The sequence below is a fragment of the Mycobacterium sp. RTGN5 genome (genome assembly GCF_033804465.1).
In the GTDB taxonomy this organism is placed as follows: domain Bacteria; phylum Actinomycetota; class Actinomycetes; order Mycobacteriales; family Mycobacteriaceae; genus Mycobacterium.
Window position 1 is genome coordinate 1,473,453 of sequence record NZ_JAPZLA010000001.1, and the last position, 112,359, is coordinate 1,585,811.

Here is a 112,359-nt window from a genome sequence, read left to right on the forward strand (position 1 = left end):
CGGTGGCCGCCTCGGTCTCGGTGCGCCGGGCCAGCGTGCCGCCGGCGAAGACCAGGTCGATGTTGCCGATGGTGACGGTGTCGCCGTCGTTCAGCATCGCGGTGTCGACGCGGGTGCCGTTGACGAACGTGCCGTTGATGCTGCGGTTGTCGACGATCTCCGTGCCGCCCGGGGTCGGGATCAGCGTGGCGTGGTGGCGCGAGGCCAGCACGTCGGGGATGACGATGTCGTTGTCGGTCGCGCGGCCGATCTTGATACCGCCGGGCGGCACCTCGCCGGGTGCACCCGGGCGCAGGATCTTGAGCATCGACGTCGCGAGATTCGACGACCCCGCGGGCGGCGGCTTGCCCACTGCCTGGCGCAGCTGGGTGGGCGCGGTCGCCGGCGGCTGCGCCGACGGTCCGGACCCGGTCGGCGGGTGGTACACCGGTTCGGCCCGGGAACCACTCGTCGGGTAGGCGGGCGGCGCCTGGTGAGTCGGATGCCCTTGTGACGGCGACTGCTGCCAGGATCCGGCGGTCGCCGCACCCCGACTCGGCGCGGCCGGCCACGACGGCGACGACAGCGGAGCGGCCAGGCGCACCGAGGAGGTCTGCGGTGGGCGGCCCACCGAACCTTGGTCGCGGCCGAGCCCGAAGCTCATCGGCGGCCCGTCCGGATTGCCGACGTTCACGGTCATGCCGTCGGTGATGTCGACGGACGGCATCCGGCGGCCATTGACGAACATGCCGTTGAGTGAGCCGTTGTCGACGGCCATCCACCGGCCGTGGTCAAAGCGCAACACCAGGTGGGCGCGCGAGATCAAGGGGTGGGCGATTCGCACGTCGGCGCGCAGATCGCGGCCGACCACGACGTCGTGTCCCGCTGCGAAGGTGCGCTCCGACCCGTCGTACCGAACTGTCAGAACGGGCGCGGCTGGTCGAGTCATCGACACCAACTCTATCGGTTGCGACGCCGAGGGCTCGTCATGCCGGACCGCCCGTCACCACACAAAGGGTGCGCGAGTAGATCGTCGGCATGCATTTGTTGCAGTGCGTGCACAGTGACTGCACCGAATGGGCGGCGCCATCGGCCTGGATGCGATTGAGCAGATCCGGCTCGGCCAGCAGGGCCCGGCCCATTGCCACGAACTCGAAGCCCGCGGCCATCGCGCGGTCCATCGAATCGCGGTTGGTGATGCCCCCGAGCAGGATCAACGGCATCGTCAGCTCCTTACGGAACTTCTCGGCGTCGCGCAGAAGGTAGGTCTCCTGGTAGGGGTATTCGCGCATGAACTTCTTGCCGGTCAGGCGCATGCCCCAGTTCAGCGGCCATTTCTGCGCCGCGGCGAACTCCTTCACCGGGGCATCGCCGCGGAACAGGTACATGGGGTTGAGCAGCGAGCTGCCCGCGGTCAGCTCGATGGCGTCCAGGCCGCCGTCCTCCTCGAGCCATTTCGCGGTCTGCAGCGACTCCTCGATGTTGATGGAGCCGCGCACCCCGTCGGCCATGTTGAGCTTGGCGGTCACCGCGATCGGGGCCGGGCCGAGCCGCTCGACCTCGCGGCGCACCGCCAGCACGATGGCCCGGGCCACCTTCGCGCGGTTCTCCAGCGAGCCGCCGAACTCGTCGGTGCGGCGGTTGATCATCGGCGACAGGAACGAGCTGGCCAGATAGTTGTGGCCGAGATGGATTTCGACGGCGTCGAAACCGGAGTCGATGGCGAACCGCGCCGCCGACGCGTGGGCGGCGATGACGTCCTTGATGTCGTCGTGGCTGGCGTGCTTGGCGAATTTCATCGACAGCGGGTTGAAGAATCGGACCGGGGCCAGTGCGGTGGCCTTGTTCGACCGGGCATTGGCCACCGGGCCGGCGTGGCCGATCTGGGCGCTGATCTTTGCGCCCTCGGCGTGCACGGCGTCGGCAAGGCGCTGCAGGCCGGGCACCGCTTCCGGGCGCATCCAGATCTGGCCGCCGTTGGTGCGTCCGCCCTTGCTCACCGCGGTGTAGGCGACGGTCGTCATGCCGATGCCGCCGGCCGCGATGGCGCGGTGGAAGGCGATCAGGTCGTCGGAGACGACGTCGTCGGGCGTGCGCGCCTCGAAGGTCGCCGATTTGATGATGCGGTTGCGCAGCGTGATGGGGCCGAGTGTGGCCGGGCTGAACACATCGGGCGCACTGTTCATAACCGCAGCTGACCACGCGGTACTTGATGCTGTCAACGAAGGTCCCGGCGGCGATGGAAGAATGTGGCGCGTGGTCGCTATCACCCTGGACGGCAAGCTCACCCGTGACGAGATTTTCGTCGATCTCACCGAGCGTGTGGCGGCACTGACCGCCGCGGGACTCACTCCCGGTTTGGGCACGGTGCTGGTCGGTGACGACCCCGGCTCGCATGCCTATGTGAAGGGCAAGCACTCCGACTGTGCCAAGGTCGGGATCACCTCGATCCGTCGTGACCTGCCCGCCGATGTCAGCCAGGTGCAGCTCGACGAAACGATCGATGAGCTCAACGCCAATCCCGAATGCACCGGTTACATCGTGCAGCTGCCGTTGCCCCGCCACCTCGACGAGAACGCCGCGCTGGAGCGGGTCGACCCGAACAAGGATGCCGACGGACTGCACCCGACCAACCTGGGCCGGCTGGTCCTCGGTAAGGAAGCTGCGCTGCCCTGCACGCCGCGCGGCATCGTGCATCTGCTGCGGCGCTTCGACGTGCCGATCGCCGGCGCGCATGTGGTGGTCATCGGCCGCGGTGTCACCGTCGGTCGCCCACTGGGCCTGTTGCTCACCCGTCGCAGTGAGAACGCGACAGTGACGTTGTGCCACACCGGAACTCGTGATCTTCCCGCGCTCACGCGGCAGGCCGACATCATCGTCGCCGCCGTCGGTGTGCCGCACATGCTGACCGCCGACATGGTGCGAGAAGGTGCGGCCGTCGTCGATGTCGGGGTGAGCCGGGTGGACGGAAAGCTCACTGGCGACGTGCATCCCGATGTCTGGGAGGTCGCGGGGCACGTGTCGCCCAACCCCGGTGGGGTGGGTCCGCTGACCCGCGCGTTTCTGCTCACCAACGTCGTCGAACTGGCCGAAGCGGTTCAGTGACCGCTGCTCGGGCGAAGCGCCGACTGCCTACCCGTGCGGAGGTGGTGGCCTTCACCGGGCGTACGGCGCGTGCGCAGTGGCCCATCCTGGCTGTCGGGGTGATTTTTGTGGTCGCCTTCATCCTGGTGGCCGCCGGGTTCTGGCGCCGCGGCTCGCTGCTGATTGGCATCGCGGTCGGGGTGGCCGCCGGGCTGCGCCTGCTGCTGTCCGAGGACCGCGCGGGGCTGCTGGTCGTGCGTTCCCGTGGTGTCGACTTCGCCACTATGACCACGGTGTGCGTGGCGATGGTCTACATCGCGTCGACGATCGACCCGCTGGGCACGTCATAGATTGCCTGCCGGGCATTTTTGCATGATAGGCAACTGTGCACGGTAGGCAACTTTAGGCGTACGGTGTCGGGATGTCCGCACCGCAGGGATTGCGCGAGCGCAAGAAGGCCGATACCCGCCGAGCCCTCAGCGATGCCGCGCTGGCACTCACTTTCGAGCATGGACTCGACAACGTCACCAGGGAAGCCATCGCCGAGCGGGCCGGCGTGTCGTTGCGGACGTTCAACAACTACTTCGCCGGTAAGTACGAAGCCATCGCCTACCGGCAGCTGGAGCGAATGCGGCGCAGCCTGGTGGCATTTCGAGCACGTCCCGCGCGCGTGCCGCTGTGGACGGCAATCACCGACGCGGTGCTCGAACCGCTACTTGCCGAGATGGGCGAGGACTACGCGCCGACCCGCAAACAGCTTGACCAGCTCGTCGACCTGAGTATGGCCATCGAGGTGCGGAACGCCTTGGCCAAAGACCTGATGGCCGAGTGGATCGACGCGATCGCCGAGCGCACCGGCACCGATCCGGTGCGCGACATGTACCCCCGCCTCGTCGCGGCCAGCATTCGCGCCGTCGCCGAAGCCGCCATGGACACCTACATGCTCGCCGACCCGCCGGTTCCCATCGTCGGCCTGATCCGCCACGGCTTCGCCGATGTCGCCGCCGGCCTGCCCGCCCCCACCACCCGTTCGAAAAGGAGCACCCGTGCCTGATCACCGCGTCGTCATCTCCGGCGCAGGCCCCAACGGCCTGATGCTGGCCTGCGAACTAGCCCTGGCCGGTATCACCCCCGTCGTGCTCGATGGCTTACCCGGGCCCAGCGCCGAGCCGAAGGCCAATGGTCTTGTCGGACAGGTGATCCGGATGCTCGATATGCGGGGCCTCTATGCCGACTTCACCGGCGACGAGCAGCCGCCGCAGCCGTTGCCCGGCTGGATGTTCTCCGGGATGCAACTGCAGTACCAAGACCCGTCCGAAAGCCCGATGCACGCGCTGATGATGCCGCAGCCGCGGCTGGTGCGGCTGCTGGACGAGCGCGCCCGCACTCTGGGTGTGGACGTGCGCTGGGGGCACGAACTGACCGGACTGCACGCCCGGGCCGACGACGTCGAGCTGAGCATTGCGACCGCCGATGGCGTGTACACCTTGACCGCCGACTACCTTGTCGGCGCCGACGGCGGGCGCAGCCTGGTGCGCAAGAGCGTGGGGATCGACTTTCCCGGCACCACCTCAGCGACCGTCGCGCGCATCGCCCAGGTGCACGTGCCTGAGGAACTGGCCGCGCCGGACGGTGGGCTCGACATTCCCGGCGTCGGGCATATTCCGTTTGGGCATAACAGGTTTGATTCGGGCATGGTGCTCGTCGGCACCTTCCAGCCGGGTGTGGTGTTGGTCGGCACCCGGGAGGAAGGAACGGCCGCCGAGCAGGGGCCGATGTCGATCCCCGAACTACGCGGCAGCTTGCAACGGATACTCGGTGTCGACATCCCGCTCGAAGAACCGCGCGGCCCGGGCCCGCACGCGTTGCGCCGCATCGACGGCCAGAACACCAGGCAGGCTGAGCATTACCGGGCCGGGCGGGTTCTGCTGCTCGGCGACTCCGCCCACGTGCACTCGGCAATGGGTGGCCCGGGGCTCAACCTCGGCCTCCAGGATGCGGTGAACCTCGGCTGGAAGCTGGCCGCCGCCGTCAACGGCTGGGCGCCATCCGGGCTGCTCGACAGCTACGAAGCCGAACGTCACCCGGTGGGGCAGCGAGTGATGATGCACTCGATGTCGCAGAGCGCGCTGATGGGCCCCGGCCCCGAAGTCGCCCAATTGCGAGCACTTTTCGGCGAGCTGATCACCCTGCCCGGCGTCAGTGAGCATCTGGGCCGGCTGCTGGCCGGCTCGGATGTCCGCTACGACGTCGGCGATGACCACCGGCTCTCGGGCTACCTGGTGCCCGACCTGACGCTCGACGACGGCCGCCGGGTGGCGAGTCTGCTGCACAAGGCCAGGCCGGTATTGCTCGACCTGTGCGGCGGTGCCGCCGCGGCAGGCGCGCAGGCCTGGGCGGACCGTGTCGACACCGTTGAGGCGGAACTGGCCGGCGGGCCGGCAGCGCTACTCATCCGGCCCGACGGCTACGTTGCTTGGGCCGCAGACGATTTCGGGACCACCGACGCGGACAATCTCCAGGCGGCGCTGACCCGCTGGTTCGGACCCTAGCCGCCGAGCGTCGCTCGCAGACACACCGTGATGTAGGGCAGCGCCAAACCTGTCGAGTTGGCCAGTGCGGGATGGGTGGCCAGCAACTCGCGGACCTCCGCGAGTGTCTGGGTGCGCACCGCCGCCGGTTGGGTGATGCAGTAGCTGCGCGATGCCACCAGGTCGATCAGCGCCTGCGGTGTCAGGTAACTCGTCCACTCGACACGGTGGCGGGCCAGGTCGGTGAACGGTTCGGGCAATGTCGTGGTGTCGTTGAGCTGAGCGTTCTCGTGGCCGATGATGCGGCCGAGATCCTTGACCCAGCCCGATCTTTCGTCACGGGCATTCCACACCAGCCCGAGCCGACCGCCCGGCCGCAGTACGCGCGCCACCTCGGCGACCGCACGCTGCGGATCGAACCAATGCCACGCCTGCGCCACCAGAACCGCGTCAACGCTGTTGTCCGGCAACGGGATCTGCTCAGCGGTGCCGAGAAGCGCCGGGGTATCGGGCAGCGCGGAGCTGAGCAGCTCCAGCATCTCGGCCAACGGATCGACGGCCACCACGTCCAGGCCGCGCTCGACCAGCCGGGTGGTCAGCTTGCCGGTACCGGCGCCCAGATCCAGCACGTCACGCGCGCCGGGCGGCAGCAGCCAGTCGATGGATTCCGGCGGATACGACGGGCGGCCACGCTCGTAGGCGGCGGCCTCGGACCCGAAGGACAGTGAACGTTCCCGCCCCGACTCGGTCACGGGGTGCGGGAACCTTCGCCGCCGGCCAGATCCAGTGTCCGGCGGATCAATTCGCCAACGGCTTCGGTCTCGACGAGGAATCCGTCGTGGCCGTAGACCGATTCGACGACGTTGAGCCCCGAGCAGTTCGGCAGTAGGCCGGCCAGTTCCTGCTGCAGGCGCAGCGGGTAGAGCCGGTCCGAGGTGATCCCGCCGACCACGGTGGGCACCGGGCAGGACGCCAGCGCCGCAGCCACTCCGCCGCGTCCGCGCCCGACGTCGTGGTTGGACAGCGTCTCGGTCAGCGTCACGTAGCTGCCCGCGTCGAACCGGTCGACCAGTTTGGCGCCCTGGTACTCCAGGTAGCTCTGCACCGCGTACCGGCCGCCGGCCAGCGTGTTCTCGTCGGCCTGCGCGTCGTTGCCGAACCGGCTGTCCAGTTCGCCCTCGCCGCGGTAGGTCAGATGGGCGAACCGGCGGGCCAGCTGCAGTCCGACATCGGGATTGCGGCCGGTGCCGTGATAGTCGCCGCCCTGCCAATCCGGGTCGGCCTTGATCGCCGCGATCTGGGAGCTCTGCGTCCCGATCTGGTCGGCGGTCGCACGAGCACCCACCGCCAGCACCAGGGCGGCCCGCACCCGCTCGGGGTAGCCGATCATCCACTCCAGGGCGCGCGCGCCGCCCATCGACCCGCCGACCAGCGCGGCGACGTCGGTGATGCCGAGCGCGGCCAGCGCGGCGACATCGGCGTTGACCTGGTCGCGCACCGTGATGATGGGGAATCGCGAACCCCACGGCTTGCCGTCGCGGGCCAGCGAACTAGGCCCGGTCGAGCCGCGGCAGCCGCCAAGCACGTTGGTGGCCACCGCGCACCAGCGGTCGGTGTCGATCGGCGCGCCGGGGCCGGCAACGCCGTCCCACCAGCCGGGGGTCGGGTGGCCGGGACCGGCCGGTCCGGTCAGATGCGAGTCACCGGTGAGGGCATGCAGCGCCACCACCACGTTGTCGCGGCTGGGGGAGAGCTCGCCCCAGCGCTGCACCGCGATCGAGACGTCCTCGAGTACCTCGCCGCTTTCCAGCGTCAACGGGCCGATGTCGACGACACCGATCTCACCCTGAGCCGGCAGGGTCACTATGCGCTCATCACTAATAGTCATGTCAGGCTCACTCAAAAGGCTGCCACGGCCCGCGGGTCCGACGCCTGCCCGTCCGACACGGACTTGGCGGCGGCGAAGCCGCGCTCCAGGTCGGCCAGGATGTCGTCGATGCCCTCGAGGCCAACGGCCAGTCGCACCAGGCCCGGGGTGACGCCGGTGGCCAGCTGCTCTTCGGCGGACAGCTGCTGATGTGTAGTCGACGCCGGGTGGATCACCAGCGAGCGCACGTCACCGATGTTGGCGACATGGCTGTGCAGCGTCAGGGCGTTGACGAACGCCTTGCCCGCATCGACACCGCCGGCCAGCTCGAAGGCCAGCACCGCACCGGTTCCCTTGGGCGCCAACTTCTTTCCACGCTCGTACCACGGCGAGGTGGGTAGCCCCGCGTAGTTGACCGACACCACGTCCTCATGCCCGGCCAGGTATTCGGCCACCTTCAGCGCATTGGACACGTGGCGCTCGATGCGCAGGCTCAGCGTCTCCAGACCCTGCGCCACCAGAAAGGCGTTGAACGGCGATGCCGCCGAGCCCAGGTCACGCAGCAGCTGAACGCGGGCCTTGAGCGCATAGGCGGGCGGGCCGAGCTCGGCGAAGACGACGCCGTGGTAGCTGGGGTCTGGGGTGGTGAACCCGGGGAACTTGCCACTGGTCCAGTCGAAGTTGCCGCTGTCCACGATCACGCCGGCGATGGCCGTGCCGTGGCCGCCGAGGTACTTGGTCGCCGAGTGCACCACGATGTCGGCGCCCTGGGAGATCGGCTGGATCAGGTACGGCGTGGCGATGGTGTTGTCGACGATCAGCGGCACCCCGTTGTCGTGGGCCACCTTGGACACGGCCGGGGTGTCCAGAATGTCGATCTGCGGGTTGGAGATCGTCTCGGCGAAGAACGCCTTGGTGTTCGGCTGGACCGCCGCCTGCCAGGACTCCGGGTCGTCGGGGTCCGTCACGAACGTGGTCTCGATGCCCAGCTTGGGCAGCGTGTAGTGCAGCAGGTTGTAGGTGCCGCCGTACAGCCGGGGGGAGGACACGATGTGATCCCCGGCGCCGGCCAGGTTCAGGATCGCGAAGGTTTCCGCGGCCTGCCCGGAGGCCAGGAACAGGGCGGCCACGCCACCTTCGAGGGCGGCGATCCGCTGCTCGACGGTGTCCTGGGTCGGATTCATGATCCGGGTGTAGATGTTGCCGGGCTCGGCCAGGCCGAACAGCGCGGCGGCGTGGTCGGTGTTGTCGAAGGTGTACGACGTCGTGGCGTAGATCGGCAGCGCCCTGGCGTGGGTCGCGGAGTCGGGGGTCTGCCCGGCGTGGATCTGTTTGGTCTCGAAGGACCAGCGTGCGCTGGGGTCCTCGGTTTCGGGTGTGCTCATGTAGAAACGAACCTCCATCTGTTTCTGGGGGCCCGTTCATGACGGACCCGCGCTTGCCGCGCAGCTAGATGCAGCTGCTCAACCTGGTCTTCACCCGGAGCACCCCACCGCGGTTGGAGGGTTGCCGGCCAGCGAGCCGGGGCTTGACGCTGGCGCTCATGACCGCCTTGAAGCATAGCGGACCTTTGTAACGGGAGGCCAGCCGGATATCGGGGCGATTTCGGGTACGCACTGTGACGCAGACCTCTCCACAGATACGACGACCGCGATCACGTAGGTTCAAATGCGACGCGATACTGATAGCCGCCACCGCACCTGAATTTGAACGCCCGGGAGACAACAGCACATGAGCGCCGAGCAACCGTCCATCATTTACACGCTCACCGACGAGGCGCCGCTGCTCGCGACGTACGCGTTTCTGCCGATTCTTCGCACCTTCGTCGAGCCCGCCGGCATCGACGTCAAGACCAGTGACATTTCGGTGGCCGCGCGCATCCTCGCCGAGTTCAGCGACCGGCTGACCGAAGAGCAGCGGGTGCCCGACAACCTGGCCGAGCTGGGCGCGCTGACCCAGGACCCCAGCGCCAACATCATCAAGCTGCCCAACATCAGCGCCTCGGTACCGCAGCTGGTTGCCGCCATCAAGGAGCTGAAGGCCAAGGGATACGACCTGCCCGACTATCCGGACGATCCCAAGACCGACGAAGCGCGCGAGATCAAGAAGCGCTACGGCAAGGCACTCGGCAGCGCGGTGAATCCGGTTCTGCGCGAAGGTAATTCAGACCGTCGTGCGCCCAACGCGGTGAAGGAATACGCCAAGAAGCACCCGCACAGCATGGGCAAGTGGTCGCAGGCGTCGCGCACTCACGTCGCGACCATGAAGACCGGCGACTTCTACCACGGTGAAAAGTCGATAACGCTGGACAAGGACCGCAAGGTGCGGATGGAGCTCAAGCCTGCTGGAAAGGGAGCCGGCGAGGCCATCATTCTCAAGCCCGAGGTCAAGCTCGACGACGGCGACGTCATCGACAGCATGTTCATGAGCAAGAAGGCGTTGATCGACTTTTACGAGACGGAAATCGAGGACGCCTACAAGACCGGCGTGATGTTCTCGCTGCACGTCAAGGCCACGATGATGAAGGTCAGCCACCCGATCGTGTTCGGCCACGCGGTGAAGGTGTTCTACAAGGACGCGTTCGCCAAGCACGGTGCGGTGTTCGACGAGCTCGGCGTGAACGTCAACAACGGGCTGTCCGATCTGTACGACAAGATCGAGGCGCTGCCCGCCTCGCAGCGCGAAGAGATTATCGAAGACCTGCATAAATGCCACGAGCACCGGCCAGAACTGGCGATGGTCGACTCGGCGAAGGGCATCTCGAACTTCCACTCACCCAGCGATGTCATCGTCGACGCCTCGATGCCCGCGATGATCCGGCTCGGCGGCAAGATGTACGGCGCCGACGGCCGCACCAAGGACACCAAGGCCGTCAACCCGGAGTCGACCTTCTCCCGCATGTACCAGGAGATGATCAATTTCTGTAAGACCCACGGCAACTTCGACCCGACGACGATGGGCACCGTCCCCAACGTCGGTCTGATGGCGCAGAAGGCCGAGGAGTACGGCAGCCACGACAAGACCTTCGAGATCCCCGTCGACGGCGTCGCCGATATCGTCGACAACGACACCGGCGAGGTGCTGCTGTCGTGGGACGTCGAAGAGGGCGACATCTGGCGGATGCCGATCGTCAAGGACGCGCCGATCCGGGACTGGGTCAAGCTGGCCGTCAACCGGGCCCGGCTGTCCGGCATGACGACGGTCTTCTGGCTGGACGACGAGCGCCCGCACGAGAACGAGCTGCGCAAGAAGGTGAAGGCCTACCTCAAGGAGGAGGACACCGAGGGGCTCGACATCACGATCCTGCCGCAGGTCTGGGCCATGCGGTACACGCTTGAGCGGGTGATCCGCGGCCAGGACACCATCGCCGCCACCGGCAATATCCTGCGCGACTACCTCACTGACCTGTTCCCGATCCTGGAGCTGGGCACCAGCGCCAAGATGCTCTCGATCGTGCCGTTGATGGCCGGCGGAGGGTTGTACGAGACCGGGGCCGGCGGCTCGGCGCCCAAGCACGTCAGCCAGCTGGTTGAAGAGAACCACCTGCGCTGGGATTCGCTCGGCGAATTCCTGGCAATCGGTGCGAGCCTCGAGGATCTGGGCAACAAGACCGACAATGCCAAGGCCAAGGTGCTGGCGAACACGCTGGACACCGCGGTCGGGGAGCTGTTGGACGAGAACAAGGGTCCGTCACGCAAGGCCGGCGAGCTGGACAATCGCGGCAGCCAGTTCTACCTCGCGCTGTACTGGGCGCAGGCGCTGGCCGAGCAGACCGAAGACAAGGAACTGGCCGAGCATTTCGCGCCGCTGGCCAAGACCCTTGCCGAGAACGAGAACGCGATTGTCACCGAACTCAACGCGGTGCAGGGCAAGCCGGTCGACATCGGCGGCTACTACTACCCCGACGTCGAGAAGACCATCGCGGTGATGCGCCCGAGCAAGACGTTCAACTCCGTACTCAGCTAGCGAGTACTCAGCTAGCGCCGGCCTCGCTCTGCCGCATTGGCGGCATGTGCGCCGCGACCCAGTCGTCGATGAGGTCCGTCACCCGCTGGGGGGCCTCGAACATCGGGATGTGCCCGACGCCGTCGAGCTCGGTGAGCTTCTCGATGTCCGGGATGTGCTTGCGGAAGTGGTTGCTGAACCGGGGGTGGGGTAGCACCCGGTCGCGTTCGCAGACCACCAGGTGGGTCGGCACCGAGGTCTCGGTCAGCTCCATCAGCCCCGGCATCAGCAGGGCCTTGATCAGCAGCTGGTAGTAGGCCGGGCAGTGGGTGACATCGTCGATGATCTCCTGCAGCTGCACCTCGGTCAGGCCGGCCGGGGTGGCGCTGATCGGCACGCTGGCGGCGGCCTTGACGCCGGGCAGCCGCAGCGCACGCTCGCGCAGCACCAGCGAGGTCAGCCATACCGGGAGGCCGGCGACGAACTTGCCGACGATCTCGTATTTCACCGGTGACCAGCGGTGCCAGCCGCCGGCAGGCGCGATCGCGGTCAGGGTTCTGGCCCGGCCGCGTCGCTCGAGCTCAAAGGCCACCCAGCCGCCAAGGGAGTTGCCGACGATGTGCGCGGTGTCCCAGCCCAGCTGGTCGAGTTGCCGTTCGACGTGGTCGGCCAGGGTGTTGGTGTCCAGGAACCACGATCGGTTTCGCGGGCCGCCGTTGTGGCCGGCCATCGATGGCGCGAACACCTCGTAGCGGCCGGTGTCGGCCAGTTGTGCCGCGACGTCGGTCCAGACGTAGGACGACATCATGAACGGGTGCAGGAGCAGGATCGGTTCGCCAGCACCTGAATGAATGGATTCGCGGGACGCCACAACCCGACCGTAAAGGTGATACCGCCGGTACCGCAATACCGCACGATAGATTTTCAGCCGTGATCGTGACCACCATCAACGTCAACGGGGTGCGCGCCGCGGTGCGCCAGCGCTCCCCGGAAAACCTCGGCCTGCTCGATTGGCTGACCCGGACCACCGCCGATGTCGTGTGCCTGCAGGAGACCCGCTCCGACGATGAGCAGATCGCCGAAGCGCTGGCTCCCGCGGTGGCCGACGGCTGGCACCTGGCATCGGCCAGCCCGCACCTCAAGGGCCGCAGCGGGGTGGCGATTCTGTCCCGCACGCCATTCGCGGCGGTCCGAATCGGTCTGGCGGCAACCGAATTCGAATCACACGGCCGCTACCTCGAAGCAGACCTGGCCGGCGGCCAGACCGTCGGCAGCGTCTACGTCCATACCGGCGAGGCGGGCACCGACCGGCAGCTGGAGAAGGAGCGGTTCACCGCCGCGCTTGCCAAGAGGATGGCTGAGCTGACCGCCGACGGCCGCGATGCGGTGATCTGCGGCGACTGGAACATCGCCCACACCGAAAATGACATCAAGGCCTGGAAAGCGAACGTCAAGAAGTCCGGGTTTCTGCCCAGCGAGCGGCAGTGGCTGACCGATCTGCTGGAGGCCGGGTGGGTCGACGTCGTGCGCCGCATGCACCCCGACGTCGCCGGCCCGTACAGCTGGTGGTCGTGGCGGGGCAAGGCGTTCGACAACGACGCCGGCTGGCGCATCGACTACCACCTGGCCAGCGAGAGCCTGGCCGCGCGAACCGTGGCCGCCCGCGTCGAAAAACCTGCCCTGTATGCGCTGCGCTGGTCCGATCACGCCCCGGTGACGGTGGAATTCGGGGTCTAGTAGCTGCCGTTGATCCAGGCGCCCCAGGGGACATACGTCGTGGCCGGGCTGGCGTAGGTGCTGGGGGCGTTGAAGTTGCCGGAGTTGGTGCCCTGGTCGTCGTCCCACGAGTAGCTGTTCTGGGCGCTGGCCGGTCCGGCGAAACCGAGAGCCGCGCCGCCGATGACGGCGCCGGCGATGGCGGGGGCGGCGATCAGAGCTGCGAGGCGGTTCTTCATCATGGTCGGCCTTTCCAGTGTCCGTTGGCGGTGCTTGCCACCCGTTGTGGTGTGACTCAAATCATTCGCGCTCCAGACCTGCTGGTCGATCGGCTGGTTGGCCGTTTTTGGTGTCCACCGATTGGGGGACAGCGTGGCTGTCAGCAGCCTTGTCGGTCGGGGCCGTCCAGCGAGGCAGGGGCGTTGTCGATCGCCGTGGTCACCGCATCAAGGACCCGCGGATCCCAGGTCAGGGCGCTGGCGCGCGGGAGCTTGGTGATCATCGAGACGTAGTCGCTGTGGGTGTCATCGACGGTGTCGCAACGCCGATGCGGCAGCACGGTGTCGTCGACATCGCGCGCCAGGGCGCTGCGCAATTCGACGACGCCGTCGTTGGGCCACACCGCGGCGTCGGCAGGACTGGGGTGCCCGTACCGGTTGCCGCCGATCACTGTGACGGGTATCCGGTCCAGGATGCCTGCCTGAAAGGCGTTCCAGCCCTTGGGTCCGGTCAGGTAGGACTGGCCGAGTTCACGCGCCGAGCCGGAAATATGCACCGCCGCAATATCTCTGGCGTATCCCTTCATCTGGCTCTCGCAGAACTGGTCACCCAGGCAGGCGCTCAACGGCACAGTGCCCTCGACGTAGTTCGCCAAATACGATCCCTGCCAAGGCGTTCCGATCGTCGTCAACGACCGCACTGTCACCGGCGAGCCGTCGGCCAGAAGGTTCCGGATCGCGGCGCGGGCATAGAGGCCGCCCATGGAATGGCCGACCAAGTCGACCTCGTCGATCTTCTTCTCGGTGTGCAACCAGTCGATGAAGCGGGCCAGGTGCTCGCCGGCCAGGTCGATACTGCCGGTGCTGTCGATGGTCATGGCCGCGGGCAGCGGCCCCGGGCAGGAGGCGAACGCGCCGTAGCCGGTCGTGTCGTGCATCTGCCCGGGGCCCGCCATGGCAGGCGCGGTGAACACCGAATGTCCGGTGCCCAAAAGGTGTTCGCGCAACGGGGTGTGATCGGTGCCCGCCGCCAAGCCGATCGCACACGCGGCCTCCGGCGCGGTGTACGGGCTCGTGCTGGCCAATCCCGAGACGATGACCACGGCCCGCGTCGGCTGATGCGTCTCGGTTTCGGCGGGGTGTGAACAGCCGGCCAGCATGACGGCCGCCGCCAGCGCCAGTACCCGCCGCACTAGGCCGGGCAGCCTTCCCGGTTGGTGCCGTCGAGCGCCTTGGGCGCGTCGTCGATGGCCTTGTGCACGACGTCAAGCACCTGCGGGTCCCATGTCAGCGCGGTCTTCTGGTCCAGCCCAGCAAGATTGGAGACGTAGATGCTGTGCGTGTCATCGAAGGTGTAGCAGCGGCGGTGGGGCAGCACCGGGTCACTGATGTCTTTGGCCAGTGCGCTCTGCAGCGCCACGATGCCGTCGTTGGGCCACACCGCGGGGTTGACCGGACCGGCCCCGCTGGTTTTTTCTCCGGTGAACTTCTTGCCGCCGATCAGCACCACCGGGATCTTGTTGAGCACGCCGGATTGGTATTCGTTCCAGCCGCTCTTGCCCATCAGGAACGCCTGGTTGACCTCACGGCCCGAACCCGCCATGAGTCGCTTCACCTCGTCGGCCATGCCCTTCATCGAAGTCTCGCAGAAGGTGTCGCCCCTGCAGTCGCTCAGCGGGATCAGCCCGTTGGCGTTGTCGGACAGGTACGACCCCTGCCATGGTGTCCCGATCGTGGTCAGTGACCGCACTTTCAGCGGCGAGGTCGTCGACGCCAGCACCCGGATGGCGGCGCGGGAGTACAGCCCGCCCATCGAGTGGCCGACGAAGTCGACCTCGTTGACACCCTTGTCGGTGTGCAGCCAATTGAGGAACCGGGCCAGGTGCTCACCGGCGGTGTCGATGCTGCCCGTCGAGTCGACGGTCATGTTCTCCGGCAGGGTGATCGGGCAGACCCCGAACGGCCCGAAGCCGCTCTGATCGACCACCTGGCCGCGGCCGGCCATCGCGGGGGAGGTGTAGACGGCGTAGCCCTTGCCCAGCAGGTACTCCCGCAGCGCGGTGTCGGTGTTACCGGCGGCCAGCCCGGTCGCGCACGCCTGGTCGGGGCCGGTGTACGGCGTCGTCGCGTCCCCGCCGGACACGATCACCACCGCCGTGGACGCCGGGCGCTTCTCCTCACTGGAGTCCGAATTGCTCTGGCACCCGGCCAGCACACCGATCAACGTCACCGCAGCGGCCAGCGCCAGTACATGTCGCACGAAGCAGGATGCTAGCGGTCAGCAGCCTCGTGACAGGATTGACAGACCATGAGTAGCTCATCCCGTCGCGTCGTCTTTTCCGGCGTCCAGCCGACTTCTGATTCGCTCCACCTGGGTAACGCGCTCGGTGCGATCAAGCAGTGGGTCGGTCTGCAGGACGACTACGACGCGTTCTTCTGCGTGGTGGACCTGCACGCGATCACCGTGCCGCAGGATCCCGCCACGCTGCGTCAGCGGACCCTGGTGACGGCCGCGCAGTACCTCGCGCTGGGCATCGACCCCGCCCGCGCGACGATCTTCGTGCAGAGCCACGTGCCCGCCCACACCGAACTGGCGTGGGTGTTGGGTTGCTTCACCGGATTCGGCCAGGCCTCGCGGATGACGCAGTTCAAGGACAAGTCGCAGAAGCAGGGTGCCGACGCCACGACGGTGGGGCTGTTCACGTACCCGGTGCTGATGGCCGCCGATGTGCTGCTCTACGACACCGACCTGGTTCCGGTCGGCGAGGATCAGCGTCAGCATCTGGAGCTGGCCCGAGATGTCGCGCAGCGGTTCAACGTCCGCTTCCCCGATACCTTCGTGGTCCCTGAGCCGATGATCACCAAGGTCACCGCCAAGATCTACGACTTGGCCGACCCGACGGCCAAGATGAGCAAGTCCGCGGCCACCGAGGCCGGGTTGATCAGCCTGCTCGACGACCCGAAGGTGACGGCCAAGAAGATCCGCTCGGCCGTCACCGACAGCGAGCGGGAGATCCGCTTCGACACCCAAGCCAAGCCGGGGGTGTCGAATCTGCTGTCGATCCAATCCGCGGTGACGGGCACCGATATCGAGACGCTCGTGGCGGGCTATGCGGGCCGCGGCTATGGCGACTTGAAGAAGGACACCGCCGAGGCTGTCGTCGACTACGTCACGCCGCTGCAGCAGCGCGTCGACGAACTGCTGGCCGACCCGGCCGAACTGCAGGCGATCCTGGCCGCGGGCGCGGCACGCGCACGAGAGGTGTCTGCTAAGACCATCGGACGGGTATACGAGCGGTTAGGGTTTTTGCCGACAAGTCCGTAGCCGACAGGTATGTAGACAATGCGGGGAGGCTGGGCAATGTCAGAACCGGCCAAGAAGCCGAGCCGCTTGGACCGGTTGCGGGCCCGCTATCACTGGTTCGATCACGTGATGCGCGCCCAGGAGCGCTACCAGAACGCCAAGGGTGACTTCTACGCCGCGGGCATCACCTACTTCACGATCTTCGCGATGTTCCCGTTGCTGATGGTCGGGTTCGCGGGCGCCGGTTTCGCGCTCGCGAGCCGGCCGCATATGCTGGCCGATATCGAAAACCGGATCAAGGCAACGATTTCCGGTGACTTCGGCCAGCAGCTGATCGGCCTGATCGATTCGGCGGTCCAGTCCCGCACGTCGGTCGGCGTGATCGGTTTGGCCACCGCGGCATGGGCCGGCCTTGGCTGGATCTCCAACCTGCGTGAGGCACTGAGCCAGATGTGGGACCAGCGCGCCGAGCCGCTGAACTTCGTGCGCACCAAGCTCTCTGACTTGGTGGTGCTGCTGTCGTTGTTCGTGGCGATCGTGTTGACCATCGCCCTGACGGCGCTGGCCGATCCGTCGGTGATGACCAAGCTGCTGCAATGGATCGGCATACCCCATCCCGACGGGCTGGGCGGGGTGCTGCGGGTTGCCTCTCTGGCGGTGTCGTGGGCGGTGTCGTGGATGTTGTTCAGCTGGATGATCGCGCGGCTGCCGCGCGAGTCGGTCAGCTTCCGGAGCAGTCTGCGAGCGGGTCTGATGGCGGCGGTGGCGTTCGAGATCTTCAAACTGGTCGGTTCGATCTATCTGCGTTCGGTGGTACACGGCCCGGCGGGTGCGACATTCGGGCCGGTGCTTGGCCTGATGGTGTTCGCCTACATCACCGCGCGGCTGGTGCTGTTCGCCACCGCGTGGGCCGCGACGGCGAAGGACAATCTGCTCCCTGCGCCGGTTGGTGCGCCCGCACCGGCGATCATCTCGCCGCGGGTCGGTCCGGACGACGGGCTGAGCGCACGGCAAACGGTGGCCGCGATGGCGGTGGGTGCGGTTGGAGCGCTTGGGCTTTCGCGGGTCTGGCGCAGGAACCGCGACTAGCTCGCTCTGCTCCGCGAGATTGAACTCACGCAGAGAAAGTACGAGTAACCGTCTGCGTGGCTTCAATCTCGCGGACGGTCATGGCCGCCAACCCCTCGAAATCAACGCGTCACGCACTCGGGCGATCACCTCATCCGGGCGGTCCTCCTTGATCACCCGCGCTGCTTCCCATCCCATGCCGGCGACCAGCCGTGCCCGCTTCTGATCCCACGCGTACCGGCTGCGGTCGGTGCGGTGTTGGTCCCCGTCATATTCGGCGGCGACCTTGAACTCCTCCCAGCCCATATCGAGGACGGCGACCAAACCCCGCTCGTCGTACAGCGGGATCTGCGTTGTGGGCACGGGTAGGCCGGCGTCAATCAGCAAGAGGCGCAACCACGTCTCCTTCGGAGACGCCGCACCGCGATCAACGAGCGGAACGATTTCGCGGAGTCGGCGAACCCCGCGGGCGCCCGGGTACCGCTTGGCCAGCAACAGGATGTCCTCGCTGGAGAACGAGTCCGCTCGCATCAGCGCGTCCAACCGTGCGATGGCCAAAGCCCTCGGGAGGTACCGCCCGAGGTCGAAAGCGGTCCGGGCCAAGGTAGTGACGGGAAGGCCGGCGATCCAAGTCACCTCGTCATCGCCAAGAGTTTCATTGCGCACGATCACGCCTCGCGGCGGGCGTCCGTTGTCCCAGATCAACTCGATAGGTTCAGCAGGGTTGATCCACGCGGCCCCATGCATCGCGGCCGCCGCCGCGCCCGCGATGGTGGCCCGCCTCCGTGACCACAGCCAGGCCGCGATCGTCCGATCCCGCAATGAGACAGGCTGTCCGCCAGCGTGATAGACGTCAGGCAGAATCCTTTCATGAAACCGCTGCAGCTGGTATCGGGTCAGGGCACCGCTCGCTAGGGCTTCACTGCCGATGAATACCTCACCCATCGGGTCATCATCGACGCGGCCACTGACACGTCGCCGAGATTGAACTCAGGCCGAGAGAGTGCGAGTAACCCTGTGCGTAGCTTCAATCTCGCTGCGCAAGGGCGCAGGAACCGCGACTAGCTACCGGCCTCGCGCGGGTCGGCGATTGATCGAACGCGCCATCATGATCAGGCCGAACACGACCAGCCCGCCGATCACCCCCACACCAACCCGGACCGGCACCGCATCGGCGGCGGGCAGTACCGCTGAGGCCTTGGCGCTCACCGCTGAGTCCGCATCCGGCTTCGGCGGCGTCAGCGACGGATCGGGGTCGATCAGGTTGCCGATCTTGGTGCCCGGCGGCGTCGAGAAGCCGTAGTCGAGCAAGTGGGCGGCCTGCTGCCACGGCGGAATCGGCTGGCGGGTACCGCGCATCAGGATCGCGACCAACCGGCGACCGTCGCGGTTGGCGGCGCCGACGAACGTCTGCCCGGCGTCATCGGTGTAGCCGGTCTTGCCGCCCAGCGCGCCCGGATAGTTGTAGAGCAGCTGGTTGTCATTGTCCAGCTCGTAGCTGGGATGGTCGCCGTCCTCGCCCGGCTTGGCCGGGTGCCCGGGAAATTCGTATTTCTGGGTCGCGACGATGTTCGCGAAAGTCGGGTTCTCCCAGGCGTATCGGTAGAACAGCCCGATGTCGTAGGCCGAGGTGCTCATGCCCGGACCGTCCAGGCCCGACGGCGTCGCCGCGCGGGTGTCCTGCCCGCCGAGCTTGCGGGCCAGCGTGTTGATTTTCTGCAGGGCGGTGTCCATGCCACCGACCTGCGCGGCCAGGGCATGGGCAGCATCGTTGCCCGAGTGCATCAGCAGGCCGTGCAGCAGGTCGTTGACGGTGTAGTGACCGCCGACGTCCACGCCGACCCGGGTGCCCTCGGCGTTGGCGTCGTCCTGGGTGCCCTCGACCATCTTGTTCAGCGGCAGTTCGTTCATCGACTGCATCGCGATGAGCACCTTGATGATGCTGGCGGGGCGGTGCCGGGCGTGCGGATCGCGCGCGGCGATGATGTCGCCGGTGTCCAGGTCGGCGACGATCCACGACTCGGCCGAGATGTCGTCAGGAACGGGCGCGGTGCCCGCCGCGACGATCACCCCGCAACCCGACAGCGCGTCGCCCCCGACCGGCTTTGCGGGCACAGGCAGCGGCTGCGGCGGATCGCCGGCTTCGGGCACCTCGGAGGAGTCCACCGCCGGGGGCGTCGTCACCCGATACGGGCAGGTATTGGGGTCCGGCGCACCGGCCGGTTCAGCCCATGCGATCGCCGGCGTGCCGACGACGCACAGCGCCGCGGCCAGTGCGGCAGCACACCGCGTGAATAGTTTCGAGCTCGCCATCGAGTCGCAGAATAGGGGATTGCGGCCCGGAAACAGTGGAGCCGCGCTGTGACTGGAGTGGTAGTTGTTACAAATCGAGACATGCGACGGCGGACGACCCGATGCACCCCAGCCACAGTTTGCGGTCGTGTTCCACCAGGCCGGTGGCCAGCGCGAACCGTGCATCGGTGGTGCGTAACTGGGCTCGGACCTGGCCGTCGAGATCGACGGCGAGCGCCCACACCACCGGCTTGGGGTTAGGCAGCCAGCTGTACGGCAAGCGCCACAGCAGCCGGCGCAGCGCGGGGGCGCGCGGGGCGAGCCATTCACCGACCGCATTGCGCTCGCTGACCAACGCGACCCAGATCCGCCCGTCGGGTGCCAGCGAGATGTTGTCCGGATAGCCGGGCAGGTGCTCGATCAGCGGCACCGGCTCGCCGACCCCGGAGCCGGTGAGCGGGTACCGCGAAACCCGGCACGCGGTGGTCTCGGCGACCACCAACGCCGACTCGTCGGCGGTCAACGCCACCCCGTTCGCGAACCGCAGCCCGGTGGCCAGCGTCGTCACGGTGCCGTCGACGTCACGGCGGAACAGCGAGCCGCTGGCCCGGGCCTCCAGCACCGAGCCCTTGTAGTACTCGTAGTGAAAGCGGGACGTCGACTCGGTGAAAAAGATTGTGCCGTCCGATGATTCGACCACATTGCTGCAGAACGTGAGCGGCCGTCCGGCGACCTCGCTCACCAGTGTTTCGCATGCGCCGGTGACGGGATCCAGCCGCAGTAGCCCGCGGTGGCTGTCACAGATCAGCAGCCGCCCGTCCCGGCTGGCCGCCAGACCCAGCGGCCGCCCGCCGGTATTGGCCACCACCTCGGGTGCGGCGCCGGGCCGGATCCGCACGATCGCGCCGTCGTCGGTGCCGGTCCAGATCGCACCATCGGCGTCGACGACGACATCCTCGGGGGCATGGCCTGGAATATCGACGATGCGGAGTGGTCCGGCCAGATCCGGCGGGGGCAGCGCGGCGGAAGGCGGCGGCTGCCACCGCACGGGATCGACCGGAGGTTTAATGCCAGGCGTTGCCACGGGTCTGCAGGTGATCCCAGGCCTGGGTGAACACCCGGCGCAGGATCTGCTCGATCTCGTCGAAGACGGCCTGGTCGCTGATCAGCGGCGGGGCGAGCTGCACCACGGAGTCGCCGCGGTCGTCGGCGCGGCAGTACAGACCCGCCTCCCACAACTCGACGGACAGGAAACTGCGCAGCAGCCACTCGCTGAGCTCATCGTCGAGGGTCGCCTTGGTGGCCTTGTCCTTGACCAGCTCGATGCCATAGAAGAAGCCCTCGCCGCGGACGTCACCGACGATCGGCAGGTCGAGCAGTTTCTCCAGGGTGGCGCGGAACGCCGGCGCCGTGGTCTTGACGTGGTCGTTGAGACCCTCGCGCTCGAACACGTCGAGGTTGGCCATCGCGACCGCCGCCGAGACGGGGTGCCCGCCCCAGGTGTAGCCGTGCGCATAGGTCGTCTGGCCGTCGTTGAACGGCTCGAAGAGCCGGTCGGAGGCGATCATCGCGCCCAATGGGGCGTAACCGGAGGTCAGGCCCTTGGCGCAGGTGATGATGTCCGGCACGTAGTTGAAGTCGTTGCAGGCGAACATCGAACCGATGCGGCCGAACGCGCAGATCGTCTCGTCGGAGACCAGCAGCACGTCGTATTCGTCGCAGATCTCCCTGACCCGCTCGAAGTAGCCGGGCGGCGGGGGGAAGCAGCCGCCCGCGTTCTGCACCGGCTCGAGGAACACCGCCGCCACCGAGTCGGGACCTTCCATCTCGATGGCCTCGGCGATCCGGTTCGCCGCCCACTGACCGAACTCCTTGATGTCGGTGTCGTGGCCCTCGGGCGCGCGGTAGAAGTTCGTGTTGGGCACCCGGAAGCCACCGGGGGTGATCGGCTCGAATGGCGCCTTGAAGGTCGGCAGGCCGGTGATGGCGAGCGCGCCGTGCGGTGTGCCGTGGTAGGCGATGGCGCGCGAGATCACCTTGTACTTGCCGGGCCTGCCGGTGAGCTTGTAGTACTGCTTGGCCAGCTTCCACGCCGACTCGACAGCGTCGCCGCCGCCGGTGGTGAAGAACACCCGATTCAGATCACCGGGCGCGTAATTGGCCAGCCGCTCCGCCAGCTCGATGGCCGGCTGGGTGGCGTAGGACCACAGCGGGAAGAATCCCAGCGTCTCGGCCTGCTTCTTGGCGGCTTCCGCGATCTCTTCCCTGCCGTGGCCGACCTGCACGACGAAAAGGCCCGACAGGCCGTCGATGTAGCGCTTGCCGTTGCTGTCCCAGATGTGGACACCGTCGCCGCGGGTGATGATCGGTGGTGTGATTCCGGCGCCGTGGCGGGCGAAGTGGCCCCACAGGTGCCGGTCTGCCTTGGCGCCGAGCTCGGCAGTCAGGTTCTGGCTGGCGGTGGTTGTCATCGGGTACCCCAATTGTATTGTTGCTTAACTAGTTTCAGATAGACCAGCGTCTCGGTGGAGGTCACTCCCGGCACGGCGCGGATCCTGGTGTTGAGCAGCTCGAGCAGTTCGGCGTCGTCTTCACAGACCACCTCGGCGATGGCGTCGAAGGTGCCCGCGGTGAGCACCACGTAGTCCACCGCTTCGATCAGCGCCAGCTTCTCGGCGACTTTGGTGGTGTCGCCCGTGCAGCGGATGCCGATCATGGCCTGACGGCTGAAACCCAGTTGCAAGGGGTCGGTCACCGCGACGATCTGCATCACCCCGGAGTCGACCAGGCGCTGCACTCGTTGGCGCACCGCCGCCTCCGACAGCCCGACGGATTTACCGATTGCGGCGTAGGAACGCCGCCCGTCCTGCTGCAATTTCTCGATAATGGCCTTGGACATCTCGTCCAGTTGGGCAGGTCCGTTTCCACCCGCCGCAACGGCGCGGACGGGAAACCGAGTGGCCGGTACACCCGTGTCACGCATGCCCATGATTGTGCACGGAATCAGTTGTTTTAGGCAACCAGATCGATGAAATTGGTGGCGTTTGCCCACCCATACTGCGGGAATGCGTAGCAGCCCCTAAGGGGGTCGGTTACCGTGGAACGGTGACAACTCTCGCCTCTGACAAGACCCGCATTGTGCCCAGTAGCTGGATCGATGGCGCCCCGGTGGTCACCGGCGGCGGCCTGCATCAGGTGATCAACCCGGCCGACGGCAGCGTCGTCGCAGAGTTGGCGCTGGCTCAGCCCGCCGACGTCGACATCGCCGTGGCCTCCGCCCGCGCGGCGTTGCGCGGCTGGTCGCGGGCCACTCCGGCGGAGCGGGCCACCGTGCTGGCCAAACTGGCCGAACTCGTCGAGGCCAATTCCGAGCAGCTTGTCGCCGAAGAGGTCAGCCAGACCGGCAAGCCGGTACGGCTGGCAGGAGAGTTCGATGTCCCCGGCAGCATCGACAACATCGCGTTCTTCGCCGGGGCGGCCCGCCACCTGGAAGGCAAGGCCACCGGGGAGTACTCAAGCGATCACACCTCCTCCATCCGGCGTGAGGCAGTCGGCGTGGTCGCGACGATCACGCCGTGGAACTACCCGCTGCAGATGGCGGTGTGGAAGGTGCTGCCTGCGCTGGCGGCGGGCTGTTCGGTGGTGATCAAGCCTGCCGAGCTGACCCCGCTGACCACGTTGACGCTGGCCCGGCTGGCCACGGAGGCCGGCCTGCCCGACGGTGTCCTCAATGTCCTCACCGGCGCCGGTTCCGACGTCGGCTCGGCGCTGGCCGGTCACCGCGACGTCGACGTCGTCACGTTCACCGGTTCGACCGCGGTCGGCCGCAGGGTGATGGCTGCGGCGGCCCTGCACGGGCATCGCACCCAGTTGGAGCTCGGCGGTAAGGCGCCGTTCGTGGTGTTCGACGACGCCGACCTGGACGCCGCGATCAACGGCGCGGTGGCCGGATCGCTGATCAACTCCGGGCAGGACTGCACCGCCGCGACCCGCGCGATCGTCGCCCGCAACCTCTACGACGACTTCGTCGCGGGCGTGGCCGAGCTGATGTCCACGATGGTCGTCGGCGACCCGCAGGACCCCGATACCGACCTGGGCCCGCTGATTTCTGCCGCGCACCGCGACAAGGTTGCCGCGATGGTGGCTCGCGCGCCGGGAGAGGGCGGCCGCATCGCCGCAGGCGGCGCCGCGCCGGACCGGCCGGGCTCCTTCTACCTGCCGACGCTGGTCGCCGATGTCGCCGAGACCTCCGAGATCTACCGCGACGAGGTGTTCGGCCCGGTGCTGACCGTGCGCACCCATGACGGCGATGACGATGCGCTGCGTCAGGCCAACGACACCGACTACGGGCTGGCCGCCTCGGCGTGGACCCGCGATGTGTACCGCGCCCAGCGCGCCTCGCGCGAGATCAACGCCGGCTGTGTGTGGATCAACGACCACATCCCGATCATCAGCGAGATGCCGCACGGCGGGGTCGGCGCGTCCGGATTCGGCAAGGACATGAGCGACTACTCCTTCGAGGAGTACCTCACCATCAAGCACGTGATGAGCGACATCACCGGGGTCGCCGAAAAGGACTGGCACCGGACGATCTTCAAACTGCGCTAAGTAGTCCAGGGGACGCGGCAGGCGTCGCCCGAACTGAACCCCTGCTCGGTGATGCCCAGTGCCGAGTTCATCCGGGAGCGCATGTTCTCCACGCCGATCTGATAAGTCAGCTCCACCACGCCGTCGGCGCCGAACCGCCGCCGCAGGTCGTCGACCTGTTCGTCGGTGATCGTGTGCGGATCCGTCGTCATGGCGTCGGCGTAAGCGATCGCGGCCCGCTCGTCGTCGTTGTAGAGCGGCGAGGTCGCGTAGTCGTCGATGTGCGCGAGCCGGTCGAGGTCCAAGCCCTCCAGCCGCATCAGCATCTGCCCGAAGTCGACGCACCAGGAGCAGCCGACGGCGCGGGCGGTCCAGAACACCGCGAGCTCGCGGACGCTGACCGGCAGCTTCGTGGACGCCTTCTGCAGTAGGCCCTCGTGCACGGCGTTGGCCACCAGCAGGCCGGTGTGGTGGGCATAGACGGCGAACGGCCCGGGAACCTCGCCGAAGCGCCGCCTGGCCCAGCGGTACATCAGCCGGGTCAGCAGCGGGGCCTTCTCGGGGGTGAGTGCTTCGAGTCGTGCCTTGCTGCTCATGTGCTCAAGTGTGCTCATGTACTCAAGATGCTCGCCGGGCCGGAAATGTGACACCCCGAACCGCATCAATATTGGGTTGACGGACTAAGTACTCGACTAGGGTGCTGACTTGTGGATTTCGACCTTGACGCCGAACAGCGCGCCTGGTTAGCCGAGGTTCGGGAATTCCTGCGCGAGAACGTCACTGACAGCCTGCGCACAGAAATCGCCGAACACAATCTGGAACACCCCGGCGGGGAGGTGGCCGCGTTCCGCGCCAAGCTCGGCGCCAAGGGCTGGTTCGGCCTGAACTGGCCCGCGGAGTACGGCGGCCTCGGGCTCGGCCCGGTGCACCTGCACCTGCTGATGACCGAGTTCGAATACTGGGGTGCACCCGGCCCCGATCTGACCGTCACCTCGATCGCGCCGATGATCATGCGGCACGGCACCGAGCAGAACAAGCGTGAATTCCTGCCGCCCATCGCCCGCGGCGAGATGACCTGTGCCCTCGGCTATTCCGAGCCTGACGCCGGAACCGACCTGGCCTCGTTGCGGACCAAGGCGGTGCGCGACGGCGACGAGTGGGTGATCAACGGGTCCAAGATCTGGAACAGCGGGGCCCAGCGGTCGACCCACGAATGGCTGTGTGTGCGGACCGATCCGCAGGCCCAACGACACCGGGGGATTTCGGTGATCGTCGTCCCCGTCGACAGTCCCGGCATTCGGATTCGCCCGTTGATCGCCTGGTCCGGCTACCGCACCAACGAGGTGTTCTTCGACGACGTGCGGGTGCCGGTCACCAACCTCATCGGCGAAGAGAACCGCGGCTGGTCCTACATCACCGGTGCCCTCGACCTCGAACGGGGTTCGCTGACCAACGCAGGCGACCTGCGGCGCGCGCTCGACGAGCTCCAGGTGCTGGCTCGCATGCCACGACGCGACGGCTCGGTTCCGATCGACAACGCGGGGTTCCGGCGCCGGCTGGCCCAGGCCGAGGCCGACGTCGAGGTGGCCGGGCTGATGGGCTACGAGGCGTCCTCGATGCTGTCCGACGGGGTGATCCCGACCGTCGAGGTGAGCGTCGAGAAGGTGTTCAGCAGTGAATTGCGGCAGCGCATCGCTGACTTGGGCATCGACCTGCTTGGCGCCGAAGGATTGCTGGCGCACCGAAATCCGGAAGCCCCGGCCGGCGGGCGGTTCGAGAAGCTCTACCGGTTCGCCCCGCTGATGCGCTTTGGCGGTGGCACCAACGAAGTGCTCCGAGACGTCATCGCCCAGCGTGGCAACGGCATGCCCTCCTACGGACGTTGATATGAAACTCGTTGCCTCTCAAGATGACCGGGATTTGGCATCCAGCCTGCGCGGGCTATTGAGCGCAGGTCGCGCCGACCTGTGGAGCGACCTCGCTGCCGCGGGGGTGATGGGGCTGGGTCTGCCGGAGTGCCATGGCGGATCCGGCGGGACGTTGTCGGATCTCGGCATCTTCGCCAGGGAGGCCGGCCGGGCGCTGGGCCCGCCGCGGGTGCATAGCACCGTCATCGCCGGGTACGCGCTCTACGTCCTCGGCGGTGAAAAGTCCTGGGCCAGATGGCTACCCGATCTCACGACAGGCCGGATCGCGGGCACCACCGCGCTGTGGAACCCCAACGATGCGTCCGATGTCACCCCCACCATGCGCGCAGACCAGGCCAAAGACGGCAGCTGGCGGCTCACCGGCACAGCCGATTTCGTCACCGACGCCGACACCGCCGACGTGATCGTGGTAACCGGGTTCGACAAGTCCGGCAACACGGTGGGCTTCGTCGTTCGGCTACGCAACGAGGGCGTGACGTTGCGGCCGCTCGCACTGATGGGTGGCCACCACGCCTCGGTGGTGCGCTTCGACGACGTGCCGGTCGACGACGTGCTGGGCGACGGGGCATATCCGGGCAGAGACGAGCTGCGGCGGGTTGCCAACGCCGCGGTGGCCTTGACGTCGCTGGACCTGGTCGGTGTCGGCGAGGCCGTCATGGAGCGGACCGTGCGCTACACCACATTGCGGCACCAGTTCGGCCGGCCGATCGCCTCCTTCCAGGCCGCGCAGCACATCGTGGCCGATATGCACATCGCACTCGCGGCGGCGCGGCTGGCCGCGCAGTCCGCGGTGTACGCGATCGGTCAGGGCCGCACCGCGATCCGCGAAACCGCCATTGCCAGAATCCAGTCTGCCACCGCGGCCAAATGGGCCACCCTCGACGCCCACCAGCTGCACGGCGGGATGGGATACGTCGTGGACACCGATCTGTACCTGTGGTCGGAGCGGGCCAGGGTGCTCTCCACGCTGGGCGGGGGCGCCGATATCGCCGCCGGCTGGCTCGACGACGACGTGGTCAGTCGCGCGGCGATCGGGGATCGGTTGCGGCGCAAGGACGGCCAATGACCTCTGACCTCATCGACGCGGAGACGGCCGCGCGGGTGGGCACCGTCGCCGCCACTGCCACCGGCGAAGTGATCCGCCGGGACTGGCAGCGCTGGGCCGCGGCGGTCGGTGACGACAACCCGCTGTGGTTCGACCCGGACTATGCCCGCGCCAATGGCTACCGCGATGTCATCTGCCCACCGCTGTACCTGCAGTACGCGATCCTCGGTGTCAGCGCGCTCTCGGCCCTGCGTCCCGACGGCTCCTCCGGTGCGGTCTCGGGCAGCCTCGCCTTCCCGAAAGCGCCGCGCCGGATGGCCGGCGGTGAGAGCACCACGTTCCACCTGCCTGCTTACCATGGCGACGAGATCGAGCTGGTTCGCACTATCGAGTCGGTTGTCGAAAAAGAAGGCCGCTCAGGGCGATTCGTTCTGGTCACCTGGCACACCGTCTACCGCAATCAACACGACGAACTGGTGGCCGAGTCCACCACGTCGATGATCGCGCGACCATGACCCAGCTGTTCTTCGATGACGTTGCAGCCGGCGACGAACTGCCTGAGCTGACGGTCACCGTCGACGAGACGCAGATGTTCTTCTTCAGCGCGGCCACCTACAACGGTCATCGCATCCACTACGACAAGGACTGGGCGCGCGAGAAAGAGGGCTACGACGGCGTCCTCGTGCAGGGCCCGCTCCAGGCCGCGCTGCTGGCCCGCGCGATCACCGACTGGATCGGTGGCGCTGGTCGGCTGGTCGAATACTCGGTGCAGAACCGTGGGGTGGCGTTTCCCGGTCAGCCGCTGACGTTCGGCGGCACTGTGACCGGTAAACGGGTGGATGCCGGCCGGGGCCTGGTCGATCTCGACATCACCGGGCGACGGGACGCCGACATCTTGATGCCCGGCACCGCGACCGTGGAACTGCCTCGACGCCGTGGGGATTCCTGATGCGGCTGGCCGGCGAAGCGGCGATCGTCGGGATCGCCGAGCTGCCTGCTGAACGCAAGCCGACCCGGCCCGAACTGTTCACCCTCGACCAGTACGCCGCGCTGACCAAGCTGGTGCTCGACGACGCCGGGCTCGAGGCGGGCGTGGTCAACGGGCTGATCTCCCATGGGCTCGCCGAATCGGACATGTTCGTCCCGGCCACCCTGTCCGAATACCTCGGGCTGCCCATCGATTTCGGCGAACGCGTCGACCTGGGCGGGGCGACATCGGCTGCCATGGTGTGGCGGGCGGCCGTCGCGGTCGAGCTCGGGCTGTGTGACGCGGTACTGGCCGTGCTGCCGGGTTCGCGCGCCCTGCCACGCTCGACGCGCCGACCGCCGGTGGCGCCGAGTTGGTATGGGGCATCGAGCAACAACTACGGCTCACCGCAGGCCGAGTACGAGATCCCGTACGGCAATGTCGGCCAGAACGCCCCCTTCTCGCAGATCGCGCAACGCTACGGTGCCCAGTACGGCTATGACCCGTCGGCGCTGGCGAAGATCGCGGTCGACCAGCGCACCAACGCCTGTGCGCACCCGGGCGCGGTGTTCGGTGGCACCCCGCTCACGGAGGCCGACGTGCTGGGCAGCCCGATGATCGCCGACCCCATCCACATGCTGGAGACCGTCATGCCCGTCCACGGCGGCACCGGTGTGCTGGTCGCCAACGCCGACCTGGCGCGCAAGGCCCGCCATCGGCCGGTGTGGATCAAGGGTTTCGGTGAGCACATCTCGTTCAAGACCACGACTTACGCCCAGGATCCGATGATCACCCCGATCGCCCGCTCGGCGCAGCGGGCCTTCGCGATGGCAGGCCTGCGCCCGGCCGACGTCGACATCGCCTCCATCTACGACTGCTACACGATCACCGTCCTGATGACCCTTGAGGACGCCGGCTTCTGTCCGAAAGGCCAGGGCATGACGTGGATCAAGGAGCGGGACTTGACCTTCCGCGGTGACTTCCCGCTGAACACCGCCGGCGGCCAGCTGTCCTACGGGCAGGCCGGGATGTCCGGGGGCATGCACCACGTCGTCGACGCCACCCGCCAGCTGATGGGGCGCTCCGCGACCGCACAGGTCGCGGGTGCCAACATCGCGTTCGTGGCCGGCACCGGCGGCATCATGAGCGAGCAGGTGGCCCTGGTCTTGGGAGGCGACTGATGGCCGAACCGATGCCGGTCCCCGAACCCACCCCGGTGTCTCAGCCGTTCTGGGATGGGTTGGCTGCGCACCGGATCCTGATCCAGTATTCGCCGTCGGCCGGCCGCTACGTGTTCTATCCCCGCACGCTTGCCCCCGGCACGCTGGCCGATGACCTCGAGTGGCGTGAGATCGACGGTGCGGCAACGCTGTACACCTATACCGTTGCACTCCGGCCGACCGGCCCGCCCTGGGCCGACGCGCTGCCGCAGTTGCCCGCGGTGGTGCAGTGGGACGCCGGCCCCCGGTTCTCCACCGAGCTGGTGGATGTCGAACCCGCCGACGTTCGGATCGGAATGCGGGTCACACCGGTGTTCTGCGACCTCCCCGGCAGCGGTATCACCCTGCTGCGCTACCGCCCCGCCGACGCATGATCGACACCGTCCAGCAGCTGTTGCGCGGCCGGACAGGCGACGACTCCGTCGCGGTGATCTCGCCGGAGCGCAGCTGGACGTGGCGCGAGTATCTGGCCGAGGCCACCGCCGAAGCGTCGGCACTGCTGGCCATGACCGACCCGGACCGGCCGCTGCATATCGGTGCGCTGCTGACGAATTCACCGGCCTACGTGCGGTCGATGGCCGCCGCCGCGCTCGGCGGCTACGTGCTGTGCGGAATCAACACGACGCGCCGTGGGGAGGGACTGGTCTCCGACATCCGCCGGGCGGACTGCCAACTGCTGTTGGTCGACACCGACCACGCCCGCCTGCTCGACGGGCTGGATCTCTCGGGTATCGTCGTGCTCGACGTGACCGGCCCGCGGTACGCCGAAGCGGTTGCGGCCGCGGAACCCCTTGTCCCACATGAGGTCAGCGGCACCGACCCATTCATGATGATCTTCACCTCCGGCACCAGCGGTAACCCCAAGGCCGTGCCATTCGTCCACGCGATGAGCCTGATGTGCGGCCTGAGCGTGGGCGCCCAAGTCGACATCAGCAGCGACGACGTGTGCTACCTCGCGATGCCGCTGTTCCACTCCAACGGGGTGGCCGTTGGCTTTTCGGTCGCGGTAGCCGCGGGCGCGGCGATGGTGCCGGTGAAGTTCTCCGTCTCGCGGCTGCTGCCCGACCTGCGCCGCTTCGGTGTCACGTTCATGAACTACGTCGGCAAGCCGCTCGCGCTGGTACTGGCCACCCCCGAGCAACCCGACGACGCCGACAACCCGCTGCGCATCATGTACGGCAACGAGGCCACCGAGCGCGACATCGCGGAATTCTCCCGGCGTTTCGGCTGCCGCATCATCGATGCCTTCGGCTCCAGCGAGTTCGCCGTGATCGTCGTCCGCGAGGACGGCACCCCGCCAGGCTCCATCGGCAAGGGCTGGGGCGGCGTGGCGATCTACCACCCCGACACCGTGATCGAATGCGCCACCGCTGTTTTCGGCGAGAACGGCGCACTGCTCAATGTCGACGAGGCGATCGGGGAGCTGGTCAACACCACGGGTTCTGGACCCTTTGCCGGTTACTACAACGACCCGGACGCCACCTCCGAACGGCTGCGCCAGGGCATGTACTGGACCGGTGACCTCGCCTATAAAGACGCCGACGGCTGGATCTATCTGGCCGGCCGGACCTCGGACTGGATGCGCGTCGACGGCGAGAACATGGCCGCGGCCCCGATCGAGCGAATCCTGCTGCGGCTGCCGCAACTCAATCAGGTGGCCGTCTACGCCGTGCCCGACGAACGGGTGGGCGATCAGGTGATGGCCGCAGTCGTGCTGCGCCAAGGACAGTCGCTGACACAGGCGGAGTTCGAGGCATTCCTGGCTGAGCAGGCTGATCTGTCGCCAAAGGCCTGGCCGCGGTTCGTCCGCATCAACGACGACCTGCCGCAGACCGCCACCAACAAGATCCTCAAGCGCGAACTGAGCGCGGCCGGGGTGACCGCCGAGGGCGGCGTGCTGTGGGAGCGGCCGGCCCGCTCGACCAGCTACCAGGTCAGCGCGCGAACATAAGCGCGCGCTTGACCTCCTGGATCGCCTTGGTGACCTCGATACCGCGTGGGCAGGCCTCGGTGCAGTTGAATGTCGTGCGGCAACGCCACACCCCGTCGACCTCGTTGAGGATGTCCAACCGCTCGGCGGCCCCCTCGTCGCGGCTGTCGAAGATGAACCGGTGGGCGTTGACGATCGCGGCCGGCCCGAAGTAGGACCCCTCGCTCCAATACACCGGGCAGCTGGTGGTGCAGCAGGCGCACAGGATGCACTTGGTGGTGTCGTCGTAGCGGGCCCGGTCCGTCGGGCTCTGGATGCGCTCGCGGGTGGGCGCGTTGCCCGAGGTCATCAGATAGGGCTTGACCGCGCGGTAGGCGTCGAAGAACGGCTCCATGTTGACCACCAGATCCTTCTCGACGGCCAGGCCGCGGATCGGTTCGATGGTGATGGTGAGCGGCTTGTCCTTCTTCGGCAGCAGATCGCGCATCAGGACCTTGCACGCCAGCCGGTTGACGCCGTTGATCCGCATCGCATCCGAGCCGCACACCCCGTGGGCACACGAGCGGCGGAACGTCAGGGTGCCGTCCAGGTAACTCTTGACGTAGATCAGCAGGTTCAGCAGCCGGTCCGATGGCAGGCACGGCACCCGGAAGCTCTGGTAGCCGGCGCCGTCGGGATCCTCCGGGTTGAACCGCGCGATCTTCAGCGTCACCATCACGGCGCCGGCCGGGATCGGCGGCAGTGCGGGTTCTTTGACGTCAGGTGCGATTGTCATCTAGTACTTACGCTCCATCGGCTCGTAGCGGGTCTGCACGACGGGCTTGTAATCCAGCCGGATATCGCTGAGCAGATCGGTACCTTCCTTAAAGGCCATGGTGTGCCGCATGTAGTTCGTGTCGTCACGATTGGGGTAGTCCTCGCGGGCGTGCCCGCCGCGAGACTCCTTGCGGTTCAACGCACCGACGACGGTGACCTCGGCCAGCTCCAGCAGGAAGCCCAGCTCGATCGCCTCGAGCAGATCGCTGTTGTAGCGCTTTCCCTTGTCATGCACCGAGATTCGGGCATAGCGCTCCTTGAGCGCGTGGATGTCGGTCAGTGCCTGCTTCAGAGTCTCCTCGGTGCGGAACACCGCGGCGTTGTTGTCCATCGACTGCTGCAGCTCGCCACGGATGTCGGCGACGCGCTCGTTGCCGTGCTCGCTCAAGATATCGGCGACCCAGTTCACCACCATGCCTGCCGGCTCCTCGGGCAGGTCGACGAAGTCGTGGCCAAGAGCGTAGTTGGCGGCGGAGATGCCGGCTCGGCGGCCGAACACGTTGATGTCCAGCAGCGAGTTGGTGCCCAGCCGGTTGGCGCCGTGCACCGACACGCAGGCGCATTCGCCTGCGGCGTACAGCCCTGGCACCGTTGTGGTGTTGTCGCGCAACACTTGTCCGGTGATGGTGGTCGGGATGCCGCCCATGACGTAGTGGCAGGTGGGGTAGACCGGCACCAGTTCCTTGACCGGGTCCACCCCCAGATAGGTGCGGGCGAACTCGGTGATATCGGGCAGCTTGGCCTCGAGCACGTCGGCGCCGAGGTGGCGCACGTCGATGTACACGTAGTCCTTGTGCGGTCCGGCGCCGCGGCCTTCCAGCACTTCCAGCACCATCGAGCGGGCGACGATATCGCGCGGGGCCAGGTCGACGATCGTGGGGGCGTAGCGCTCCATGAACCGCTCGCCCTCGCCGTTGAGCAATCGTCCGCCCTCGCCGCGGACGGCCTCGGAGATGAGGATTCCCAGGCCGGCCAGGCCGGTGGGATGGAACTGGTGAAACTCCATGTCCTCCAAGGGAAGTCCCTTACGGAAGACGATGCCCAGCCCGTCACCGGTCAGCGTGTGGGCATTCGAGGTGGTCTTGTACATCCGGCCCGAGCCACCGGTGGCGAACACGACGGCTTTGGCGTGGAAGATGTGGATCTGTCCGGTCGCCAGCTCGTAGGCGATGACGCCGGTGGCAACCGGACCGCTCGGGGTCTGCGTCAAAGCCAGGTCCAGCACATAGAACTCGTTGAAGAACTCCACGTCGTGCTTGACGCAGTTTTGGTAGAGCGTCTGCAGGATCATGTGGCCGGTGCGGTCGGCGGCGTAACACGCGCGGCGCACGGGCGCCTTGCCGTGGTCGCGGGTGTGCCCGCCGAAGCGGCGCTGGTCGATACGGCCCTCGGGGGTGCGGTTGAACGGCATCCCCATCTTCTCGAGGTCGAGCACCGCGTCGATGGCTTCCTTGCACATGATCTCGACGGCGTCCTGGTCGGCGAGATAGTCGCCACCCTTGACGGTGTCGAAGGTGTGCCACTCCCAGTTGTCCTCTTCGACATTGGCCAGCGCGGCGCACATGCCGCCCTGGGCGGCGCCGGTGTGCGAACGCGTCGGGTACAGCTTGGTCAGCACCGCGGTGCGCACCCGCGGGCCCGCCTCGACGGCGGCGCGCATGCCGGCTCCGCCTGCACCGACGATGACCACGTCGTAGCGGTGTTCGGTAATCATTTTTCGCCTCTACAGTGTCGTCTGGCAGAAATGTCGACTAGGAGATGTTCGGATCGAAGGTCAGCAGCACGTAGGTCCCCACCACCAGCACGATCAGCAGCGAGACCGCCAACAGCGAGTTGAGCCAGAACTTGGTGGAGTCCTTGCGTGCGTAGTCGCCGATGATCGTGCGGATCCCGTTGCCGCCGTGCAGCTGAGCCAGCCACAGCAGCAGCAGGTCCCAGGTCTGCCAGAACGGCGAGGCCCAGCGCTGGGCGACGTAGTTGAAGTCGATGCGGTAGACGCCGCCGTCCCACATCAGCCCGATGAACAGATGTCCGAGCGCCAGGAAGATCAGGACGACGCCGGAGAAGCGCATGAACAGCCAGGCGTACTTCTCGAAGTTGGGCATACCGCTGCGACTGCGTGGGGTGCGCGGATTGTCCAGCCCGGCCGGCCGGTCATGGCTGCGCTCCATGATGGGGGCCGGCGGGCCGAGCCGGTTCTCGGGCGCGCTCACAGGAACCGCTCCGCCATGTGCATGCCGATGATCACCAGCGAGGGCACCATCACCAGCAGCCAGACCCCGGCCACCGCCCACAGCATCTGGCGCTGATAGCGGGGACCCTTCCACCAGAAGTCGATGAGGATGATCCGGACGCCGTTGAGTGCGTGATAGAGCAGCGCGGCCACCAGGCCGATCTCCATCAGCCCGACGATCGGGGTCTTGTAGGTGTTGACGACCTCGTTGTAGGCCTGCGGGCTGACCCGGACCAGGGCGGTGTCGAGGACGTGGACGAAGAGGAAGAAGAAGATCGTCGCGCCGGTGATGCGGTGCAGCACCCACGACCACATACCGGGGTCGCCGCGGTACAGAGTGCGCCGTCGTCGAGTCGACTTATCGCGCGGGCCCGGCACGACCGGTGCCGCTGTAGTCATCAGCGCCTCCAACACCATCGTTGCGTTTGGGTGGACTCTAACGCCGTTTGTACGGTCGAAAGAACTACCGTGCAGAGATAAGAGGCGGCTATTCGGCCGATTTGGGCCGGGTTACCGCCGCGAGGCAACTCCTGCGAGGCGGTTGGTGAATGCATTCAGTATTGGTGTGGTGAGCACCACATGACTGGAGAGATCGAGTGGAAGTCATTGCGTGCCAAGGCTGTTGAGGCCTCAAGTCACGCCTACGCACCGTATTCGGGGTTCCCGGTTGGGGCGGCCGCCCTGGTCGACGACGGCCGCGTTGTCACCGGTTGCAATGTGGAAAATGTCTCATATGGCCTAGGTCTCTGTGCCGAATGCGCGGTGGTCTGCGCCCTGATGTCCGGCGGCGGCGGCCGGTTGCTCGCGGTGGCGGTGGTGGATGCCACCGGGGCGGCGTTGATGCCGTGCGGACGCTGTCGGCAGCTGCTTCTCGAACACGGTGGGCCGGAGCTGCTCGTCGATCACGCACGCGGCCCGCGCCGACTGGCCGAGCTGTTGCCCGACGCCTTCGGTCCCGACGATCTGGCTCGGGTGGAACGGGAAAAGCCGTGACGGAGTTCACGTTCGACGCTCCGACGGTCATCCGGGCCAAGCGCGACGGTTTCCGGTTGACCGACGAGGCCATCGACTGGGTGATCGACGCCTACACCCATGGGCGGGTGGCCGACGAGCAGATGTCGGCGCTGCTGATGGCGATCTTCCTGCGCGGGATGGACCGCGGTGAGATCTCCCGGTGGACGACGGCGATGATCGCCTCCGGGGAGAAGCTGGACTTCAGCGATCTGCGCCGCGACGGGCGCCGGCTGCCGACGGTGGACAAGCACTCGACCGGCGGGGTCGGCGACAAGATCACCATTCCCCTGGTTCCCGTCATTGCGGCGTGTGGTGCTGCGGTTCCACAGGCCGCCGGCCGCGGTCTTGGGCATACCGGCGGCACCCTGGACAAGCTGGAGTCGATTCCCGGATTTACCGCCGAGATCACCAAAGCCCAAGTGCGTCAGCAGTTGTCGGAGATCGGCGCGGCTATTTTCGCCGCCGGCGAGCTGGCGCCTGCCGACCGCAAGATCTATGCGCTGCGCGATGTCACGGGCACGGTGGAGTCGCTGCCGTTGATTGCCAGTTCGGTGATGAGCAAAAAGCTGGCCGAGGGTGCCGACGCCCTGGTGCTCGATGTGAAGGTCGGCCGAGGGGCGTTCCTGAAGACCGAAGCCGAATCGCGGGAGCTGGCGGCCACCATGGTGGAGCTGGGTCTGGCCCAGGGCATCCCGACCAGGGCGCTGCTGACCGATATGGACATCCCGCTGGGCCGCGCGATAGGCAACGCCCTCGAGGTCGAAGAATCACTCGAGGTGCTCGCCGGTGGCGGGCCCGAGGACGTGGTGGAACTGACGGTCCGGCTGGCGGTCGAGATGCTCGATCTCGCCGGGATCGACGGCTGCGACCCGGCCCAAACCCTGCGCGACGGCACCGCGATGGACCGCTTCCGGGCACTGGTCCAAGCCCAGGGGGGTGATGTTCACGCACAGCTTCCGATCGGTGTCCATTCCGAGACCGTGGTGGCACCACGAGGCGGCACAATGGGGGACATCAACGCGATGGCAATGGGGCTGACGGTGTGGCGGCTCGGCGCTGGCCGGGCCAGCCCAGGGCAGCGCGTGCAAACCGGCGCCGGCGTGCGTATCCACCGCCGCCCCGGTGAACCGGTTGCCGCTGGTGAGCCGTTATTCACCCTGTACACCGACACCGCACAGCGGATTCCCGCCGCCATGGGCGAACTCGACGGCTCCTGGGCCGTCGTCGATAAACACCACAACCACCGCCCCCTGATCATCGATCGGATTGGATGATGCCCACCCCGCTGACCCTCGCGATGATCGGCAAGGCACCCAAGGCGCTGCTGCACGATCACCTCGACGGCGGGCTGCGCCCGGCCACCGTCCTCGAGATCGCCGAGCAGATCGGCTACGACGGGCTGCCTGCCACCGACGAGGCCGGGCTGGCCACCTGGTTTCGCACGGCCGCGCACAGCGGCTCACTGGTGCGCTACCTCGAACCGTTCGCACACACCGTCGCGGTCATGCAGACCGCCGAGTCGTTGCACCGGGTGGCCGTCGAATGCGTCGAGGACCTGGCCGCCGACAACGTGGTGTACGCCGAGGTGCGATTCGCCCCCGAACTGCACATCAACCGCGGGCTGTCCCTCGACGAGGTGGTGGACGCGGTGCTGGCCGGTTTCGCCGAGGGGGAGAAGGCCGCCGCCGCGGCCGGCCGCCCCATCGTGGTGCGCTGCCTGGTCACCGCGATGCGCCACGCCGCCCGCTCCCGGGGGATCGCTGAGCTGGCGATCCGGTTCCGCGACAGGGGTGTGGTGGGATTCGACATCGCCGGTGCCGAGGCCGGCTACCCGCCCACCCGCCACCTCGACGCATTCGAGTACATGCGCACCAACAATGCGCGCTTCACCATTCACGCCGGTGAGGCATTCGGCCTGCCATCCATTCACGAGGCCCTGGCCTACTGCGGAGCCGATCGGCTCGGCCACGGCGTCCGCATCGTCGACGACATCGAGGTGCTGCCCGACGGCACCGCCCGGTTGGGGACGCTGGCGGCGATTCTGCGCGACAAACGGATTCCGCTGGAGATGTGCACGAGCTCCAATGTGCAGACCGGCGCGGTGGACAGCATCGCCAGCCATCCGTTCGACCTGCTGGCCCGGCTGCGCTTCCGGGTCACGGTCAACACCGACAACCGCCTGATGAGCGACACCACGATGAGCCAGGAGATGCTGCGGCTGGTCGAGGCGTTCGGCTACGGGTGGAGTGATCTCGAGCGGTTCACCATCAACGCGATGAAGTCGGCGTTCATCCACTTCGACGAGCGGCTGGCGATCATCGACGAGGTGATCAAGCCCCGCTATGCCGTGCTGATCGGCTGAGCCGGGCCCACTGCCTTTTGTTTGCTCCAGGGTCGCGCGCACGCCTCGCCACCACGCCGGGTTGCGGGTGGGCGCGTACCCCGCGATTTGCGGGCCGGTGCGCGCCACGAATTGGCCCGCGACCTTGTGATACATGCGCGGGCGTTTACGCGATGTAACTTGGTGTGATGTCCAAGCGCGCCATTTTGAAGGGCGTGTCAGCACATAGGTTCTTCACGAGCTTGGGTCGGGCGGTCGTTCGCCACCCCCTGCTCGTCATCGCGGCTTGGCTAGTCCTGGCGGGGGCCCTGCTGGCCCTCATCGCTCCGCTGTCGGTCGTTGCGGCCCGCAACCCGCCCGATTTCCTGCCCAAAGACGCTCCGGTGCTGCTCTCGGCCCAGAAGATGCAGGAGGCCTTTCACGAGGCCAACGCGGGCAATTTCGCGGCGATCATCCTCAGTAACGACAAAGGGCTGACGCCGGCCGACGAGGACACCTACCGCAGGATCGTCGACAAACTCAGGGCGGACACCAAGCACGTCACCTCACTCCAGGATTTTGTGCACATCCCGGAACTCAAAGAGGTGATGACGAGCAAGGACGGCAAGGCCTGGAACCTGCCCGCCGGCATGGCCGGCACGATGGGCGCCCCGGACGGCCAGGAGGCGTACCGCGCCGTCTACAAGATCGTGAACGAGGAGAGCAAGAACTCGTCGCTGAAGGTCAATGTGGTGGGCGGCGCCTCGACGCTCGAAGACTTGACCGGCATCGGTGCGCGCGACCAGCACATGATCGAAATCGCGACCGTCGGGCTGGTGTTCTCGATCTTGGTCATCGTGTATCGCAGCCTGATCGCGATGCTGATGCCGTTGATCACCATCGGCATTTCGCTGGTGGTTTCCCAACAGGTTGTGGCGGGCCTCGGCGAACTCGGGTTGGGGTTGGGCCCCCAGACGATGATGTTGATGACCGGCATGATCATGGGTGCCGGCATCGACTACGGGGTCTTCCTCTACAGCCGCTATCAGGAGCTCGCCAAGACCGGGCTGGGGTCGGACGACGCCGTGGTCGAGGCGCTGGCCTCGATCGGCGAGGTGATCGCCGGTTCGGCGGGCACTGTCGCCCTCACATTCCTCGGGATGTCGTTCACCAAGCTGGCCATCTTCTCCACCGTCGGGCCGGCGCTGTCGGTGACCATCGCGGTGGCCTTCCTGGCGTCGATCACGTTGCTGCCGGCATTCATCGTCCTTGCCGGCCGGCGGGGATGGATCAAACAGAAGCGCGACATCACCGGTCGGTTCTGGCGGCGCTCCGGCGTCATGATCGTCCGCAGGCCCAAGCTACTGCTGGTGACCAGCGTGGTGATCCTCGGCGCGCTGGCTGCCACCACGACGCTGATGAAATTCAACTACGACGACCGCAAGAACCTGCCGCAAGACTCCGCGAGCAACCACGCCTACGAGGTGATGGACAGGCACTTCCCGATCAGCAGCACGCTGCAGCAATTCCTGTTCATCCAATCCCCGAATGACCTGCGGTCCCCCAAGGCGCTGGCCGATATGGAGCAGATGGCCGCACGCGTCGCGCAGCTGCCCGATATCGACATGGTCCGCGGCATCACCAGGCCCACCGGCCAGGTGCTCGAGCAGGCCAAGACCACCTACCAGGCCGGTGAAGTGGGCACCAAGCTGGGCGACGCGTCCAACCTGATCCACACCAACGACGACAACCTCAGCTTGCTCTCGGGTGGTGCCGGCAAGATGGCCGACGTCTTGGGCCAGATCCGCACTCAAGTCGTGGGGTCGATCGCCAGCGTCCGCGGGCTGACCAGTGCGCTGGACGCCATGTCGCAGAAGTACGGCGGGAACAAGACGCTGGACCAGATCGACAAGACTGCCTCGCTGGTCACCAGCATGCGGACACTGGGCGACTCATTGGGACTCAGCATTCTGCGGGTCACCAGCATCAGCGACTGGGCCACGCCGATGGTCCTCGCGTTGAACGTCAGTCCGGAATGCAATGCGGACCCGGCCTGCGTCAGCTCACGGTCAGACTTGCAGAAGATCGTCGATGTCAGCAACACCGACGCCGTCCATTCCCTCGAAGCGTTCGCTCGTGACTTATCGGCGACCAATGGATCGCAGAAGCTCGACGAGTCTGTCCACGCGCTGAGCCAGAACGTGCAGAAGGCCACGGCGGCGGCGCGTGCGCTCGGGGTGGGTCAACCTGGTGGTGTCGAGAAGAAACTCAACGACGCGGTCACGGGCGTCAACACTCTCGCGGACTCGAGTCGTCAACTCGCACTCGGGGTTCAGACTCTCGTCGACCAGACGCGGAATATCGGGGCGGGCCTGGATCAGGCCTCGTCGTTCTTGCTGGCGATGAAGCGCGAGGCGGCCGACCCGCCGATGTCGGGTTTCTATATCCCGCCACAGGTGTTGACGATGGATGAGTTCAAGAAGGCCGCCGCGCTGTTCGTCTCCGAAGACGGCCATTCGGCGCGCTACCTGATTCAGACGGCGCTCAATCCGTTCGGCATCCCGGCGATGGATCAGACCAAGGTGATCGTCGACACCGCGAATGCGGCGCGCCCCAATACGCAGTTGGCCGGTGCCGAGATCTCGATGGTGGGCTACTCGTCGATCAACGCCAATATCCGCGACTTCTACGACGCCGACTTCATCTACATCTTGTTCATGACGCTGGTCGTGGTCTTCCTGATCCTGTTCGTGCTGCTGCGCTCAATCGTCGCGCCGCTGTATCTGGTGCTCTCCGTGATTCTTTCGTACGGCGCCGCGTTGGGCATCGGCGTCGTGGTGTTCCAGTTCATCCTCGGTGAGGAATTGTCTTGGGGCGTACCGGGTATCGCATTTATGGTGCTCGTCGCCGTTGGTGCCGACTACAACCTGTTGTTGATCTCACGCATCCGCGACGAGGCCAAATACGGTGTGCGCTCGGCAGTTATCCGTACCGTCGGAGCTACGGGCGGGGTGATCACCTCGGCGGGCCTGATCTTCGCGTCGTCGATGATGGCACTGACCGTCAGCAGCCTTCTCACGGCCGCGCAAATGGGCTTCGTGATCGGTGTCGGCCTGCTGCTGGACACCTTCCTGGTGCGCACCCTCACCGTGCCGGCGGCTGCCGTGTTGGTCGGGGATGCCAACTGGTGGCCGTCCAAATCACCACGGGTCAAGCTCGAGGCCGCTCGGCTGGCTGCCGCGACGGCCGCTGCTTCGGCAGCGGGGTCCGTGGCGGTGCTGGACGACGAACTCGATGCACCGTTCGAAGAGGTGACCCAAGAATTCGATCCGGCCGAGCCGGACGAGGACGAGCCTCCTACCGACCTGCACCCCGAAGTCGAATAGCCGACGCCGGCAGCCAGGGAACGGCGCGGGCGGCCCAGCTCACCAGGTTGTCCGCGACGGCGTCCTCGAGCCGGTAGCGAGTGTTCACCGGATCGGTATCCCACAGCGATGAGATCACCTGGCTCAGCCCGTCGATGCGGAGCACGTTGAACTCGGAGTCGTCTTCGAGTTCCATGGCGCCGATCGCCGCATGATGTGGAAGGCCGATCTTCATCGGCGTCTCGAGCCCGTCGATTTCGAACCCGACCAGTCCGGTGTCGTCGTGCAGGCGAACAAGCTTGGCGCCCTGGGTGTTTGGGATCTCGTAGCCCATCGGGTGCCCGGTGAGGACGGCCTTGCTGCCGGTGACGGTGAACGATCCCTCGCCTTGGCGGTAGGGTTCGCGAACCTCGCCGGTCTTCCCGCCGCGGAACCGGTAGTCGATGTTGACCCCGCCAGGAACCCGCTGGCTGCGGGCCGAACGCGGCGGCAGTAGGTCCAGCCAGGATCTCAGCAGCGCCAACGCGTGGTAGCGATATCCCATCTCCGACATCGAGATCCGGCTGACGTCACCGAGTGCGCCGGCCCGGATGGCGTCGCCAACCAGCCGGTACTGCGGCATGTTCATGAAGTCTTCGCCGACCCGGATCTGTGACCACTTCCGGAATTGAGTCAGGCGCGCAAGGTCATCGAGGCGTCCGAGCCCGGGGGTGTCGATCACCAACGCGGCCCCGGGTGCCAGGTGGGCGATGGACTTCAACACGGCGACGTTGTTGGTCACCGTCACCGAGACCAGCGCGATATCGATGTCTCCCGGGCGCAAGACCCGCGGATCTTCGATGGCCTCCACGCCCCATCGCTCGCCGGCACGGCGCGCATTCTCAATCGTCCGCGAGTGAATGCCGACGACCTCAACGTGGGAATTCAGCAGATTCAACGCCGGGAGGAAGGCGTTGCGAACTCGGTATCCGGAGCCGACGACGAGCGCCCGCAGCCGACTACTGGGCTGTGTCACACAACGCCCGTGGCGGCCAGCACTCGAAAACCGACGGTCTGAGCACGGATGTAGGTCGCCTGCGCCCGCGAGAGTTCATTCTTCGTGGTCGGTGGCAGCGGCGTACCGGCCGGGATGTCACCGCGGTCCTGCAGCGGGGCAGTGGTTCCCACCCGGCGCTCATCGATGAGGGCGAGCAGAGCCGGATCGGTCAGGTGAGCCCGGGCGTCCTGGAACTCGGGAAGACCGATCCGATCATTCGGCAAGCCCGCGGGTTGGAACGAAATCTTCAGCACGCGGCGGCGCAACGCGCCGCGGTTCGGTGATGCGCGGTGGAAGTAGGAGCGGTTCCACATCGCCGCCGTGCCGACCGGGCCGACCAACTGCACGGCGTCGCCGCCGGCGCGCATGCCGCTGTTCGGGCGGTGCGGGTAGAACTCGAACGCGCCATCCCCCTCGCCGACCGGCGACAGCAGGATGAAGATGCTGATGAATGACGGGAAATCGGGGGTGTAGGCCCCGATCGTCTCGGTGTCGCGGTGCCAGCCCAGCGGCTTGTCGCGGTGAATGTGCGGCCTGCCCTGGTTGGCGGCGATCTCGTAGCTGTGGCAGTGGTACAGCAGTGCTGACGGATGAAGGCCGGCGATGACCTGACGGACGGGCTCGCTGAACAGCTCGGCGAAGATGCCGGTCTCGGCCAGGGCGTCGGCGCTCGCGTAGGACCGTCGCTCACCGTCGGTTCCAGCGAAGATCGGATCGAGCCTGCGATTCCAGTCCTCGATCACCTCGACCGGCCAGAGTCCGGTCACATCGGCGATGCCCTGGTTTGCCAGCAGGTCAGACAGAGTCAGTGTCGACGTCACCAGTAGTACCTCCCTCAGCCCACGACAATAGGCCACGGCCAGCGTGGAATTGAAATCCGCGATCCACGCTACAGGCGATCGATGCTGGCTGCGAGGGCCGGAAGTCACCTGCAACCGGAAAGTGACGCGGTCGCGTTTGTGGGCTACTTGGCGAAGACGAACAGCCGGTGCTGATACCCGTCGACGTTTGCCCAGTTCTCTTCGTGCTGGCTGGTGTAGCCGCGGTCCGCGAAGAGCGTCCGAATCTCCTCTTCGAGGTAACTGTTCAGCCAGCCGCGGCTGATCCGGTCGACAGCGCCGAGCTTGGTGCGCCGGAACTGGTCGTTGCTGTCGGGGCAGCCGTAGGAGATCACGGCGCGCGGCACGAATGCCGACAGCCAATCCAGCACCGACGGGACGTCGCGCAGGTATTCCAGAACGCCCATGATCACCGCGACGTCGTAGGTGTCCTTGCCCAGGTTGGGCAGCGGACGCTCGTTGAGATCGCAGACGATCGTGCCCGGGCCCCGGTCGACGAGATCGGACGGTGTGTAGGTGCACGACGGGTCGAGGTGGCGTTCGATGGCCCGGGTGCCCGCGCCGAACTCGATGACCCGACTGCCGGCCGGGATCAGCTCGGCGGCACGCGCCGTGCGCGGCTCCCATTCGGAGTAGAGATTGCGGGTATCGGCCCAGCGCTTAACGTCGGTCTTCTGGCGCAGGGCGGCGATGATCCCCAACTTCGGGATATGGACCCGGCTCACTGAATATTCACCCCAAGGCTCGTCGTTTTCAGAAGATTAGCATCCGACCTGTTGGCGGTCGGGGGTGGTTTGCGGGCGAACCTACGCCGATGTCAATTATTTGCGGCCGCAGGCCTTGTCGAGGCCGCATTCGACCCCGGGCATATCTGACCGGGCACGTTTGCTGATAGAGTCTCTCAGGCCTAGTCGGGGGCGGGTGCGCCGGTTCGTCGTGCTCGGTGTTGGCGGGGATAAGGGGAGTGACGCGATATGCGCCTAGCGGCTCGCAGCACAGCAGCGGGGATCGCTGCACTGGCAGCATTCCTGGCCGTGGTCTTGACGACGACCACGACCGCTGCTCTCAAGCTTCTGCTCACTGGCACAACGGTTCTCGTGATGGGCGGTACGGGGCACTCGCTGTCTCCGGCTGAGGATACGAACGCGTTCGTCTCGAGCTACATCGACAGTGCCGTCGGCAACTTCGTCGCCCCCGCATCGACGCTGGGCACCGGCATTCCGTCGAGCCCCTACAACGGGGTCGCCGTCATCACCCCGGAACAGTCCGCGCCGAACAACGGCACATTGACCTTCGACCAGTCGGTCGCCCTGGGCCAGCAGAACCTGGACAACTGCATCAAGGCCACGTCGTGCCAATACAACGACCAGGTGGGCTCGGTGGCGCCGGCCTCGGGCGACACTTTCGTGGTGTACGGCTTTTCGCAGAGCTCCACCATCTCCACGCTCGAAAAACGGGCGCTGGCAGCCGAATACGCCCCCGGTGAAGGCCCGGACGTCAGCTTCGTGTTGATCGCCAACGGCAACCGCCCGAACGGCGGCTTCCTCGCGCGTGGGCCCGAAGGCGTCACCATCCCCTTGGGCCTGCCCTTCGGCGGGTCCACGTTCAACGGATCCACCCCGACCGACACGCAGTACGACACCGTCGACGTCGCCGCGGAGTACGACGGTTGGTCAGACTTCCCGGTCAACCCGCTGAACCTGCTGGCGGTCGCGAACGCGATGATGGGCGTCGACTACCTGCATCTTGGCGGCACCTACGACAGCACCACGCTGACCGACCCGGGCGTCATCGATCAGGGCCAGTACGGCGACACCCATTACTACCTGGTCTCCACTCCGGTGCTTCCGCTGCTGATGCCGCTGAACAACTTCGGGCCGCTCGGTCATGCGCTGGCTGACACGCTGGACGCCCCGCTGCGGGTGATGGTCGAATCGGCCTACGACCGCACCACCAGCCCGGGCGTGCCGACATCGTGGAACGTGCTGTATTTCCCCAACCCGATCAAGTTCGCCACCAACCTGGCGATCTCGATCCCCACGGGCGTCGACAACGGCATCCAGGACCTCTTCGGGGTCCGCCCGTTCCGGACAACGCGGCCAGGGCCCTACGGCGTCGGCGGTCCCGACGTCACCTACACCACCCCGGACACCACCGACTCGTCGAGCTCGGCGGCAGCGACGGACACCACGGCCTCGGCCAAGGAGGCGTCGGCCACGGATTCCACCGGGACGACCGCGACCGTGAAGAAGTCGATCCACGGCGTCACGCCGCACCTGTCTCTCGCGACGACGCCGACGAAGACGCCCGCCCCGGCTGCCAGCAAGGGCGACACCAAGAGCGACGCGAAGAGCGCCAGCAGCGATAGCGACAGCGGCTCGACGAAGTCGTCGACGCCCAAGGCGTCAAAGCACAGCGCCGCCAAGCGGGCGAAGGCCAGCGCGAGCTAGCTACTCGCGGCGCAGCCGCGACTCCACGAAGCGCTCGATCTCTTCCCACTCCTTCACCGCGGCCGCGTACGGCCCGGCAGGACGGGAGTTCTCCTCGGGATCGAGCACGTAGTCGACCAGCTTGCCCAGCGGATGGTCCTCGGCCAGCAGTCGGTCGACGAGGTCCTCCTCCGAGTACTCGCCGACATCGCGGACGAATTCGATGGCGAGCTCGAGCTGGTCGCGGTCGATCGTGTCGGGCCCGTCGGAGATGTCGTCCGACAGCCCGGTGAGGATGTAGATGTTGTCCTCGGTGACGTCGACCCGCAGTGAGCCGTCGGTGGCCGCGGTGTGGATGTCGTCGTAGGTGCTCAGGTCCGCAAGGTCGTGGTCGCGCTGGTCGGCCAGCGAGCGGGCCAGCGACCGTTCCGAGCCGAACACGCTGATCCTGCCGTTACGGCCGAGGAAGATCGGCCGATCGTCGAAGTAGCAGCGCAGCGTGTACACCGTTCCCGAGCCGATCGTGATGCGCACCGGGTCGATGCCGACCTCAGTCCAGAAGTCCGCGTCGCTGCCGAGCACCACAGCGTCCTGCGGCGCAACGACGACGTCAACTTCCTCGGCGTCCGCATCGTCGTCGTCAGCGGCGGCGGCATCGTCGTCGGCGGCCTCGATGTCGGCCGGCTCTTCGATCTCTTCCTCGTACGGCTCCTCGAGCTCGGCGGCGGCCAACTTGGCGGCCCGCTCGTCGACCTCGGGGGTCGTGATGACCTCGTCGATCGCGGACAGGACGCCGTCCCACCCGCGGCCGACGATCTCACCGACGAGACTCCACCGCTTACGGCCCTGCTTGCCGCTGAACTGCTCGAAGCCGCCCGAGAGCAAACCCAGGTTCGGGTTGCCGTTGAAGAACCGCGTCACCGGGGGCAGCTCGCACACCGAACCGATCGAGGAGACGACGGCCATGGTGTTGGCCAGCGCGGTCACCGATTCCTCGGTGGGCTTTTCCGACAGCATCTCCTCGACGGAGATCAGGTCGACCTTGCGGTCCTCTTTCGGCTCCAGCTTGTGGGCGTTGGCCGCGGTCAGGTCCTCCCACGCCGGGTGATCAGCGAGGTCGTTGTCGGTGTTGGTGCGCACGAACGCGACCAGGTCGGCCACCGACTCGAAGACGAAGAGGTCCTCGTCCTTGCCGAGGAACGCCTCCCACTCGTCGCCGCCGTCGCGCCACCGGGGCGCCCACAACGTGTACAGGTCACCAGCGGTCACGCTGATGCGGACCGGAACGAGCTCAGCAGCCATGCCGCACAGCCTAACGACGCTTGCTGACCGGTAACCTGCCCCCCGTGGGGAGATGGGGTCGGGGACTGGCGATTGTGGCGGTGACCGGCCTGGCAGCCGTCGTCACTCTGGCCGGAGCGGGATTCGTTCTGTTCAACCGCCCACACGCCGACCCGCTGACGAAAGCCGACGCGATCATCGTGCTCGGCGGCGAAAACGACGGCCGGCTGGAGTACGGCCAGAGCCTGGCCGAGCAGGGCTACGCCACCACGGTTGTGCTGTCCGATTCCTACACCAACGACGAAGGGGATCCCGGCTCGAACCACGAAGGGGATGTCGAGGACTACCGCCGCGCGTGCGCGTCGGGCACCGCGACCATCACCGTCATCTGCTTTCACCCGTCGCCGTACACAACCCGTGGCGAGGCGATGCACCTGGCCCGGCTTGCCAAGCAAAACAACTGGACTCACGTGATCGTGGTGTCGTGGAACTACCACATGGTCCGGGCTCGCTACGTCTTCCATCAGTGCTTCGACGGCAGCGTCACCATGCGACCGGTGCCGCGTTCCTATGACGACTTCACCCTGGTTCACTGGGCCCGCGTGTACATCTACCAGTACACCGCGTTGATCAAGGCATTCGTGCTCGGCTGCGATAAGGCCTGATACCTCACTACAGTCTCTGCCCATGGATGTGCGCGTGATCGACCACCCACTGGCCAAGGCACGGCTGACCACCCTGCGGGACAAGCGCACCGAAAACGCCGCCTTCCGGTGCGCACTTGCCGACCTCACCCTCATGCTGGTCTACGAGGCCACCCGCGACGCGTTGTGCGAGGAAATCACCATCCACACTCCGATGGCGCAAACCACCGGCTCGCGCCTGGCCGCCCCGCCGCTGCTGGTGCCGGTCTTGAGAGCCGGGCTCGGGATGGTCGACAAGGCGAGTGCGCTGATCCCCGAGGCTCAGGTCGGTTTTGTCGGTGTCGCCAGGGACGAGACCACTCATCTGCCGACGCCTTACCTGGAGTCACTGCCCGATGACTTGAGCGCCCAGCCGGTCATGGTGCTCGACCCGATGCTGGCCACCGGCGGTTCGATGGCGTACACGATCGGACTGTTGCACGACCGCGGCGCGCGCGACATCACCGTGGTGTGCGTGGTGTGTGCACCCGAAGGCATTGCTGCGTTGGAGGCGGTCGCCCCGAATGCCCGGCTGTTCACCGCCACCATCGACGACGGCCTCAATGACATCGCGTACATCGTGCCCGGTCTTGGTGATGCCGGGGACCGTCAGTTCGGGCCGCGCTGACTACCAGTTCCGCACGGATTCCAGCAGCTTTTCCTGCACGGCGGCGGCCCGCTTGCGCGCATCGCTCAGATCCGTGTTGACGATCTGGCGAACCTCGGTGTAGCACTTGACTTTCGGCTCGGTGCCTGACGGTCGCACCACGACCCGCACCGATGTCTGCTGGTCTCCACCGATGAGGAACACGGCGTCGCTCTGCTCGGCGACGAGCACCGGAAAGCCCGCCAGCTCGGCAGGCGGCGTGGCGAGCAGGCGGGTCATCATCGCGGCGGCCTCGTCGGGATCGGCCACCCGCCGGGACACCGCTGCGGTGGTGTGCACGCCGTGCCGCAGGGCCAGTCGGTCGAGTGCGCTCGGAATCGAATCACCCTGTGCGGCAAGGCATGACACCAGATCGCAGATGAGAACCGCGGCGCTGATGCCGTCTTTGTCGCGCACGGCTGCCGGGTCGACGCAATGGCCGATGGCTTCCTCGTAGGCGTACACGAGGCTCTGGCCCGGTAGTCCCGCGTCGGCGCGGGCGAGCCATTTGAACCCGGTGAGGGTCTCGACGTGCCGGGCGCCATAGCTAGCAGCGATCGCCGCCAGCAGCCGCGAGGAGACCACGCTGCTGGCCACGACACTCGCGGCGGCCTGCCAGGGCGGCAGCATGGAGAGGAGGTAATCGCCGAGCAGCCAACCGGTTTCGTCGCCGGACAGCATCCGCCAGCCGTCGGAAGTGGGAATGCCGACGGCGCAGCGGTCGGCGTCGGGGTCCAACGCGATCGCGATGTCGGCTTCGATGCGTTCGGCCAATTCCAGCAGTGCGTCGGCGGCGCCGGGTTCCTCCGGGTTGGGGAACGGCACCGTCGGGAAGTCCGGATCCGGGGCGAATTGGCTTGCCACCGTGTGCACCTCGTCGAAGCCGGCTGCGTGCAGCGTGCGCAGCGCGAGTTCGCCGCCGACCCCGTGCATCGCCGTCAGCGCCACTCGTGGCCTTCCCTGCCTCGTCCGCCGCAGCGTCGCCGCGCGCGCAACATAGGCCGCCACCAGCGCGTCGTCGGCGCGATGCACGGGCACGCGGGCGATCTGGTCGGCAGGTGGCGCAGTGCTGATCGCGGCCTCGATCTCGCGGTCGACGGGCGAGATGATCTGCAGGCCGCCGTCGAGATACACCTTGTAGCCGTTGTCGCGCGGTGGATTGTGGGAGGCGGTGATCTGCACCCCGGCCGCGGCGCCCGCGTGCCGGACGGCGAACGCGACGACCGGCGTCGGCACCGGATGCTCCCAGGTGATCACCGAAAATCCCCGGGCGGCAAATACTTCAGCCGCCGCGGTGGCGAACTGTGCCGACCCGTGTCTGGCGTCGCGGCCCACCACGACGGTCGAGCCGCCCAGCTGGCGGTCGGTCAGTACCCTGGCCAGCGCCCAGCTGACGCGCAGCACCACCGCGAGATTCATCGCGTCCGGGCCGCCACGCACCGGCCCGCGCAGGCCGGCGGTGCCGAAGGTCAGCGGCCGAGCGAAGCGGCCGGCGAGTTCGGCGGGATCCAGGGCGGCCAATTCCGCGGCGGTGACCGGATCGGGGTCGTGGGCAATCCAGTCCTCGGGGGTCACGGCACCGATTGTGCCCCGCGGTCCGCGTCGGCGAGCTTTCGCAGTACCGGCGCGGTGAGCATCAGCAGATTGAATTCCAGCTCGGAGAGGTGATCGCGCATCGACTCGTACAACCAGGCGTCGCGCTGGGCCCGGTCGCGCAGGAGCAGCTCCAACCCGTCCGGGGTGAGCTCGATGAGCTGCCGACGGCGGTCGGCGTCATCGGGTCGGCGGGAGAGCAGCCCGCGAGACTCGAGCTCGTTGATGCTGTCGGTCAGCGACTGCGCCCGAACCTGCAGCCGGGCGGCGATCTCGGCAGGCGTGGTCACCCCGGCCCTGCTCACGTCGCCGAGGACCTCGAGCTGGCTGAGTGTCAGCCCGTTGTCGGGGCGGTGCCTGCGCAGCTGGCGGGCCAGCGCCATCATGGCTTCCCGCAGCTCGGTGGCCGCGGCCGATGGCGCGATGCTTACCGTCATACTCCAAGTTATACCTTACTAGTCAGTGATGAATATCGCTTGAATCGCGGGTGGCAGCGAGAAAAAAGCAAGGACATACTTGAGATATGCGTTGGGCCCTGTTAGTGATCGCGACGATCGGGGTCACCGTGCCGCTTGACCGGCTCGGTGTCCCGTCGGCGGCCTTGTTCGCGGCCCTGCTGGTCGGCATCGTGCTGGCGATCGCCCGGATGGCACCCGCCGGCGTGCCGCGCATTGCGGGTTTGGCGGCGCAGGGCGTGCTCGGTGTCTACATCGGGACCATGGTGCATTCCGACGCGTTATCCGCCCTGGGCTCGCACTGGCCGGTGGTGGTCGGCGTCGGCGTGGCCACGCTGCTGCTCAGCATCGGCGCCGGGGCACTGCTCGGAATGCATCGCGACATCAGTGCGCTCACCGGCGCGCTGGCCCTGGTGGCCGGCGGGGCATCGGGCCTGGTGGCGATCGCACGTGAACTCGGCGGTGACGATCGCGTCGTCGCCGTCGTGCAATACCTGCGGGTGGCGGTGATCACCGCGACGATGCCCGTCGTCGTCACTCTCGTCTACCACGCCGAGCGGTCTTCGCACGCAGCCGCGACGTCAACCCAATCTTATTTCGCCCCTTGGTATCTGAGCGTGATGCTGATCATCGCACTGGTGTTGGCCGGATCCGTCGTTGGCCGGCTGGCGCGAATGCCCGGCTCCGGCCTGCTCGGCCCGATGGCGCTGACCATCATGGCCGAACTCGGCGGGTGGTCTTTCGGCCTGACTGTGCCGGCATTGCTGGTGTCGGCGTCCTACATGCTGATCGGCTGGCAGGCCGGGGTCGCGTTCACCCGTGAGTCGCTGCGCGCGATCCAACGGCTGCTTCCGGCCGCGCTGGGCTTGATCGTGCTGCTCAATCTCGCCACCGCCGGCCTGGGGGTGGCGCTGTCGAAGATCGCCGGTGTCAGCATGCTCGACGGATATCTGGCGACCAGCCCGGGCGGTATCTATGCCGTGTTGGCCACCGCGGTGGAGACCGGCTCGAACGTCACGTTCATCGTCGCCACCCAGGTGCTACGGGTGCTGCTGATGCTGTTCGCCGCGCCGCTGCTGGCCCGCGGCTTCGTGCGGCTGGCCTACAGGCGTGCCAGCACCGAGGCCAGCAGTGAGCCCATCGCGGTTGCCGACGCACGACCGGCAGCCAGCACTTCGTCATGACTGAGCGGCTGACCGGTCATCCCGGCCGCCAGGTTCGTCACCAGCGAGATCCCCAGCACTTCGGCACCGGCGGCCCGCGCCGCGATGGTTTCGTGCACCGTCGACATGCCGACCAGGTCGGCCCCCAAGGTCCGGAACATCCGGATCTCCGCCGGCGTCTCGTAATGCGGGCCCGGCACGCCCGCGTAGACGCCTTCGGTCAGGCTCGGGTCGACGGAGCGAGCCAGGTCCCGCAGCCGTGGCGAATACGCGTCGACCAGGTCCACGAACTGCGCCCCGACGAGCGGCGAACGGGCCGTCAGATTGAGGTGGTCGCTGATCAGCACGGGCTGTCCGACCTGATACTCGGGCCGCAGGCCGCCTGCGGCGTTGGTCAACACCACGACTTTCGCGCCGGCCGCCCGTGCGGTGCGCACCGGATGGACGACGGCGCGCAGGTCATGGCCTTCATAGGCGTGGATGCGGCCAAGCAGAACCAGTACGTTGTGCGACCCGAGCGGCACCGACAGCACGCGGCCGCGATGCCCGAGTGCCGACGGGGGAGTGAAGCCGGGGATCACCGACATCGGGATCTCGGCCACCGGTGTTCCCAGTGCCGCGGCCGCCGGTGTCCAACCCGACCCGAGGACCACGGCGACGTCGTGCCGCTCCACGCCGGTGTGCTCGGCGATCACCGCTGCGGCGTGTTCGGCGTCTGGACTCACAGCCTGCGAGCCTATCTGTCAATGCGATACTGCGTGGATGCCTACCGCCACCGCGTCGACCCGCGTCGAGGACGTGGTCGCGGCGCGGCAGGGCGATCTGATCGAACTCTCCCACGCCATTCATGCCGAGCCGGAACTCGCATTCAACGAGTACCGCAGCTGTGCCAAGACCCAAGCGCTGGTGGCTGAGCGTGGGTTCGAGATCAGCGTGGCGCCCGGTGGTTTGGACACCGCATTCCGGGCCGACTTCGGTTCGGGTCCGCTGGTGATCGGGATCTGTGCGGAGTACGACGCGCTGCCCGGTATCGGCCACGCGTGCGGGCACAACATCATTGCGGCGTCGGCGGTCGGGACCGCGCTGGCGCTCGCCGATGTGGCCGACGAGCTCGGGCTAACCGTGTCCCTGATCGGCACGCCCGCCGAGGAGTCCGGTGGCGGCAAGGCCCTGCTGATCGAGGCGGGGGTCTTCGATAATGTCGCGGCCGCCGTGATGCTGCACCCCGGGCCGATCGATATCGCTGCCGCGCGCTCACTGGCGCTCTCCGAAGTGATCGTGACCTACACCGGCCGTGAATCGCATGCGGCCGTCGCACCGTATCTGGGCGTCAACGCCGCCGACGCGGTGACCGTCGCACAGGTGGCGATCGGGTTGCTGCGCCAGCAGATGGCGCCCGGCCAGTTGGCCCACGGCATCGTCACCGAGGGTGGCTCGGCGACCAACATCATCCCGGGCCGGGCTCGGCTGCAGTACACGATGCGGGCCGTCAACACCGACTCGCTGCGGGGGCTGGAAGCCAAGATGCGCGGCTGCTTCGCGGCCGGCGCGGTCGCGACCGGGTGTGAGCACGAGATCGCAGAAGCCGCACCGCCGTACGCCGAGCTGACCCCCGACCCGTGGCTGGCCGAGGTGTTCCGCGACGAGATGACAAAGATGGGGCGCAACCCGGTTCCCGTCGAGGTGGAAGCCGGAATGCCTTTGGGGAGTACGGATATGGGCAATGTCACGCAGCTGCTCCCGGGTATTCACCCGGTGGTCGGCATCGAATCCGACGGGGCGGTGATCCACCAGCCTGGCTTCACTGTCGCTGCGGCGGGGCCCAGCGCGGACCGTGCGGTCACTGAGGGGGCGATCATGTTGGCGCGCACGGTTGTTCGGTTGGCTGAGACGGCTGTCGAGCGGGACCGAGTGCTGGAGTTGCTGGGCCGGCGGGAGGTACGCGGATGAGTATCGCCGACGCGTGCGAGTCCTGGTTGGCCGGAAACTTCGACGATCTGGTGGAGTGGCGCCGCCACATTCACCGCTATCCGGAGTTGGGCCGCCAGGAGTTCGCCACCACCCAGTTCGTCGCCGATCGCCTGGTGGAGGCGGGACTCAACCCCAAGGTGATGCCGGGTGGTACCGGCTTGACGTGCGACTTCGGCCCCGAGCACGCGCCGCGGATCGCGTTGCGTGCCGATATGGATGCCCTGCCGATGGCCGAGCGCACCGGGGCCCCGTACACCTCGACGATGCCGAACGTCGCACACGCATGCGGCCACGACGCCCACACCGCGATGTTGATCGGAGCCGCGACGGCACTGGCATCGGTGCCCGAACTTCCTGTCGGCGTGCGGCTGATCTTCCAGGCCGCCGAGGAATTGATGCCCGGCGGTGCGATTGACGCGATCGCCGCCGGAGCGCTGGTCGGGGTGTCGCGGATCTTTGCGCTGCACTGCGATCCACGGCTGGCGGTGGGCCGGGTCGCGGTCATCCCTGGGCCGATCACCTCGGCGGCGGACTCGATCGAGATCACGTTGCACTCACCAGGCGGCCACACGTCGCGGCCGCACCTGACATCGGATCTGGTCTACGGGATGGGCACCCTGATCACCGGGCTGCCTGGTGTGCTATCCCGCCGGATCGACCCGCGGCACAGCACCGTGATGGTCTGGGGAGCGGCCAACGCCGGCGTCGCAGCCAACGCGATCCCGCAGACCGGGACCTTGGCGGGCACGGTGCGCACCGCCAGCCGCGAGACGTGGGTCGATATGGAACACCTTGTGCGGGATACGGTTTCGGGACTGCTCGCCCCCCTCGGTATCGAGCACACCCTGACGTACCATCGTGGCGTGCCGCCGGTAGTCAACGAGGAACGCTCGACACAGATCATCACGCACGCCATCGAAGCCGTCGCTCCCGATGCCCTTGCCGACACCCGTCAGTCCGGCGGCGGTGAGGACTTCTCCTGGTATCTGGAAGAGGTGCCCGGCGCGATGGCCCGGCTGGGCGTGTGGAGCGGCCGCGGGGCGCAACTCGATCTGCACCAACCGACATTCGACCTCGACGAGCGGGCGCTGGCGGTTGGGGTTCGGGTTCTGGTCAATATCGTCGAACAATCCGCGGGATACTGATGAAACTTCTGGTGACCGGCGGCGCCGGGTATGTCGGCAGTGTGTGCGCCACGGTGCTGGTGGAGCAGGGGCACGAGGTCGTGGTCGTCGACGATCTGTCGACGGGCAACGCCGATGCCGTGCCGGCCGGGGCGCAATTCGTCGAGGCCGACATGGTCGAGGTGGCCCCGAAGCTGTTGGGCGATGGATCATTTGACGGGGTGCTGCACTTCGCCGCCAAAATAATGGTGGGTGAGTCGGTTGAGGCGCCCGAACGTTACTGGCACGGCAACGTCATCAAGACGCTGCAACTGCTGGAGGCGATCCGCGCTGCCGGCGTGCCACGGTTGGTGTTCTCATCGACAGCGGCCACCTACGGCGAGCCGGAGTCTGTGCCGATCACCGAGGACGCGCCGACCAGGCCGACCAGTGCCTACGGCGCCACCAAGCTGGCGATCGACCATGCGATCACGTCGTATTCCATCGCGCATGGGCTAGCCGCGACGAGCCTGCGTTACTTCAACATCGCCGGGGCGTACGCCGGATTGGGTGAGCGTCACCCCACCGAGACGCACCTGATTCCACTGGTGCTGCAGGTTGCCACCGGGCAGCGCCAGGAGATCCTGGTGTACGGAAACGACTGGCCCACGCCCGATGGCACCTGCATCCGCGACTACATCCACGTCCGCGATCTGGCCGACGCTCACCTGCTCGCGTTGCAGAACTCGCAACCGGGCGAACATCGCATCTACAACCTGGGCAACGGAACCGGCTTCTCGGTTCGCGAAGTGATCGCCTCATGTGAGCGCGTCACCGGAGGCCCGATCGCGGCGCGTGATGTCGAGCGCAGGGCCGGTGATCCCGCTGTGCTGATCGCCTCGAGTGAGAAGGCAGTCACCGAACTCGGCTGGAAGCCGCAGCGCACCACCATCGACGAGATCGTCTCCGACGCTTGGGAATTCACTCGCTCGCGGGTCTAGCCGCTGCTAGTCCCCGGGCCGACGTTGCTCGCCGGGCGGGTGCGCAGGTCGTGCACGTAATCCGCTGGTGCGCCGGCGATCTCGGCAGCTTCGGCCATCACGCCGATGTAGCGCGCCGAGGGAAGTCCACCCTCCCAGGCGTCCAGCACATAGAGCCACGCGAGCACGGGATCGGTCGTGGTATCGGTGGATTCGCATTCGATGCGGCATCTGATCTTCTTGTGGAAGCCCAGCTCCGAACCCTCCCAGCGATCCAGGTTCTGCTCGTCCGAGGACGTCATGTCGTAGAGCACCACGAACACCTTGGAATCGGGTTCCTCGACCAGGGTCGCGAGTGCGCCTTCCCAGCCGATGTCCTCCCCGGCGAAGGTCAGCCGCCAGCCGTGCAACCAGCCGGTGCCGGCCATCGGGGAATGCGGCGCGCGCTCCAGCATCTGCTCGGGATGCATGTTGGACCCATAGGCGGCGTAGAGCGGCACGGGGAAAGCCTAGAGCGTCCTGTCCCCCGGAGCGAAGCGACCTGGGTGGTTACGCTAACCCTGTGACGACGCGGATCGTGATCATCGGTGGGGGGCCGGCCGGTTACGAGGCCGCATTGGTCGCGGCCGCGCGGTCCGCCGAGGTCACCGTGGTGGACTCCGACGGCATCGGCGGTGCGTGCGTTCTCTTCGACTGCGTGCCGTCCAAGACGTTCATCGCCTCGACGGGTGTGCGCACCGAACTGCGCCGGGCCTCGGGGCTGGGCTTCGACATCGGCATCGACGACGCCAAGATCTCGCTGCCCCAGATCAACAACCGGGTGAAAACTCTGGCCCGGTCGCAGTCCGCCGACATCGGCACGCAGCTGCTGCGCGAGAAAGTCAACGTCGTCCAAGGCCGCGGCGAGCTCACCGATGCCGTGCCAGGCATGGCGCACCACCGCGTGAAGGTGACCGCGCGCAACGGCCAGGTCGGCGTCCTCAAGGCCGACGTGGTGCTGATCGCCACCGGCGCGAGCCCCCGGGTCTTGCCGAACGCGGAGCCCGACGGTGAGCGGATCCTGACCTGGCGGCAGCTCTATGACCTCCCTGAGCTGCCCGAACACCTGGTGATCGTCGGATCCGGCGTTACCGGCGCCGAGTTCTGCAACGCCTACACCGAGCTCGGCGTCACGTGCACGGTGGTGGCCAGCCGCGACCAGATCCTGCCGCACGAGGACAGCGACGCAGCCGCCGTGCTGGAGGAAGTCTTCGCCGAGCGCGGGGTGACGCTGGTCAAGAACGCCAGAGCCGAGTCGGTGCTGCGCACGGCCGACGGGGTCAAGGTCACGATGGCCGACGGCCGCGTCGTCGAGGGCAGCCACGCGCTGATGACCGTCGGTTCGGTGCCCAACACCGCTGATCTGGGGCTTGATCGGGTCGGCGTCGAGCTCGGGCGCGGCAACTACATTCCGGTCGACCGGGTATCCCGGACGGCGGCATCGGGCATCTATGCCGCAGGCGACTGCACCGGGCTGCTGCCGCTGGCGTCGGTCGCGGCGATGCAGGGCCGCATCGCGATGTACCACGCGTTGGGCGAGGGCGTGGCCCCGATCCGGCTGCGTACGGTGGCCTCGGCCACCTTCACCAGGCCCGAGATCGCCGCTGTCGGAGTGCCGCAAACCGCCATCGACGACGGCTCGGTGCCGGCCCGCACGATCATGCTGCCGCTGAACACCAACGCGCGAGCCAAGATGTCGCTGCTCACGCGGGGCTTCGTGAAGATCTTCTGCCGGCCCGCCACCGGCGTCGTCATCGGCGGGGTGGTCGTGGCCCCGATCGCCTCCGAACTGATCCTGCCGATCGCCCTGGCGGTGCAAAACCGCATCTCGGTGACCGATCTGGCCCAGACGTTGTCGGTCTACCCGTCGTTGTCGGGGTCGATCGTCGAGGCTGCGCGCCGCCTGATGGCTCACGACGATCTCGACTAGCCTGGGGCCCTATGAGCGACCCGATCCTTAGACCGGGCACCGGTCAGACCTTTCTCGGGCCTTCCGAACGTGCGCGCGCCTGGGAGCGACTGGGCGGCGAACAGTTCGACGTCGTCGTCGTGGGCGGCGGTGTGGTCGGTGCGGGCTGCGCACTGGATGCCGCGACCCGTGGGCTCACGGTGGCCCTTGTCGAGGCGCGTGACTTCGCCTCGGGAACGTCGAGCCGCAGTTCGAAGATGTTCCACGGTGGGCTGCGGTACCTCGAGCAGCTGGAGTTCGGCCTGGTGCGTGAGGCGCTGCACGAGCGCGAGCTGTCTTTGACCACCCTGGCGCCCCATCTGGTCAAGCCGCTGCCGTTTCTGTTCCCGCTGACCAAACGAGTGTGGGAGAGGCCGTACGTCGCGGCCGGCATCTTCCTCTACGACCAGCTCGGTGGCGCGAAATCCGTTCCGCCGCAAAAACATCTGACGAAGTCCGGCGCGCTGCGGCTGGCGCCTGGGCTCAAGCGCAGTTCGCTGATCGGCGGCATTCGCTATTACGACACCGTCGTCGACGACGCCAGGCACACCATGACCGTCGCACGGACCGCCGCCCATTACGGCGCGGTGGTGCGCACATCGACCCAGGTGGTGTCGCTGCTGCGCGAGGGCGACCGGGTGACCGGGGTGAAGATCCGCGATTCCGAAGACGGCGCGGTCGAGGACGTCCGCGCCCACGTGGTGATCAATGCCACCGGGGTGTGGACGGACGAGATTCAGGCGCTGTCCAAGGAGCGCGGCCGGTTCCGGGTGCGGGCGTCCAAGGGCGTGCATGTCGTGGTGCCGCGGGATCGCATCGTGTCCGAGGTGGCGATCATCCTGCGCACCGAGAAATCGGTGCTGTTCGTCATCCCCTGGGGCACGCACTGGATCATCGGCACCACCGACACCGACTGGAATCTCGACCTGGCCCACCCGGCCGCGACCAAGGCCGACATCGACTACATCCTCACCACCGTCAACACGGTGCTGGCCACCCCGCTGACCCACGAGGACATCGACGGCGTGTACGCCGGGCTGCGGCCGCTGCTGGCGGGGGAGAGCGAGGAGACGTCCAAGCTGTCGCGTGAGCACGCGGTGGCGGTGCCGTCCCCTGGCTTGGTCGCGATCGCCGGCGGCAAGTACACGACGTATCGGGTGATGGGCGAGGACGCGGTCGACGCGGCGGCGGAGTACATCCCGGCCCGGGTGGCGCCGTCGATCACCGAGAAGGTGCCGCTGATGGGCGCGGACGGATACTTCGCGCTGATCAACCAGACCCAGAGCGTCGGGGCCGGGTACGGCCTGCATCCCTACCGGGTCCGTCATCTGCTGGATCGGTACGGCTCGCTGATCGGCGAGGTCTTGGCGCTGGCGGCCGATAAGCCCGAGTTGCTCGAGCCGATCAGCGATGCGCCGGTGTACCTCAAGGTGGAGGCGGCCTATGCCGCGGCCGCGGAGGGGGCGCTGCATCTGGAGGACATCCTGGCCCGCCGAATGCGGATCTCGATCGAGTATCCGCACCGCGGGGTGGACTGTGCGGCCGAGGTCGCCGACATCGTCGCGCCCATTCTGGGCTGGAGCGAGGCTGACTGTGCCCGCGAGGTCGCGACATACATCGCCAGGGTGGAGGCCGAGGTGCTGTCGCAGACTCAGCCCGACGATGAGTCGGCCGATGCGCTGCGGGCGGCCGCGCCGGAGGCGCGCGCTGAGATTCTTGAGCCGGTGCCGCTTACTTGAGACGGCCCGCTCCGCTGCCGGATCGCGACGGTGTGGGCCCGGCGCGGGTACGGCTGCGCGGGGGAGCGGTGCTCGTTGAGCTGGCCGACCGGTTCGGCGAGGCTGCCGCCGAAAAGGTGCTCAACGGTGAGGTCGTCGACGCCGACGGTGCGGTGATCACCGCGGCGACCGTGTTGCCGCCCGGTGCGCATGTCTTCCTCTACCGCGAGCTGCCCGACGAGGTGGTGGTGCCGTTCGACATCCCGGTGCTCCACCGCGACGACGACATCGTCGTCGTCGACAAGCCGCACTTCCTGGCCACCATGCCGCGCGGCGGGCATGTCGCGCAGACGGCCTTGGTGCGATTGCGTCGCTCGCTGGATCTACCCGAGCTCAGCCCGGCGCACCGGCTGGACCGGCTGACCGCGGGGGTGCTGTTGTTCACGGTTCGCCGTGAGGTTCGGGGTGCCTACCAGACGTTGTTCGCGCGCGGGCTGGTGCGCAAGACCTATGTGGCCCGGTCGTCGGGTGTGGCATCGGTGGTCCTGCCGACGGTGATTCGCAGCCGAATTATCAAGGAGCGCGGCCGATTACAGGCCTTTGAGGAACCGGGTGAGCCGAACGCTGAGACGTTGGTCGAGACGCTGGGCGACGGGCGGTATCGGCTGAGTCCGCGGACGGGACGAACGCATCAGCTGCGGGTGCACATGGCGTCGATCGGTTTGCCGATCGACAACGACCCGCTGTATCCCGACGTGATTGATGTGGCGGCCGACGACTTCTCCGCACCGCTGCGCCTGGTGGCGCACCGGTTGGAGTTCGACGATCCGTTCACCGGGCAGTTGCGGTCCTTCGTGAGTCGGTCCGGTGCCTTCAGGCCCTAGTCGTCCGGTGTGAACTGCGTCACGCTGTCGGTATGGACGATGATCACGAACTGGTGCTGGTAGCCGCGTACACCGATCTCGACCGGGCCCGCTCCGATTTCCACGAACTCGGGAAGCGGATCAAGCGCGGCATGGAGTTGCGCGCCGCCGCGCTAGTCACCAAGGATGCCGACGGGCACCCGGAGGTCATCGAGGCAGAGAATCGGCACGGCCGGATCGCAACGGGGATCGGCGCCGGCCTGGGACTTCTGGTTGGCATGTTGATCCCGCCGATCGGGCTGTCGGTGCTGGTCGGCGGGGCGGCGGCAGGGTTGGTCGCTGCGGTCGCCGAGCACGAACTACGGATCGGGCTGCGGCACGAGATCGGGGAGGCACTCGAGGCTGGCACCGGTGTGGTCATCGCCATCGTCTATCCGAACGGGCGGTTCCCGGTTGAGATCACGCTGTCGGGCTCGGCCAAGATTGCCGCGCTCCGGATGGACAAGTCCACCATCAACAGCATCGATAAGGCGGTCGCCGAGGCAATGGCCGGTGCCGGCCATCCGATCACTTCTGGCACGACGGGCACCAGTACGTGACGCGTTGCTCTTCGGAGGATTCGGCACGCTGGATCGCGGCACCGCAGCGGCGGCACGGCTTGCCGGCTCGGCCATAGACCCAGAGTTCCTGTCCGCGGCGGTGGTTGCCCGTTGTGGTGCGCTCCCAGCGGGCGCGGTTGGCCCACAACATCTTTTGCGCCTGGTTCACCACGCGCAGCGGATCGTCAAGGCTGCTGACCGGGCTGGTCGGCAGCCGGCCGAACACGAAGCAGAGCTCGTTGGCATACACATTGCCCACACCGGCCAGCACGCGTTGATCCAGCAGTGCCGCGGCGATCGGCCGGTCCGGGTCGTTGGTCAGATTGGCCGCGGCCAGCTCGGGATCCCAGTCGTCGCTGAGAAGATCGGGTCCCAGGTGCGCGACGGCATCGTGGTCGTTGTCGCGATCGAGTATCTCAAGCACGCCAAGGTCGATGCCCAGTGCCTGAACGTCGTCGGTTTCCAAGATGATTCGGATCTTGTGGGCTTGCCGATGTGGTTTGCCCTTCGGGCTTACCCGCCAGCTGCCGTCCATTTTCAGGTGTGAGTGGATGCTGGCCTGCCCGACCCGGATAAACAGATGCTTGCCGCGGCTGATCACCTCGTCGACGGGGTGGCCGCTGAGATCCACCGTGGCGTAACGGGGCACGCGGATGTCACAACGGGTAAGTGTCTTACCGACCAGCGCGTCGCGCAGGTTGGCTGCGGTGTGGAAAACGGTGTCGCCCTCTGGCATGGTTCCAGACTAGAAGGGTGGCGGATGGGCAGCCGCTCTGGCCTCGTTGAGCCCACGTTCCCATCGGATTCGGTACTCGCGCTCTTGGGTTCGAGTTCGGCGGCGAGCCGGCATCATCAATCCGCGTCCGGGCCCGCGTGCCTGGGGTGGCGGGTTCGGCAGGTTCAGTTCCTCGGTAGGAGCGAAGAGCTGCGGAAAGAACAGTGAGCCACCGGGTTTGGTGGTGTAGGTACGACCCGATGGGGACGTCCAGATCACGGTACCGTCGGGCAATTGGCGGTCGGCCCAGCCACCCGGGCCCGTATAGAAGGTCTTCAAGAGATGGTGCACCCGGCAGAGCAGCTTGAGGTTGGACGGATGCGTCGGCCCAAACGGGTACGGCACCGTGTGGTCGATGTCGGCGACCTCGGCCGGGCGATCGCACCCGGGGAACCGGCACGTCAGATCGCGGCAACGGATGAATTCCGCCAATGCGGTGGACGGCCGGTAGTGCGGTTCGGCGCTGAACTCCTTGCCGCCGATAACTGGCCGAAGCTTGGCTCGCGCCGCCAAGGCCCGCACGGTCTCGGCGGGAATCGCACCGAAGCCTGGCAATAGCGCCGGGGCATCTCCCTCGCCGGTCACCGTCTTGGCTTCGGCCAGCAGGTGGATGACGATCTGTCCCGGTTCGCTGCCCGCATCCGAACCGGCGGGGCACTCGTCGGAACCGCAATCGCAGGTCATCGTCGAAGCGCCGGCCGCCACCGCGCCAACGGCGTCGGCTCGGCGCTGACGGGCAGTTCGGGTGTCGTCCCGGCACACCGTCGCAGCGAGTTGATCCAGTCGCTGGTCGAATGCCGCACCGTCGGTCGCGCGAACCCGGGCCCAGATCTCCGCCATTCCGTCATTGCCCGCCGCGACCTCGACATACCGGTCCTTGTCGGCCTCGTGGGCGGTGCGCACAGCATTGGGATCGAGCTCGACGATCAACCAGTCGATGGTCTCGGCGATTCTCTTCCGCGAGAACGCGTTCCACTGTTCGGCATTCCGCGCCATTCGCTCGTCGATGGCGTCGAGCACGGCTGGGTCGCGAACCAAGCCGGTCCGAAACGTAGCGGCGACCACGATGCGAAACTCAATCGCACCCGAGGCGAACAGTGCACCCAGCTTCGGTAGTCGCTCAATGAGTTGCAGCCCGTAGTCCATCTCATTCGATGCGCGGCCGCGGCTGACTCCGAGGTCAGCGGCCACTTCAGCGGCGACCGCCTCCCAGTTGTCGATACACCACTGGGCACGATCGGCGGCATCGACACTTCTCATCCGACGCTGACACAGCCTGCCCGCCGCCAGCACCCGATGGGCGATCCCCGTCCGTTCACTGCGCTGTCCCTGCCGCATCGCATCGAGGAGGCCAGCGTCCTCCGATTCCTCGAACATGTGTTCGATTCTACGCCGCGCCGCCGACAAATTACGTCGCCGTGGGGCACCCCGTCGGGGGTGCGACGACGGCACAGACTGCATCCACCACCACGGCCGGGTTCTCGTTTTCGACGAAGTGGTCGCTGTGCGTCTCAGTGACATGAGTTGCCCCCAGGTACGACGCGAGCAGACTCCCCGCATCGAGCCACTGTGGCCAGTACGTCGTCGGGTCGCCGATGCCGAGGTAGTCGAAGGGCTTGTCCGAACTGAGGACCGTGACCGGTATCGGCGGCAGCGCCGGTGACGAGTCGAGCTGGCGGATGCTGTCCGGGTGGTCCGTGGTCTCGAAGCCTGGGTGCGCCCGGCCGTGCTCGAGCAGGCTCTGCACCCACCGGTTCCACACGTCTGGCGGCAGCACCGTCGGTAGGTATTGCGTGCTGGGATCCACGAGGACCAGACCGGCGACGTCGTGCGGGAAGGTGCGCGCGTACGTCTGGGCAATCAAACCTCCCCACGAGTGGCCGACGAGCACGTACGGGCCGGGCAACTGCACGGCAGCCAACAGCGAGTTCAGATCGGCCGCCGCACCCTGCGTCGTCGTGGGTTGCGGCACAGGGGTTGATCGGCTCGGGGCGCCGCCGAGTTGTTCGGTACCTGGTCGGTCGTATGCGCACACTCTGGTGAACCGCGCCACCGACGGGAAGACAGCGGATTCACTGCGTATCACCGCCGGGCCGTTCGGGTCGCCGACATAACTCCAATTGTCCGCGGCGACACCGGCGCCCGAGAGGAGGATGACGGTCGGTGAACCGGTGCCGAGGCAGTCAAGGTAGATCGCGCGGCCGTGACCGATGTCGACCGAGTCGCCCGATTGCGCGTTCGCGCAGGGGAGTAGCAGACTCCCGCTGGTCAGCAGAAGGCAGGCGAGGATGGCTGCGCACCTCATCGTCGACAACCTAGTCCAGGGCAAGTTCAAGGGTGACGATAAGCCAACCCAGGGCGGCGTTCATGAGCCCGAACAGGATCGTCCCCCGCAGCGACGACCCACTACGGCGCGCCGCAAGAATCGCCAAGACAAAGAGCACAACGACGTTGATGTTCAACACAAGGGTTTCGTAACCGGCGACCCCAGTGCCATCTGGATTCCGATGATCGTGACCCCAATGAAATATCCACGCACAGAACAGAAGTAAGACCGTGGGGAGACTGGCGAGGGTGCGCGGCGAATCTTCCTTGATGCCTATCCACAGGCTGCCAACGTAGGCCCGCATGGTGCCGTAGCTGCGATTGGAGAGATGAGTCGCATATGCGTCGACCACGGTGGTCAGCGACGCACCGACGAGGATCCACGCCGCCTCCTGAAGTGGCCGCCCTCCCTCTTGGGCCGCGAGCAGCAGGGAGGCCAGGAACGTGCCCTTGATGAGTTTCTTGAGAGTGTTCTCCGACAACCGCATGCGTTACTTCACATCACGCGCTGCTGGTTGACAAGTTCTGGCACGCTGCTGGCCTCAGCCGTTGCAGTCCCGCAGATCGATCGTCGATCCCGGACCGGCACCGTCCAGTGCCGCGCCATCGGCCGCGTCCTGAAAAAATGAGTTGCCCCCGGCGAACGATTTCCCGTCAGCGCTCACCGCGATCGACAGGCACCCCAGCCCCGACGTGAGCACTTGGCAGTCGTTGGTCTTGCCAAGGACGTCACACCACAACTCGGCTGCGTCCTCCGCATCCTGGCGAGTTTCGTAGTTGAGCCGCATCACTTCTCGTCCGGTGGAGACCGATGCCGCCGCCGCACCCCAGCATCCCGGCTTGCATTCGAATTCGATGTCGGCGCCGGCGATCGGCGCCGTCGCCGTTGCCAGCGATCCGGCAGTGAGAACGCAGGCAGCCAATCCCACGGCGATCCGCTTGGTCTTCATCCGCCTAGTTCAGCGTGACTGGCGGCCTACCGATCCCAACAATCTCAGCGCAGACGCAGACCGCGGGGCGTGCGGGCAAACCCGGCATCGACCAACGCATCGGCCGTGATCTTCCGGTCGGGGTGGGCGCCCGCCTCCAACACCGGGACACCGTCGAGCTTTTCGACAAGCACACCGCCGATGCGGCCGCTGCCGACCAGCTCGGCCAGCGTCCCCGCCGCGGCGCGCTGTGCCTCCGCGTCGGCGCTGAAGTTCAGCAGCGAGCGGCCACCGCGCTCCAGGAACCACACCAGCTCGCCGTCCACCAACACCACCAGGGCACCAGCCTTGCGCCCCGGCCGGTGGCCGGCATCGGCATCGGAACGGGCCGGCCACGGTAGCGCCGCACCGTACGGATTGGCTGGGTCGGCCGCGGCCAGCGCGACCGCTCGATAATCCGGACGCTCCGGATCCACCCCGTCGAGATAGGTCCGCAGCCGGTCGACCGTCGATGCCACCGCGAACTGCGCCCCACCGAGCGACTCGACGAAATAGCCACGCTGACACCGTCCGGCGTCCTCGAACCCGGTGAGCACTTTGTACAGGGTGGCGAACCCACCGGGAACACCTTCGGCCGCCACCGCACCCTTGGTCAGCACGCCATACCGACTCAGCAAGAGATCAGCCGAGAAATGCGCTCGCACAGTGGAATCCGGCTCATGGACCGGGAGCGCCGACCACCGCCCGGCCACGGTCGAAGCCACCGCGCGGGTTTGCGGGTGCGCCACTGAAAAGCGGCTCAGCCGTGGCGCGCGCCGTTGGCGGTGTGCGGGCGCAGCGGGACGACGAGTGCCCGGCTTGCGTCCACCGGCCAGCATTGCCCGCACCGGCGCGAACGTGTCACCGGTGACCCAACCAGCCCAGATCAGATCCCACAGTGCGGCTTTGGTGGATTCCTCGGAGCCACCGACCAGCTGGCGGAAGAAGAACGCCCCTCGAGCCTCGCCAGGCTCACCCAGCACCTCGAAAATCGCGCGGTGGGCGTCGGTGAAGTCGATCTCGGCCGGTGCCGCGAGCGTCAACGGTGCGGTCTCCGCGTGGTGAAACGCGATCCAGCCGTCGCTGCCCGAGATCGAGCCCGCCCCCGACCAGGTGACTTCACCCGAGGCCAGCAGTTCGTCGAGCATCGCCGGCTGATAGTCGCGGACCCGCGGCCCGAACACCAGCGGCTCGACGGCCGAGGCCGGCAACGGCACCCCGGCCAACTGGTCGATCACGGTGGCAAGCCCGTCGACGCCGGACGTGGCGGAGTTGCCGACCTGCTGCCAGGCCGGCAGGAAGCGGGCGTAGGCGGCGGTGCTGACCGGTTCCACCTGCGCACGCAGCGCCGCCAGCGAGCGGCGGCGCAGGATGCGGAGTACCTCGGCGTCACACCATTGGTCGACCCCCGGGCCGGCGACGAACTCGCCCCGAATCAGCTTGCCGTCGACTGCCATTCGCCCCAGCACGTCGGCGGCGATCCGCAGGCCGAGCCCGAACCGGGCCGCGGCCTCGGCGGTGGTGAACGGACCACGGGTGCGGGCGAACCGACCCATCAGCTCCCCGAGTGGGTCGGCCACCGCTTCGGTGAAACTCATCGGCACCCCAACCGGTACCGCGACGCCGACCGCGTCACGCAACCGGCCGATGTCCTCGATCCCGGCCCACCACGATTGGCCGGCATACGTCAGCGGCAGCGCGCGTTTGGCGGCATGCAGGCCATCAAGCCACCCGCCGACGTCGCTGGCCGTGCAGCGCTCGGCGATCTCGGCCTCGGTCAGCGGGCCGAGCAGACGGAGCAGGTCGGCCACGCCTTCGGCGTCGCGGGCCTTGCGGTCTTCGGAAAGGTGTTGCAGCTGACGCGATGTGGCCGCGATGACGTCGGGGTCGAGCAGTTCCCGCAGCTCGACGCGGCCGAGCAGTTCGGCCAGCAGCGTGCTGTCCAAGGACAGTGCGGCCGCGCGGCGTTCGGCCAGTGGGCTGTCGCCCTCGTACATGAAGGCCCCGACATACCCGAACATCAGCGACGTCGCGAACGGCGACGGCATCGGTGTCTCGACCTCAACCAACCGCACCCGCCGTTGGGCGATCCGGCCCATCAGTTCGATGAGGGTCGGAACGTCATAGACGTCCTGCAGGCATTCGCGGACCGCCTCCAGCACGATCGGGAAGTCGGGGTATTTGCGTGCGACGTCGAGCAATTGGGCCGCGCGCTGCCGCTGATGCCACAACGGTGACCGCTTACCCGGGTGGCGTTTGGGCAGCAGCAGCGCGCGTGCTGCGCACTCCCGGAACCGGGACGCGAACAATGCCGACCCGCCAACCTCGGTGGTGACCAGCGGCTCGATTTCGTCGGGGGAGAAGACGAACAGGTCGGCCCCGGGTGGGGCGTCCTCGGTGTCGGGCAACCGCACCACGATCCCGTCGTCGGAGGCCGTGGGTTTCTCATCGATTCCGTAGCGCTCCAAAAGCCGTCGGCTGACCGCCAGCGCCAACGGTCCGTGCACCTTCAAGCCATACGGCGAGTGCAGCACCACCCGCCAGTCGCCCAATTCGTCGCGGAAGCGTTCCACCAGCAACGTGGTGTCGCTGGGCACCGTGGCGGTGGCCGTGCGCTGATCGTCGAGCAGCTGCCACAGGTTGTCGGTGGCATAATCGGCGAACCCTAAATCGCTGCAGCGTTTGTCGAAGTCGCCACGGCCCAGGCCGGCCAGCTCGCCGGTGAACTTCCCGATCGCCTGACCCAGCTCGGCGGGCCGGCCCGCATCGTCACCGCGCCAGAACGGCAGCCGGGCCGGTTGCCCCGGCGCCGGGATGACCAGCACCCGGTCGTGGGTGATCTCGGTGATCCGCCAACTGGTGGCGCCCAGCGAGATGACGTCGCCGGGGCGCGACTCGTAGACCATCTCCTCATCGAGTTCACCCACCCGCGAGGGCTTTTCGGAGTCAGTGGCCAAGTACACCGTGAACATGCCGCGGTCCGGGATGGCCCCGCCGGACGTCACAGCCAGCCGCTGAGCGCCTGGGCGGGCGGTCAGCGTGCCGGTGTCCCGGTCGTAGACCAACCGCGGCCGCAGCTCGGCGAAGTCGGTGGAGGGATACTTTCCGGACAGCAGGTCCAGCGTCGCCTCGAAGGCGCTGCGCGGCAACGTCGCAAACGGTGCGCTGTGCCGGACGACGTCGAACCACTCGTCGGCGCTGACCGGCTCCAGGGCGCACGCGGCGACCGTGTGCTGGGACAGGATGTCGAGAGGGTTGGTCGGCACCCGCATGGTTTCGATCTGCCCGGCGAGCATGCGCTGCACGCTGACGGCACACCCGATCAGGTCGGTGCGGTGTTTGGGAAACAGCACGCCACGCGAGATCTCACCGACCTGATGGCCGGCCCGGCCGATGCGCTGCAATCCGCTGGCCACCGACGGCGGGGACTCTACCTGAATCACCAAATCGACGGCACCCATGTCGATTCCGAGTTCGAGGCTCGATGTCGCCACCACCGATTTGAGCCGCCCGCTCTTGAGGTCGTCCTCGACGATGGCCCGCTGCTCCTTGGACACCGAGCCGTGGTGGGCGCGGGCCAAAAGCGGTTCGGCGCCGTAGGTTTGGCCGCTACCCATGATGTGGGCCGGCGGCCCGCCGGGTACCTGACGGTTGGGCGGCGCGTCCAGTTCGATGCCGCAGCGTTCGGCATGAATCTCGTTGATGCGGGAGGTGAGTCGCTCGGCAAGTCGCCGGGAGTTGGCGAACACGATGGTCGAGTTGTGCGCCTCGATGAGGTCGACGATGCGGGCCTCGACATCGGGCCAAATGGTGTTGTTCGCCATGTTCGCCATATCGGGCACCGGCACCTGCACGGTCAGCTCGAACGTCTTGGTTGCCGGCGGGGCGACAATCGTGGTGGGCCTGGTCCCCGACAGGAACCGGGCCACCTCCTCGGGTGGACGGACCGTCGCGGAGAGTCCGATGCGCTGGGCCGGGGTCTCCAGCAGCGCGTCGAGTCGCTCCAGTGAGAGCGCCAAATGCGCGCCGCGCTTGGTGGCCGCCACCGCGTGCACCTCGTCGACGATCACGGTCTGCACGCCGGTCAGCGTTTCGCGGGCCGCCGACGTCAACATCAGGAACAGCGACTCCGGCGTGGTGATCAGGATGTCGGGCGGCTTGGTGATCAGCTCGCGACGACGGGCAGGCGGGGTATCGCCGGAGCGGACGCCGACACTGATCTGCGGGGCCGGCACGCCGTCCCGTTCGGCGATGCGGGTGATACCGGTCAGTGGGGTGCGCAGGTTGCGCTCGACGTCGACGGCGAGTGCTTTGAGTGGCGAGATGTAGAGCACCCGGGTCCCGCGAGGCCGTTTGCCCTCCTCATGGGCCAGCTGATCGATCGCCCACAGAAATGCCGCCAACGTCTTGCCCGACCCGGTCGGTGCAATGACCAGGGTGTTGTCGCCATCAGCGATAGCCGCCCAGGCGTTGACCTGCGCTGGGGTCGGCTCGGCGAAGGTGCCCGTGAACCATCGCCGGGTCAGCGGACTGAACCGGCCCATCGGATCGGCGGGACTCACGGCTCCAGACTGCCAGGGGGTACCGACATCTGCGCCTACCCTTGTGCAGTGACGTCGGGTACGACGGTCTGTCGGTCCTGCGGGGCGCAGCCATCGGAGGGTGCTCGGTTCTGCGGTGCGTGCGGCGTCCGCCTGGCACCTGACCCCGATGCCGCCGAGTACAAGCACGTGACCGTGCTGTTCGCCGACGTCGAGCGATCGATGGACATCGCGGCCGCCCTGGATATCGAGCGGCTGCGCGAGGTGATGACCGAGCTGGTGGAACGATCGACGACCGTACTGCGCCGCTACAGCGGGACCGTGGAGTACAACGGCGACGGGGTCATGGCACTGTTCGGCGCCCCGGTCGCGTTGGAGGATCACGCGTTCCGGGCTTGCATGGCCGCTCTGGAGGTCCAGGGCGAGGCGAGCCGGCTGGCGGCCGAGGTGAAGCAGCGTGACGGTATCGACTTCCGGGTGCGGGTGGGCCTGAATTCCGGACGCGTGATCGCCGGCGAGATCGGCTCGGGGGCGTTCGGATACCGCGCCATCGGCGAGACGGTCGGGTTCGCCCAGCGGATGGAATCGGTGGCGCCCCCTGGCGGGGTGATGCTGTCGGAATCGACCGCCCGCCTCGTCGAGGACCTGGTGATACTGAGCGAGCAGGACCAGGTGCGGGTCAAGGGAGCCGATCAGCGTGTCGCGGTGCGGCAGCTGCTGGGCATCACACCACGCAGCGGTCGTTTGGGGCGGGTCGAGTCGAGCCTGGTCGGCCGGAACGCGGCCATGGCTGCGATCGGGGCGGCGCTCGATTCCGCAGTCGACGGCGGGGGAGGTGCCCTGAACGTAGTGGCGCCGCCGGGAATCGGAAAGTCCCGGGTGGCCCGAGAGGCCGCGGCGCTGGCGACGGCGCGCGGAGTCGAGGCGGTGTGGGTCTTCTGCGAGTCGCATGCCAGGGACGTCTCGTTCGGCGTTGTCGCGCGATTGTTGCGAGCGGCCACCGGGGTCACGGACCTCGACGGCGAACGCGCGCGTGCGCAAGTGCGGAGTCTCGTGCCCGAGGCGGACCCGCAGGATGTGCAGCTGCTCGATGACCTGCTCGGCATCGCCGACCCCGAGGCGGCACTGCCGGCGATCGATCCGGACGCCCGGCGGCGGCGGTTGACTGCGCTGGTCAACAGTGCGTCGCTGGCCCGTCGCAGGCCGGCACTCGTCATCATCGAGGATGTGCAATGGATCGACGCGGTGAGCGAGTCGATGGTGACCGAATTCCTCGCCGTCATCGGCCAGTCGCCGGCGTTGGTGCTGATCACCTCTCGCCCCGAATATGCTGGAGCCCTGGTGGAGGCAACGGGTTCGCGAACCATAAGCCTTGCACCCCTGGGTGATTCGGATGTTGCCCTGCTGCTGGGCGAGCTGCTGGGGACAGATCCGGCGATGGGTGATCTGACGGCGATCATCGCCGACCGGGCGGCCGGCAACCCGTTCTTCGCCGAAGAGATGGTGCGCGAACTTGCGCAGCGCGGGGTGCTGGCCGGCGAGCGCGGTGACTATCGTTGTCGTGGAGACGTTTCCGAGATCACGGTGCCGGCGACGGTGCAGGCGGCCATCGCGGCACGAATCGATCGGTTGGGGCCGGCGGCGCGGCACACGTTGAACGCGGCGTCCGTGATCGGTGAGCGCTTCAGCGCGGAGTTACTGACCGCGCTCGGTGTCGAGGCCGAATTCGCCGAGCTGCTGAACACCGAGCTGATCGATCAGGTGCAGTACACCCCAGCCGCCGAGTACGCTTTTCATCACCCCCTGATCCGCGCCGTGGCCTACGAAGCACAGCTGAAATCCGGACGCAGCGAATGGCATCGGCGCCTGGCGACCGCGATCGAGGAGAGTGCACCGGCCTCCGTTGAGGAAAATGCGGCCCTCATCGCCGAACACCTCAGCTCGGCCGGTGAGCTGCACGCGGCATACGGCTGGCAAATGCGGGCGGCCGGATGGTCAGTCAAGCGCGATATCGTGGCTGCCCGGCTGTGCTGGCAGCGAGCAGTTCAGATTGCTGAACGAATCCCGGGGGATGGCCCCACCGAGCTGTCGATGCAGATCGCGCCCCTGACCATGTTGTGCGCCAGCGATTTTCAGGCCGGTGATGCCGAAGAGAGTCGGGGCCGTTTCACCGAACTACGAGATTTGTGTAGCGCGGCCGGTGACAAGGTTTCGCTTGCCATCGGCATGACGGGGCTGGTGACCGAATACCTCTACGCGCGTCAGGGTGCGGAAGCCTCGAGGCTGGCGTCTGAACAGATGGCGTTGCTCGAGTCGATCGGTGACGCCACTTTGACTGTCGGGCTGGGCTTCGTCGCATTCGCGAGCTGGTTCAACACAGGTGAATTCGACGAGATCGTGCGGTGGACACAGACGGTCATCGACCTGGCCGACGGCGATGCCGCCATGGGCGCCGTGTTTGGGATGGCGTCGCCACTGTCGGTCGCGATGGCTTTCCGTGGGATTTCGCGGTGGTGGCTGGGCCAGCCCGGATGGCGCGAGGATCTTCGTGACGCCCTCGCAATGGCGCAGAACTCCGACCTGGCGACACTGGCGTTCATCCTTGCCTGGACATACGGTCTCGAGATCGCCTATGGGGTGCTTCTGGCAGACGATTCCGCGTTACGGGCAAGCGAAGAGGCGATGCAGAATGCACAGAGAACCGGCAACGACAACGCGGTGACCCTGTGCGAGTACGGCTTGGGGCTCGTTCTGTTGCATCGGGAGAACCCGACTGACCGGCGACGTGGGCTGGAACTCATGGAGCAGGCCCTTGCCATGTTGCGGGTGCGCATCCCCTCCTTGGTGCCGGTCACCGCCCTGTGGGTTGCCAGTGAGAGAGCGAGGGTCGACGATCGTGACGCCGCGATCACCATGATGCGCGATGCGATCGACGAGCTCTATGAGGACGGGCGGATCGGGTATTGCCTTGCCGGCATGGGGATTCTGACGGAGGCGCTGATCGAGCGCGGCGTCGGTGACGACATGACTGAGGCCGAAGCAGTGATCGGTCGCATCGCGAACATGAAGGTCGGCGAGGTCTGGGCGATACGCGAAGTCACGGTGCTGCGGTTGCGCGCAGTGCTGGCCCGGGCTCGTGCCGACCCGTCGGCCCTGGACGTGGTGCGCCGCTATCGTGCGGTCGCGGAATCGCATGGCTACGAGGGTCACATCGCCTGGGCTGCCGCGATGGACGAGGCGCGAAACTGACTCCGGCCCGTCCCCCCGAGCGGGCCGGAGTCAGCGTAGATCTTGACTATCGTTGGATCGTCGCTCAGATCGGGGCGTCCGTCTGCAGTAGTGCACTACTGCATCTAGCTGAAGGGTTTGGTCACCAGTGCGGCGAGCTCTTCGCGGCTGGTGGTTCCCGTCTTGGCCATCGCCCTCAGAACGTGACTTTCCACGGTGCGCACCGATAGCGTCAGCCGCTCGGCGATGGCGCGGTTGGACGACAACCCCTGACCGATCAGCATCGCGATCTCGCGCTCCCGCTCGGTCAGCGGCAGCGGCTCGGCGGCCTGGCGCAGCGCCGGAGTGACCAGGCCGCCGCAGCGCTCGGCCAACGCCGCGGCGCGGGTCGAGCACCCAAGGGCCGAACCACGCTGGTCGTGACGGCGATGTGCCAGGGCGGCATGCGCCGCGGCGTCGACCGCGGCGACCAGATCGCCCAGCTCTTCGAAACCTTCTGACACCGAGGACAGTTCGCTGCCGTCACCATCCTGTAGGGCGGCAGCGAAGCGGGCGGCCAGCCCGACCCGCGGGCCGGAGACAATCGACTCCAGCTCGGCCAGTCGCGCGGCGCGGGTGCGATCCCCGAACTGAGTGGCGGTTTGCAGGCAGAGCACCTCGGCGCCGAATTGACCATTCTCCGATGCTCTTTCGGCCGCCGACAAACAGCCGGCGATCGCCTCGCTGACGGCCCCCTGGCTCGCTACCACCCACGCGCGGGCCAGACTCCGCTCGTAGTCCAGTGACCTGAACGGGCGGCGTGCGTCGTCGAGTTCAGCGAGCCGTGCGACCGCCTCATCGGTGTTACCGTGCATCGCCAGTGCCGTCACGAGTACGACGGCGTAGCGGAAGCCCCAACCCATGCCGTGGCCGGCGGAAGACAGGCCGAGCACGGCGTGTCTCAACTGCCGGCAGGCCGATTCGAGCTGCCCCTGGCCCAGTGCGGCACGGCCGGCGACCGCAGCCCCCAACAGTTGAGCCTCCCCGGGAAGATCAGCTGCTTGCCGGTGCACGTCCTCGGCCACCGCAGCGGCCTCCCGCACACGACCGGCAAGCAGCAGCGCCGTGAGATGGGCATCGGCGATATTGAAGCGCATCTGAGGGGCATCGAAGCGACGGGTCGCCGCGTGGTACCCAGCTGCCGCGTGAGTCTCTGCCTCGGCGGTCCGTCCTGCCTCGCCCGAGATCACCGTGAGTGCCCAGCCGATCTCGGCACCGACAACGGGAGGTAGATCGTCAAGCGCCAGGTCCTCGGCCGCTTGCATAGCGGCGTGCGGTCTGTCGGTGGCGAAACTGTGCACCATGCGAAAGGCGTCCAGGTAGCTAAGTGCGTGCGGTGTCGTGATGCCGGATGCTTGCTCGACGATCTCGATTGCACGCCCCGGGTTGCCCAGCGCCCACAGCATGTTGCTGGCACGCAGAAAGGCGAGCCGGGCCCGGTCGACGTCGGTCAGCTCGTCGGTGGCGACTCCGTCGAGTACGGCGTCGGCCTCCCGCCCACGGGACAGCCAGGAGAGTGCGTGCGCCCGAACAAAATTGGGCTCAGGTCCAGCTCCCGCCGCAACCGCCGCCTCGGCAAGCCGATCGGCGAGCTGCAGGTCCGCCAGCCACACCGCGCCGTGCGCCGCGCGAATGAGAAGGTCGGTGTCGGGTGGCAGATCGGACTCCATGCTCAGCGCCGCTCGCTTGACCACCGCTCGAATATCCTCGGCATCACTAGCTTTGGATAGTTCGACGGCGACCAGCCCGCGTAGCCGGCGCAGTCGGGTCAACGAGGCGCGGCGGCGACGCACCTCGCTGTAGATCGGGTGGGCCACCCGTACCTGGACTCTGCCGCCACCGGGCTCGAGTGTGACGAGACTGCGGATCTCGGCCTCTTCAATCGCTGCCGGATCGGCGATTCGCATGAGCGTGTCCAGATCCATCGGTTCGGCGACGGCCAGTACGTCGATCACATCGCCGACGGGTGCGGGTAGGGTGCCGATCCGGGATTCGACCAACCCGATCAAGTCGGGCGGCAGGGCAGGATCGCCGCTCCAGTGCCAGGTGTCGCGCTCCCGGACGAGTCGACCGTCTGCCACCTCTTGCTCGACGATATTGCGCAGGTACAGGGCATTGCCGCCGGTCAGGTTCCAAAGTCGTTGCGATGAACTGGGTTCCACCGTCCCGGTGAGAGTGGCGGCGAGCACCGCCGTGGTCTCGTCAAGGGATAGCGGCTGGACGTTGAGGTGATCGAACTGGGCGGACGTCCAAATCTCCTGCAGTGCGGACGGAACCGGCTCGCCGTCGCGCACCGTCAACACCACTTTTGCGACGTTCCGTTGCACGAGCTGATGAACCACGAAAATGGACAGATCGTCCAGCAGGTGCGCGTCGTCGACCGCCAGCACCAACCGAGCGCCCGAACCAGGGGCGACCAATGAGTCGATCACCCCGCGCACCAACTGGACGGTCTCGGTGGCCCCCGGCTGGGTCCAGGCAGCGAAGGCGCCCAACGGAATGGACCGGGCCGAGGATGCACCGACGACCCACCTGCCCTCGAATCCCCGCGATTTGGCAAAACTCAACGCCTCCCGCGCGATCCGGGTCTTGCCGACGCCGGCCGCACCCGACACGACGGCGCCCGCGACATCGGGGGCCGCGATCGCGGACTCGATGGTTCTCATCTGCCCGGTGCGGCCGATCAGTGGCCACGACAAGCGCATTCTTGAAAGCCTAGCTCTCTGCTAGGGGTCGATCGACGCGAAATCCACCCACAGATGCCGGGGCCCGCGGAACACCTGATTATGCCGATACGGCGGTGGGTCGACGACCAGTCGTGGCGAGCGCACCCGGCGTAGGAAGATCTCCAGGGCGATATTGATCTCCAGCCTGGCCAGCGGTCCGCCGAAGCAGGTGTGGATGCCGCTGCCGAAGCCGAGGTGCTCGTTATCGTCCCGGGTCGGGTCGAAACGGTCCGGGTTCTCGAACCTGCGCGGGTCGCGGTTGGCCGCCGCCCAGACCAGGAATACCGCGGAGCCCGCCGGGATCCGGGTTCCGGCGATCTCGATGTCCGCGGTCGCCCAACGGCTCGGGAAGAACTGCACTGCCCCTTGGAGGCGCTGCACTTCCTCGATGGTCCGCGGGATCAGTTCGGGGTTGTCGCGCACCAGGTTCCATGATCCCTGGTTGCGCAGCAGCGTCATCACGCAGTTGCTGATGGTGTTGACCGTCGAGTCGTGGCCGGCGACCAGGAGCAGCTGCGCGTTGGACTCCGCCACGGCCTTCGACACCGGACCGTCGGGACCGTCGTCATGCAGGGCAGCCGACAGCAGGCCCGGTGCCGGCTCGCGGCTGAGACGCTCGACGAGATCATGGATGTAGGAATTCAATTCGGCCATGCTCGTTGCGGCCTTCGCCACCGCGGCCCGGCCAGCGTCGCTGTCGCGCTCAGGCCCCACATCGGCGCCTTGCATGAAATCCGTCACCCAGCCGTGGAACTTCGGTTCGTCGGCCATCGGCGCCCCCAGCACCTGGAAGATCACCGACACCGGGATCGGGTAGGAAAAGTCGTCGACCACATCCATCCGCGTGCCGCCGCTGGCTTTGGCCCTTTCAGCGACCTTGTCCAGCAGGCTATTCGCCAGGTCGGCGACCATGGTTTCCATGCTCGGGATCACGCCGGGGGAGTGCGGCGGACCGAAGTGACGCATGAACTGCCGCCGCATGCGGTCGTGGTCGGGTGGGTCGGACACGAGCATGCTCAGGTCGCGCGCCTGGGCGGCTTCCTCGGGCTCGAGTTGGGCCTGCTTTTCACCGAACATCCCGGACGGGCTGCGGCTGATATCGGAGCTGATCCGCGGATCATGCGACAGGGCAACCGCTTCCGGGTAACCGGTCACGACGTAGGTCTTGTCGGAGACCTTGGCCACCGGCGTCTTGCGCAGCTCCTCGAAGTACGGGTAGGGGTTCGGCCGGTTTTCGAACTTCATCGCCTCGGCCCAGGCGGTTGCGGCATCCATGCTCACTCCTTAAGCGCGAGGGCGGAATTCGGCGCCACGCGAGGTCGGGTCGTGTCCGGTCAGCACGACGTCCGGATTACCCGCAGGCTCACGCGGATCGGGGAAACGTGCCGGCATCACCTCGGCATTCGCCGGCCGGTCGTACCCGGGCGGCGGGGGAGGAAATGGCGCAGACTTCTCGATCAACGAGGCGTAGTAGGGCAACCACTTGCCGTGGTTGAAGGTGACCGCGCCGACGATGCGGCCCCGCTTGCCGTACGCGGCTGCAAAGCGGCGTTCGGACGGCGAACCCTGGGTGAAGACGATCTCGTCACCGTAGGAGCACACCCCGACACTCTTGATGTTGACGCCGAACTGCCCGGACCAGAATGATGGCAACGGCAGGTGCGGTACTCGACCGACTTCGAGGTTGATCATGTTGTTGGCGGCCACCTGGGCACCGAAAACGGCGTTGTCCCAATGCTCTTGGCACATGAATTCGTAGTCGTAGAGGACGTGCGGGGCGCGGGCGACATCGCCGGCGACGAAGATGTGATCGGTGACGACGCCGTTGATATCGAACGCCCGGCAGCCGGCGTCGCAGCCGACACCCCACTGGCCTGCGGCAAGCCCGGCACCGTCGAGCCATTCCACATTGCGGATGGAGCCGAGTGAGGCCACCACGACGTCGACGTCGAGCACGGTCCCATCAGAGAGATGGGCGTGCCGCACCTGTCCGGCTTTGCCTTCGAGTCTCTCCACTGCCACACCGGTGCGCAGGTCAACCCCTGCGTCGCGCATCATGCCCGCGGCGATCTCACTGATCACCCCGCCCAGGGCCCCCATCAGCGGGCCCCTACCGCGTTCGGCCACCGTCACCGGCAGGTCGAGGTCGCGGCATACCGAGGCGATCTCCGAGCCGACGAACCCGGAGCCGACGATCAGCACACGCTTGGGGCGAGCCTTGAGCGCGGCGGCCAAAGCTGCGGCGTCCTCGACGGTGCGCACGGTGAACACACCTTGCAATGCGCCCTCCGCAGGATTGGGCCACGGACGCGCCCGTGTTCCGGTGGCGATCAGCAGTCGGTCGTATTCGACGTTCTCCCCGTTGGCCAGCTTGACGACATGGTTGATCCGGTCGAGGCCGACCGCGGCCACGCCCAGCTTCCAGTCGGCGTCTACCGGTCGCAGCCGAGGCAGCTTGGTGTGGTCCGCGGGCACCCAGCCCTTGAGCACCTGTTTGGACAGCGGCGGACGGTCGTAGGGTTCGTGCGGTTCGTCGCCGATGATGGTCAGCGAACCGTTGAACCCCTTGTCCCGCAATGCCTCCGCGGCCCGCAGGCCCGTCAGCGAGGCGCCCACGATCGCGATCCGGCCCTCGGCCCGGAACCTCGCGACGATCTCGTCGACCGAGTACGTCCCGGTACGTCCGATCGTCACAGTGTGTCCCGATCCGACGGCGGCTCCACCTCGACGATGATGGCCTGCACAGGGCAGGACGCCGCGGCCCGCAACACGCGTTGCCGTTGCGAATCGTCCGGGTTGGGGTCGTAGGCGAGGGCTTCCTCACCGATCAGCTCGAGGACGTCCGGCGCCAGCGGGACGCACTGGGCATACCCCTGACACTTGTTGAGATCGACCACTAACCGCATGAGCGGACACTAGCCGCGCGAGGTCAAATAACGCTGGCTATTTCGGTCTTCAACGGGATGTTGCAGCGGTTACGCAGGTCGACGCCGGGCTGGCGGATCGCGGAGAGCTCGTCGCGGACCTGCGGGTTGGCGGCGAGGTAGTCCTGGGTCTTCTGCTTGGCTTGGGACTTCGGCAAACCCTGCAGGCTGGTCAGGAAGTCGTTGACGTCGGGATGGGTGAACAGATACGTCGTCATCGAGGCCGATACGCCGGTCATCACCGCGGTCACGTCGCCGGCCGTACAGCCCGGAATGGGGTCGGCGCTTGCGGTTCCCGTCGCGCCGAGGAGGATTCCGCCGCTAGCCAGGAGCGCCGCGGCGACGCGACCGAGAGAACGAGTTGACGACTTCATGCGACTCCTAAGTCCTGACATCACGGTGGCGGGAAGTCTAGCTGGGTACGATTGCGCAAACCGACACAAAGGACAGCCATGTCACGGATACGCCAGTTGCTGCTTCTGCCCGCCGCCGGGATCGGTATTGCCGCCGCGGTGTTGTCCGCTCCGATCGCGGCCGCCGACACCACGACGACGACGGCGCCGCTGCCCAATTGCGAAAGCTATGACGGCAGCTCGATCGCCGGTGGGCAGACGACGATGTGCGAGACGCCAGGCAATGTCCAACTGAACTCGACGCCGCAGCAGTACCCCGGCGAGGAGCCGTTCTACGGATTCCCGGCCTTCGGCTTCTGGTGACCGCGATCCGGCCGTTCCGGATCGCGGTCTCCGACGAGGTTCTGGCCGATCTGAGTGATCGGCTTGTCCGCACCCGTTGGCCCGAGCGGGAATGCGTGGACGACTGGTCCCAGGGCATCCCGCTGGATTACACCCGCGAGCTGGCCGCCTACTGGGCCGATGAATACGACTGGCGCGCGCGGGAAGCCGCGCTCAACCGGTTCGACCAGTTCGTCACCGAGATCGACGGGCTGGACATCCATTTCATTCATCAGCGCTCCGCGAATCCCGATGCGCTGCCGCTGATCATCACCCACGGCTGGCCCGGCTCGGTGGTCGAATTCACCAAGGCGATCGAGCCGCTGACCGAAGACTTCCACGTGGTGTGCCCGTCGCTGCCGGGCTACGGGTTCTCCGGCAAGCCGACCTCGACCGGCTGGGGGATCGAGAAGATCGCGCAAGCGTGGGACACGCTGATGGCGCGGTTGGGGTATCAGCGGTACGGCGCTCAGGGCGGTGACTGGGGTGCGGCGGTGACGACGCAGATCGGCCGGAACGGGGGTGGTTGCGTGGGCATCCACACCAACATGCCGGTGGCCTTTCCGAGCGGTGGTCTGGACAATCCCACCCAAGAGGAGAAGGACGCGCTGGCGGCGGGGGAGTTCTACGCGAAGTGGGATTCCGGCTACTCCAAGCAACAGTCCACTCGCCCGCAGACCGTCGGCTACGGATTGGCCGATTCCCCGGTGGGCCAGCTGGCCTGGATCGTGGAGAAGTTCTGGGCCTGGACCGACTGCGACGGACATCCCGAGAACGCGCTCACCCGTGACGAACTGCTCGACAACGTGATGATGTATTGGGTCACCAATGCTGCGACCTCGTCGGCCCGCCTGTACTGGGAGAGCTTCCGGTTCTTCGGCGCCCAGGCCAAGGTCGAGGTGCCCACCGGGATAGCGCGGTTCCCCAAGGAGATCATGCGTCCGCCGCGTAGCTGGTGTGAGAACAGCTACAACGTCACCCGATGGACAGACATGCCGCGCGGCGGGCACTTCGGCGCGTTCGAACAGCCGCAGTTGTACGTCGACGATGTTCGGGCGTTCTTCGCCACGCTGTCCTGAAAATCAGATCGGGCTGAACGATCAGGTCTCGTCGACCAGCTCGAATTCCTGGTCGAAGCGGACGTGGGCCAGTCCACCGCGGGCTACCCGGCCCGAGGGGAGCGTCGGGTGTTGCAGCCAGATGGACACGCCGGGGGAATCGCCATCCTCGCGACGCTCGATCCGAAGGACCTCCGCCGGATAGACGTAGCCGGAGTCCGGGTCGTGGCAGCTCACGAACTTCCCGACGTGCTCCTGGGTCATGTCGCCGGCCTTGATCCTGGTGTTCTCGGTCATGCGTCGACGGCTCCGATTAGTGCGGGCGGGATATTCGGCACCCGCTTGATGGCGTCGAGCAGGGCGTGGGCACCCGAGTCGGCCAGGTGGTTGGCGTCGACCGACGGGTCGAGGACCCGCTGTCGGCACAGTTCGAAGGTGAACGCCAGCCAGGCGTACACGATCACGCGCAGGTCGCGCTCGACCTTGGAGTCCAGATCCCCGTGTGCCACGTCGGTGATCGCGGCCATGATGCGTTGCATCTGGCGCTCGTTGTCGACGTCGTCGATGCCGCGCAGCACCGGGTCGGTGCGGCCCATCCCGATGTAGGCGGCCCACGCGCCGTGCGGATGCTCTTCGTCGTAGCGGATATAGGCCAGTACCCCGGAGCGCAGCCGGTCGAATAAGGTCTCGCCCTCGGCTGCCGGGGTGTTGGTGGCCTCGAACAGGCGCTCGCTCTCGGCCCGGACCACCGCAGCGAAGAACGCCCGCTTGTCGGGGAAGTAGTGGTACATCAGTGCGCGCGAGACCCCGGCGCGCTCGGCGATCTCGTCGATGCGGACCTCGTCGTACGGACGCTGGCCGAACACCTCAGCGCCCAGCGCGAGCAGCTCGCTGCGCCGGTCATCGGGCGACAGGCGGCGACGTGCGGGCGAATCCGGCATGCGGACATATTGACACACGTACAACAGCGTGTTTCGGCCTAACCGAAATGCACGCCCTGAGCCAGCGGTAGCTCCGAGGAATAGTTGACGGTGTTGGTGGCGCGGCGCATGTAGGCCTTCCATGAATCCGAGCCGGACTCGCGGCCGCCGCCGGTCTGCTTCTCACCGCCGAACGCCCCGCCGATCTCCGCGCCCGAGGTGCCGATGTTGACGTTGGCGATCCCGCAGTCCGAGCCGTCGGCAGCCAGGAAGCGCTCGGCTTCGCGGACGTCGGTGGTGAAGATCGCCGACGAAAGACCCTGGGGCACAGCATTATTCAGCGCGATCGCCTCGTCGAGCGTGTCGTAGGTCAGCACATACAGGATGGGTGCGAACGTCTCGTGGTGCACGATGTCAGTCTGGGCGGGCATCCGCACCACGGCGGGCTCGACGTAGAACGCGTTCTCGCCGGGCTCCCCGCCGACGTGGTGGCGCTGGCCGCCGATGACCTCGCCGCCGTCGGCCACGGCTTGCTCCAGCGCGCCGACCATGTCGCGGTAGGCGGTCTCGTGGATCAGTGGCCCGACCAGTGTTCCGTCCGTCGCCGGATCGCCGATCGGCAGCGTGCGGTAGGCCGCGGCGATCCGCTCGACCAGGGTGTCGGCCACCGAGGAATGCGCGATCAGCCGCCGCAATGTGGTGCAACGTTGCCCCGCGGTGCCCGCTGCCGAGAAGACGATCGCGCGTACGGCCAAATCCAGGTCGGCAGAGGGTGTTACGACGGCGGCGTTGTTGCCGCCGAGTTCCAGTAGCGCCCGGCCGAATCGTTCGGCCACCCGCGGGCCGACCTGCCGGCCCATCCGTACCGAACCGGTGGCCGACACCAACGCCACCCGGGGATCGTCGACCAAGGTCTCGCCGACCTCGCGACTGCCGAGTACCAGCCGGCTCAGATGACCCGACACACCTACATCAGTGGCGGCCCGCTCGATCAGGGCCTGGCAGGCGATCGCCGTCAGCGGGGTGAGCTCGGAGGGCTTCCACACCACCGTGTTCCCGCACACCAGCGCCACCGCGGCGTTCCACGCCCATACCGCCACCGGGAAGTTGAACGCGGTCACCACCCCGACCACCCCGAGCGGATGCCAGGTTTCCATCAGCCGGTGCCCGGGGCGTTCCGACGCGATGGTGCGCCCGTACAGCTGACGCGACAGCCCGACCGCGAACTCGCAGATGTCGATCATCTCCTGGACCTCGCCGAGGGCCTCGGAGGTGATCTTGCCTGCCTCGACGGTGACCAGGGTGGCCACGTCCGCCTTGTGCTCGCGCAGCAGCTCGCCCAGTCGTGCGACCAGCTGGCCCCGCACCGGTGCTGGGGTGGTTCGCCACGTCGAAAACGCCTGCGCTGCTTCGGTGATCGCCACCTGTGTCTGCTCAGGCGTGGTCTCGGCGACGGTGAACAGGATGTCGCCGGTCACGGGTGTGCTCGCCTGCAGGCCGTGTACCCCGGGTTCAGCGAGGTCGGTGCGCACACCGATCGCATCGAAGGCGGCGCGCACGGCAGCGCGCAGGTCCGCGGCGGTGGGCAGCGAGGTGGCGGTGGTGGTGCTCATGCGGGGGCCTCCTGGGCGGTCGCGTCGTAGAGGTCGTACGGGTCGTGAATGCGGCGGCCGATCGTGCCGGCCATCCAGTCGATGTCGTAGCCGGATTCATCTGCCACGCCGGCGGCTTCGGTGTCAGCGTCGAGATTGGATCGGAAGATCCCGGCCGCCGAGGCGGGCAGGAAGTCCTCGTACACCACGGGTGCTTCGGGGTCGCCGCGGTGGTAGTAGGCCAAACCTTGCGAGGCCATATCGTCGTCCGAGGTGGGGAAGTAGTCGCCCCATACGGCGGCCGGATCGGCACCGGCCATCGCGGCGTCGTAGCGTTCGCGGCCCTTGCGGGTCAGCGCGACGCCGCGGGCCTCCACCTCACCGAAGCGCACCCGCAGCGTGCCGTCGGTGACGGTACCGTCGGTCTCCAGGAAGCGGCGCGGCTCGGCGAGCGCGCGAAACGACGTCTGGCGCAACAGAACATCGGGACCGTCGCAGTGCGGCGGCCCCTGGATCGCGTCGATCATCGTGATCCCGCGTGCGGTCATCCGCCGGTACAGGTCCTCGATGTCGAGCACCCGGGGGGTCAGGTGGTTGATGTGGGTGGTGGGTACCCCGGCGATATCGGCGGCGACGGCCGATACCTCGGTCAGCTCGGCGTACCAGGCCCGGTCGACCGGTTCCCTGCACAACGCGAAAGCGGCCACCGCCCGGGTCACGAAGGCCGTCGCGGTATCGGCATCGCAGCCGCCACTGGTGGCGATCCGCCGGGCGTCTGCGATGAGCTCGGGATCGAACACTGTTCGCCTGCGCAAGTATTCGTCGATCCGGTGACGTAGGCCGGTGTCGAAGAACCGGCCATCGCGGGTGGCCAGCATCGAGGTGAACACCCGGAACGGATTGCGCGCCAACTCCGCGGCATCCACCGGCCGGAATGCGGTGGATACCACCGGCACGGGTGAAGCGGCCTCGCGCAGGTCGTAGTAGCCCACCGGATACATTCCGAACGCCGCGAAAAGGTCTGCCACATCGGTCAATTCGCCCGGCGTGCCGACCCGGATCGCGCCGTGGCGTTCCGCGGTGACCCGCTCGATCGATCCGAGCCGCTCGGCCTGCGGATGGGCGGCCACATAGTCGCGGTTGACGGCCTCGCTGACCTCGACGAGCGTGGTGTAGGCCGGAACCTCGGTGCCGTACATCGTCGATAGCGCCGCCGCGAAGCGGGCCCGCAGCTGCCAGATCGGCACGTCAGGTGTCCTCATCACACACCGGCGCTGCGATAGTCTGCGGCGATGGCGGACAGCTCGGAGGCGACGCACGGTCTCGACGAGATCGACCGCACGCTGGTGCGCGAACTCGTCGCCGACGGAAGGGCCACGCTGGCCGAGCTGGCGGCCGCCACTGGGCTGTCGGTCTCGGCGGTGCAGTCGAGGGTGCGCCGTCTGGAGTCCCGCGGGGTGGTGACCGGATACAGCGCACGGGTGGACCCCGAGGCTTTCGGGCACCTGCTGTCGGCGTTCGTGGCGATCACCCCTCTCGATCCTTCCCAACCTGATGATGCCCCCGCCCGGCTGGAACACATCGCCGAAATCGAGGCGTGTTATTCGGTGGCCGGTGAGGAGAGCTACGTGCTGTTCGTGCGTGTCGAGTCGCCACGGGCGCTGGAGGGCCTGTTGCAACAGATCCGGACCGCCGCGAACGTGCGTACTCGAAGCACGATCGTTCTCAATACATTTTACAGTGATCGGGTTCCTTTACCGGAATGATTCCATCACAGCGCTAGGATATCGTAAAAATTACGATAGAATCGCCGCATGACGGAACTCTTGTCGCGAGACGATGTATTGTCCGGGTCCACTGCCGACCGGCGCAGCGCCGTCGAACCCGCGGACGTCCGTACCGTGCTGGCCCGCAGCATCCTGGCCGACGGGCTTGATCTGATCCTCGACCTGGAGCGGTCGTCGGGCTCATGTCTGGTCGACGCCCGAGACGGCACTCGGTACCTCGACATGTTCACGTTTTTCGCCTCCTCGGCGTTGGGGATGAACCATCCCGCGCTGGCCGACGACCCGGCGTTCCGAGCCGAGCTGGCCACGGCCGCGATCAACAAGCCGTCCAACTCCGACGTCTATACCGTGCCGATGGCGCGCTTCGTCGACACGTTCGCCCGGGTGCTCGGCGATCCCGACCTTCCGCACCTGTTCTTCGTCGACGGCGGTGCCCTGGCGGTGGAGAACGCCCTCAAGGTGGCCTTCGACTGGAAGAGCCGGTACAACGAGGCCCGCGGGATCGACCCCGCACTCGGCACCCGGGTCCTGCACCTGCGCGGGGCTTTCCACGGCCGCAGCGGTTACACCCTGTCGCTGACCAACACCGACCCCGTCAAGGTGGCGCGGTTCCCCAAATTCGACTGGCCGCGCATCGATGCCCCGTACGTGCGTCCAGGTGCTGACATGGCTGCACTTGAGGCCGAGTCGCTGCGCCAGGCTCGGGTAGCTTTCGACGCCCACCCGCACGACATCGCCTGCGTCATCGTCGAACCCATCCAGGGCGAGGGCGGCGATCGGCACTTCCGGCGGGAGTTCCTCACCGGGATGCGCGCGCTGTGCGACGAGTACGACGCCCTGATGATCGCCGACGAGGTGCAGACCGGTTGCGGCATCACCGGTACCGCGTGGGCCTACCAACAGCTCGGGTTCACCCCGGACGTCGTCGCATTCGGTAAGAAGACGCAGGTGTGCGGTGTCATGGCCGGCCGTCGGGTCGATGACGTCGCCGACAACGTCTTCGCCGTCAGTTCCCGGATCAACTCGACCTGGGGCGGCAATCTCGTCGACATGGTGCGCTCGCGCCGGATCCTAGAGGTCATCGAGGCCGACGGTCTGTTCGCCAATGCCGCCGCGATGGGTGCCTACCTGCTCGCGGGCCTCGGCGAACTCGCCCGTCAGCTGCCCGATACTGTCCGCGACGTGCGGGGCAGGGGATTGATGTGCGCATTCAGCCTGCCCAGTACCGAACGCCGGGACGCCGTGCTGGGTGCGCTGTGGGAGCGCGGAGTGATCATGCTCGGCAGCGGTCCGGACAGCGTGCGGTTCCGCCCGGCGCTCACCGTGACACGGTCGGAGATCGACCGCGCACTGGCTGCCTTGAGAGAGGTATTGCTCGCGGCGGTCTAGCATTCGGGGCATGCGGCTGTCCCCGGTCCTCGGCGTTCTCGGCGCGGCAGCGGTGCTGCTCGCCGGGTGCGCGCAGACCGTCGCAGGCAGCGCGGTGTCCAACCCGGCGCAGGGCATCAAACCGCTGCGTGCCGACGACACCGATCAGGTGCTGATCGGCCCGGCGCCGCTGCACGACATCGTCGGGGTCAAACTGCAGACGGACGCCGACCAGACCCGGCCCATCCCCGGATCCTCTGCGGTACCGGCCTGTTCGGCGCTCGACGCCGCGGGCATGGAGGCCTTTCTCGGCGACAAGTGGTCGGGACTGCACGTCATGTTGTTCACCGATGGCGACCGGCACGAGCACGTCGTGGCCGAGGCCGTTGCGATCTATCCCGAAGCGGGGTCGGCGGCAGCGCAGTTCGCCACCGGCACCAAGAACGCCAAGGCCTGCGACGGTCAACGGGCCCTGAGCACCGGCGGTGACGCGGCGTGGAAGTTCACCGTCCCGGAGATCAACGCCGACACCGTGCGCTGGAACAAGCAGCAAATCGGTATTCCGTTCGACTGGACGTGCTACGCGGAGGCCAGGCTGCGCAACAATGCCATCGTGCAAGCGATGGCCTGCCAGGGCGACGATGGCGGCCAGATCACCGTGACGAGGATGACCGACCAGATGTCGGCGAGTGTCTGGGAGCTCTCCGGGCGCTGACCGATTCGGTTGTTGCTCAGTGTGTTTCAGTAGGTGGGTTTACGACCGCTCCCATCGGGCAAATAGCAAACATGCAGGAAGCTCAGATCGAGGCGCGGTCAACTCGGTTGGCGTCGGCCGAAACCGGTGTGTGGACCGTCATCCGCTTTACCGTGGCGGCGGCCGCGGCAGGTGTCGGGTTCCTGGTGGTCGGTGCGCTGTGGATGTCGACGTGCACCGGCGGTGTCGGGCTCGACACTGCCGCGTGCGGGCCCGTCCAGCACACCATGTTGGACCTCGGCGCTCCGATCATCCTGCTCATCGCCGCGGTGTGGGCATTCTGGCGCGGCCGTGGCGCGGCCCAAGGTGCGGCGTGGCACGGTGCCGGTGTGGTCCTGCTGATCCTCACCGCCGTGACGCTGATCCCGGCGAACTGACTTGCCAACAACAAAAGCCCAGCCGATCGGCTGGGCTTTCGTTGTTGCTACGTGCTATTGGTTGGCCTTCTGGCGCTCCTCGGCGGCCTTGGCGCCGGCGCGAGCAGCGTCGGCTTCGGCTTCCTTCTTGGCAGCGTCACGCTCGGCTTCGGCCTTGTCTTGCTGAGCCTTGCCCTCGTTGATCAGGTCGCCGCGGCCGGTCACAGTACCCACGGCTTCCTTGGCCTTGCCCTTGACGTCCTCGACGACGCCCTTGATGGCTTCTTCCGGTCCACTGTTCTTATCGTCGGACATGAAACATCCCTTCCGTCAATAACTTCGGATCAGTGAGATCAGATCTTCCTTGCTCAGCCCGGAATAACCCGAAATCCCAAGCTGTTTCGCCCGCTTCTTGAGCTCCGCGACGGTCCAGCCCTCGTAGGCGCAGGACCGACTGGGTCGAAAGAACCGAATGTCGTCGACATCGGCCCTTGCCACAGTGGCACTCGACATCTCCTACCCCCTTTGCTGAGGTTCCGTTCCTCGGTGGGACTTGTACCCCGAGCGGCCCTTGCGCCAAACATTGGCTAACTATCGGATCTCATCCCGATCGGGATCCTCGATGACCTGCTGTTGTTCCTGCCAATCGGATTCGTTGGCTTTCCACGGTGCGGCATTCCCGTCGATCGGTACCCGCTCGTCGGGGTCGGCAGCGTCCAGGTCGGCCGATTCGACCGCCATGCGATGTTGCTCGGTGGCGTCGGCGACACGCGCGTGCGTCAATTTACTTGGCGGGAAACTGATTGATCGATCAGCGTGCCGCGCCGGAAGCCGAAATTTACGGCGGCGCAAGCCTTGACGGCTGCAGTGCTGCCGAATAACGGGGATAATCGTTGTACTGCAAGGAATTTGACGGTCATCGAGTTGGCCGATACGACGGTGCGCAGGCGTGGTCCGTCGGGTGCGGCTCGTCGTGCGCACGAGTACGCGACGTCGGCGGGTGAGGCGGCGCCAGCTCCCTGATTCGGCGGCACCGCGGTTCCCCTCGGCGGGCCGACCCGTAGTGGGCGGCATACCTGCGTGTCACGGCGAATCGCCCGTCTGTCGATCAGACCGTGAGCAGCCTCACGGTCTGCCGAACGAGAATTTGCGACCGGCAGGTTTGACCCTTGCCGCAGGGCGGGTATGAAGGAGCCACCATGACGACGACTTCCTGGGCAGTGCTGCGCACGCCGACCTGGTCAGCGCACGACCGTGGCTAGCACCTGGAGTAGTGTCGGGTCGACATTGCCGGGAGGCCAGATGAACGATGCCGAAAGCCGAGGTAGCGCGACACAACGCAGTGTCCGTGCCGTCGAGTTGAGGGTTGCTGCCACGTTGGAAAACCTTGCCGTACTGCGCACCGTGGTCGGCGCGGTCGGCACGTTCGAAGACCTGGATTTCGACGCCGTCGCAGATCTGCGGCTGGCGGTCGACGAGGCCTGCACGCGGCTGATCCGCTCGGCGTCGCCGGACGCGACGCTCGTGGTGATAGTCGATGCGCACGACGACGTGGTCGTCGTGGAGGCCTCGACCACCTGCGACACCGCCGATGTGGTCACCCCCGGCAGTTTCAGCTGGCACGTGCTGAGTTCGTTGACCGATGATGTGCAGACGTTCCACAACGGTCACGAGCCCGGCAGCGACGGGCAGGTTTTCGGCATCACTCTGACCACGAGGCGGGCGGGCTCCGGGCGGTGACTTCCCGAGCCACGGATAGTTCGTCACGACGGACGAACTCTGAGTACGCCGACGTCCCGGACATGTTCCGGGAGTTGGCGAAACTCGACGCGGACTCCCCAGAGCACCAGCGCCACCGAGACAGCATCGTGGAGCGGTGCCTTCCGCTGGCTGACCACATCGCCCGCCGCTTCGATGGCCGCGGTGAACCCCGCGACGATCTGGTGCAGGTGGCCCGCGTCGGCCTGGTCAACGCCGTCATTCGCTACGACGTCGAGACCGGTTCGGACTTCGTGTCTTTCGCGGTGCCGACGATCATGGGCGAAGTGCGCCGTCACTTCCGTGACAACAGCTGGTCAGTGAAGGTGCCGCGCCGGCTCAAGGAACTACACCTGCGGCTGGGCGCGGCGACATCGGAGCTATCCCAGCGACTGGGACGCGCGCCGACCGCCTCGGAACTCGCTGTGGAACTGGAGATGGATCGCGAAGAGGTCATCGAGGGCCTGGTCGCCGGTAGCTCCTACAACACCCTGTCGATCGACAGCGGTGGGAGCGGCAGCGACGAAGACGCACCCGCGATCCTCGACACCCTCGGCGACGTCGACTTGAGTTTGGACCAGATCGAGAACCGCGAGGCGCTGCGCCCGCTGCTCGACGCCCTGCCGGAGCGTGAACGCACCGTGCTCATGTTGCGATTCTTCGAGTCGCTCACTCAGACCCAGATCGCCGAGCGCGTCGGCATCTCACAGATGCACGTCTCGCGACTGCTGGCGAAATCGCTAACGCGGCTCCGCGACCAGCTCGAGTAGCCGACGCGGTTCGCCGCTGAGCAGCTCCATGGCCGCTGGGATCGAATCGGCGACTGGCAGCGTGTTGTCGGGATCGCACACCCGCATCAAGCGGGACACTGCTTCGCCGGTCACCATCGCCCATCGGGCGGATGCGTTGGCGCACCGGACGTTGATGGTGTGCAGGGCCGAAAAGCCAGCGGTCCCGAAAAAATCCAACGGGCTCAGGTCGAGCACCAGGTGCGTGCCGGTGGCGGCGCACTCGTCCACATGGTCGGCGAACGCGGCGGCGTTGGACGCATCGAGTTCACCGTGCACAGTGATGATCCCGACGCTGTCGTCGGGCCAATCGGTGGTGAAGCGGGCGGAAGTATGGACAACAGACATGGTGACTCCATCAGCGAACAGGTAGGCCCATAAAGTGCGGGAGCTCGCGCGCCTCACACGTCTTTGACGTAGTGCCTGGCGGCTGTGAACTCAACCTGTTGTGAACACTACGCCCGCCTGCGGTGCGGTGGCAGCGCCAGCGGCGGGTTCTAATAATCCTCAGAGAATTGGGGGGCAGTCACACTGTGTACATGGCGAATGGCGACCAAATAGCCGGTGTATTGCTGGCGGCCGGCGCAGGTGTCCGCTATGGGATGCCGAAAGTTCTTGCTGCCCAAGGTCTGTGGCTGCGCTCGGCGGTGATAGCGCTGTCCGAGGGCGGTTGCGATGACGTGGTGGTCGTGCTCGGCGCGGCAGTCGTGGACGTCCCGGCGCCGGCCCGCGCGGTGATCGCCGACGATTGGCAGCGGGGGATGGGCGCGTCGTTGCGCACGGGCTTGGCGTCGGTACCCGAGGCCGATTACGCCGTCGTGCTCACGGTCGACACCCCCGACATCGGCGCCGACGTGGTGACGCGCCTGCTCGATGCGGGGCGCATCTCGCCGTCCGGCATCGCCCGCGCCATCTACGCCGGACGGCCCGGCCACCCGGTTGTCGTCGCCCGAAGGCACTGGCCCGAACTGCTCGAAACGCTGCACGGCGACGAGGGTGCGCGCCGATTCCTGGCCAGTCGCCAAGACGTGGTGGCGGTCGACTGCGCCGACCTGGCCACCGGGCTCGACATCGATACGCCTACACGGTCAGATTGAGGGCCGCGGCGGCGAAGCGGCGCACGGCGGTCGCCGCCACGGCGGCTGCTTCGTCGTGGCCCGGCCTGGCCCGCGTCGACAGGGTCGCGGTGCGCGGATCGATCGTGACCTCGGCCAGCAGCTCACCGGTCGACGGTTCGCACACCGCCCACGAGTAGCCGGATTCGGCCGACCACTGCGCCGTGCACCTGGTCACGTAGTCCGGATCGGTCTCGCCGAGCTCAGCAAGGGCAGGCCGATCGTCGATGCGTTCGTCGGCCCGAAGCGCGCGCAAATACCAAGCGCCAGCATTGATTTCGACAGGATCCATCAGCGGCGGTACAGCAGTATGCCGAGGATCGGAAGAGCCAACCAGGCCAGCCAACCGTGCGGCACCAGGATGGTGAACCCCAATGCCACCAGCGGGATGAGCGCCATCACGATGGCCCGCCAATCCCTGGCCCGCTCGATGTCCGACGGTGACGCCTCGCCGGGTTTGGCCGGGAGATCGCTGAAGATCGGCTCGAGATCGGCGCGGGTCACCGCGGCGGCAATTGCCGCACTGCGCTCGGAGAACTCGTCGGGGTTGAGCCGGCCTTCGGAGAACTGCCGGCTGAGCAACGTCATGGCCTCTTCGCGCTCGGCGGTACCGATCCGCACCCGGTCTGGATCTTCAGTCACGAGAACATCATGCTGGATGGCATGCGGATAACTGTTGCGGGAGCAAGTGGGCAGATCGGCAGGCAGGTCGTCGACCTGCTGACCGCAGAGGGGCACGAGGTGGTGGCCGCGTCGCGCACATCGGGTGTCGACGTACTGACCGGCGACGGTGTCGCCGACGCACTGCGCGACGCCCATGTCCTTGTCGACGTGCTCAACTCGCCCTCCTACGAGGACGAGCCGGTGTTGGAGTTCTTCAGCACCGCAACCCGCACTCTCGTCGCGGCCGCGCAGGCCGCTGGGGTGGCGCATTACGTCGCGCTGTCAATTGTCGGGGTGACCCGGCTGCCGACGAGTGGTTACATGCGCGCGAAGGTGGCCCAGGAGACGTTGATCGAGGCTGCCGGGCTGCCCTACACGATCGTGCGCGCCACCCAGTTCGACGAGTTCGCCGACGGCATTGTGGCCAGCATGACCGAGGGTGACGTGGTGCGGGTGCCCGACGCCCGGATCCAGCCCATCGCGGCCGCCGAAGTGGCCGCGCATGTGGCTCGTGCGGCAGTCGGATCGCCCGTCGGTGTCGTCGAGATCGGCGGACCCGACAAGATCACCTTCGCCGAACTCGCTCGGGTGGTGCTGGCCAGGCGCGGCCAGCAGCTCACCGTCGTCGTCGACCCACGCGCACCCTACTTCGGCGCTCAGGTGGACGGCGACAGCCTCGTCACCGGCCCGGGCGCGGTACTGGGAACGACCAGATTTACTTGATCTCGGCGAGGACCGTGCCCTGGGTGACCGCGGCACCGGCCTCGACGGCAAGCCCGGTGATGACACCGTCCTTGTGCGCGGTGACCGGGTTCTCCATCTTCATGGCCTCGAGCACCACGACGAGATCACCGGTGGCGACGGTCTGGCCCTCTTCGACGGCCACCTTCACGACGGTGCCCTGCATCGGTGCGGTCACCGCGTCACCTGAGGCGGCGGCACCGGCGTGGGCGCCACGCTTGCGGGCCTTCGGCTTCTTCCGGATGGCGCCGGACTCGGCGGAGCCGGAGCCGTTGCCGAGCGCCAGGTCACCGGGCAGCGACACCTCGACACGGCGGCCGCCGACCTCGACGACCACCTTCTGCCGCGGCTGAGCTTCTTCCTCGTCGACCGGACCACCGCCGGTGAACGGCTCGACGGTGTTGTTCCACTCGGTCTCGATCCAGCGAGTGTGCACCGTGAAGCCGTCGTCGTCACCGATGAAAGCCGGGTCGCTGACCACCGCGCGATGGAACGGGATCACGGTCGCCAGACCTTCGACGGTGAACTCGTCGAGGGCCCGAGCGGCCCGCTGCAACGCCTCGGCGCGGGTGGCGCCGGTGACGATCAGCTTGGCCAGCATCGAGTCGAACTGCCCGCCGATCACCGAACCGCTCTCCACGCCGGAGTCCAGACGAACGCCCGGGCCGGTCGGCGGCTCGAACTTGTTGACCGGGCCGGGTGCGGGCAGGAAGCCGCGGCCGGCGTCCTCGCCGTTGATGCGGAACTCGATGGAGTGGCCGCGCGGGGTGGGATCCTCAGTGATGTCCAGCTTTTCGCCGTTGGCGATGCGGAACTGCTCACGGACCAGGTCGATGCCTGAGGTCTCCTCGGTCACCGGGTGTTCCACCTGCAGGCGGGTGTTCACCTCGAGGAACGAGATCAGGCCATCCTGGCCGACCAGGTACTCGACGGTGCCCGCACCGTAGTAACCGGCCTCCTTGCAGATGCGCTTGGCCGACTCGTGGATCTCCTTGCGCTGCGCGTCGGTCAGGAACGGCGCGGGCGCTTCCTCGACCAGTTTCTGGAAGCGGCGCTGCAGTGAGCAGTCGCGGGTACCGGCCACCACCACGTTGCCGTGCTGGTCGGCGATCACCTGCGCCTCGACGTGGCGCGGCTTGTCCAGGTAGCGCTCGACGAAGCACTCGCCGCGGCCGAAGGCCGAGACGGCCTCACGGGTGGCGGAGTCGAACAACTCGGGGATTTCTTCGAGGGTGCGGGCGACCTTCATGCCGCGGCCGCCACCACCGAAGGCCGCCTTGATCGCGATCGGCAGGCCGTACTCCTTGGCGAAGGCCAGGATCTCGTCGGCGTCCTTGACCGGATCCGAGGTACCGGGGACCAGCGGCGCCTGTGCGCGGGCGGCGATGTGGCGGGCGGTGACCTTGTCGCCCAGGTCGCGGATGGACTGCGGGCTCGGCCCGATCCAGATCAGCCCGGCGTCGAGGACGGCCTGGGCGAAGTCGCCGTTCTCGGAGAGGAAGCCGTAGCCCGGGTGGATGGCGTTGGCACCGGACTTGGCCGCGGCGTCGAGGATCTTGGCGAAGTCCAGATAGGACTCCGCGGAGGTCTGACCGCCCAGCGCGAATGCCTCGTCGGCCAGCCGGACGTGCGGTGCGTCGGCGTCGGGCTCGGCGTACACCGCCACGCTGGCCAGTCCCGCATCCCGGGCCGCCCGGATCACCCGGACCGCGATTTCACCGCGGTTGGCGACGAGGACCTTGGAAATGGTCTGACTGGGCGTGTGATTGGGCACCGCGCCTCCTCCTCAACGTGACTCTAAGAACGTTATTTAAAAATAGGTTCGCACGGCAGTGTAGGCGGCGCTTGTTCGACACGAACCAGCTGGTACCCCTACTAATGAGTAAGTTTCGATCTCTAGCGGAGCAATCGGATCGGGTCTGTGCGGATTGCCTCGGCCGCTTCCTGCAGTAGCCGCCTGTCGTGCACGTCGTCGTGGTAACTGAGCGTCACGCTGCGTTCGTGACCGATCATGCCGCTGAACACCGAAATGTCGGCCGGTGCCCACGGCTGCAAGGCCGCATTGATCGACCGGGGGCGGCCCGGAATCCACGGCAGGTTCTCGAAGGGGGACAGCCTGCCGACGTCGGAGTAGGCCAGTTCCACGCGGGTCTGCGGCGGCGCCTGGTGCGCGCGTGTCGCGCTGAGCGGGGCGGCCAGGTTGCGCGTTGATGTGGAGGTCAGGGCGAGCAAGGGCAGCGCCGCATCCAGGCGGGCTTTCACCGCGGCGTCGATCGCGCCGATGGGCGCCTCCGGCGCGGCCTGGACGCTCAGCCCGGAGATGAAGTTGGCGTTGACTCGCTCATGGGGACGCAGGTAACGACGGCAGTCGACGACGAGCCGGAGGGTGTCGGTCAGGGGCAGGCCCGCCTGAGCCAGGGCGGTGCGGATGATGGCCAGCCAGGTGACGGCTCGGCTGATGCCGGCGGCATCAGCCGCCCGCCACCGGTCGACTTCGCGTTCGGTGGACGCGTCGATGTGGATCACCTCCACTGCAGCAGAGGGCAGATCGGTTGCGGGCGCGTGCGGGGACGATCGGAGCCGGCCGGGGATGGGGCGGTGCCTGGCTTCACTCACGGCGCTCCGTAGTCGGCCTGGGCTGGCGAACGTGTTGGTCAGCGCGTGAAGGACGGGGATCGAAGTGTCCGGATCCTTCAACCACTTCGACTCATTCCCGTCAATGAGATCGAAAAGCGTTGTTATGCAATCGATGTAGAGGCGTGCATCGCCGAGGCCATGGTCGATGTCGAAGGCGATGTGACGGTCGGAGAGGTAAACGTCGACGGGACCGCGCGGGACGGCAAGGGCGCGGATGTGGTCGAGCACCGCGGTGGTGCCACGATCGGCGACCTCGGCGGGCACCTCGCGAATAGTGGGCGCGGACTCGGCATTCCAGCTCCACCTCCATGCCCGCGAATCGGGGATCAGTCCGAGCCGGGTGTGCGGTCCTGACCGGGTGATGGTGCCCAGCGCCGCCGCCACCTGTTCGCGGGGCGGAACGACGACGTTCTCCAGGCAGCCCACGTACCGTGTCCCCGCCATCAGCCGATCAAGGCCACTGGCGTTACTACGCCGAAGCAATGGGGCCCCCGTTACGCCGTGGCCCGCAGACGGCGCTTGATCCGAGCCAGCATCGCCGACATGCCGCGCAGCCGCAGTGGACTGATCAGTGCCGCCAGACCCAGCTCGGAGTAGAAGTCGTCGGGTACCGCCAGGATGTCGGTGGCCGACTGTCCGTCGAGCCCGGCCGCAAGAATCGAGGCGAAACCACGGGTGGTCGGCGCCTCGGCGGGCGCGCTGAAGAACAACCGCACATGGTCGGCATCGGAGGCGTCGACGTGCAGGAAGAGCGGCGACTGGCATTCCGGTACCGGTTCCATCGCCGCCTCCTCGAGGTCGGCGGGCAATGCCGGCAATTCATTGGCGAACTCCAGCAGCAGCGTGAGTTTGTCCTGACCCTGCACCTCGCCGAAGTCGGACACGACCTCCGCAAGCGGCGCCGGCATCGTCATGACGCTCCGGGCACGGATCCCGGCTCAACACCGGCGACGACGGGCACCCGCACCGTGTTGCCCCATTCCGTCCAGGAGCCGTCGTAGTTGCGCACGCCGGGAATGCCGAGCAGGTAGGTGAGCACGAACCAGGTGTGGCTGGACCGTTCACCGATGCGGCAGTAGGCGATGATGTCGTCACCGGGCTCGACGAACGAGTAGATCTCTTCCAGCTCGGCGCGATTGCGGAACCGGCCGCTCTCGTCGGCGGCTTTGGCCCATGGCACCGACACCGCGGTGGGGATGTGGCCGCCGCGCAGCGCACCCTCCTCGGGGTAGTCCGGCATGTGGGTGCGTTCGCCGGTGTACTCCTGGGGTGAACGGACGTCGATGAGCGTCGAATGACCAAGCGAGCCAAGCACATCGTCCTTGTAGGCCCGGATGGCCGCGTCGTTGCGCTCGACGACCGGGTAGGCGGAACCGGTCTTGCTCGGCACGTCGAGCGTGGTGTCGCGGCCGTCGGAGATCCACAGATCGCGGCCGCCGTTGAGTAGCCGAACATCTTGGTGGCCGAACAGTGTGAACACCCACAGCGCGTACGCGGCCCACCAGTTGCTCTTGTCGCCATAGATCACGACGGTGTCGTCGCGGGAGATGCCCTTGCGGTTCATCAGCTCGGCGAACTGCGCGCCATTGATGTAGTCACGCACGTGCGGGTCGTTGAGGTCGGTGTGCCAGTCGATCTTGACCGCGCCGGGGATGTGGCCGATGTCGTAGAGCAACACGTCTTCGTCGGACTCCACGATGGCCAGTCCGGCAGTGCCCAGGTGCGCCGACAGCCAGTCGGCGGTGACCAGGCGCTCCGGGTGGGCGTAGTCCTTCAGGGCGGGGCTGGGATCTGCGGGAAGCGGCACGACGACGAGCCTACCGCCGATCAGCGGACCGGATTGGCCGCCCACAGGTCGCCGATCGCCAGCCCGACGTCGTTGAACAGCCGATGCGTCACCGACAGACCGAGGCCCACCACGTTGGACGGATCGCCGTCGATGCCGTCGACGAACCAGCCGCCGAGCCCGTCGAGGGTGAACGCACCCGCGACCTGCAGCGGCTCACCGCTGGCGAGGTAAGCCGCGAGGTCGGTGGGGCTGGGGTTGGCGAACCGCACGCGGGTGACCGCCGCCTGGGTAGCGGTGTGCGCAGCGGCGCCGTGCAACACCCGGATGACGCAATGTCCGGTGTAGAGCAGGCCGTCCCGGCCGGCCATCGAATCCCATTGCAGCGCAGCCTGTTCGGGTGTACCTGGCTTGCCGGACAGTCGGCCGTCGACGTAGAGCATCGAATCACAGCCGATCACAACGCAATCCGCGGCGACGTCACGGTCCAGGGCCTGGTGTACGGCGTCGGCCTTGGCCTGTGCCAGGGCGCTGACGACCTCACCGGGTTCGGCGTCCGACCCCAGGCGCGCGACAATCGCGTCCTCGTCGACTCCGGACACGACGACCACTGGGTCGATGCCGGCGCTACGCAGTATGCGCAGCCGGCCGGTGGACGCCGAGCCCAGAACGACTCGGGTCATCGTGATTGATGCTCTTCGCGCAAGCGGCTCATCGCCGCAGGTGCAGCCGTTCCAGCAGCGTGACCCGCTGCCAGCTGGAGATCCCGTAGCGCAGTTTGTCGACGGGATGGCCCCACAGGTTGAGCTCCTGCGGACCCGGCGCCGCGGCGCCGCCACTCGCGGCGGCCAACACGGTGACCAGAGCGGCGATGTCCACGTCGCTCGGGTTGCCCTTCTCGATGCGGATCTCCGGAGTCAGCGGCTCCGGGTTGTCGAGGGTGATGTCGCGCGGATCGCTGAGCTCGGTGATGTCCTCGTGCTTGCTCACGAGCGAAGCCCTTTCGTCACAGTGGGATGTTCCCGTGCTTCTTCGGCGGAACCTGAACGACCTTGCGTTCCAACAGCCGTAGCGCGGTCGCGATGTAGCCGCGGGTGTGCGACGGCGGGATCACGGCGTCGACGTACCCGCGCTCGGCGGCGATGTACGGGTTCACCAACGTGTCCTCGTAGGTCTGCTGCAATTCGAGGCGCAGGGCATTGACGTCCTTACCCTCGGCGGCCGCGTCCTTGAGGTCCTTGCGGTAGACGAAGCCGACCGCACCCGAGGCGCCCATGACCGCGATCTGGGCCGTCGGCCAGGCGAGGTTGACGTCGCAACCCATGTCCTTGGAACCCATGACGCAGTAGGCGCCGCCGTAGGCCTTGCGGGTGATGACGGTGACCTTGGCGACGGTGGCCTCGCCGTAGGCGTAGAGCAGCTTGGCGCCGCGCCGGATGATGCCGTTGTACTCCTGCTCGGTGCCCGGCAGGAAGCCCGGCACGTCGACGAGCATCACGATCGGGATGTTGAAGCAATCGCAGGTCCGTACGAACCGGGCGGCCTTCTCAGAGGCGTTGATGTCCAGGCAACCGGCGAACTGGGTGGGCTGGTTGGCCACGATCCCGACGGGGCGGCCGTCGATGCGTCCGAAGCCGACGATGATGTTCTGTGCGTAGCCCGCCTGGACCTCGAGGAACTCGTCGTCGTCGAGGATGCGGGTGATGACCTCGTGCATGTCGTACGGCTGGTTCGGCGAATCCGGGATCAGCGTGTCGAGTTCGAGGTCCTCGTCGGTGAGGTTGTCCTCGATGGCGCCCGGGTGCGGCGGCGCCGGGTAGCGCGGCGGTTCGGCGTAGTTGTTCGGCGGCAGGTAGCTCAGCAGGTCGCGGACGTAGTCCAGGGCATCCTGCTCGCCGGAGGCGACGTAGTGAACGGTGCCGGACTTGGCCATGTGGGTGTGGGCGCCGCCCAGATCCTCCATGGTGACGTCCTCACCGGTCACGGTCTTGATGACGTCGGGCCCGGTGATGAACATCTGGCTGGTCTGGTCGACCATGATCACGAAGTCGGTCAGCGCGGGAGAATAGACGTGACCGCCCGCGGCCGCGCCCATGATCAGCGAGATCTGCGGCACCACACCGGAAGCCAGGATGTTGTTGCGGAAGATCCGGCTGTAGAGGCCGAGCGAGACCACACCCTCCTGGATGCGGGCGCCCGCGCCGTCGTTGATGCCGATCAGGGGGCGCCCGGTCTTGATCGCCAATTCCTGGACCTTGACGATCTTTTCGCCGTAAACCTCGCCGAGGCTGCCGCCGAACACCGTGGCGTCCTGGCTGAAGAGGCAGACCTCGCGGCCGTCGATCGTGCCGTAGCCGGTCACCACACCGTCGCCGACGGGCCGGTTCTCGGCCAGCCCGAAGTTGGTGCTGCGGTGCCGGGCCAGCGCGTCGAGCTCGACGAACGAGCCCTCGTCGAGCAGTGCCAGGATGCGTTCCCGGGCGGTGAGCTTGCCCTTGGCGTGCACCTTTTCCACGGCGGTCTCGCCAACGGGATGCAGCGATTCATCGGCGCGCCGACGCAGATCGGCCAGCTTGCCTGCGGTGGTGTGGATGTCGATCGTGTGGCCGCCGGCGGCCGGTTCGGTAACGCTCGTCATGGGTGTCGATGTTATCGGCCGGGGTTCCTTCTTCGTTGGGTGGCCGTCGGCACGGTAAGTCGGGGCTCTCAGTTGGCGCCGCGCGACGCGGTCCGCTCTCACATCCCGACTAATTTTCCGCAAATTCTCTCTATTGATGCTGGCGTCCCATTTCTGGGAGACTCAGCACCCGGATGGGTCACGTTTCAAACTGTGGGCTTCGACTCATTTGTCATATATGGCAAATCTATGGATCGGATTGCTATCCCCTGTGAACTGCCTGTATAGCGAAACATCGCGGAAATTTACGGCGGCGCAGTTAATAAGTATGGGCTGGCTTATGTTTTAGATCACATCACAGTGCCGACCGTCCGCTATCGGTTGCCGCTTCTAACCAAAAGTAGCTAGGGTTTGTCCGAGCGAACAAATGCCGGTTCCTGTCAGCACGAAATCAATCGCGAAATCGTGATCTGACGCCCGGCAGGGCAAATCGGTGCACCGCCGCCGCGGGGAGCGGAGTGCGGGACTGGATCGAGGTTGCGTGAGTTGTCGTCTTTGTGGTTCTGATCGGCTTGTCAGCGTGCTCGACCTGGGCGCGACGCCGCCCTGCGAACGGTTTTTGAGCGCCGATGAACTCGACGCGCCCGAGCCGACCTTCCCGTTGCATCTCCGTCTCTGCGACAAGTGCCTGCTCCTGCAGATCCCGGCGCTGATCACCCCCGAGGACACCTTCACCGAGTACGCGTATTTCTCGTCGTTCTCCGACAGCTGGGTTCAGCACGCCAGGACCTTCGTCGACGACGCAGTGACCCGGCTCGATCTCGGACCGCAATCGTTCGTCGTCGAAGTGGCCAGCAATGACGGGTACCTGCTCCAGCACGTCGTGACGGCGGGCGTCCCGTGTCTCGGGATCGAGCCATCGCAGAACGTGGGTGCGGCAGCCCGCGACCGCGGGGTGCCGACCCGGACCGATTTCCTCGACGAGGGTGTCGCCCGCGCGGTGGTTGATGAGCACGGCTCCGCAGACCTGGTGGTCGCCAACAACGTGTACGCACACGTCCCGGACATCATCGGGTTCGGAAAGGCCTTGCGGGCCTTACTTGCCGACGACGGCTGGCTGAGCATCGAGGTTCACCACGCGCTCAACCTCGTCACGCTCGGGCAGTTCGACACCATCTACCACGAGCATTTCCAGTACTACACCGTGCTTTCGGCGACCAGGGCGCTTGCCGCCGCCGGGCTGCGCGTCGTCGATGCCGAACTGATCCCCACTCATGGCGGCTCGATCCGGCTGTGGGCGCGCCCCGACTGCCAAGCGGTCGAGCCCACTTCACGGTTCTTCGACATCCTGAGCATGGAGAAGCGCGCCGGGCTGCACGACATCACGGGCTATCTGGGCCTGAGCTCGCAGACCGAGGCGTTGCGCCACGAGCTGCTGCGATTCCTCCTCGACTGCAAGGCGGCGAACCGGCGCGTGGTCGGCTACGGCGCGCCAGGCAAGGGCAACACGTTGTTGAACTACTGCGGAATCCGCAGCGATCTACTGGAATACACGGTTGATCGCAATCCGTACAAGCATGGCCGGTTCACCCCCGGCACCCGCATTCCGATCCTGGAGCCGGGCGCGATCGCTCAGGACCGCCCCGACGTGGTGCTCGTGCTGCCCTGGAATCTGGAAGCCGAGATCACCGAACAGCTTTCGTATATCGCCGATTGGGGTGGCGAGCTGGTCTACCCCCTGCCGACCTTGCACGTGGTGAGTAGGAAACCGGAAGTCGTTGGGAGTCATGCCAGATGAAAGTTGTCTTGTTCTGCGGTGGGTACGGCATGCGGATGCGCAACACCGTCCACGACGACATCCCCAAGCCGATGCAGATGGTCGGGCCACGGCCGCTGCTGTGGCATGTGATGCGTTACTACGCGCATTTCGGACACACCGAGTTCATCCTGTGCCTCGGCTACGGCGCCTCGCGCATCAAGGACTATTTCCTGGAGTACCGGGAGACGGAGTCGAACGATTTCGTCATGCGTGACGGCGGGGTTCAGCTGCTCGACACCGACATCAGCGATTGGACGATCACGTTCGTCGACACCGGACTGGAATCGCCGATCGGGGAGCGCCTTCGGCGAGTGCGCGAACATCTCGACGGCGACGAATACTTCCTGGCCAACTACGCCGATGTGCTGACCGACGCACGGCTCGACGACATCGTGGACAAGTTCCACGCCTCCGGCGCCGTGGTGTCGATGATGCTGGTGCCGCCACAGCAGTCGTTCCACTGCGTCGAGGTCAAAGAGTCCGGTGAGGTCAAGGACATCGTTCCCGTCGCCAACTTTCCGATCTGGATCAACGGCGGCTTCTTCGTTCTCTCCCAGGAGGTTTTCGACTATCTGCCCCCTGGCGGGGATCTAGTCGCCGACGCCTGCGAGACGCTCGCCGGGATGGGCCGGCTGTTCGGGTACCGGCACGAGGGTTTCTGGAAGCCGGCCGACACGTTCAAGGAGCGGGCCGAACTCGACGAGGGCTATCGCCACGGCGAGCGACCGTGGGCGTTGTGGGAGCCCGCGCATGCGTGAACTCCTCGCCGGCGACGTCGATGAGATAGCGGTGGTCGGGGCGCACTGCGACGACATCGCGATCGGCATGGGTGGCACTCTGCTGTCGCTCTCGGCTGACCGGCCAGGTCTGCGGGTGCATGCGTTGGTGCTGTCGGGTGGCGGCGGCGAGCGCGAGTCGGAGGAGCGTGCGGCGCTCGAGGCGTTCTGCCCCGGCGCCTCGGTGCGAGTGACGGTCTTGGATATCCCAGACGGCCGGACGCCTGCGCACTGGCAGCAGGTGAAGGAGGCGCTGCACGCGTTTCGCCAATCCTGTGATCCAGCGGTGGTTTTCGGCACGCAACGCCACGACGCGCACCAGGATCACCGGTTGCTCGCCGAGCTGCTGCCCACAGAATTCCGCGACCACTTGATCCTCGGATACGAGATCCTGAAGTGGGAAACCGACACTCCTCAGCCGACTCTGTTTCACCCGCTGCCACTGGGTGTCGCCGAGGAAAAGGCCCGCCTGTTGATCAAGCACTACCCGTCGCAGTCGATGCACGACTGGTTCGACGAAGAGGCATTCCTCGGCTTGTCGCGGTTGCGCGGTGTGCAGTGCCGCAGCCGGCATGCCGAGGCATTCACGTCAGAGAAGATCTCGCTGCGATTCTCGCCTGCATTGGGAGGCCATTAATGCTTGTACTCGTCACGGGCCACCAGGGCTACCTCGGCACGGTCATGGTCGGGGTGCTGCGGGCGGCCGGCCACGACGTGATCGGGCTTGACGCAGGCTATTTCGCCGATTGCATACTGGGCCCCACACCGGACGATCCGCCCCAGATCGGTGGGCGCGGCGCGGTTGATCTGCGCGACATCACGGCAGCCGATCTGGTGGGAGTGGACGCGGTCGTGCACTTGGCGGCCTTGTCCAACGACCCGCTCGGCGATCTTGCGCCGGACGTCACCTACGAGATCAATCATCGTGCTTCGGTTCAGCTGGCCCACGCCGCCAAAGCGGCCGGGGTCTCGCGATTCCTGTATGCCTCGACGTGCTCGGTGTATGGATCGGCGGGTGACGACCTGGTCGACGAGGACGCGCCGCTTCGGCCGCTGACGCCGTATGCGGAAAGCAAAGTCTGGGTGGAGGACGATCTCCTGAAGATCGCCGACCCCGGCTTCGCGCCGGTATTCCTGCGCAACGCCACGGCTTTCGGCTTCTCGCCACGCCTGCGCGCCGACATCGTGCTCAACAACCTGGTTGGGCACGCGGTCCTGTCCGGCGTGGTGAAGGTGCTGTCCGACGGCACGCCGTGGCGGCCGTTGGTGCACGCCGAGGACATCGCCCGAGCCTTCGCCGCGTGCTTGACCGCGCCGGTGGATGCGATTTGGTGCCAGGCGTTCAACATCGGCACCGAGGCCAACAACCTCACGGTGGCCGAGATCGCCCAAGCGGTGACCGACGTCGTCCCCGCGGCCGAATTGCGCATCACCGGTGAAACGGGGGCGGATCCGCGGTCCTACCGCGTCGATTTCGCCAAGGCGCGCGGCCGGCTGGGATATGAGGCCCAATGGTCGGTGGCTGCCGGTGCCGCGGAGTTGTACGGCAGGTACACCGCTCACGGGCTCACCGAGGCGGCGTTCGCCGGTCAGTTCACCCGGTTGGCGCGGCTGAAGGCGCTTCGTCAGTCGGGTGTGCTCGACGAGGCGATGTTCACCGGAGGTCGAGTTGGCTGACCAACTCGCGCCAGCTGCCCGCCGCGCGGTCTCGTGCCGAGACGGCGGTGGGCGCAAGGGGCCACGAGATCGCGAGGTCGGGATCGTCGAATGCGACCCCCAGATCTTCGGTCGGATCATGGGGACGATCGATCCGGTAACAGACATCGGCGGTCGGCGTGAGCGCCTGAAAGCCGTGCAGAAATCCTTGCGGCACATAGAGGTGGACAAAGTCGGTGTCGTCGAGCTGGACCGACACCTGGTGCCCGAAAGTCGGCGAGCCAGGCCGGATGTCGACGACGACGTCGTGAACGGCGCCGTTGGCGCAGCGGACGAGTTTGGCTTCACCGCGTCCCGAACGGCCGTGCATGCCGCGGATCGTGCCCTGCACCGAACGGGATTGGGAATCCTGGATGAACGATGCGCTGAAGCCGGGCGTGCCGAGGTAGTCGTCGAAGATCTCGGCGTCAAACGTTCGGGTGAAGAGACCCCGTTCGTCGAAGAAGGGCTGAGGAACGAGAACGACGAGGCCGGCGATGTCGGTTTGCCTGATCTGCACGGGGCCATGTTGCCATGACTCGCTGCCGAGGATGCCGTAGTTCCGCCCTCACTCCCGTGTTGGATCTCGGGCGTGTGCCTGCTCAGGATTTCTTCCCCCTTGCCACCGATCCCGTTGCGCCCGAGGAATCGTCGCACCCGTTGGCGATGACCCTGTGCGTATCGTGCGGTCTGGCACAGCTGGCCGAGGACGACACCGCGACCGATGAGCCCCGCGGCGTCGAGCCGCAGGCCTTGCGACGTCAGGCTTCCGACGCCGTGAGCCGGGTGGCCGCAGCAGAGCTGTTGCGTGGGTCGACGGTGCGTGAGTTCGGCAGCCCGCACGGTGGGACCTGGCTGCCGCTGCTTGCCGGATACGGATTCGAACAGGCGGAGGTCGCCGACGTCGTCCTGGACAGCTTCGGCTTGATGCACGAACCCGATCAGCAGGGCGCGTTCGCACGCCGCGCCGCCGCCACCGCGAAAGACGGTGTGCTCCTGATCCAGTACCACTCACTGGCGACGATCGTCGGCAAGAACCAATGGAATTCGCTGCGGCACGGCCACTATGCCTACTACTCGACGACCGCGGTGCTCGGTCTACTGGATCAGGCCGGGTTGAGCGCGGTCGACGCGTGGGAGTTCGACCTCTACGGCGGCACGGTTTTGGTGGCCGCGAGGCACGGTTATGTGAGTCCGCCCGACTCCGTGCGCCGCATTCTGGCCGGCGAGTTGGCGATCACCGATCCCGCAGCCGTCGGACACCTGCAACGCGCCGCCGACAACCACCGCCGGGCCCTGCGGGATTGGCTCGAGCAACAGGCAGCGCAAGGGCGCCGAGTCTTCGCCTATGGCGCTGCATCCCGTGCGGTGGCGCTTTTTGCGCTGGCCGGGGTCACCAGCAGGCTCGTCGCGGCGGTCGCCGACGCGTCCAGCGCCAAGCAGGGCCGCCGCATGCCAGGAACGGATGTACCGATCATCGCACCGAGCGAACTCGTTGCCGCGGAACCAGATTGTGTCCTACTCACGCTGCCTGACCTTCTCGACGAGGTTTCGGTCGCCTACCCCCAGCTCACCGGACGGTGGATCAGCGATGACCACTTCATGACAGGCGAGCCCACCCTGCAGTTTCTTGATCGAGAGGAAAGTCATCCATGACAAACGTCATCGGAATCTGGGAAGCGACGTCGCACACGGTGCGGCGGCCGACCATCTCGGTCGTGATACCCGCGCTGAACGAAGAGCGCAACCTGGCCTACATCGCTTCGCGGCTGCCGCACGATGTCGACGAGATCGTCTTCGTCGATGGGGCTTCAGTGGACAAAACGGCGTTGGTGGCCCGCGAGCTGTGGCCCGACGGTGTGCACCTGCGGCAGACCCGTAAGGGCAAGGGCAATGCGTTGGCATGTGGGTTCGCGGCCGCCTCGGGCGACATCGTCGTGATGATCGATGCCGACGGCAGTACCGACCCGGCAGAGATCCCGCGCTTCGTCGGCGCCCTCGTCTCGGGCAAGGACTTCGCGAAGGGCTCACGCTTCGTTCAGGGTGGCGGCAGCAGCGACATCACCCGGCTACGGCGCGTTGGCAACTGGGGTCTCAACGCCTTGGTCAACACCTTGTTCGCCACCAAGTACACCGACCTGTGCTACGGCTACAACGCGTTCTGGCGGGACTGCCTCGATGTGATGGACCTGCCCGATACCGAGGCGCCGGGCCCGCAGTGGGGTGACGGATTCGAGATCGAGTCGCTGATCAATGTGCGCGTCGCGGCCAGCGGGATGCAGATCGCCGAAGTCAGCAGCTACGAGTGCGACCGCATCCACGGTGCCAGCAATCTGAACGCCGGCAAGGACGGTCTGCGGATCTTGTGGACCATCCTCCAGGAATTTCAGCGGGCCCGCCGACGAGGGTGGAAGCGCGGTGCACGAACCGAGGGCGAGAGAGTCACGGCGGCTTCGCGCTACCTGCTCGATCAGTCCTTGTCCGACGTACGGCCGGCCTGAGACGGATGGGGGGATCGACTGTGAGCCAAGTGATGTCGTCAGAAATCCCTAACGAGTCAGAGGCGGGTTTCAAGCGTCCAAAGGTGTCACTGTGCATCCCGGCTTTCCAGGCCGGCCCGTTCCTGCGCGACACGCTCGACAGCGTGCTGGCACAGGATTTCCCCGACCTCGAGATCGTCGTCGTCGACAACAACAGCACCGACGAAACACCGTTGATCCTCGACAGGATCACCGACCTGCGCGTCCGGGTGATCCGCAACCCGACCACCCTGTCGGCCGAAGACAACCACAACCTCGCGGTGACGCTCAGCCGCGGCGAGTTCGTCAAGGTGATCAGCGCCGACGACACGCTCAAACGCAACTGCGTCGCCGCCCAGGCGGCCGTGCTCGAGAACAACCCCGACGTGACCGTGGTGGCCAGCCGAACCGACTTCATCGACGATGCCGGGGCTCTGCTCTTCGCCGCCAGAGGGTTGCGCGGCATCCTGGGACGCCAAACCGGTCAGCGGGTGATCCGTCAGATCGTCCGCAGCGCAAAGAACCCGGTCGGTGCCCCCGTGTCAGTCATGTTCCGGCGCAGTGATTTCGACCGGTGTGGCGGCTTCTGCGGACCCAACCTGTTTACGCTCGATATGGACCTGTGGACCCGATTGCTGGGATTCGGACACTTCTACGGCATGCCCGAGACGCTGGCTGCGTATCGCATCCGGGGCGGCTCACTGACCGCATTGACCTCCGCACGATCGCAACTGGCGCAGCAGGACAGATTCACCCGCCGGCTCATCGACGATCCGCACTGGGAAATCCCGTATGTCGACCAGTTGGTAGGGAAGCTGAATCGTTACGACGTTCTGCTCAAGCGCACGCTGCTGTTCAAGTTGAGTGGCCTGCGCGCGTCACGACGACAGCGGATGGGCTGACATGGCAGCCGAGTTGAGTCTGGTTTCCGCTGAGCGCAATACGGTGGCGCTGTCAGTGGTGATCTGTGCCTATACCACCGATCGCTGGGAGCGGCTGCGTCACGCGGTGGAGTCGGTGCTCACCGGCAGCGGCGACCCGGTGGATCTGATCGTGGTCATCGATCATTGCGACGAACTGCTGGACTCGGCGCGCCACCTTTACGGCGCCGACCACCGAGTTCGGGTGATACCGAACACCGAAACTCAGGGACTGTCGGGGGCGCGCAACACCGGTGTGCGCGCCGCGCGCGGCGACGTCGTGGCGTTCCTTGACGACGACGCGGTCGCGCAGCCGGGCTGGGGGGACGACCTGAGCAACCACTATCGCGACATGACGGTTGCGGGGGTCGGTGGGTACGCCAGCCCGGTGTGGCCCGATACCCGCCCCACCTGGTTGCCTGCTGAATTCGACTGGGTGGTCGGCTGCAGCTACGTCGGCCAGCCGAAGCGACTTGCCCAGGTGCGCAATCCGATCGGGTGCAACATGTCGCTGCGACGGTCGGTCTTCTTGGAAGTCGGTGGCTTCCGATCGGAGGTGGGCCGGGTGGGCGCAACGCCGGTCGGCTGTGAGGAAACCGAGTTGTTCATTCGCATCCGTACCGACGATGCAACCAACCAGGTGTTGTTCGACCCGAATATTCGGGTCGAACACCATGTCTCCGAAGACCGGACGACGCTTCGGTACTTCATCCGCAGGTGCTACCACGAAGGCCTGTCGAAGGCGGTTGTCACCGAACTGGCCGGGACGGCGGACGGATTGAGCAGCGAACGCTCATACGTGACGCGCGTGCTACCGATGGCTGTGGTACGCGAACTGATGTCGATGACACCCGACGGGGCGGCCCGCGCTGCGGCGATCTGCCTGGGCCTGGCCGCCACCACGGCGGGTTTCGTCCGGGCGAAGGTCCGCCGCCTGCTATCGAGGGACGCGCCGTGAACGCACACGATTCCGCTTGCCTGACGTTGGCCCCGGTCCTGCCGAATCCGGTGCAGCCGAGTTGGAGTGGCGCCATCTGGATCGGTGAGGTGTGGCTTGACGCCGTCGACTCCGCCGATGAGGCCAGTGTCAGTTCCGGTCGGCCTGCGGTGTGCCGGCTGCAGAACGCCGAGGGGTTTTCTCGGGCGCGCCTGCTGGTTCGGGATCGAGAACGGGCGGTCGGCTTCGTCGACCTCGACGTCACCGACGGTCAGGTCGCCTTTGCCGAATTGCGAAATCAAGTTGGTGCTCAACGGCATTCGTTGGAGCGCCCGGTGCGCGACCGTGCCGGCGCCGGGTCAGGGGAGTCCGATCACGTGACGGTGGTCATGTGCACTCGCGACCGCACCGACATGCTCAAGTCGGCGCTGCGGTCCGTTCTTGCCGCGACACATCCCAATTTCGAGGTACTCGTCGTCGACAACGCGCCACGCACCGATGCCACTCGCGACTATGTCACAAGCCTTGCGGCACCGCGGGTGCGGTTGATCACCGAACCGAGGCCTGGGCTATCCCGGGCCAGAAACACCGGCCTGCTGGCGGCCACCGGCAATATCGTGGCCTTCGTCGACGACGACGTCGTCGTTGACCCGGACTGGCTGAGCCTCCTCGTCCGAGGCTTCGGATACGGCGACTCGGTGGGCTGCGTGTCCGGGATGGTGCCCGCCGGCGAGTTGCGAACGCCCGCTCAGGCGTATTTCGAGAATCGGGCCGGCTGGTCTGAATCCGCCGACGCGCGACTTTTCGAGTGGTCCGAGGCGCCGCGCGATGTCCCACTGTTCCCCTTCGAGGTTCGGCACTATGGCACCGGCGCCAACTTCGCCGTCGACCGCCGGATGGTGTTGCGCCTGGGTGGATTCGACGAACGCCTCGGTGCAGGGACCCGGGTCAGTGGCGGTGAGGACATCGACATGTTCTTCCGCATCCTGCGCTCCGGCCGACAGCTGGTACGCGAACCGGCTGCGATCGCCTGGCATCGGCACCGGGCAACCGCCGAGGACCTTCGGTCCCAAACACGAGGCTACGGTTTGGGTTTGGGCGCCTGGCTGGCGAAGCTCGCCTCCGATCCGGCGATGGCGTTGCTCGCAGTGAAGACCGTCGTACGTCGCAGGCCGGCGTTGGTCCGTCATCTTCGATCCACGTCGCGTCGAGCCACGCCAGCGATCACCGTGAGAGCCGACCTACCGTCCGACATCGGCAGTGGGACGTGGCGATTCATCGCCGCGGGAGCGTGGGCTTACCTGGTCCGGGCACGCTGATGGTGACCGCGGACGTCGCCCCCCCGGCAGCGGGGCGCAACATGACCGTCAACTCGATATCGCTGATCGGGTCGAGCCTGCTGACCGGGATTCTGGGACTGGTTTTCTGGGGCGCCGCCGGCCGCTTGTATCCCGCCGCCGAAGTCGGCGTCGCGGCCGCGCTGATCACCTCGGCGTTGATGTTGTCCATGTTGTCGATGTTGAGCATCGACACGATCTACGAACGCTTTCTGCCGCTGGCCGGCGAGCGGGCGGGCTCAATGATCAAGTGGGGATACGTCACGGTCGCGGGTACCGCGTTGCTCGCCGGCTGGGCGCTCGTGCTTTTCGGACCGCGCGAGGAGTTGTTCAGTTCTCGTTGGGCGATGGTGTGCTACCCGCTGCTGGTGATGGTGTTGGCGGTGTTCACCCTGTTGGACAAGACCGCGGTCGGTCTCGGGGTGACGAAGTGGTCCGCGGTGAAGAATCTCGTTCACGCGATTGTGAAGCTGGCCCTGCTGTTCGCTCTCGTCTGGACCGGCAGTGGGGCATCCATCGTGCTTGCGTGGGGTGCGACGGCGGCTGCCGGCACGGTGTTGGTCCTGGCGGCCATGCGGCGCCGGTGGCGCACACACACCCAGTTCCACCAGCCGTCCGAGCTCCCGGCCCGTGCGCAGCTGCTGTCCTACATCGGGTCGTCCTTCGGGATCACGACACTGTGGATCATCGGGCCGCTGATCGTGCCGCTGGTGGTGGTGAGCAAGTTCGGCGCCGCGGCCAACGCGCACTTCGCGGTGACGTGGGCGATCATCAACGCCCTCTATTTCGCGGTGCATCTGGTGATGAGCCCGTTCGTCGCGGAGGTTGCGGCGCATCCGGACAAGGTGGCCGCACTATCCACTCGGATGGTCCAGATGATGGCGGTGGTGTCGCTCGTCGGTTCACTCGGACTGGTGCTGATCGGCCCGTACGTGCTGGACCTCATCGGCCCCGAGTATCGAGCGCAGGGAGAAGGACTGCTTGTGCTGGCGGCGTTGTTCGTGCCGCTGTCGGCGGTGAGCGCGGTCTACGAGGGATTTGCCCGGGTACGCCGCAAACTCACCCTGATGGTCGTCATGCGCTGTGTGGCCACGGTCATCGTGGTCGCGGGCACGCTGATGATCACGACCCGCACCGGCGTGATCGGCGTCGGTTGGGCATACCTTGCGGCCGAGGCGATTCCAGCGGTGATCCTGTTGCCGTTCGTGATTCGCATGCTGCGTAGCGCGCGGGTGGTCAGCGCCGGTTAGGCCGGGTACTGCCGGGCCCAGTCGACCGCCATCGAGGCGCCGCTGCCCAGGTCGTCACCGAAGTTGTCGAGCTGGATGCACAGGTGCATCGGGCCCGGCGGTAGGTGGGCGGGATCTCCTGTTTCCCACCACTGGACGCCGTCGACGAACACCGCGACGCGCTGAGGTGTCCATTCCACCGCCCAGCTGTGCCACTGGGTCGCATCGATGTGCACCGCACCCGAGTCGCGTTCGTCGTTCGGGCCGTAGTGAAGCCAGCCCTCGACGGATTGCCGGGTGGGATCGGCGATCTCCATGAAGTCGATTTCGCCACCGACGGGCCAATTCTCGGCGTCCGGCCACAGCAGCAGCAGCGAGTGATAGTCGGGGCCCGACGGTGACGACTTGACGCAGGCCTCCCAGCGACCGTGCAGCTGCCCCGGCAACCAAGCCATGCCGCCCGAGTTCCCTTGGGAATCACCGGTGATCGTCAACGTTCCGTTGGCCGCCGAGATCGCCGACGGGGTGCGCCGACCATTGCCGTTGTGTCCCGGACCGTCGTAAAGGGACCACTGCCGAAGTGAGGCGGAGTCGGTGAAATTGTCGGTGCGGTTGGGCGCACCCCAGCCGTGGGCCGCAGCGGCGGTGTTCGGGCATTTGCCGTTCCCGGATTGGGCATCAGCGACCGGGCGCAGCAGGGCGGCCGATCCGACCGCGAGCACGAGTGTTCCCGCCACGACGCTGGTTAGTGACATCACCACGCGAAGGGCCCGCGAGATGGGGACTGACATGAGCTCCCTTGGTTCAACGACCCGGGCTCAGTCTACCCAGCGATCGTGTTCACGCCTGGCGCCCGAGCGACGTGACCCACTGCCACAGACCTGGCCCCCGGAAGCGGTTGCACTCGCACAACGCGCAGTCCGTTCCGCGTCGGTGATGCTCGTGCGCGGAACGGTCGTGTCCACACTTACAGAGCCGACGTCGCATAAGTGACGAACGATACGCCGCCACCGGCGACGCGAGTCTCATTCGGCCAGGTCGGTCGACCACGTTTCCCGCCGTCTTTGTGGCGACACGGCACGGGGAAATCCGGCCGAAATGTGTATTGCGTTGTTGCTGAAAAATATTCGTACGCCGGATATGCCTGACGAGGGCCGATTTCGTTCCGAGTTCAACTGTTACCAAAGTGATAAATGTGCCGGATATGAATATTGATACCCAGGAGCTTATTGTGATTTGGCTCTCACCCACCGTCAGAGCGCCGCCTTCAACGCGATGGGGCCACGATGTTCCGGTTGTGCTCGGCGACTGTTGCGGTCGTGGCAGTCGCGTGGGGTGCGGTGCTGGCCGTCGCGCCCCCGCAGGCAGGTGCTGCCGCAGGCGTGACATCGATTGAGGCGGAATCGATGACCGTCTCGACGACCAACGGTGCCAAGATCATCACCGACGCCAACGCCTCTGGCGGCAGGGCACTCGGCCTGACCGGAGCGGTGACGGTGTCGACGACTCTCGCTGTGCCGCAATCCGTCAGCGTCGTCATGCGCGCCAGGGGATTGCAGTGTTTCGGCGCCCCGGTTGCCGCGGTGATCGTCGACGGTGTGATCATCGGCCGCAGCCCCATCGCAGCGAGCAAGTGGACCGACTACACGGCAACCGCGAACATCCCGGCAGGATCGCACACGATCGCAGTGAAGTTCGCCAACCCGCAGTGGTTCTTCTGTGCTCGGGCGTTGTATGTCGACACCGTCAGTGTCGTGGCGTCGACGAGCACGCCGCCCCCGAGCGGCGACCTGACCGATGCCCCGGTGGCCGACCTCCCGGGTTGGAAACACGCTCTCGCCGACAACTTCACCCGCGATGCACCGCTGGGCAGTTGGGCCAACCCGTCAGACCCGAGCAAGGTGGTCTACGTGGGCTCTGATGGCCAGAAGTGGCTCACCTACCCGCAGACCTTCACCGACACCTATCAACATCGTCCGTACCGCCCCGACCAAGTGCTCAGCGTCTCGAACGGCACCCTGGATTACTTCCTGCACAACGTCGACGGCCAACCCGCGGGCGCGAACCCGTCGCCGATCCTGCCCAATGGCACCCAGTACCAGACCTACGGGCGCTACTCGGTCCGGCTCAAGGCCGACACGTCCACGCTGAG

General features: G+C 66.8%; 109 protein-coding genes, 1 pseudogene and 1 riboswitch (2 of these 111 running past the window's edge). Of the genes and pseudogenes, 53 read left to right on the forward strand and 57 right to left on the reverse strand.

Going from position 1 to position 112,359, the window contains the following annotated elements:
- Together SLQ31_RS07210 and SLQ31_RS07215 are read right to left on the reverse strand one after the other, a co-directional pair.
- On the reverse strand, positions 1–934 hold the start of the coding sequence (locus SLQ31_RS07210; RefSeq protein WP_319431004.1) for an FHA domain-containing protein. It extends 1,655 nt beyond the left edge of the window; only the first 934 of its 2,589 coding nucleotides appear in the window; the start codon lies at positions 932–934; its stop codon lies beyond the left edge, outside the window.
- Between the two features lie 31 nt (positions 935–965).
- Entirely contained in the window at positions 966–2,165 is a 1,200-nt protein-coding gene (locus SLQ31_RS07215) for an NADH:flavin oxidoreductase (protein ID WP_319431006.1), read from the reverse strand.
- Positions 2,166–2,235: 70 nt separating this feature from the next.
- Between SLQ31_RS07215 and SLQ31_RS07220 the strand changes: the two genes are divergently transcribed.
- The 4 genes from SLQ31_RS07220 (at position 2,236) to SLQ31_RS07235 (ending at position 5,615) form a co-directional block, all read left to right on the forward strand.
- On the forward strand, positions 2,236–3,084 hold the full coding sequence (locus SLQ31_RS07220) for a bifunctional methylenetetrahydrofolate dehydrogenase/methenyltetrahydrofolate cyclohydrolase (protein WP_319431008.1): 849 nt from the start codon (positions 2,236–2,238) through the stop codon (positions 3,082–3,084).
- A gap of 41 nt (positions 3,085–3,125) precedes the next feature.
- Entirely contained in the window at positions 3,126–3,413 is a 288-nt protein-coding gene (locus tag SLQ31_RS07225) for a DUF3017 domain-containing protein (protein ID WP_413641915.1), read from the forward strand.
- Positions 3,414–3,484: 71 nt separating this feature from the next.
- On the forward strand, positions 3,485–4,117 hold the full coding sequence (locus tag SLQ31_RS07230) for a TetR/AcrR family transcriptional regulator (protein WP_319431010.1): 633 nt from the start codon (positions 3,485–3,487) through the stop codon (positions 4,115–4,117).
- A gap of 40 nt (positions 4,118–4,157) precedes the next feature.
- Complete coding sequence (locus SLQ31_RS07235) at positions 4,158–5,615, forward strand: FAD-dependent monooxygenase (protein WP_413641917.1); 1,458 nt, start codon at positions 4,158–4,160, stop codon at positions 5,613–5,615.
- On the opposite strand, the gene SLQ31_RS07240 is transcribed toward SLQ31_RS07235, so the two are convergent.
- From SLQ31_RS07240 to SLQ31_RS07250, 3 genes are read right to left on the reverse strand one after another with little or no spacing between them, the layout of a single operon-like run.
- Positions 5,612–6,346, reverse strand: coding sequence for a class I SAM-dependent methyltransferase (locus SLQ31_RS07240; protein WP_319431014.1), 735 nt, complete (start codon positions 6,344–6,346; stop codon positions 5,612–5,614). The two genes, SLQ31_RS07235 and SLQ31_RS07240, sit on opposite strands and share 4 nt — an antisense overlap.
- A complete protein-coding gene (gene metX / locus SLQ31_RS07245) occupies positions 6,343–7,482 on the reverse strand; it encodes a homoserine O-acetyltransferase MetX (protein WP_319431016.1) in 1,140 nt (379 codons plus the stop codon). The genes SLQ31_RS07240 and metX overlap by 4 nt, the downstream gene beginning before the upstream one ends.
- Positions 7,483–7,493: 11 nt before the next feature.
- Positions 7,494–8,846, reverse strand: coding sequence for a bifunctional o-acetylhomoserine/o-acetylserine sulfhydrylase (locus tag SLQ31_RS07250; protein ID WP_319431018.1), 1,353 nt, complete (start codon positions 8,844–8,846; stop codon positions 7,494–7,496).
- Positions 8,847–8,890: 44 nt separating this feature from the next.
- A riboswitch (SAM riboswitch) is annotated at positions 8,891–9,010 on the reverse strand.
- Between the two features lie 182 nt (positions 9,011–9,192).
- Here SLQ31_RS07250 and SLQ31_RS07255 point away from each other — a divergent pair.
- Positions 9,193–11,427 carry an NADP-dependent isocitrate dehydrogenase gene (locus tag SLQ31_RS07255; protein ID WP_319431020.1) on the forward strand — a complete coding sequence of 745 codons (2,235 nt, stop codon included), beginning with the start codon at positions 9,193–9,195 and terminating at the stop codon, positions 11,425–11,427.
- A gap of 7 nt (positions 11,428–11,434) precedes the next feature.
- On the opposite strand, the gene SLQ31_RS07260 is transcribed toward SLQ31_RS07255, so the two are convergent.
- Positions 11,435–12,277 (reverse strand): alpha/beta hydrolase, encoded by an 843-nt coding sequence (locus SLQ31_RS07260; protein WP_319431022.1) that lies wholly within the window; start codon positions 12,275–12,277, stop codon positions 11,435–11,437.
- Between the two features lie 59 nt (positions 12,278–12,336).
- Between SLQ31_RS07260 and SLQ31_RS07265 the strand changes: the two genes are divergently transcribed.
- Positions 12,337–13,143 (forward strand): exodeoxyribonuclease III, encoded by an 807-nt coding sequence (locus SLQ31_RS07265; RefSeq protein ID WP_319431024.1) that lies wholly within the window; start codon positions 12,337–12,339, stop codon positions 13,141–13,143.
- Here SLQ31_RS07265 and SLQ31_RS07270 read toward each other — a convergent pair.
- The 3 genes from SLQ31_RS07270 to SLQ31_RS07280 form a co-directional block, all read right to left on the reverse strand.
- Positions 13,140–13,361 carry a hypothetical protein gene (locus tag SLQ31_RS07270; protein ID WP_319431026.1) on the reverse strand — a complete coding sequence of 74 codons (222 nt, stop codon included), beginning with the start codon at positions 13,359–13,361 and terminating at the stop codon, positions 13,140–13,142. The genes SLQ31_RS07265 and SLQ31_RS07270 overlap by 4 nt on opposite strands.
- A gap of 140 nt (positions 13,362–13,501) precedes the next feature.
- The gene (locus SLQ31_RS07275; protein WP_319431028.1) at positions 13,502–14,533 is read right to left on the reverse strand and encodes a hypothetical protein; all 1,032 of its coding nucleotides are present in this window, start codon (positions 14,531–14,533) and stop codon (positions 13,502–13,504) included.
- Positions 14,533–15,600: a hypothetical protein gene (locus tag SLQ31_RS07280; RefSeq protein ID WP_319431030.1), complete on the reverse strand. Its 1,068-nt coding sequence runs from the start codon at positions 15,598–15,600 to the stop codon at positions 14,533–14,535. The genes SLQ31_RS07275 and SLQ31_RS07280 overlap by 1 nt, the downstream gene beginning before the upstream one ends.
- A 48-nt stretch (positions 15,601–15,648) precedes the next feature.
- On the opposite strand from SLQ31_RS07280, the gene trpS reads away from it, so the two are divergent.
- Positions 15,649–16,665 carry a tryptophan--tRNA ligase gene (gene trpS / locus SLQ31_RS07285; protein ID WP_319431032.1) on the forward strand — a complete coding sequence of 339 codons (1,017 nt, stop codon included), beginning with the start codon at positions 15,649–15,651 and terminating at the stop codon, positions 16,663–16,665.
- A 36-nt stretch (positions 16,666–16,701) separates the two neighbouring features.
- Complete coding sequence (gene yhjD / locus SLQ31_RS07290; protein WP_319431034.1) at positions 16,702–17,733, forward strand: inner membrane protein YhjD; 1,032 nt, start codon at positions 16,702–16,704, stop codon at positions 17,731–17,733.
- A 78-nt stretch (positions 17,734–17,811) separates the two neighbouring features.
- Here the strand turns inward: yhjD and SLQ31_RS07295 are convergent, their stop codons facing one another.
- The 5 genes from SLQ31_RS07295 to SLQ31_RS07315 form a co-directional block, all read right to left on the reverse strand.
- On the reverse strand, positions 17,812–18,657 hold the full coding sequence (locus SLQ31_RS07295; RefSeq protein WP_319431036.1) for a hypothetical protein: 846 nt from the start codon (positions 18,655–18,657) through the stop codon (positions 17,812–17,814).
- Positions 18,658–18,777: 120 nt separating this feature from the next.
- Positions 18,778–20,025, reverse strand: a complete 1,248-nt coding sequence (locus SLQ31_RS07300; protein WP_319431038.1) for a D-alanyl-D-alanine carboxypeptidase family protein — start codon at positions 20,023–20,025, stop codon at positions 18,778–18,780.
- 67 nt (positions 20,026–20,092) lie between these two features.
- Positions 20,093–21,052 carry an SMP-30/gluconolactonase/LRE family protein gene (locus SLQ31_RS07305; protein ID WP_319431040.1) on the reverse strand — a complete coding sequence of 320 codons (960 nt, stop codon included), beginning with the start codon at positions 21,050–21,052 and terminating at the stop codon, positions 20,093–20,095.
- A 16-nt stretch (positions 21,053–21,068) separates the two neighbouring features.
- A complete protein-coding gene (locus tag SLQ31_RS07310) occupies positions 21,069–22,475 on the reverse strand; it encodes an aspartate aminotransferase family protein (protein WP_319431042.1) in 1,407 nt (468 codons plus the stop codon).
- Positions 22,472–22,903 carry an Lrp/AsnC family transcriptional regulator gene (locus SLQ31_RS07315; RefSeq protein WP_413641919.1) on the reverse strand — a complete coding sequence of 144 codons (432 nt, stop codon included), beginning with the start codon at positions 22,901–22,903 and terminating at the stop codon, positions 22,472–22,474. The genes SLQ31_RS07310 and SLQ31_RS07315 overlap by 4 nt, the downstream gene beginning before the upstream one ends.
- A gap of 206 nt (positions 22,904–23,109) precedes the next feature.
- On the opposite strand from SLQ31_RS07315, the gene SLQ31_RS07320 reads away from it, so the two are divergent.
- Positions 23,110–24,612 carry a gamma-aminobutyraldehyde dehydrogenase gene (locus SLQ31_RS07320; protein ID WP_319431044.1) on the forward strand — a complete coding sequence of 501 codons (1,503 nt, stop codon included), beginning with the start codon at positions 23,110–23,112 and terminating at the stop codon, positions 24,610–24,612.
- Here the strand turns inward: SLQ31_RS07320 and SLQ31_RS07325 are convergent.
- Positions 24,609–25,154, reverse strand: a pseudogene (locus tag SLQ31_RS07325) (carboxymuconolactone decarboxylase family protein); the annotation flags it as partial. The gene SLQ31_RS07320 and the pseudogene SLQ31_RS07325 overlap by 4 nt on opposite strands.
- Positions 25,155–25,298: 144 nt before the next feature.
- Here SLQ31_RS07325 and SLQ31_RS07330 point away from each other — a divergent pair.
- Genes SLQ31_RS07330 through fadD1 form a run of 7 tightly spaced genes read left to right on the forward strand, consistent with a single transcriptional unit; the run spans position 25,299 to position 31,702 of the window.
- Positions 25,299–26,477, forward strand: a complete 1,179-nt coding sequence (locus SLQ31_RS07330; protein WP_319431046.1) for an acyl-CoA dehydrogenase family protein — start codon at positions 25,299–25,301, stop codon at positions 26,475–26,477.
- A 1-nt stretch (position 26,478) separates the two neighbouring features.
- A complete protein-coding gene (locus tag SLQ31_RS07335) occupies positions 26,479–27,585 on the forward strand; it encodes an acyl-CoA dehydrogenase family protein (protein WP_319431048.1) in 1,107 nt (368 codons plus the stop codon).
- Positions 27,582–28,079 carry a MaoC family dehydratase gene (locus SLQ31_RS07340; RefSeq protein WP_319431050.1) on the forward strand — a complete coding sequence of 166 codons (498 nt, stop codon included), beginning with the start codon at positions 27,582–27,584 and terminating at the stop codon, positions 28,077–28,079. The genes SLQ31_RS07335 and SLQ31_RS07340 overlap by 4 nt, the downstream gene beginning before the upstream one ends.
- Positions 28,076–28,513: a MaoC family dehydratase gene (locus SLQ31_RS07345; RefSeq protein ID WP_319431052.1), complete on the forward strand. Its 438-nt coding sequence runs from the start codon at positions 28,076–28,078 to the stop codon at positions 28,511–28,513. The genes SLQ31_RS07340 and SLQ31_RS07345 overlap by 4 nt, the downstream gene beginning before the upstream one ends.
- Positions 28,513–29,712: a thiolase family protein gene (locus SLQ31_RS07350; protein ID WP_319431054.1), complete on the forward strand. Its 1,200-nt coding sequence runs from the start codon at positions 28,513–28,515 to the stop codon at positions 29,710–29,712. Before SLQ31_RS07345 ends, SLQ31_RS07350 begins: the two co-directional genes overlap by 1 nt.
- Positions 29,712–30,125: a Zn-ribbon domain-containing OB-fold protein gene (locus tag SLQ31_RS07355; protein ID WP_319431056.1), complete on the forward strand. Its 414-nt coding sequence runs from the start codon at positions 29,712–29,714 to the stop codon at positions 30,123–30,125. Before SLQ31_RS07350 ends, SLQ31_RS07355 begins: the two co-directional genes overlap by 1 nt.
- Positions 30,122–31,702 (forward strand): fatty-acid--CoA ligase FadD1, encoded by a 1,581-nt coding sequence (gene fadD1, locus SLQ31_RS07360; protein ID WP_319431058.1) that lies wholly within the window; start codon positions 30,122–30,124, stop codon positions 31,700–31,702. Before SLQ31_RS07355 ends, fadD1 begins: the two co-directional genes overlap by 4 nt.
- Here the strand turns inward: fadD1 and SLQ31_RS07365 are convergent.
- Genes SLQ31_RS07365 through sdhC form a run of 4 tightly spaced genes read right to left on the reverse strand, consistent with a single transcriptional unit; the run spans position 31,686 to position 35,129 of the window.
- Positions 31,686–32,456, reverse strand: a complete 771-nt coding sequence (locus SLQ31_RS07365; RefSeq protein WP_319431060.1) for a succinate dehydrogenase iron-sulfur subunit — start codon at positions 32,454–32,456, stop codon at positions 31,686–31,688. The genes fadD1 and SLQ31_RS07365 overlap by 17 nt on opposite strands.
- Positions 32,457–34,211, reverse strand: a complete 1,755-nt coding sequence (gene sdhA, locus SLQ31_RS07370) for a succinate dehydrogenase flavoprotein subunit (RefSeq protein WP_319431061.1) — start codon at positions 34,209–34,211, stop codon at positions 32,457–32,459.
- Between the two features lie 37 nt (positions 34,212–34,248).
- Entirely contained in the window at positions 34,249–34,668 is a 420-nt protein-coding gene (locus tag SLQ31_RS07375; protein ID WP_319432928.1) for a succinate dehydrogenase hydrophobic membrane anchor subunit, read from the reverse strand.
- A 38-nt stretch (positions 34,669–34,706) separates the two neighbouring features.
- Complete coding sequence (gene sdhC / locus SLQ31_RS07380) at positions 34,707–35,129, reverse strand: succinate dehydrogenase, cytochrome b556 subunit (RefSeq protein ID WP_319431062.1); 423 nt, start codon at positions 35,127–35,129, stop codon at positions 34,707–34,709.
- Between the two features lie 180 nt (positions 35,130–35,309).
- Between sdhC and SLQ31_RS07385 the strand changes: the two genes are divergently transcribed.
- From SLQ31_RS07385 to SLQ31_RS07400, 4 genes are all read left to right on the forward strand, one after another.
- Positions 35,310–35,723 carry a cytidine deaminase gene (locus SLQ31_RS07385; protein WP_319431063.1) on the forward strand — a complete coding sequence of 138 codons (414 nt, stop codon included), beginning with the start codon at positions 35,310–35,312 and terminating at the stop codon, positions 35,721–35,723.
- Positions 35,720–37,018 carry a thymidine phosphorylase gene (locus SLQ31_RS07390; RefSeq protein ID WP_319431065.1) on the forward strand — a complete coding sequence of 433 codons (1,299 nt, stop codon included), beginning with the start codon at positions 35,720–35,722 and terminating at the stop codon, positions 37,016–37,018. Before SLQ31_RS07385 ends, SLQ31_RS07390 begins: the two co-directional genes overlap by 4 nt.
- Positions 37,018–38,106: an adenosine deaminase gene (locus SLQ31_RS07395; RefSeq protein WP_319431067.1), complete on the forward strand. Its 1,089-nt coding sequence runs from the start codon at positions 37,018–37,020 to the stop codon at positions 38,104–38,106. The genes SLQ31_RS07390 and SLQ31_RS07395 overlap by 1 nt, the downstream gene beginning before the upstream one ends.
- Before the next feature lie 167 nt (positions 38,107–38,273).
- The gene (locus tag SLQ31_RS07400; protein ID WP_413641519.1) at positions 38,274–41,450 is read left to right on the forward strand and encodes an RND family transporter; all 3,177 of its coding nucleotides are present in this window, start codon (positions 38,274–38,276) and stop codon (positions 41,448–41,450) included.
- Here the strand turns inward: SLQ31_RS07400 and SLQ31_RS07405 are convergent.
- The 3 genes from SLQ31_RS07405 to SLQ31_RS07415 all read right to left on the reverse strand — a co-directional run bounded on the left by SLQ31_RS07405 (position 41,422) and on the right by SLQ31_RS07415 (position 44,029).
- Entirely contained in the window at positions 41,422–42,444 is a 1,023-nt protein-coding gene (locus SLQ31_RS07405) for a Gfo/Idh/MocA family oxidoreductase (protein WP_319431069.1), read from the reverse strand. The genes SLQ31_RS07400 and SLQ31_RS07405 overlap by 29 nt on opposite strands.
- Positions 42,441–43,286 carry a hypothetical protein gene (locus SLQ31_RS07410; RefSeq protein ID WP_319431071.1) on the reverse strand — a complete coding sequence of 282 codons (846 nt, stop codon included), beginning with the start codon at positions 43,284–43,286 and terminating at the stop codon, positions 42,441–42,443. Before SLQ31_RS07410 ends, SLQ31_RS07405 begins: the two co-directional genes overlap by 4 nt.
- A gap of 143 nt (positions 43,287–43,429) precedes the next feature.
- Positions 43,430–44,029, reverse strand: a complete 600-nt coding sequence (locus SLQ31_RS07415) for a class I SAM-dependent methyltransferase (protein ID WP_319431073.1) — start codon at positions 44,027–44,029, stop codon at positions 43,430–43,432.
- A 249-nt stretch (positions 44,030–44,278) separates the two neighbouring features.
- Between SLQ31_RS07415 and SLQ31_RS07420 the strand changes: the two genes are divergently transcribed.
- Positions 44,279–45,754, forward strand: coding sequence for a PE-PPE domain-containing protein (locus SLQ31_RS07420; protein ID WP_319431075.1), 1,476 nt, complete (start codon positions 44,279–44,281; stop codon positions 45,752–45,754).
- Here the strand turns inward: SLQ31_RS07420 and SLQ31_RS07425 are convergent, their stop codons facing one another.
- Positions 45,755–47,035, reverse strand: a complete 1,281-nt coding sequence (locus SLQ31_RS07425; RefSeq protein WP_319431077.1) for a primosomal protein — start codon at positions 47,033–47,035, stop codon at positions 45,755–45,757. It lies immediately after the preceding gene.
- A gap of 44 nt (positions 47,036–47,079) precedes the next feature.
- Here SLQ31_RS07425 and SLQ31_RS07430 point away from each other — a divergent pair, with 44 nt between their 5' ends.
- Both SLQ31_RS07430 and upp read left to right on the forward strand, forming a co-directional pair.
- A complete protein-coding gene (locus tag SLQ31_RS07430) occupies positions 47,080–47,679 on the forward strand; it encodes a YdcF family protein (RefSeq protein WP_319431079.1) in 600 nt (199 codons plus the stop codon).
- Between the two features lie 22 nt (positions 47,680–47,701).
- The gene (upp, locus tag SLQ31_RS07435) at positions 47,702–48,325 is read left to right on the forward strand and encodes a uracil phosphoribosyltransferase (protein WP_319431081.1); all 624 of its coding nucleotides are present in this window, start codon (positions 47,702–47,704) and stop codon (positions 48,323–48,325) included.
- Here upp and SLQ31_RS07440 read toward each other — a convergent pair whose 3' ends face one another.
- Together SLQ31_RS07440 and SLQ31_RS07445 are read right to left on the reverse strand one after the other, a co-directional pair.
- Positions 48,326–49,918 (reverse strand): phospho-sugar mutase, encoded by a 1,593-nt coding sequence (locus SLQ31_RS07440; RefSeq protein WP_319431083.1) that lies wholly within the window; start codon positions 49,916–49,918, stop codon positions 48,326–48,328.
- Positions 49,915–50,373, reverse strand: coding sequence for a MarR family winged helix-turn-helix transcriptional regulator (locus SLQ31_RS07445; RefSeq protein ID WP_319431085.1), 459 nt, complete (start codon positions 50,371–50,373; stop codon positions 49,915–49,917). Before SLQ31_RS07445 ends, SLQ31_RS07440 begins: the two co-directional genes overlap by 4 nt.
- Positions 50,374–50,459: 86 nt before the next feature.
- Here SLQ31_RS07445 and SLQ31_RS07450 point away from each other — a divergent pair, with 86 nt between their 5' ends.
- Positions 50,460–51,575, forward strand: coding sequence for an AbrB family transcriptional regulator (locus SLQ31_RS07450; protein WP_319431087.1), 1,116 nt, complete (start codon positions 50,460–50,462; stop codon positions 51,573–51,575).
- Here SLQ31_RS07450 and SLQ31_RS07455 read toward each other — a convergent pair.
- Positions 51,494–52,279, reverse strand: a complete 786-nt coding sequence (locus SLQ31_RS07455) for a purine-nucleoside phosphorylase (protein ID WP_319431089.1) — start codon at positions 52,277–52,279, stop codon at positions 51,494–51,496. The two genes, SLQ31_RS07450 and SLQ31_RS07455, sit on opposite strands and share 82 nt — an antisense overlap.
- A 37-nt stretch (positions 52,280–52,316) precedes the next feature.
- On the opposite strand from SLQ31_RS07455, the gene SLQ31_RS07460 reads away from it, so the two are divergent.
- The 3 genes from SLQ31_RS07460 to galE are packed head-to-tail and all read left to right on the forward strand — an operon-like array spanning position 52,317 to position 55,629.
- A complete protein-coding gene (locus SLQ31_RS07460) occupies positions 52,317–53,504 on the forward strand; it encodes a M20 family metallopeptidase (RefSeq protein ID WP_319431090.1) in 1,188 nt (395 codons plus the stop codon).
- Positions 53,501–54,670, forward strand: coding sequence for an amidohydrolase (locus tag SLQ31_RS07465; protein WP_319431092.1), 1,170 nt, complete (start codon positions 53,501–53,503; stop codon positions 54,668–54,670). The genes SLQ31_RS07460 and SLQ31_RS07465 overlap by 4 nt, the downstream gene beginning before the upstream one ends.
- Positions 54,670–55,629: a UDP-glucose 4-epimerase GalE gene (gene galE, locus SLQ31_RS07470; RefSeq protein ID WP_319431094.1), complete on the forward strand. Its 960-nt coding sequence runs from the start codon at positions 54,670–54,672 to the stop codon at positions 55,627–55,629. Before SLQ31_RS07465 ends, galE begins: the two co-directional genes overlap by 1 nt.
- On the opposite strand, the gene SLQ31_RS07475 is transcribed toward galE, so the two are convergent.
- Complete coding sequence (locus SLQ31_RS07475; protein WP_319431096.1) at positions 55,626–56,108, reverse strand: gamma-glutamylcyclotransferase; 483 nt, start codon at positions 56,106–56,108, stop codon at positions 55,626–55,628. The two genes, galE and SLQ31_RS07475, sit on opposite strands and share 4 nt — an antisense overlap.
- Before the next feature lie 62 nt (positions 56,109–56,170).
- Between SLQ31_RS07475 and SLQ31_RS07480 the strand changes: the two genes are divergently transcribed.
- From SLQ31_RS07480 to SLQ31_RS07495, 4 genes are read left to right on the forward strand one after another with little or no spacing between them, the layout of a single operon-like run.
- Positions 56,171–57,577, forward strand: a complete 1,407-nt coding sequence (locus tag SLQ31_RS07480) for an NAD(P)H-quinone dehydrogenase (RefSeq protein WP_319431098.1) — start codon at positions 56,171–56,173, stop codon at positions 57,575–57,577.
- 11 nt (positions 57,578–57,588) lie between these two features.
- The gene (locus tag SLQ31_RS07485) at positions 57,589–59,334 is read left to right on the forward strand and encodes a glycerol-3-phosphate dehydrogenase/oxidase (RefSeq protein ID WP_319431100.1); all 1,746 of its coding nucleotides are present in this window, start codon (positions 57,589–57,591) and stop codon (positions 59,332–59,334) included.
- Entirely contained in the window at positions 59,331–60,197 is an 867-nt protein-coding gene (locus SLQ31_RS07490) for a pseudouridine synthase (protein ID WP_319431102.1), read from the forward strand. Before SLQ31_RS07485 ends, SLQ31_RS07490 begins: the two co-directional genes overlap by 4 nt.
- Positions 60,198–60,229: 32 nt before the next feature.
- Positions 60,230–60,775: a sulfatase gene (locus tag SLQ31_RS07495; protein ID WP_319431104.1), complete on the forward strand. Its 546-nt coding sequence runs from the start codon at positions 60,230–60,232 to the stop codon at positions 60,773–60,775.
- Here SLQ31_RS07495 and nei2 read toward each other — a convergent pair.
- Genes nei2 through SLQ31_RS07525 form a run of 6 tightly spaced genes read right to left on the reverse strand, consistent with a single transcriptional unit; the run spans position 60,744 to position 69,387 of the window.
- On the reverse strand, positions 60,744–61,511 hold the full coding sequence (nei2, locus tag SLQ31_RS07500) for an endonuclease VIII Nei2 (RefSeq protein WP_319431106.1): 768 nt from the start codon (positions 61,509–61,511) through the stop codon (positions 60,744–60,746). The genes SLQ31_RS07495 and nei2 overlap by 32 nt on opposite strands.
- 9 nt (positions 61,512–61,520) lie before the next feature.
- Positions 61,521–62,927 (reverse strand): HNH endonuclease signature motif containing protein, encoded by a 1,407-nt coding sequence (locus SLQ31_RS07505; protein ID WP_319431108.1) that lies wholly within the window; start codon positions 62,925–62,927, stop codon positions 61,521–61,523.
- Between the two features lie 31 nt (positions 62,928–62,958).
- Positions 62,959–63,855: an alpha/beta hydrolase gene (locus SLQ31_RS07510; RefSeq protein ID WP_319431110.1), complete on the reverse strand. Its 897-nt coding sequence runs from the start codon at positions 63,853–63,855 to the stop codon at positions 62,959–62,961.
- Between the two features lie 10 nt (positions 63,856–63,865).
- Positions 63,866–64,363: a hypothetical protein gene (locus SLQ31_RS07515; protein WP_319431112.1), complete on the reverse strand. Its 498-nt coding sequence runs from the start codon at positions 64,361–64,363 to the stop codon at positions 63,866–63,868.
- A 54-nt stretch (positions 64,364–64,417) separates the two neighbouring features.
- Positions 64,418–64,825: a DUF4189 domain-containing protein gene (locus SLQ31_RS07520; RefSeq protein WP_319431114.1), complete on the reverse strand. Its 408-nt coding sequence runs from the start codon at positions 64,823–64,825 to the stop codon at positions 64,418–64,420.
- 44 nt (positions 64,826–64,869) lie between these two features.
- Positions 64,870–69,387, reverse strand: a complete 4,518-nt coding sequence (locus tag SLQ31_RS07525) for an ATP-dependent helicase (protein WP_319432930.1) — start codon at positions 69,385–69,387, stop codon at positions 64,870–64,872.
- 66 nt (positions 69,388–69,453) lie between these two features.
- On the opposite strand from SLQ31_RS07525, the gene SLQ31_RS07530 reads away from it, so the two are divergent.
- Positions 69,454–72,633, forward strand: coding sequence for an adenylate/guanylate cyclase domain-containing protein (locus tag SLQ31_RS07530; protein ID WP_319431116.1), 3,180 nt, complete (start codon positions 69,454–69,456; stop codon positions 72,631–72,633).
- A 104-nt stretch (positions 72,634–72,737) separates the two neighbouring features.
- On the opposite strand, the gene SLQ31_RS07535 is transcribed toward SLQ31_RS07530, so the two are convergent.
- The 5 genes from SLQ31_RS07535 to SLQ31_RS07555 are packed head-to-tail and all read right to left on the reverse strand — an operon-like array spanning position 72,738 to position 78,675.
- The gene (locus SLQ31_RS07535; RefSeq protein ID WP_319431118.1) at positions 72,738–75,356 is read right to left on the reverse strand and encodes a helix-turn-helix transcriptional regulator; all 2,619 of its coding nucleotides are present in this window, start codon (positions 75,354–75,356) and stop codon (positions 72,738–72,740) included.
- Positions 75,357–75,377: 21 nt separating this feature from the next.
- On the reverse strand, positions 75,378–76,652 hold the full coding sequence (locus SLQ31_RS07540; protein WP_319431120.1) for a cytochrome P450: 1,275 nt from the start codon (positions 76,650–76,652) through the stop codon (positions 75,378–75,380).
- 9 nt (positions 76,653–76,661) lie between these two features.
- Positions 76,662–78,065, reverse strand: a complete 1,404-nt coding sequence (locus tag SLQ31_RS07545; RefSeq protein ID WP_413641922.1) for an NAD(P)/FAD-dependent oxidoreductase — start codon at positions 78,063–78,065, stop codon at positions 76,662–76,664.
- A gap of 2 nt (positions 78,066–78,067) precedes the next feature.
- A complete protein-coding gene (locus SLQ31_RS07550; protein WP_319431124.1) occupies positions 78,068–78,283 on the reverse strand; it encodes a ferredoxin in 216 nt (71 codons plus the stop codon).
- Positions 78,284–78,306: 23 nt separating this feature from the next.
- Complete coding sequence (locus SLQ31_RS07555; protein WP_319431125.1) at positions 78,307–78,675, reverse strand: heme-binding protein; 369 nt, start codon at positions 78,673–78,675, stop codon at positions 78,307–78,309.
- 78 nt (positions 78,676–78,753) lie between these two features.
- On the opposite strand from SLQ31_RS07555, the gene SLQ31_RS07560 reads away from it, so the two are divergent.
- Together SLQ31_RS07560 and SLQ31_RS07565 are read left to right on the forward strand one after the other, a co-directional pair.
- Positions 78,754–79,017, forward strand: coding sequence for a hypothetical protein (locus tag SLQ31_RS07560; protein ID WP_319431127.1), 264 nt, complete (start codon positions 78,754–78,756; stop codon positions 79,015–79,017).
- Between the two features lie 5 nt (positions 79,018–79,022).
- Positions 79,023–80,114, forward strand: coding sequence for an epoxide hydrolase (locus tag SLQ31_RS07565; protein ID WP_319432932.1), 1,092 nt, complete (start codon positions 79,023–79,025; stop codon positions 80,112–80,114).
- 21 nt (positions 80,115–80,135) lie between these two features.
- On the opposite strand, the gene SLQ31_RS07570 is transcribed toward SLQ31_RS07565, so the two are convergent.
- Genes SLQ31_RS07570 through SLQ31_RS07585 form a run of 4 tightly spaced genes read right to left on the reverse strand, consistent with a single transcriptional unit; the run spans position 80,136 to position 83,867 of the window.
- Positions 80,136–80,390 carry a hypothetical protein gene (locus SLQ31_RS07570; RefSeq protein ID WP_319431129.1) on the reverse strand — a complete coding sequence of 85 codons (255 nt, stop codon included), beginning with the start codon at positions 80,388–80,390 and terminating at the stop codon, positions 80,136–80,138.
- Positions 80,387–81,034: a helix-turn-helix domain-containing protein gene (locus SLQ31_RS07575; protein ID WP_319431131.1), complete on the reverse strand. Its 648-nt coding sequence runs from the start codon at positions 81,032–81,034 to the stop codon at positions 80,387–80,389. Before SLQ31_RS07575 ends, SLQ31_RS07570 begins: the two co-directional genes overlap by 4 nt.
- Before the next feature lie 38 nt (positions 81,035–81,072).
- Positions 81,073–82,626, reverse strand: a complete 1,554-nt coding sequence (locus tag SLQ31_RS07580; protein WP_319431133.1) for an aldehyde dehydrogenase family protein — start codon at positions 82,624–82,626, stop codon at positions 81,073–81,075.
- The gene (locus SLQ31_RS07585) at positions 82,623–83,867 is read right to left on the reverse strand and encodes a VOC family protein (protein ID WP_319431135.1); all 1,245 of its coding nucleotides are present in this window, start codon (positions 83,865–83,867) and stop codon (positions 82,623–82,625) included. The genes SLQ31_RS07580 and SLQ31_RS07585 overlap by 4 nt, the downstream gene beginning before the upstream one ends.
- A 30-nt stretch (positions 83,868–83,897) precedes the next feature.
- Here SLQ31_RS07585 and SLQ31_RS07590 point away from each other — a divergent pair, with 30 nt between their 5' ends.
- From SLQ31_RS07590 to SLQ31_RS07605, 4 genes are all read left to right on the forward strand, one after another.
- Positions 83,898–84,371: an Lrp/AsnC family transcriptional regulator gene (locus SLQ31_RS07590; RefSeq protein WP_319431137.1), complete on the forward strand. Its 474-nt coding sequence runs from the start codon at positions 83,898–83,900 to the stop codon at positions 84,369–84,371.
- A gap of 48 nt (positions 84,372–84,419) precedes the next feature.
- Complete coding sequence (lat, locus tag SLQ31_RS07595; protein WP_319431138.1) at positions 84,420–85,781, forward strand: L-lysine 6-transaminase; 1,362 nt, start codon at positions 84,420–84,422, stop codon at positions 85,779–85,781.
- 10 nt (positions 85,782–85,791) lie between these two features.
- Positions 85,792–86,475, forward strand: a complete 684-nt coding sequence (locus SLQ31_RS07600) for a sensor domain-containing protein (RefSeq protein ID WP_319431140.1) — start codon at positions 85,792–85,794, stop codon at positions 86,473–86,475.
- Positions 86,476–86,546: 71 nt separating this feature from the next.
- Positions 86,547–86,891 (forward strand): hypothetical protein, encoded by a 345-nt coding sequence (locus tag SLQ31_RS07605; protein WP_319431142.1) that lies wholly within the window; start codon positions 86,547–86,549, stop codon positions 86,889–86,891.
- A 54-nt stretch (positions 86,892–86,945) separates the two neighbouring features.
- Here the strand turns inward: SLQ31_RS07605 and SLQ31_RS07610 are convergent, their stop codons facing one another.
- From SLQ31_RS07610 to SLQ31_RS07620, 3 genes are all read right to left on the reverse strand, one after another.
- Complete coding sequence (locus tag SLQ31_RS07610; RefSeq protein ID WP_319431144.1) at positions 86,946–87,185, reverse strand: CsbD family protein; 240 nt, start codon at positions 87,183–87,185, stop codon at positions 86,946–86,948.
- A 15-nt stretch (positions 87,186–87,200) separates the two neighbouring features.
- Entirely contained in the window at positions 87,201–87,383 is a 183-nt protein-coding gene (locus tag SLQ31_RS07615) for a Rho termination factor N-terminal domain-containing protein (RefSeq protein ID WP_319431146.1), read from the reverse strand.
- A gap of 78 nt (positions 87,384–87,461) precedes the next feature.
- On the reverse strand, positions 87,462–87,611 hold the full coding sequence (locus SLQ31_RS07620; protein WP_319431148.1) for a hypothetical protein: 150 nt from the start codon (positions 87,609–87,611) through the stop codon (positions 87,462–87,464).
- A 561-nt stretch (positions 87,612–88,172) separates the two neighbouring features.
- Here SLQ31_RS07620 and SLQ31_RS07625 point away from each other — a divergent pair.
- Complete coding sequence (locus SLQ31_RS07625) at positions 88,173–88,610, forward strand: ATP-binding protein (protein ID WP_319431150.1); 438 nt, start codon at positions 88,173–88,175, stop codon at positions 88,608–88,610.
- Positions 88,607–89,398, forward strand: coding sequence for an RNA polymerase sigma factor SigF (locus SLQ31_RS07630; RefSeq protein ID WP_319431152.1), 792 nt, complete (start codon positions 88,607–88,609; stop codon positions 89,396–89,398). Before SLQ31_RS07625 ends, SLQ31_RS07630 begins: the two co-directional genes overlap by 4 nt.
- Here SLQ31_RS07630 and SLQ31_RS07635 read toward each other — a convergent pair.
- The gene (locus SLQ31_RS07635; RefSeq protein WP_319431153.1) at positions 89,369–89,764 is read right to left on the reverse strand and encodes an STAS domain-containing protein; all 396 of its coding nucleotides are present in this window, start codon (positions 89,762–89,764) and stop codon (positions 89,369–89,371) included. The genes SLQ31_RS07630 and SLQ31_RS07635 overlap by 30 nt on opposite strands.
- A 191-nt stretch (positions 89,765–89,955) precedes the next feature.
- On the opposite strand from SLQ31_RS07635, the gene SLQ31_RS07640 reads away from it, so the two are divergent.
- The gene (locus tag SLQ31_RS07640; RefSeq protein ID WP_319431156.1) at positions 89,956–90,513 is read left to right on the forward strand and encodes a nucleotidyltransferase family protein; all 558 of its coding nucleotides are present in this window, start codon (positions 89,956–89,958) and stop codon (positions 90,511–90,513) included.
- On the opposite strand, the gene SLQ31_RS07645 is transcribed toward SLQ31_RS07640, so the two are convergent.
- Positions 90,497–90,823 (reverse strand): hypothetical protein, encoded by a 327-nt coding sequence (locus SLQ31_RS07645; RefSeq protein WP_319431158.1) that lies wholly within the window; start codon positions 90,821–90,823, stop codon positions 90,497–90,499. The genes SLQ31_RS07640 and SLQ31_RS07645 overlap by 17 nt on opposite strands.
- Complete coding sequence (locus SLQ31_RS07650; protein WP_319431160.1) at positions 90,823–91,173, reverse strand: DUF1707 domain-containing protein; 351 nt, start codon at positions 91,171–91,173, stop codon at positions 90,823–90,825. Before SLQ31_RS07650 ends, SLQ31_RS07645 begins: the two co-directional genes overlap by 1 nt.
- Before the next feature lie 21 nt (positions 91,174–91,194).
- On the opposite strand from SLQ31_RS07650, the gene SLQ31_RS07655 reads away from it, so the two are divergent.
- Positions 91,195–91,917, forward strand: coding sequence for an SDR family oxidoreductase (locus tag SLQ31_RS07655; RefSeq protein ID WP_319431162.1), 723 nt, complete (start codon positions 91,195–91,197; stop codon positions 91,915–91,917).
- Here the strand turns inward: SLQ31_RS07655 and SLQ31_RS07660 are convergent.
- From SLQ31_RS07660 to SLQ31_RS07690, 7 genes are all read right to left on the reverse strand, one after another.
- On the reverse strand, positions 91,910–93,709 hold the full coding sequence (locus SLQ31_RS07660; protein ID WP_319431165.1) for an acetyl/propionyl/methylcrotonyl-CoA carboxylase subunit alpha: 1,800 nt from the start codon (positions 93,707–93,709) through the stop codon (positions 91,910–91,912). The two genes, SLQ31_RS07655 and SLQ31_RS07660, sit on opposite strands and share 8 nt — an antisense overlap.
- 122 nt (positions 93,710–93,831) lie before the next feature.
- A complete protein-coding gene (locus SLQ31_RS07665; RefSeq protein ID WP_319431167.1) occupies positions 93,832–95,016 on the reverse strand; it encodes a hypothetical protein in 1,185 nt (394 codons plus the stop codon).
- Between the two features lie 50 nt (positions 95,017–95,066).
- Positions 95,067–95,486: a SufE family protein gene (locus SLQ31_RS07670; protein WP_319431168.1), complete on the reverse strand. Its 420-nt coding sequence runs from the start codon at positions 95,484–95,486 to the stop codon at positions 95,067–95,069.
- A complete protein-coding gene (locus tag SLQ31_RS07675; RefSeq protein WP_319431169.1) occupies positions 95,483–96,379 on the reverse strand; it encodes a sulfurtransferase in 897 nt (298 codons plus the stop codon). Before SLQ31_RS07675 ends, SLQ31_RS07670 begins: the two co-directional genes overlap by 4 nt.
- A gap of 20 nt (positions 96,380–96,399) precedes the next feature.
- Positions 96,400–97,041, reverse strand: a complete 642-nt coding sequence (locus tag SLQ31_RS07680) for a nucleoside triphosphate pyrophosphatase (protein ID WP_319431171.1) — start codon at positions 97,039–97,041, stop codon at positions 96,400–96,402.
- A 28-nt stretch (positions 97,042–97,069) separates the two neighbouring features.
- Positions 97,070–97,348 (reverse strand): acyl-CoA carboxylase epsilon subunit, encoded by a 279-nt coding sequence (locus SLQ31_RS07685; RefSeq protein WP_319431173.1) that lies wholly within the window; start codon positions 97,346–97,348, stop codon positions 97,070–97,072.
- Between the two features lie 16 nt (positions 97,349–97,364).
- Positions 97,365–98,996 carry an acyl-CoA carboxylase subunit beta gene (locus tag SLQ31_RS07690; protein WP_319431175.1) on the reverse strand — a complete coding sequence of 544 codons (1,632 nt, stop codon included), beginning with the start codon at positions 98,994–98,996 and terminating at the stop codon, positions 97,365–97,367.
- A gap of 520 nt (positions 98,997–99,516) precedes the next feature.
- Here SLQ31_RS07690 and SLQ31_RS07695 point away from each other — a divergent pair.
- The 4 genes from SLQ31_RS07695 to SLQ31_RS07710 are packed head-to-tail and all read left to right on the forward strand — an operon-like array spanning position 99,517 to position 103,247.
- Entirely contained in the window at positions 99,517–100,773 is a 1,257-nt protein-coding gene (locus SLQ31_RS07695) for a class I SAM-dependent methyltransferase (protein WP_319431176.1), read from the forward strand.
- Positions 100,770–101,552, forward strand: coding sequence for a sugar phosphate nucleotidyltransferase (locus SLQ31_RS07700; RefSeq protein WP_319431178.1), 783 nt, complete (start codon positions 100,770–100,772; stop codon positions 101,550–101,552). The genes SLQ31_RS07695 and SLQ31_RS07700 overlap by 4 nt, the downstream gene beginning before the upstream one ends.
- The gene (locus SLQ31_RS07705; RefSeq protein WP_319431180.1) at positions 101,545–102,207 is read left to right on the forward strand and encodes a PIG-L deacetylase family protein; all 663 of its coding nucleotides are present in this window, start codon (positions 101,545–101,547) and stop codon (positions 102,205–102,207) included. Before SLQ31_RS07700 ends, SLQ31_RS07705 begins: the two co-directional genes overlap by 8 nt.
- On the forward strand, positions 102,207–103,247 hold the full coding sequence (locus SLQ31_RS07710) for an SDR family oxidoreductase (protein WP_319431181.1): 1,041 nt from the start codon (positions 102,207–102,209) through the stop codon (positions 103,245–103,247). The genes SLQ31_RS07705 and SLQ31_RS07710 overlap by 1 nt, the downstream gene beginning before the upstream one ends.
- Here the strand turns inward: SLQ31_RS07710 and rfbC are convergent.
- Positions 103,225–103,785 (reverse strand): dTDP-4-dehydrorhamnose 3,5-epimerase, encoded by a 561-nt coding sequence (rfbC, locus tag SLQ31_RS07715; RefSeq protein ID WP_319431183.1) that lies wholly within the window; start codon positions 103,783–103,785, stop codon positions 103,225–103,227. The two genes, SLQ31_RS07710 and rfbC, sit on opposite strands and share 23 nt — an antisense overlap.
- Positions 103,786–103,799: 14 nt before the next feature.
- Here rfbC and SLQ31_RS07720 point away from each other — a divergent pair, with 14 nt between their 5' ends.
- From SLQ31_RS07720 to SLQ31_RS07745, 6 genes are all read left to right on the forward strand, one after another.
- Complete coding sequence (locus SLQ31_RS07720; protein WP_319431185.1) at positions 103,800–104,921, forward strand: methyltransferase domain-containing protein; 1,122 nt, start codon at positions 103,800–103,802, stop codon at positions 104,919–104,921.
- Complete coding sequence (locus tag SLQ31_RS07725; RefSeq protein WP_319431186.1) at positions 104,918–105,766, forward strand: glycosyltransferase family 2 protein; 849 nt, start codon at positions 104,918–104,920, stop codon at positions 105,764–105,766. Before SLQ31_RS07720 ends, SLQ31_RS07725 begins: the two co-directional genes overlap by 4 nt.
- An 83-nt stretch (positions 105,767–105,849) precedes the next feature.
- The gene (locus tag SLQ31_RS07730; protein WP_319431187.1) at positions 105,850–106,686 is read left to right on the forward strand and encodes a glycosyltransferase family 2 protein; all 837 of its coding nucleotides are present in this window, start codon (positions 105,850–105,852) and stop codon (positions 106,684–106,686) included.
- Position 106,687: 1 nt separating this feature from the next.
- Positions 106,688–107,662 carry a glycosyltransferase family 2 protein gene (locus SLQ31_RS07735; RefSeq protein WP_319431189.1) on the forward strand — a complete coding sequence of 325 codons (975 nt, stop codon included), beginning with the start codon at positions 106,688–106,690 and terminating at the stop codon, positions 107,660–107,662.
- Positions 107,659–108,960: a glycosyltransferase family 2 protein gene (locus tag SLQ31_RS07740; RefSeq protein ID WP_319431191.1), complete on the forward strand. Its 1,302-nt coding sequence runs from the start codon at positions 107,659–107,661 to the stop codon at positions 108,958–108,960. Before SLQ31_RS07735 ends, SLQ31_RS07740 begins: the two co-directional genes overlap by 4 nt.
- Before the next feature lie 41 nt (positions 108,961–109,001).
- Entirely contained in the window at positions 109,002–110,228 is a 1,227-nt protein-coding gene (locus SLQ31_RS07745) for a lipopolysaccharide biosynthesis protein (RefSeq protein WP_319431193.1), read from the forward strand.
- On the opposite strand, the gene SLQ31_RS07750 is transcribed toward SLQ31_RS07745, so the two are convergent.
- On the reverse strand, positions 110,225–110,998 hold the full coding sequence (locus tag SLQ31_RS07750; RefSeq protein WP_319431195.1) for a glycoside hydrolase family 16 protein: 774 nt from the start codon (positions 110,996–110,998) through the stop codon (positions 110,225–110,227). The two genes, SLQ31_RS07745 and SLQ31_RS07750, sit on opposite strands and share 4 nt — an antisense overlap.
- 528 nt (positions 110,999–111,526) lie before the next feature.
- Here SLQ31_RS07750 and SLQ31_RS07755 point away from each other — a divergent pair.
- Positions 111,527–112,359, forward strand: partial view of a carbohydrate-binding domain-containing protein gene (locus tag SLQ31_RS07755; RefSeq protein WP_319431197.1) — the 5' portion only. Its footprint extends 367 nt past the window's final position; the window shows 833 of its 1,200 coding nt (coding positions 1–833); the start codon lies at positions 111,527–111,529; the stop codon falls past the right edge of the window.

What these genes read in the sequence shown, in the direction of transcription:
- SLQ31_RS07340 (WP_319431050.1), top strand. Translation starts at nt 27,582, where the DNA reads ATGACCTCTGACCTCATCGACGCGGAGACGGCCGCGCGGGTGGGCACC.
- SLQ31_RS07295 (WP_319431036.1), bottom strand. Translation starts at nt 18,657, where the DNA reads ATGGGTGAGGTATTCATCGGCAGTGAAGCCCTAGCGAGCGGTGCCCTG.
- SLQ31_RS07645 (WP_319431158.1), bottom strand. Translation starts at nt 90,823, where the DNA reads ATGGATCCTGTCGAAATCAATGCTGGCGCTTGGTATTTGCGCGCGCTT.
- SLQ31_RS07605 (WP_319431142.1), top strand. Translation starts at nt 86,547, where the DNA reads ATGCAGGAAGCTCAGATCGAGGCGCGGTCAACTCGGTTGGCGTCGGCC.
- SLQ31_RS07365 (WP_319431060.1), bottom strand. Translation starts at nt 32,456, where the DNA reads ATGACAATCGCACCTGACGTCAAAGAACCCGCACTGCCGCCGATCCCG.
- SLQ31_RS07215 (WP_319431006.1), bottom strand. Translation starts at nt 2,165, where the DNA reads ATGAACAGTGCGCCCGATGTGTTCAGCCCGGCCACACTCGGCCCCATC.
- SLQ31_RS07745 (WP_319431193.1), top strand. Translation starts at nt 109,002, where the DNA reads ATGACCGTCAACTCGATATCGCTGATCGGGTCGAGCCTGCTGACCGGG.
- SLQ31_RS07335 (WP_319431048.1), top strand. Translation starts at nt 26,479, where the DNA reads ATGAAACTCGTTGCCTCTCAAGATGACCGGGATTTGGCATCCAGCCTG.
- SLQ31_RS07505 (WP_319431108.1), bottom strand. Translation starts at nt 62,927, where the DNA reads ATGTTCGAGGAATCGGAGGACGCTGGCCTCCTCGATGCGATGCGGCAG.
- SLQ31_RS07465 (WP_319431092.1), top strand. Translation starts at nt 53,501, where the DNA reads ATGAGTATCGCCGACGCGTGCGAGTCCTGGTTGGCCGGAAACTTCGAC.
- SLQ31_RS07750 (WP_319431195.1), bottom strand. Translation starts at nt 110,998, where the DNA reads ATGTCAGTCCCCATCTCGCGGGCCCTTCGCGTGGTGATGTCACTAACC.
- SLQ31_RS07665 (WP_319431167.1), bottom strand. Translation starts at nt 95,016, where the DNA reads ATGGCGGGGACACGGTACGTGGGCTGCCTGGAGAACGTCGTCGTTCCG.
- lat (WP_319431138.1), top strand. Translation starts at nt 84,420, where the DNA reads ATGACGGAACTCTTGTCGCGAGACGATGTATTGTCCGGGTCCACTGCC.
- SLQ31_RS07620 (WP_319431148.1), bottom strand. Translation starts at nt 87,611, where the DNA reads ATGGCGGTCGAATCGGCCGACCTGGACGCTGCCGACCCCGACGAGCGG.
- galE (WP_319431094.1), top strand. Translation starts at nt 54,670, where the DNA reads ATGAAACTTCTGGTGACCGGCGGCGCCGGGTATGTCGGCAGTGTGTGC.
- SLQ31_RS07315 (WP_413641919.1), bottom strand. Translation starts at nt 22,903, where the DNA reads ATGTCCAAGGCCATTATCGAGAAATTGCAGCAGGACGGGCGGCGTTCC.
- SLQ31_RS07350 (WP_319431054.1), top strand. Translation starts at nt 28,513, where the DNA reads ATGCGGCTGGCCGGCGAAGCGGCGATCGTCGGGATCGCCGAGCTGCCT.
- SLQ31_RS07495 (WP_319431104.1), top strand. Translation starts at nt 60,230, where the DNA reads ATGGACGATGATCACGAACTGGTGCTGGTAGCCGCGTACACCGATCTC.
- metX (WP_319431016.1), bottom strand. Translation starts at nt 7,482, where the DNA reads ATGACTATTAGTGATGAGCGCATAGTGACCCTGCCGGCTCAGGGTGAG.
- SLQ31_RS07735 (WP_319431189.1), top strand. Translation starts at nt 106,688, where the DNA reads ATGGCAGCCGAGTTGAGTCTGGTTTCCGCTGAGCGCAATACGGTGGCG.
- SLQ31_RS07705 (WP_319431180.1), top strand. Translation starts at nt 101,545, where the DNA reads ATGCGTGAACTCCTCGCCGGCGACGTCGATGAGATAGCGGTGGTCGGG.
- SLQ31_RS07525 (WP_319432930.1), bottom strand. Translation starts at nt 69,387, where the DNA reads ATGGGCCGGTTCAGTCCGCTGACCCGGCGATGGTTCACGGGCACCTTC.
- SLQ31_RS07270 (WP_319431026.1), bottom strand. Translation starts at nt 13,361, where the DNA reads ATGAAGAACCGCCTCGCAGCTCTGATCGCCGCCCCCGCCATCGCCGGC.
- sdhC (WP_319431062.1), bottom strand. Translation starts at nt 35,129, where the DNA reads ATGACTACAGCGGCACCGGTCGTGCCGGGCCCGCGCGATAAGTCGACT.
- SLQ31_RS07250 (WP_319431018.1), bottom strand. Translation starts at nt 8,846, where the DNA reads ATGAGCACACCCGAAACCGAGGACCCCAGCGCACGCTGGTCCTTCGAG.
- SLQ31_RS07720 (WP_319431185.1), top strand. Translation starts at nt 103,800, where the DNA reads ATGACTCGCTGCCGAGGATGCCGTAGTTCCGCCCTCACTCCCGTGTTG.
- SLQ31_RS07575 (WP_319431131.1), bottom strand. Translation starts at nt 81,034, where the DNA reads ATGCCGGATTCGCCCGCACGTCGCCGCCTGTCGCCCGATGACCGGCGC.
- SLQ31_RS07255 (WP_319431020.1), top strand. Translation starts at nt 9,193, where the DNA reads ATGAGCGCCGAGCAACCGTCCATCATTTACACGCTCACCGACGAGGCG.
- SLQ31_RS07375 (WP_319432928.1), bottom strand. Translation starts at nt 34,668, where the DNA reads ATGGAGCGCAGCCATGACCGGCCGGCCGGGCTGGACAATCCGCGCACC.
- SLQ31_RS07400 (WP_413641519.1), top strand. Translation starts at nt 38,274, where the DNA reads ATGTCCAAGCGCGCCATTTTGAAGGGCGTGTCAGCACATAGGTTCTTC.
- SLQ31_RS07725 (WP_319431186.1), top strand. Translation starts at nt 104,918, where the DNA reads ATGACAAACGTCATCGGAATCTGGGAAGCGACGTCGCACACGGTGCGG.
- SLQ31_RS07450 (WP_319431087.1), top strand. Translation starts at nt 50,460, where the DNA reads ATGCGTTGGGCCCTGTTAGTGATCGCGACGATCGGGGTCACCGTGCCG.
- SLQ31_RS07710 (WP_319431181.1), top strand. Translation starts at nt 102,207, where the DNA reads ATGCTTGTACTCGTCACGGGCCACCAGGGCTACCTCGGCACGGTCATG.
- SLQ31_RS07640 (WP_319431156.1), top strand. Translation starts at nt 89,956, where the DNA reads ATGGCGAATGGCGACCAAATAGCCGGTGTATTGCTGGCGGCCGGCGCA.
- SLQ31_RS07585 (WP_319431135.1), bottom strand. Translation starts at nt 83,867, where the DNA reads ATGAGGACACCTGACGTGCCGATCTGGCAGCTGCGGGCCCGCTTCGCG.
- SLQ31_RS07300 (WP_319431038.1), bottom strand. Translation starts at nt 20,025, where the DNA reads ATGGCGAGCTCGAAACTATTCACGCGGTGTGCTGCCGCACTGGCCGCG.
- SLQ31_RS07235 (WP_413641917.1), top strand. Translation starts at nt 4,158, where the DNA reads ATGCTGGCCTGCGAACTAGCCCTGGCCGGTATCACCCCCGTCGTGCTC.
- SLQ31_RS07610 (WP_319431144.1), bottom strand. Translation starts at nt 87,185, where the DNA reads ATGTCCGACGATAAGAACAGTGGACCGGAAGAAGCCATCAAGGGCGTC.
- SLQ31_RS07655 (WP_319431162.1), top strand. Translation starts at nt 91,195, where the DNA reads ATGCGGATAACTGTTGCGGGAGCAAGTGGGCAGATCGGCAGGCAGGTC.
- yhjD (WP_319431034.1), top strand. Translation starts at nt 16,702, where the DNA reads ATGTCAGAACCGGCCAAGAAGCCGAGCCGCTTGGACCGGTTGCGGGCC.
- SLQ31_RS07560 (WP_319431127.1), top strand. Translation starts at nt 78,754, where the DNA reads ATGTCACGGATACGCCAGTTGCTGCTTCTGCCCGCCGCCGGGATCGGT.
- SLQ31_RS07590 (WP_319431137.1), top strand. Translation starts at nt 83,898, where the DNA reads ATGGCGGACAGCTCGGAGGCGACGCACGGTCTCGACGAGATCGACCGC.
- SLQ31_RS07550 (WP_319431124.1), bottom strand. Translation starts at nt 78,283, where the DNA reads ATGCGGTTAGTGGTCGATCTCAACAAGTGTCAGGGGTATGCCCAGTGC.
- SLQ31_RS07230 (WP_319431010.1), top strand. Translation starts at nt 3,485, where the DNA reads ATGTCCGCACCGCAGGGATTGCGCGAGCGCAAGAAGGCCGATACCCGC.
- SLQ31_RS07700 (WP_319431178.1), top strand. Translation starts at nt 100,770, where the DNA reads ATGAAAGTTGTCTTGTTCTGCGGTGGGTACGGCATGCGGATGCGCAAC.
- SLQ31_RS07615 (WP_319431146.1), bottom strand. Translation starts at nt 87,383, where the DNA reads ATGTCGAGTGCCACTGTGGCAAGGGCCGATGTCGACGACATTCGGTTC.
- fadD1 (WP_319431058.1), top strand. Translation starts at nt 30,122, where the DNA reads ATGATCGACACCGTCCAGCAGCTGTTGCGCGGCCGGACAGGCGACGAC.
- SLQ31_RS07385 (WP_319431063.1), top strand. Translation starts at nt 35,310, where the DNA reads ATGACTGGAGAGATCGAGTGGAAGTCATTGCGTGCCAAGGCTGTTGAG.
- SLQ31_RS07600 (WP_319431140.1), top strand. Translation starts at nt 85,792, where the DNA reads ATGCGGCTGTCCCCGGTCCTCGGCGTTCTCGGCGCGGCAGCGGTGCTG.
- SLQ31_RS07680 (WP_319431171.1), bottom strand. Translation starts at nt 97,041, where the DNA reads ATGACCCGAGTCGTTCTGGGCTCGGCGTCCACCGGCCGGCTGCGCATA.
- SLQ31_RS07540 (WP_319431120.1), bottom strand. Translation starts at nt 76,652, where the DNA reads ATGGATGCCGCAACCGCCTGGGCCGAGGCGATGAAGTTCGAAAACCGG.
- nei2 (WP_319431106.1), bottom strand. Translation starts at nt 61,511, where the DNA reads ATGCCAGAGGGCGACACCGTTTTCCACACCGCAGCCAACCTGCGCGAC.
- trpS (WP_319431032.1), top strand. Translation starts at nt 15,649, where the DNA reads ATGAGTAGCTCATCCCGTCGCGTCGTCTTTTCCGGCGTCCAGCCGACT.
- SLQ31_RS07310 (WP_319431042.1), bottom strand. Translation starts at nt 22,475, where the DNA reads ATGACAACCACCGCCAGCCAGAACCTGACTGCCGAGCTCGGCGCCAAG.
- SLQ31_RS07345 (WP_319431052.1), top strand. Translation starts at nt 28,076, where the DNA reads ATGACCCAGCTGTTCTTCGATGACGTTGCAGCCGGCGACGAACTGCCT.
- SLQ31_RS07580 (WP_319431133.1), bottom strand. Translation starts at nt 82,626, where the DNA reads ATGAGCACCACCACCGCCACCTCGCTGCCCACCGCCGCGGACCTGCGC.
- SLQ31_RS07535 (WP_319431118.1), bottom strand. Translation starts at nt 75,356, where the DNA reads ATGCGCTTGTCGTGGCCACTGATCGGCCGCACCGGGCAGATGAGAACC.
- SLQ31_RS07690 (WP_319431175.1), bottom strand. Translation starts at nt 98,996, where the DNA reads ATGACGAGCGTTACCGAACCGGCCGCCGGCGGCCACACGATCGACATC.
- SLQ31_RS07425 (WP_319431077.1), bottom strand. Translation starts at nt 47,035, where the DNA reads ATGGCTGCTGAGCTCGTTCCGGTCCGCATCAGCGTGACCGCTGGTGAC.
- SLQ31_RS07570 (WP_319431129.1), bottom strand. Translation starts at nt 80,390, where the DNA reads ATGACCGAGAACACCAGGATCAAGGCCGGCGACATGACCCAGGAGCAC.
- SLQ31_RS07625 (WP_319431150.1), top strand. Translation starts at nt 88,173, where the DNA reads ATGAACGATGCCGAAAGCCGAGGTAGCGCGACACAACGCAGTGTCCGT.
- SLQ31_RS07635 (WP_319431153.1), bottom strand. Translation starts at nt 89,764, where the DNA reads ATGTCTGTTGTCCATACTTCCGCCCGCTTCACCACCGATTGGCCCGAC.
- SLQ31_RS07485 (WP_319431100.1), top strand. Translation starts at nt 57,589, where the DNA reads ATGAGCGACCCGATCCTTAGACCGGGCACCGGTCAGACCTTTCTCGGG.
- SLQ31_RS07355 (WP_319431056.1), top strand. Translation starts at nt 29,712, where the DNA reads ATGGCCGAACCGATGCCGGTCCCCGAACCCACCCCGGTGTCTCAGCCG.
- SLQ31_RS07460 (WP_319431090.1), top strand. Translation starts at nt 52,317, where the DNA reads ATGCCTACCGCCACCGCGTCGACCCGCGTCGAGGACGTGGTCGCGGCG.
- upp (WP_319431081.1), top strand. Translation starts at nt 47,702, where the DNA reads ATGGATGTGCGCGTGATCGACCACCCACTGGCCAAGGCACGGCTGACC.
- SLQ31_RS07515 (WP_319431112.1), bottom strand. Translation starts at nt 64,363, where the DNA reads ATGCGGTTGTCGGAGAACACTCTCAAGAAACTCATCAAGGGCACGTTC.
- SLQ31_RS07420 (WP_319431075.1), top strand. Translation starts at nt 44,279, where the DNA reads ATGCGCCTAGCGGCTCGCAGCACAGCAGCGGGGATCGCTGCACTGGCA.
- SLQ31_RS07520 (WP_319431114.1), bottom strand. Translation starts at nt 64,825, where the DNA reads ATGAAGACCAAGCGGATCGCCGTGGGATTGGCTGCCTGCGTTCTCACT.
- SLQ31_RS07510 (WP_319431110.1), bottom strand. Translation starts at nt 63,855, where the DNA reads ATGAGGTGCGCAGCCATCCTCGCCTGCCTTCTGCTGACCAGCGGGAGT.
- SLQ31_RS07395 (WP_319431067.1), top strand. Translation starts at nt 37,018, where the DNA reads ATGCCCACCCCGCTGACCCTCGCGATGATCGGCAAGGCACCCAAGGCG.
- SLQ31_RS07445 (WP_319431085.1), bottom strand. Translation starts at nt 50,373, where the DNA reads ATGACGGTAAGCATCGCGCCATCGGCCGCGGCCACCGAGCTGCGGGAA.
- sdhA (WP_319431061.1), bottom strand. Translation starts at nt 34,211, where the DNA reads ATGATTACCGAACACCGCTACGACGTGGTCATCGTCGGTGCAGGCGGA.
- SLQ31_RS07555 (WP_319431125.1), bottom strand. Translation starts at nt 78,675, where the DNA reads ATGAAGTCGTCAACTCGTTCTCTCGGTCGCGTCGCCGCGGCGCTCCTG.
- SLQ31_RS07670 (WP_319431168.1), bottom strand. Translation starts at nt 95,486, where the DNA reads ATGACGATGCCGGCGCCGCTTGCGGAGGTCGTGTCCGACTTCGGCGAG.